The following is a 115,343-nucleotide window of genomic DNA, read 5'->3' on the forward strand; positions in this document are numbered from 1 at the left end:
GGTCAAGAGATTCACCAACTCTGAGAGTGTACTTTTCATCGTCGTCAAACATCAGTTTAGCAAGCTTGTCAGGGGTAGAATCTGTCAGAGGCACGTATGGTTCTGCAAAGAAACCTATGATGTTATAGTTACCTTCGAACCCCTCGTAAGCAGTCTCGTTGATGTAGGTAATATAAGTAAGACCGTACTCTTCTGCAAGTTCTCTCCCATCTGTACTGCTAGCATTAGAGATTCTAAGTACTTCAGTAGAGTCGTTCTCATCAATATCATACCAGAATCCGGCAAAATTTGTTGCGGTTACTTCTACATAGTCACCATTGCCATAAGTGGCAACGATATTATCAATATCGCTACCGTTGTATATTGGGCCTCTGATTTCAACAGAGTCCACTGTTATTGCAGCGCTTGCAGCACCAACAGCTGCCAGAACCATTAATGCGGCTACTGCGAATGTCAGTAATTTCTTCATTATTTTCCTCCGTTCTAATTTATTAAGGTCAAGGTAATAAGTGATTATTGGAATGAACATATGTTCAATCAATTCTTCCACCAACGGACAGAAAACGTCCATTGACGAAAGTCAACTCATCACCCTCTAATCCCGTCATATTGGTTAGCAACTTTGTAATAAGACAATTTCCTTTTAAATCTTTTGTGGTCTCTTAACCGAAAAATCGCTTTTTTTGATAGTGAATATCGACATTTACAACGACATGTGCCGAAAGGATTTTCCATTTATTAAATAGCTAAACGCAAATTTACGATGAAATATTCGTATATTGTCGATTTTACTATTTTTAAGATTTAAAAGGGCAATTCAAATAAAAAATTCAATAAAATATAAATTCCTGAAGAAAGCTTAATGCTATCCTTGAATTTTGTTTTTGAATACCTTTATATGCAAGACTTTCCATAATCTTAATACGAAATAAATTTGATTTCATTATTAGGCAGAGACTTGCCTGTAAAACAAGGAGTGCTCTTATATTATGTCAGAGGAAATATCGGCAGAGGATGCCGCCAATCGGGTTAAAACCGGCATTCCTGGTTTTGACGAGCTTTGCGGTGGGGGACTCATTCGGGATAGGACCTACCTTGTCTCAGGCACCTCCGGTGCGGGGAAGACAATCTTTTCTATCCAGTTCATCTACAATGGTATCATAAACTACGGTGAAAACGGAATTATAGTAGCAACAGAAGAACGTCCCGAACAAATTCGGAAAAACATGCTTAATTTTGGATGGGATCTTCAGGCTCTTGAAGATAAAGGAAAGCTTGCTATTATAGATGCCTGCTCTACAAAAATAGGAATTCCTTCCCAGGAAAAGTATGTTGATGTCAGACCTTGTGATACCCGTTCTCTGATGGACCAGATCATTGCAACCCAGGAAGAAATTGATGCTAAAAGAGCACTCGTGGATTCCACAACTTCTATTAGTTTTTACCTGCAGGACCCGGCAAGAATAAGGATAGAGCTCCTTAGGCTCAGCACAACACTTGAAATCATAGGTTTGACATCCATGATGACCTGTGAGATTATTGATGAATCAAAACCCTCTCGGTTTGGGATTGAAAATTTTGTCACAGACGGCACCTTCGCATTATACTATGACAGGCGTGACAACATCCGCTTCCGCAGTATGGAAGTCTACAAAATGCGAGGATCTGATCACAGTATGAAAGTGCACCCCTATGATATTACAAAAGAAGGCATTGTAATCCACCCCCACGAAGAAATATATAATACCAATTTCTGAAGGAATTAGATATCCGGAAATGCTTCTTCGTTGCCGCATTCCACGCATTTGTAAATAACCAGAGTGCGGCCAAACTTATCATAGCGCTTAATTGGAGGATACTTCCAGCGATTCATCCTTCCATGACAGATAGAACATCTGTAGTTCATGCTTTATCACCTATACATATTTGATCTTGGGAAATATAGTTGTTCCGTTAGTCGGTAACCATTAGTTTAACCTTTAAATTCTGAGACTTCTGGTCAAGTCAAAAAGCAGATTAAACAGGAAAAAAGATTACTGTGGATTTGCAATCGATACACTGATTGCAATTCCACTTCTGTTTATATACTCATTAATGCGATTTAATGAATGAGGGATCATTCCTCCATTAGTCAGTATCATACATCTTTTACCGCACAGCGCCATGAGAATAGCCCTGTCTATTACACCAGAAGAAATATTTACAGCAATGCAATGCTGTTCTGCAAGGGTTTTGCTGCGTTTACCCATGGCCCCGATAACATCTATCCCACCATCAAGAACAAAGTGTTTTAAACTTTCGGGATCGAATCTATCCATATCATAGATTATGATTCCTCCGGCTTTGAATCCATGCCTTGTAAGTTCCACAATTGCTTTCCCGTTGGAATGGATATGTAAAACCTTCCCGTTCACAGCCTCATATGGGGAATCAAGGGCATATTCACCATACAGAACGCCAAGGTTTAGGACTTCTCCCACCTGTGTTTCCGGCGGAACTTCCACCCACATCAGATCTGGAGGTTTGAGAGCATTCACCAGATCCGGCACTGTTTTAGGGTTCCTACCGGAATGGGCAAGGTTCCGCCTTTCGATTTCGCGGTAGATATCAAACGTTATCGGAAGGCGCAGATGTGCTTTTTGCAATAGTTCAGTATCCCTGAAAACATCCACAGGCTTGCCTTCTCCTATGATCTCCCCTTTCACAAGGAAAAACACATAGTCAGCCCACCTGTATGCAAGATCCACATCATGAGTTGAAATGATAAGGGTCGTTCCCATATGATTGAGTTCATTGAGGACATCCATTAACTCGTCAGCACCAACCGGGTCCAGATTTGCAAGAGGCTCGTCCAGAATAACAACCTGAGGTTCCATTGCAACAACGCCGGCAATTGCTACTCTTTTCTTCTGACCGCCACTCAAATGATGAGGCGGACGACCCTTGAGATCTTCAATCCCGAAGTATTCCAGCATTTCGTTAACTTTTGCCTTGACTTTTTCCTTGCTGTGACCGAGGTTTGAAGGACCAAAAGCAATATCCTGGTACACTGTAGGGGCAAATATCTGATCATCTGAATTCTGGAAAATTATGCCTATTTTTTGGCGTATTTTCTTAAGTGATTTTGAGTCATATTGCAACTCTTCCCCATCAAATAATATTCTGCCCCCAGAAGGCTTTAAGGTACCGTTAAGCAGCAGGAAAAGAGTTGATTTCCCTGAACCGTTCTGACCGACAAAGGCTATTTTTTTTCCTTTTTCCAGTTTGATATCAACACCTTTGATAGCCTTTGTCCCATCGGGATATGAGAATTTAAGATCCTGAGTTTCCAGTATTATCATTTCTTCACCTCATCCAACCCGTTCCATTGGTAATATACCACACAAAGACAACTACAACCACATAGAAAAGCGCCAAAATTGTCTCAGGAGCTCTCAGAGGTCTGGTCTCCTCGTAAAAAGCCATTTTCCCATCATAACATCTTGCATTCATTGAAATGAATATTTTCTCACCCTGTTCCCATGATCTCAGGAACAATGTGGAAGCAAGCATTGCAAGAGAATTAAGAGAAGTTCGCAGATCCTTATAACCAAGGCGAACAGTCTGTGCATATTTGATGCTTAGCGCCACTTCCAGAAAAACAAAAATGTAGCGATACATCATCATTGAAATTTCAATGAAAGAATCCGGAAGTTTTGATTTTTTAAGCACTGCAAAAAGCTCTACCATTGGAGTTGTCAGTGCAAGGAAGAAAAGACACGTCATACCTCCCAATGTTCTGGAAAATACAAGAAAAGCCATTTCAAGACCTTCTACATTAACTCCCAGATGATAGCTAAGAACGTTAAAACCAAAGAGTTCCTGTCCTCCACCAAAGAAAAAAGCGATAACAATGACACTCAGGATAACAAAAGAAGCTGGTCCGGAAAGTATTTTCAGATATTGCTTTAAAGGCATCTTTGAAATAACAACCGTTGCAGTCCCCATGCATAAAGCTATCAAAAAAGGAACTGCCGGGGAACCGGATGATACTCCCATAAGGATACCGAATAATACCAGACCGATCTTGAGCCAGTTATTGGTGTACCGTAAAGGACTCATAAGAGCATAATCATCCAGCATTTTTGTCATAATATTAACCTGAAATGTTTATCCTGTGCTTTTGAAACCAGTCTATTAAAAGCAGTCTATTAATATGTATCGTAAATTTCAAAAAAGAAATATCAAGGTCAGTCAGACTGACCTTTTCCCCTGTAATATCCAAAGAAATAACCGATTACTACTGCACCGATTGCTGCCTGGAGGGCGAAGAGCAGGCTTTCGATTTCACCGCTGGGTGGTTCAAAACCTAGATTGCCTATCCAGGGTTCATAAGAAGGATTGATTTCAGCAATCACACCTTCAGCTTCACCATCCGCACCTCCAAATTCGGAATCAGGATGCATGGACATTGTATAAAAGAATGATGCCGCAAACAGCACCACAAGAGCAACAAAAATCAGTTCTCCTTTCATGCAACTACCCCCCTTAGCTTCTCTGCTGTTTCTGAGGTAATAACCTTAAGCTCCACAAGAGCATCACTCTTAACCTGTACAATGTACTTAAAGACAAGGGCAGTAAGTGCACCTTCCATAATTGCCAGAGGTACTTGGGTCATGGCAAAAATTCCTGCAAACAACTGGAACGACGCCATTGCGCCGCCGGCTTCCGCCGGGAAAGCCAATGCAAGTTGTATCGACGTGACAACGTATGTAGCCCAGTCCGCAAAAGCGGTTGCAAGAAACACAACAACATAGAAATTTATGTTGGCTTTCATTCCTGCCTTATAGATCACATAAGCAACTACGGGCCCGATAATACCCATTGAAGCCACATTGGCACCAAGGGTTGTGAATCCACCGTGGGCAAGGAAAAGAGCTTGATAAAGCAGCACAATTGTACCCAGTACGGCAGTTATTGCCGGACCGAAGAGAATTGCAGCCATTCCCGTACCTGTGGGGTGTGAACAACTTCCTGTCACAGAAGGCAGTTTCAGGGAAGAAAGCACGAATATAAATGCACCCGCAACTGCAAGCAGGGGCAGAAGTTCACGTCTTTCACTGATGAGTTTGTTCATTCTGTACATACCAAAGAATATCACCGGGATGGAAATTGCGAACCAGATCCACCACCACGGCCCGGGTAAGAAACCTTCGGATATATGCATTTCATCGCCTCTTTTTATAACAAATTATAACAATTTCACTTTAGTGAAATAAAGACTAATTGGCTTTTTAAAGAAGTTATTCTATAAATACCTGTTCCTTAAATCAATTAAAGTTTATTAAATTATAACGAATGCCCCCTCCCCTCGAAAGTATGAAAAATGTTAAGAAACGTAAGACAAATGTATTGGATCTTAAAAAACAACTACCACACAGTGAAGAGAAGTTTCAGCTACCGGCGGATTGTTTACCGTTCCACGGGTAATACGTTCATCCGGATAGCCAAACTTCTCGCATACATAAATGCTGGCATCAATTCCCCTGTCTTTCAGGATTTCGGCAACTTCAATTGATCCGAATGTGTCAGCAGGAAGAAGAAAAATATTTTTCCCCAGATTGATTTGTTCCAGAAAATCTTTTTTTGCAGGAGTCGGATCCCTGCCATGCGCAGTTATGACTGCAAGCCCTGCCATATCCACACCGGTTTTTGCGCACGCGACCTGTAGGGAAGAAATTCCTGGAATAATACGATCACCTTCTCCAGCAAACTTGCCAAGACCAGAAAACATGGGATCGCCCGTAGAAAGCACCACAGCATCTTCCGGAAGCTTATGCAGATTTTTGTAGTCTTTTATACGCTTACCCTCACCAGCTATGTACTTAGCTGCAAGCTCAAGGGATCTCGGTGAACCGTAAACTTCAGAGGCAGTGCTTATGACTTCAATCGCCTCCTCCGTAAGCATGTTAGGTCCTACACCTACACCCACGATGATCATTCTACATCCTCACTGTCCATCAAGACTGTCCCATCACGATCAACAATGACCACACGAGCACCTTTTGCTTTCTCAACAGTTTTCCTGAAAGCCTCTTTCAGGTGCTTGCCTTCAGGTTCCCTCTCTATCATTTCCGAAACCGTGGCAAAACCGGTGTCCTTGAGTATCTCCGGATCGCCCCACTTAAGAATGAGTCCCGGAAGACCGCAAATAGCCACGTCACCGCTTGCTGCCTCAAGTCCTTCGGAAATGCGACTGCCTGCAAGCACAACCGTGTAATCAGGGAATAACATTGTGGAATAGCGAATGCCAATACGCCCTGTGGTGAGAACAACTTTGCGGGAAGAACGGATTAAGTCACTCTTCATCTCCCCGAGGTGATCGTTCCAGGGTTCAACAAACCCTGTAGTACCAAGAATTGAAATGCCGCCTTCTACCCCAATTGTAGAGTTGAGGGTCTTTTTAGCTATTTCCACTCCTTTAGGCAGGGATATTTCCACTTTCACTCCGGCAAGTCCCAGCTCTTCAACCGCTTCCTCAACGGCAGCCCTGATCTGTGCCAGAGGTTTCGGGTTTATTGCAGGAAGGCCTTTCTTGACCTGTAAACCACCCCTTGTGACAATACCCACACCTTCACCTGCAGTAATTAAAATCGTATCAGAAGGCTTTGCATGACCCACAAACTCAAGTCCCCTTGTTATATCTGACTCGTGATCATTCTGTATTTTGGCAACTTTCGCATAACCGTCCTTTGCCTCAACCACATTAAAATGGGCACGCACACCGGATGGTGTCGGCACCGAGATCTGGGAAACATCTTTCCCCATGGACAAGACAGCAGCCTTGGCAGCTGCTGCAGCTGTAGTTCCTGTAGTATAGCCTCGTCTGAGCACAGAACCATCACTCAGCACCACAAGCAGACCGTTTTTGATGCCTTCTTCCAATTCATCTCTTGGAAAACTGGATTTTTCCAGCCATTCATCAGGGATTTTTGATTTGTTCACAGGGTCGATCATTGTCATCAAATCACAGCTTTAAAGTTATAAAAGTACCGACTTGCTTTATACTATCAACCTGTTCTCCTGAAAAGTCTTGCAAGTTCATCCATAGTCAGGCGAATAACTGTTGGTCTCCCATGGGGGCAGGTAAACGGATTCTCAGCCATTTCAAGCTGCTCCAGCAAATTCCTCATCTGTGCAACTGTGCAAGAAGCCCCCGCCTTAATCGCAGCCCTGCAGGCCATTGTCTTGTACATATGATCATAAATACTACTTTTATCCTGTATCCTGCCGGTTGAGAGAATTTCAGAGACTAGATCACGGATGCCAGAAGGATCCTGCACTTTTCCGAAAACATGCGGGACTGCTGTTATAATATAGGTACTGGGACCAAATTCCGAAATAGCAAAACCCATCTCTTCAAAATAGGGTATATATTCCTGCATTATTACTTTTTCCCGAGGCGTCAGATCAATAGTCACAGGCTCCAGAAGTTCCTGCCAACCCCCGGCTGCTTTTTTGCGTATTTGCTCATACATTATCCTTTCATGTGCAGCATGCTGATCAATTAGCATAATCCCGTCTTCGGTCTCCACAATTATGTAGAGATTATGCACCTGCCCCACTACCCTCATATCCTTCAAAACAAATGCGACATTGTCCGGAGATTTTCCTTCAAGTTCCCTTTCAGATCGTTTGAGGCGCCTCTCGGTGTCTTTTAACGGTGCCCTGTATGCAGCTTTGCTTTCCTTTATGACAGGACTTCCAGCTTCATGCACAGGTTTTCCAGAATGCAGGGAAGTCTGGAAAGGTTGTTTTTTTGCCAGTTTCGCTTCAGGAACAAGTTCCTGATCAGCAAGAGTATTCTCCACCGCCCGGGTAAGATCATCCATTACATCGGATTCACGACTAAAACGAACCCTGCGTTTTGCAGGATGCACATTTACATCGACTTCCCTGAGGTTTACACGCACATCCAGAACAGCAAGAGGATATCTGCCCTTTGGGAGAAGCGTGTAGTAACCAAGAAGTATGGCATTGCTCATGGCCACTGAAGCAATACTTCTTCCATTAACGAAAAAATACTGCATGTCTTTCCCGGTCCGGCTTATCTCGGGTTTGGAGATGTAACCTGAAACAGTTACCAGTTCCCCCTCATAGTTTACCGGAAGCATGGATTTTGCAATATCGCTTCCAAGCAACTGGATTATCCTGTCAAATATGTCACCTGCAGGTGCACGAAGTGTCACCCGGCCTTCGCTTACGAGTGTAAATGACACCTGCGGATTGCCAAGTGCCAGACGCATTACCGTATCAGTTATGTGGGAAAGTTCGGTTCTGGGACTTTTAAGATACTTGCGCCTTGCAGGAGTGTTGTAAAAAAGATCTTTCACTACAACTTTTGTCCCAGGAGATGAACCAATTTCACTAACTTCCTCAACGATCCCGCCGTTTACATGCACCTTCACGGCAGATAGGGCATCATGTTTCCTGCTCACAAGTTCCACCCGGGAAACTGCAGCAATGGAGGAAAGAGCCTCACCTCTAAATCCCAGTGTCAGAACAGCTTGAATGTCTTCAATGTTTTTGATCTTGCTTGTTGCGTGCTTGGTGAATGCAAGTCTGGCATCCTCCCGGCTCATTCCCTCGCCATTATCCATGACCGAAATCATTTTAGAACCTGACCCCCTTATTTCCACTCGAATATCAGTAGCAGAAGCATCAATGGAATTTTCAACAAGCTCCTTAACAACCGATGCCGGGCGCTCTATCACCTCCCCTGCTGCGATTTTATTGATGGTTTCTTCATCCAGCACATGTATACGATGATTGTCATCCATTGAGTTCGTTCTCCTTTATCTTTTTCTGGAACTCATGAAGCTTATTAAATGATTCAATGGGAGTCATATTATTGAGATCAAGATCCCTGATTTCATTAAGTATCTCAGTGCCATAGTCATTGTCCTGTCCCGCATAGGGATCAAAAAGTAAAACCTGGGTATACTTTGCAGTAGAACTGCGTCTTCTCTCAGCAGTGTTTTCCTTGCTGATTATACTCTCATTTTCAATATCATTAAGGATTTCCTGAGAACGTTTTGTAACTTTGCGGGGCACCCCAGCAAGTCTTGCTACATGAATACCGTAGCTTTTATCTGTAGCCCCGGGAACAATCTTTCGCAGGAAAACAAGCTCATCGCCCTCTTCTTTCACGGCAATGTGGTAATTTTTCACCCTTTTGAGCTGATCTGCAATATCCGTAAGCTGGTGATAGTGGGTTGCAAAGAGTGATCTTACTCCCACACGCCCCTTATTATGAATATACTCCACAACTGCTTTGGCAATGCTATAACCGTCATAGGTGCTTGTCCCTCTTCCGATTTCATCCAGCAGAATAAGACTGCGGGGAGTGGCATTGTTCAGGATATTGGCAAGCTCCACCATTTCCACCATAAAAGTACTCTGCCCGCTTGCAAGATCGTCAAAGGCTCCAATCCTTGTGAAAACCCTGTCAACAATGCCGATGCAAGCATGAGATGCAGGTACAAAAGAACCTGCCTGTGCCATGATTACTATCAAGGCCACCTGTCTCATATAGGTTGATTTTCCCGCCATATTGGGACCTGTTATGAGAAGGAACTGGCTGTCAGAGCAATCCATCTCAATATCATTTGGCACAAAGCTCCCTTCAACAGATTTCTCAACTACGGGATGCCTGCCCTCTCGAACAATTATCCTGCAATCGTTTGTAATATTTGGTCTCACATAGTTGTTATTGGCAGCTACCTCAGCAAGGCATCCCAGTACGTCCAGTCTTCCCAGGCAGGATGCGGTATCCTGTAATTCCCTGGAAAAAGAGGCAACATAAGAGGAGAGTTCCGTAAAAATACGGTGCTCAAGTGCAACTATTTTTTCATCAGCAGATAGAATCTTACTCTCCCATTTCTTGAGTTGAGGAGTGAAAAACCTTTCAGCATTTGCCATAGTCTGCTTTCGAATATAGTCTTCCGGAATCTGTGGGATATTGCTTTTTGTGATCTCGATATAGTAACCTATGACTTTGTTATAACCGACCTTCAGGGATTTAATTCCGGTCCTTTCTCTCTCCTGTTGCTGAAAAGATGCAATCCATGATTTTGCATTGCTGGATATTTCCCTTAATTCATCCAATTCGCTGTTGTAACCCGGCTTGATCATTCCCCCTTCCCGGACAGAAAGAGGCGGTTCTTCAACAATTGCACGGTCAATGCATCCAATAAGTTCCTCCCTTGCGGAAAAAGATTTCAGGATATCAATTGATTCCTGTAACAAGGAACTGTGATTCTCCTGGCTCATTGATTCAAGAATCGGACCTACAGACTGCAGGGAGTTTTTAAGGGCTACCAGATCCCGAGCATTACCGTTACCGTAAGCAACTCTTCCAACCAGCCTTTCTATATCCCTGACATAGGAAAGATGTGAGCGTACATCAAAACGCATCATGGTATTCTTGTTGAACTCTTCCACAGCATCAAGACGCCTGTTGATATCGTCCACATTAAGCAGCGGCTTGGTGAGCCATTTAAGAAGAATCCTGCTACCCATGGGAGTGGAAGTTTCGTCCAGTACCTTGAGCAATGTCGCTTCCTTCCCGTCATCTCTCACATTTCTTACAACTTCAAGATTTCTCAGGGTGATTGAATCCAAAACCATGTATTCAGAATTTGAATAGGTCTTGAGAGTCTGGACATGTCCCAGCTCCCGCATCTGGGTCACTGTAGCGTATTCAAGAGCTGCCGCCGCCGATGAAATAGCCGCAGGAAGATTATCGCAACCCATGCCTTCCAATGTTCTGACGCCAAAGTGATCCATCAGTTTTTGTTTTGCTGCATGCGGATCAAAAGCCTCAGAAACAAACTCGTGCACAATGAGATCCATTTCCTCAAGTCTGCGGAGCAGCCTTGGTTCCTTCATGAGGTTTGTAGGAAGAATCAGTTCTGCCGGTTGCATGCGAGATATTTCCGCTGCAATCCCATCGTAAGGGAAGGCATCCTGTATGCACGTAGTCAGGAATTCCCCGGTTGATACATCTAAAAAAGAAATACCAAAGTTCTCCCCATACTGGGATAAGGACATAAGGTAATTATTGGAAGCATCTGTAAGAATAGAGGAATCTATTGCAGTTCCCGGGGTTACAACCCGCACAACTCCCCGCTTTACAACACCCTTGGCTTTCTTTGGGTCCTCGAGTTGTTCACAAATTGCTACTTTATATCCTTTTTTCACAAGGCGGGGAAGATAATTATCAATTGCATGATAAGGGATACCTGCAAGAGGCATTTTTGAGCCGTCTTTCCCTTTTCCCCTGCTGGTAAGAGCTATCTCAAGTTCTCGGGAAATTATCTTTGCATCCTCACCGAAAGATTCGTAGAAATCGCCCATCCTGAAAAAATAAGGGCATCCGGATGTTCTTTTTTTGCACTGTAATACTGCTCCATAGCAGGTGTTAGTTTGCTCATTCTTACTCCGCAGTGAATTGTCTGGTGGATTTATCTGTTTGTTGGTATTTTTGTGTTTGGATTGTAAAGTGCAAACAGTAAGAAAACAGTAAGCATAAATCAAAAAAGTAGAAAACCAGAATGCTGCTTCACAAACGGAGGAAGGAGGGGATGGAAAGACCTACTCTGAATACACCTGTCCCCATTTGCAGGTTAATTCCTCCTTTTCAGATGATGAGTCTTTTTTTCATAAGGTTTATTGAAAGCAGGAAAAAAAGTGCTGAAGCCACTACCAACCAGACAAGACTAAACAACAAAGAAACATCCAGGATGCCGGATGTCAGTGAGCGGATGACTATCACTATATGCGCCAGCGGCAAAGTTGCCAGAGCGAAATACTGGACCCCCTGTGGCAGCAATGAAAGAGGAAAAAAGGTTCCGCTGAAAAGGAACATGGGCATTATGAAAAGAATGGAAGGATAAGTCAGTGAGTTTATATTCGAGCTTACAGCTGTAAAACACATCGCAATGCAGGAAAACAGCATCCCTCCAAGAAATGCGAAGGGGATTATCAAAAGGGAATGTGGAAAAACCACAAGCCCGAATATCGCCATTACCGGAAGTACAATAATGGAGTTGATGACACTGCGGGTAGCACCCCAGAGTAATTCACCTGCTATCACTTCATCAATATTCAGAGGTGTTGCGATTATAGCATCAAAAGTTTTCTGGTAATACATCCTGACATATGACCCAAACGTGCATTCGTAAAAAGCTGCGTACATCAAGGATACGGATATCAGTGCCGGAGCGATGAATTCCGCATAGGATACACCTTCTATATCCGAGATATAGTTCCCGAGCCCGAATCCCAGCGCAAAGAGATAAAGGATTGGTTCGACTAAGGGTGGCAGGAAATTTACCTTGAATGTACTCATGAACACATCGCGGTTGCGTAACCAGACCTTAAAGGATTTGCTTGTTATATCGGGGAGGCTAAAGTATCCCATAATCAGTCCCTCAGTTTCCTGCCGGTAAGTTTCAGAAACACATCTTCCAGCGTTGCCTTGCGAACAATGATTTTTTCGAGACTACACTGTTTCATCAGGTGATCAGTTATAATCTGGGGATTATTGCTATAGATCTGAATCATGTCCCCTATTACTTCATATCGGGCATTGTTTTTATCAAGGCAGATTCGTATTTCATCGGTATCCTTTGTTTCTATAATATCACTGCCAATATGCTCTTGGATTATTTCTTCAGGGGTTCCTTCTACAAGAATTTGGCCATTGTCCATTATCACAAGCCTGTCACATAACTGGGCTGCTTCCTCAAGATAATGAGTGGTCATCACAATAGTGGTCCCCTTTTTCTTGAGTTCTGTGAGCTTATCCCACACAATGTGCCTTGACTGGGGGTCCAGTCCCACAGTTGGCTCATCAAGCATCAGCAATCGGGGCTCATTTATGAGAGCACGTCCAAGGATGAGCCTTCTTTTCATCCCTCCCGACAGGGTATCTGCCAAAGTGTCCCTTTTCTCAGTCAGCTGGACAAAATCCAGTAGTTTTTCTATTCGCTTTTCTGCTTCCTTTCTGGGAATATCGAAGTAGCGTGAATAAACATAGAGGTTCTTGTAAACAGAAAAATCCGGATCCAGATTGTTTTCCTGCGGGACAACCCCCATGAAACTTTTGATCTCCCGGTGCTGTCTGGTGACATCCATTCCGAAAACAGTGAGTTTTCCATTATCCAGTGGTGATACACATTGTATCATCTTCATAGTAGTGGTTTTTCCTGCTCCGTTAGGTCCGAGAAAACCGAAAAACTCTCCGCTGTATACGGTGAAACTTACATCATCAACAGCTACAAAACTGTTGAAATTCTTTTTTAGATGCTCTGCAACGATTACCGGTTTGATATTATAACCACCACTGGATTTGATTAGTACAATAGAAACCGTTTCACAAAAATTTAACTATATCGCAAACTGGCTCTCTTGTTTAACATAAATTTGATGGTTTTGTTGTTTTTGGAGTGGAAATAAAGGGGTTTTCGATATCTGTCGCGAGGATTGTTTCATTGAACAGGAACAAATGGAAGACAACCTAACAGCACAAATGTACTTGTGGAAAGGATGAAGTCAGAATCGTAACCATCACAAATACGAATACAGGCGAAAAATCATAAACGAAAAGACTTCTGGTTTGTCTGATACGTTTGTCCCTCCAATGCACAAGTTTACTTGCTTAAAGGCGATGGATTCCCGCATGTGGAAGTTCAAGTGAAACTTGTAGTAGAAAAGCATCGAGTAAATTTGATAAAAAATGGATAAAACAAGCAAAGTTCCCTTGGCCAATGTCAAACGGCCTTACATTCCCAAAGCGAATTTTGGAAATTGAATATCGGGTTTTTGGTGGGGCCGCTGAGATTTGAACTCAAGTCGCAAGACCCCCAGCCTTGCAGGATGGACCAGGCTACCCTACGGCCCCACGAGGTCTGAGCACCTAATACGAACTATATCTATATCACTTTTTCTGCTGTTAAACAGATGAAAGTTTCCATAATTCGTAGGCTTCGGTAATCTCGGCTCCGCTGAGAAAAACGCAATCATGCCTCTCTGCATATGCTTTTGCATCAGCTTTTGCCAGAGCCTTGCCTGTTCTGTCATCCAGCATCTCGCAGACAACCATGGCCGGAGTAATGCCTGCCATCTCCGCCATGGCGATGGATAGCTCAGTCTGTCCACTGCGGTTTTCCATGAGTCCGCGTGCTGCCCGAAGCAGGGCCACATGACCAGGTGCCCGGAATTCAGCTCCGAAATCCACGGCTGCAACATCACTATTGCGAGCTATTTCACTGATTTTTGCAAGCCTATTGATGGTCAGGGCACGCTCTTGGTCAGGAATGCCTGTTCTTGTCTCACGGTGGTTTACCCAGAGAGAAAACGATGAACGATTATCGTATTTTAAATCCCCGTCCCTCTCAGCAATACTTTTTATGGCAGGCCAATCCGATTCAACATCATGCAGGATATCCGCCATGAAAGGGAGACCAAGCTTCTCACAAACGTCATCTGCAAGGGCAACACATATAAGTCCTCCACCATCAACACGCATCCACCTGATGTCATCAGGTGTAACCGCAAAAGCAGGAATTGTAAAATCTGTTTCCCCTTCCCTGCCATCCGAATCAAAAATAAAGATCATCTTACCTTCGCGGATAGCTTCAATTGCTTTTTGAATCCGTGAGTTAAAAACAGAATCTTTCATAAATACACCTCCTCTTAATTACCATCAACAACAATACGAACTTCATCTCCATCTTTGAGTTTCAATTCCTTTCGCAATTCCACAGGGGAAACAATCTCAAGCAAGTCCTTTGGATAATGTGTCCTGTCAGGCACCACAACCGCAGCCTCAATCCCATTAATATAAACACGATAACAACTAACACCCCCAAATGTCCGCTTCCCATCAGTAAAACCAGCCAGCGGTATCACTGCACCCTTCTCCACCTCTTCACGCAGCTTCATGCTGAAATCCGTCAAATGAATATTGAGGGTTCCTGGATAAGGGAAAAAACCCAGCTTTTCATGAAACTGTCTCTGGTAACCTTCCTGCCCGATGTAATATTGTCCTTCACCCAGACCCGTTACCACATGACCGTGGAGTTCAACACGCTCAAGTTTCCCATGATCACCAAAAATATGGCGGTAATCGGCATATTCTTTCTCAAGAATGGCTTTTCCACTAAGAGAAATCTGGACAATTTGTCCGCCTGCAACAATTCTCCTCTCAACAAAACCTTCTTCCTCCAGCATCTTGAGTATCCGTGCAGCGGTCTTCGAGCTTGTGTAAAGGTATTCTGCAAATTCTGTCGAAGAAAGTTTGATGGGACGATCAAGTGCACCCAGCAATCCCAGAATCTTGAGTGAAGAAATAGTATGCATAAATTTGTAACCTCTCAATTGTGAGATGTGTCTCATATATGAGACTTCTTAATAGATAAATGTTTGGGGCTCACACTTCACGCAATATTATTATTCTGCCGATTATATAGTTGGAACAATCGGGGGATCATGTGAAGAGCAAATACAAGTATGAAAACGCTCCTGAGAAAGGAAGCTGGAAAGAATCTATCTACAATATTATTTTTGAAGCTGATACACCTGCAGGAAAATATTTTGATCTGCTACTCATACTTGTAATAGTAGCCAGTGTGCTGGTGGTAATGCTTGATAGTGTGCAATCTATAAGCACAACTTACCATGATAGATTCTATTTAATGGAGTGGGGATTCACCATCCTCTTTACAATGGAATACCTACTAAGAATAGCATGCGTTAGGGACAAAAAGAAATATGCTCTCAGTTTTTTCGGGATTATCGATCTTATAGCAGTGCTCCCAACATACCTGTCGATACTCCTTCCAGGAGGACAATACCTGCTGGTAATACGCAGCCTCAGGCTTTTGAGAATTTTCAGAATACTCAAGCTTGTACAGTATCTCACAGAAGCCGAACTGCTCATAGAAGCCTTACGTGAAAGTCAGCGCAAGATCGTGGTTTTTCTTTTTGCAGTTCTTAACCTTGTGATTATTCTTGGCTCATTTATGTATGTAGTTGAGAATGAAAATCCTGATTTCACAAGTATTCCGGAAAGCATTTATTGGGCAATAACAACCATAACCACAGTTGGTTATGGTGACATTGTACCTACAACTCCACTTGGTCATCTGATAGCATCGATTATTATGATCACAGGTTTTTCCATAATTGCAGTACCCACCGGTATTGTTACACATACCATAATAAAGGTTTCAAATCGAGAGACAGGAGCCCAGATTTTTGAGCAGGAGGATAGCATTACTTCCAAAACCTGTTCCGACTGTGGTCTGGATACACATGATAACGATGCATCTTACTGCAAGCGTTGTGGCGCTAAACTTTGATTCACAGGATCACAAAACAATGTCGAAGAGTATTTGTATTGCAAAGGGTATCTAATCTGTACTTAAAACAACGTTTTAAAGGTGTTTTCATGGAAATTAACGGAGTCGAAATCGAAGATACATTTGCAGAAGCGTTTCCAATTAAAATCGGAAGAGCCCTTATCACAGCAGTAAACGAGCGCTGGGCAAGAATCGCAGCCCAGGAAGCTACTGGTTTTGGTACTTCAGTTATCATGTGCCCTGCAGAAGCGGGCATTGAAAAGGTAGTCAGTGCAGACGAAACCCCTGATGGAAGGCCTGGTGTGTATGTCCAGTTTTGCACATTCGGTTACAAGTCCCTTGAAGAACAGCTTCTTGAAAGAATAGGCCAGTGTGTACTGACTGCGCCAACAACTGCTGTTTTCAACGGTCTTCCAGATGCCGATAAGCAGTTTGATACCGGTTTTAAACTCAAGTTCTTTGCAGATGGCACTGAATCCGAAACAGAAGTTGGTGGAAGAAAAGCCTACAAGATACCGATGATGGAAGGCGATTTCATTGTAGAGCACTCCATTGGTGCAGTAGACGGTGTTGCAGGCGGTAACTTCTTTATCTTCGGAGACTGCCAGATGAGTGCCCTGAACGCTGCGGAAGCTGCTGTGGAAGCAATCGAAAAAGTTGAAGGAACCATAACACCGTTCCCCGGTGGTATTGTTGCCAGCGGTTCCAAACCCGGTGCCAATAAATACAAGTTCCTAAAAGCAACTGCCAATGAGAAATTCTGCCCTTCAATCCGGGATCAGATCGAAGGAACCGAGATTCCTGAAGATGTCGGTGCAGTGTATGAGATCGTTATCAATGGTATAAGCGAGGAAGCAGTGGCAAATGCAATGTCCGCAGGTATCAAGAGTGCCGTTAAGGTTCCGGGTGTCAAGAAAATCACAGCAGGAAACTATGGCGGAAACCTCGGTCCATACAAATTCAACCTTCACGACCTTGTATGAGGTCGTTTCTTCTTTTTTACTTTTTACTTGTACATCCTGTGCTTTCTTGCATTAAAGTTCGTCTTTCTCTAATTTTTAAAATTAGAATGCACCTAAAAAATAGCATTTTGCAAATCTATGTTAATTTTATCATATATCATACTAATTTTTTATGGGAAATCCAGAGATTTCCTGACTGCTACTTCTTGAAGAAAACTAAAACTGAAACACCCTAACAGATATCAAAAAAGTTAAAGGATTGAAATTCTTACAATCCAAACCTTATCATCAAATTGTTGAAACCAGCTTCAATAATATCTCTAGGATCAAGCCCTGTTGTGGTTACGACTATATAGAGACCAACTATGCTACCGATAACGCTTCCCAGATTTGCAAGGGCTGCCACCAGTATAACCCTGAAGAAATTGTTATTCTGCATTTCACTGAATGTTTCAAGCTCGGTAATTTCCTTCAGATCGTCGGCTGTAGGACGTCGCTGTTTTGCCTCCATAAGTCCTGCAAACCAACCTGCAGCCATCATAGGATTCAGTGATGTGAGCCATGCAACTCCAAAAGCTGTAAGAATGGAATATGGATGGCCCTTTGCAAGCGCTGCGCCTGTGGCACTGAGCACACCGTTGATGATAAACCACCAGCCAAAAGCCAGTAACAGCAATTTAAGAGGTGTACCTGAGAAAATCAGCAGTATGAAAGTCAACAATGCAAGGGCTACTATTCCAAATCCGATTATCTTAACCAGACTAAATCGAGATTTGGGAATTTCCATAAGCGAAGAAAGAGGTGGAATGGTCGAAGGATTGGAAAGGTAGCGCTGGACTCCGGGTTTATGTCCTGCACCCACAACTGCCACAACCGTTTTTCCTCCTCCTGAAACCAAATTTAATAGGCTGCCTGCAATATAGGCATCTCTTTCATCAATCAGGACCTTGCCTGCATTTGGGGCTGTATTCCTGAGTTCTTCTGTGAGCATTGAGATGGATTCCTGACTTGTGATATTATCCATATCAATCTGCTGACCTCCACCAATGCCTACTGCTGCACTAATAAGGTCCCACATCATACGCAGTTTCTCAAAAAAGCCCATAGAACTCCAAAAACGCTGCATAGTAACCTGTATATCTCTATCAATCAAGGCTATTTCATAACCTTCAGCCTTGGCGGCATCAATAGCAGCTATCATTTCGGAGCCGGGATCAACTCCCATCTCACTTCCGATTTTTTTCTGCACATAGGAAAGAAGGATCTGAACAAGAAGGAAATAGAACTTACCACCAGTGAGCATCTCTTTTATTGGTAACTCAGTGGAAGAAGATTGATTCTGGTTTTGCAGTGCTTCATATCGTCCACGACAAAGTTCCACTGCAACAACATCAGGTTTTTCACGCTGGATTGTTTCTTTAACTTCTTCTACACTTTTTTCCGAGACGTGAGCTGTCCCGACTATCACAATCCGGGATTGGTGAGGTTCAATGACTTGCATGATCGTTGCAGCAGAGTCATTATATGAAGATAAATATGAGTGACTTCCCGAAGAAGAAACATCTTCGTAAGAATAATCTATATCTTGACTGCTGGAATCACTTAATCGGGCTTCTCTTTCCATTCTAATCCTCTTGGGATGCACCTTCACTCATTTAACAACGCCATTGCATGCATCAAGTCTGTACGGGAAAGGATGCCAATGACTTCATCATTTTCCATAACCACGAGCCTTCCGATGTTTTTTGTGGTAAGAAGCTTAAAGGCATCCGTTGCCGATGCATCAGGAGATATAGAAACAACATCCCGTGTCATGACATCCGATACCAGAATGGCAGGCCTATCTATGGGAGGCACATTGCGCACGTCCGTAAACGTAATGATTCCTTTTAAAACATTACCTTCCATAACAGGATAGCCCATATGCTTGTGTTTAAACATAAACTGCGTAAGTTCATCAATGCTCATATCAGGAGATACCGCAACCACGTCTTCAGACATTAGATCCCTGACAAGGACATTTTCAAGTGTTGTCGTTATAACAGTTGAACGTTCTTCAGATGACGCACCCATATAAACAAATACTGCAATCAGAAGTAGCCAGAGATTCCAAGGATTGGAAAGAAGACCCGCAAGAGCCATCAGCAACGCAAAAAATTTTCCGACGCCTGCAGCATTGTGGGTTGCTCGCACATAATTCATTTTCCTGGCAAACCACGCACGTAGAATACGACCTCCATCCATAGGAAATGCAGGTATCAGATTGAAAACACCGAGTCCAATATTGATGGTAGCCAGTATCCCCACTAGTCTATAAAAAGGAGTGTCAGCGTATGAAGCCACTAGTAATGTAATACCAAAATTGAGTATAAAAAGCACAAAACCTATAAAGAAACTAACCATGGGACCTGCAAAAGCCATTTTGGCTTCCTGTGAAGGATTTCTTGGCATTTCTTCCATCGAGGAAACTCCTCCAATCAGGAAAAGGGTGATATTCTGGATTTTAACCCCGTAACGTTTTGCAAAATATGAATGACCCAGCTCGTGTAGAAGCACACAGGCAAAAAGCAGGATAGTAGTAATAAATGAAAGAATATAGCTTAAAAAGACCGGCTGGACATCCTGGAAACCATAGGGAACGGGAGCCGAGGCAAATATCAAAGCAAATAAAGGCAATACAATAAGAAACGAAATATGAATCAATATTGGGATACCCATTATTGTTCCAATCCTGAAAGAGCTAGCCATGTTAATATTTTTAAATTTGATCTTATTTATCTCTATCCAAAAAAGAATTATGAATACTTTCATCCTGCTATCTTCAGAGATATATAGGCAGAAGGCATAGTGTTGATCAGTCAAGGATTTTGAAGGGTACACGCCTTTACAAGCTTCAAGGCTAGGTGCCCTTTAATTTAATCCATTTAAGTGATACTTTCATCCCCTCTTTATTTTTTTAATTAATAATGAAATTTTGATTTTGAGAAGTAGATAATGAAGTAAGGTCAGAGAAATACATTGATTTACGCTAAAGATGCAAGATCATCAAGGAATTCAGAAATAATATCTTTGTTAAGATGAGGCATAACCACAAGTCTGAGGGACTGCGGATTATGAGTGACCGAGACTCTCCACCCATATTCTAAGAGCAGGCGTTTCTGTAATTCTACGGGTGAATCCATTTTCAGGCATACAATATTCATAACCGGATCAATTACAGTGGAAAAACCTCTTTCCTTTGCACCTGATACCAGATACCGTGTCATGTCCATACAATTATCAACTACTTTTTTGTAGCCATCCATTCCAAGATGCATCATGACAGCATAAGTTGCAGCCACAGCAGCCCCGCTTCTGGTACCTGTAAGGGAGCTCTGGGTCTTTACTGTAAGGTACGGAGTATGAACAGAAAGGGATTCAAGAAGCGATTTATCTCTGAAAAGAAGACCACCCGAAGGAATTGTGCTTAAACCCATTTTATGCGGATCTATTGTAATGGAAGAAACACCTTCAACTTCAAAATCATACGAATAATGCTTTTCCAAAAATGGAATTACAAAACCACCAAATGCTGCATCCACATGTAGGAACAAATCATTTTCTTCTGCAATTAAAGATAGTTGCTGGATATCATCTATCTGGCCAAATTCAGTGGTACCCGCAATACCCACAAGTCCAATAGTATTCTCATCAATCAGGTTTTTTACTGAGTCAATATTAACGCGAAGATCAGGATCTAATCTGGCCCGTCTCATTTCAACTCCTGTGAGATTACCTGTTTTCTCAAACGAGAAATGAGCTGAAGAAGGCAAAACTACGTTTGGCTTTTTTGAAATGCTGCAGTTTTTCATGGCACGAATAGCTTGGATATTTGATTCTGTACCTCCTGTACTGAGATAGCCACAGGCATCTGGTTTGTGAAGCAATTTTCCAAGAAGATTTATGACTCTCTCTTCCAGAATTGTTGTACCTTTAAAAAGTCCAGGATCACCCATATTTGTTTCAAGAAAATCCTGATGGACTGATGCTGCTATAGGATGAGGATAAGTACACATAGAACTAAGAACTCTTTCGTAAGGTGTATCAAGTAGTTTTATCTTAGCAAGATCAGCAAGTACATCTTCTTCAGAAACTCCATTTTTGTTCATCAGGATCGATGTAAAAATAGCATTACTTAGTTTAAATGATTTGTCTTTGCTTTTTGATCTAATTTAAAAAATAGGATTTAAAAAATAGGAATAAGGGCACCCCATGATTTCTTCTGGAAATTAAGTGATTTGGATATCATTTTGGCATTATTAAATTTTAGGATAATCTGAATATATTAAATAATAAAAATTGTACAAAAATGTTTTTCAAAAAACTTAAACATTTTTAAATAACAAAAATTTAATTATAATTAAATTTATTATAAAAGTGTTAATTTATATTATTGATTTATAGTTAATTATAAATACTATTTTTCCTATATTTACACGACTATCTTTTTTTCATTTTTTATTAAAGATGCTTTTGCATCTTTTTTTAATCTCCACACGAAATAATAGGGTGCCCTCTTTTTATATAGTTTCCAGTAGAAATTAAGGGGTTTTGGTTTAGCTCAATCTTAAAACCAGAAAAATTGGTTATCCAATATTTTTCTGAAAATAATTACCTTTTAAACTATATGATTAAACTTTTATTATTTATATTTCCAGTAGAAATGATGGGGTCTTCACCATAAACATTAATAGGTTCAGTTTCCATTGCATTTGTTACAGCTTTATCACTATACAAGACAAGAAACATACAAGACTTGATTATACAGAAAAACCAATATTATCGGGCTTTTCTGACTTATCAAATGAAACTTATCGAATGAATTTTAATTGGAAGGTGTTTACATGGCTAACGAGTCATTAGAGTCATTAGACGGATTATTTCAGGAGTTATTAGAATCCGAGTCGTTGTTTAAGAACAAGGAAGTATTGCGTCCTTCATATACTCCTGATACATTGCCTCACAGGAGTGATCAAATAAACAGTCTGGCAATGATATTAGTTTCCGCTTTGAAGGGTGACACTCCTTCCAACATTCTAATTTATGGGAAGACCGGAACAGGCAAAACTGCTGTTGCGAGATATGTTGGAATCGAACTTGAAAAGAAAAGCGAAACTTTGCATGTACCATGTGTTGTGCTCTACATTAATTGTGAGGTAATAGATACTCAGTATAGGCTTCTGGCCAATCTTGCAAAACAGTTTGGTGAAGATGTACCAATGACAGGATGGCCTACTGATCAGGTTTTCTTCAAATTTAAGGAAGCAGTTGATGCAAACAAACAGGTTGTAATTATTATTCTTGACGAGATTGACAAATTGATCAAGAAAGGTGATGATGTTCTTTATAATTTATCTAGGATCAACACTGAACTCCAAAATGCAAAAGTTAGTATGATTGGAATTTCAAATGATCTTAAATTTACTGAATTTCTTGATCCAAGAGTGAAGAGTTCCCTTGGTGAAGAGGAAATTATTTTTCCGCCTTATGACGCCGAGCAGATAAGTGATATTCTCAGGCACAGGGCAGGGATCGCCTACAAAGAAGGATCACTGAGTGAGATGGTAATTCCATTGTGTGCGGCGTTTGCAGCTCAGGAACATGGTGATGCTCGCCGAGCTCTTGATCTCCTGAGAGTTGCAGGTGAGATTGCAGAAAGGGAGAAGAAAAATCAGGTTGAAGAAAGACATGTAAGGCAGGCTCAGGAGAAAATTGAAACAGATAGGATTATTGAAGTAGTTCGGACTCTTCCTACCCAATCCAAACTTTCTCTTTACAGTGTAATGCTACTTCGAAACCACGGTTACAGGAATGTCACTACAGGAGAGGTGTATAATGTCTACAGGCAACTCTGCAGGAATGTGGACATGGATGTACTGACCCAGCGCAGGGTAACAGATTTGATTTCCGAGCTGGACATGCTTGGTATTCTCAATGCAATTGTGGTGAGCAAGGGAAGATACGGGCGCACTAAGGAAATAGTCTTAAGTGTTCCCCTTGAAAGCACAAAAAAAGTTTTGCTTGAAGATTACCGCCTGAATATGCTGGCAGATTTCAAACCGGTAATTACTGCACAGATGCATCTATAACAATAAGTCATAAGTGTTTTTCCGGACGGCAAACCTTTTTTCAGGAAAACAGCAATCTGACATAACCTAGATAGGGAATGCGATAACGTGCAACCCCTATTATCCATTCTTCTTTTATAGGAGTCATATAGCTGACCATTCCCTGTTGATCATAATACTTGTTTGTCTTTTCATTGTCACCCTTGGTAATATAACCGGAGTGAGGTGCGACAGGACCGTTTTCCCACATTGGTTCTCCTTCCTCAACATAATACATGGCTCTGTGAATTATTGGAGTAACACCTTCCTGTCCGTAGGGGCGATACAGAATAACGTCACCTGGCATCCCAAAGGAAATATAATCTTGTGGTGCGGATCTATAGGTAATTACTTCAGTCCGGTCTATACTCTGTATGAAAATGATATCTCCTATATTCATATGGGGCTCCATGCTGCTTGATTCCACGGCAACCATAGGTGTCCAGAGGCCGAATATTATCTGTGAAAGGATTGCAAATGCTGCCAGTATGGCTATTACTGAAATTATATCTCTGGCAAGGCTTATCCAAAAGTTCTCACTTTCTTTGAATTGCCTGATAGAATCTGGAAGTTCCATGTTGCTAAAATCTCCTTTTACCAAAGGCTTTGAGAATGTTTCTGGATATGAGTAGTAATAGTTTAAATCTATTGGTATATATTATTGGCAAAACAAAAATAAATAAATTGATTCAATATGAGCGGTGAATCCGGGCAACAGGTTATATTCAGGCTAATGGAAGAAGGCTATCAGGTGAGTCCTGAAGCGGCCGAATTTATTAGCTCACACTGCCAGTCCCCGAAACTTGCAGAACATATTCTTTCAAACCTCGAAGAAGATGTTTTTGTGATAGACATCCAGCATCTGGATCTTGATAGTTTTACAGGGAAAACTTCCAGTTTGGCAATTTCTGAAATTCAGGGTGAATTCAATAACGAAAAAACGGAACCACTTTTTAGTGATAATCCTGTGGAGGTTCTTTCCGACATAACCGACAGTTCCACATGTGTCGGAGAATACATGGAGTTTGTCCAGTATTTCCGCAATCGCTATAGTAGACTGAGTGAATTCATACGTGGCAGGATTAATGCCCGTCCACTTGAGAGCTTAAACATGGGAAGAAGAAGTGGTAATGGAGAGTATGAGGACATCTCTATAATCGGCATGGTTTCAGACATAAGGAGTACTTCAAACGGGCATCGTCTTATACAGTTTGAGGATCCTACGGGGTCTTTTCCGGTTTTGTTTACCACTTCCGAGAAGGATCTTTTTGAGCAGGCCAGCCATCTTGTGTTGGATGACGTTGTAGGTGTTAGCGGTAAATTGACCAATGACGGAAGACTTTTGATAGCTAATAAACTGATTTTTCCGGATGTTCCAAATGGTGTTTTCAGATCAGCTCCTTCGAGTGGAAAAGCAGTTTTCATTTCTGATGTACATATAGGAAGTACTACTTTTCTTGATGAGCAATGGGAAGCCTTCATATCTTTTCTTAAAGGAGAAAGTCCGGATGAAAACCTGAAAAAACTGGCACAGGAACTTCGCTACCTTGTGGTTGCCGGGGATATTGTGGATGGGGTCGGTATTTATCCGGGGCAGGAAAATGAACTTGTTATTTCGGATGTTTACAAGCAGTATGAAAAGGCAGCTGAATATTTTAATCAGGTTCCAGAACATATCAGGGTAATAATATGTCCTGGAAACCATGATGCTGTGAGGCAGGCAGAACCACAGCCTGCCCTGCCGAAGGACATTCAGGAAATGTTTGATGACAGGATTATCTTCGTGGGAAACCCTGCACTTGTAAATCTTGACGGTGCTTATGTGCTCATGTACCACGGCAGATCCATTGACGATTTTGTGGCGTCGGTTCCCGGAGTTTCCTATCAGGAACCAACAAAGGCGATGGTGGAAATGATAAAACGCAGGCATCTTTCTCCTATCTACGGAAGCAGGGTGCCAATAGCTCCTGAAAAAACTGATCATTTTGTAATTGATCGTATCCCTGATATTCTTCATTGCGGACATGTTCATACTGTAGGCGTGGAGCAATATCGTGGTGTTCTCCTGATTAATTCGGGAACGTGGCAATCCCAGACTGAGTTCCAGAAAAGGGTAAACGTGGTTCCTACTCCGGCACAGGTCCCAGTGGTAGATATGTGCAATTTCAAGACTATGCTGCTACAGTTTTGATTTTCTTGTGGCGAGCATTTTATATATAGCAAGCTAAAGTAACCCACCCAGATGAAATTACTTGGCCTTCCTGAAAAAACAGGTTTAAATAGCCTTTTGAAAAAACAGGGTTACAGTCTTGCAGGCACTCATTCTGCCGTTAAGACCTGCCTGTGGCTCAAACACTCCCTTCGTGAAGAGGGGCAGTGTTACAAATCACGGTTTTATGGTATTACTTCGCATAGATGCCTGCAGATGACACCTACGCTTCTCTGCAATCAGCGTTGTTTACATTGCTGGAGACCTGTTGAGGTGGATGTCCCAGTGCCTGAAACATGGGATTCACCAATGGAAATTGTGATGTCTTCTATTAAGTCACAACAAAAACTGATATCGGGTTTTGGAGGCTCTGCTTCCCGTGACCTCTGGGAAGAGGCCAATGAGCCGGCACATGTGGCAATATCCCTTTCAGGCGAACCTACCATATATCCATATCTTCCGGAATTGGTGGAAGAATTCAGGAATAAGGGTCTCAGTACTTTTGTAGTTACCAATGGGACAAATCCCCATATGATGGAAAGAATTTCCCCTTCCCAATTATACATAAGCCTTGATGCACCGGATGTTGAAACCTATGAAAAGGTTTGCAATCCAATGCTTCCAGGTTTATGGGAGAATATCAACAAATCTCTCGACATAGTCAGGAAAAAGGATTGCAGAACAGCTATCAGGATAACCTTGGTTAAAGGAGTGAATATGTTTAATCCTGAAGGTTATGCTTCCCTGATAAAAAAGGCAGAACCTGATTTTGTTGAGATTAAGGCTTACATGCATCTTGGTTTTTCAAGAAGGAGACTTGAGAGGGATGCAATGCCAACGCATGATGAAGTGGAAGAATTCGCTTTGGAGGTAGCTCGTGTTCTTGGCTATACTGTAGCCGATTCTGTGCCTATAAGTCGTATTGTCCTCCTTTCAAAAGAAGCCGAATGCACAAAAATGCTTCCGCTTTGACAGGTTCTACATAACCTATATTTATATCTACTGCGTAGTAACGCAAAATACTAATTTCCTTTAACCATCATTCTGATCACGGAGTATTTTCACAATGTCTGAACAATCTGCCCATGACAAATATGAATTCAAGAAAAAGCTCGAGAGCTTGAGGGAAAAAAAAGGGCGGGGTACGGAACTAATCTCCCTTTATATTCCTCCTGACAAACAGATTTCTGATGTAACTTCTCAACTGAGGGAAGAACACAGCCAAGCTTCCAACATAAAGTCTAAAGTCACAAGAACTAATGTTCAGGGAGCAATAGATTCTCTCCTTTCAAGGCTCAGGTATGCGGAAGTTCCAGAAAATGGTATTGTTTATTTTACCGGGGCTGTTGACGTCGGGGCTGACAAAACGAATATGGAAACGACTATTATTGTTCCTCCACAGCCCATTACAATTTACAAATACCATTGTGATTCGTCTTTTTTCCTTGAACCTCTTGAAGAGATGCTCAAGGACAGCAAAACCTACGGGCTTTTGGTTCTGGACAGGCGCGAGGCTACAGTTGGATTGCTGGTTGGAAAACATATCGAACCCTATCGCCATTTAACGTCCACTGTTCCTGGAAAACAGAGAAAGGGTGGTCAGAGTGCCCACCGTTTCCAGCAACTCAGACTTATTGCTATTCATGATTTTTACAAGAGGATTGGTGACGCTGCAAGCGAGGTTTTCCTGACAGTAGATCACAAGGATTTTGAGGGTGTCCTTATCGGCGGTCCATCACCAACAAAGGAAGAGTTTGAATCAGGTGGATTCCTGCACCATGAATTACAGAAGAAAATCCTCGGTCTTTTTGATGTGGCATACACTGATGAATCCGGTCTCAGTGAACTTGTAAATGCTGCAAGTGAGAGGCTGGCGGATCTTGACCTCATGGTTGAGAAGAAACTTATGCAGGAGTTCTTTAAGGAATTAGTATCTGATTCCGGGAAAGTTGCCTATGGTGTGGACGCAGTACACCAGAATCTTTTGATAGGAGCAGTTGATATTCTGTTGATTTCAGAGGATCTCAGGTTAGAGAAGTTCAGAATACGATGTGTTTCCTGTGGTGATGAAACTGAGATCATAAAAGACATAAAGCCAAGCACTGAAGGTATACAACTGGGTAACTGTACTAAGTGTGGTTCTCCTCTGGAGATTACAGAGAGGGTGGATGTAGTTGATGAATTGTCAGCCCTGAGCGACCAGATGGGAAGCACAGTCTCTTTTATTTCAACAGATTTTGAGGAAGGAGCTCAACTGATGAACGCTTTTGGAGGCATTGTAGCAATATTGCGCTATAACACAGGCATTTAAGGAAGGTGTTTTTCTTGTACTTCACATTTACAGAACAGGTAAAATCTATTCTATCAGATGCAATTGAAAAAGCAGAATTTGAAGCAGGGGAAATATCCCTTGAGCCTTCCCAGCATGCTGATCTTTCATCCAGGATTGCTTTTTTAATTGGGTCCCGCACAAAACAGAACCCTAAGGAAGTTGCCGACAGAATAGTAGCAGAAATTTCCATTCCAGCTGATTCCCTTGTTGGAAAAGTGGAGGCAACAGGTCCTTACATTAATTTCAGTGCAAGCGATGCTTATATTCAGAAAACATATTGGTCTATTCGCACTGAGAGGGAGAATTTCGGAGGGAATTTTGCCAGCGGTAAAATTCTTCTGGAACACACATCCGCAAACCCCAACGGACCGCTGCATGTGGGACATATAAGAAATTCCATTCTTGGGGATACCCTCTCACGCATTTTGAAAAGAGCCGGTTATGATGTGGAAGTTCAGTACTATGTTAATGACATGGGCAGGCAAATTGCAATTGTTTCATGGGCTTTTGATCATTTTGAGTTTGATAAGACGAAAAAAGGCGATCATGCAATTGCGGAGATTTACATAAAGGCTAATAGGGCATTGGAAGAAGATCCGTCTAAAGTTGCTGAAATTGATAGGTTCATGCAGCTTGTGGAAAGCGGTGATGAAGATACAATAAAACGTTTTGATGAAGCAGTTAATTATGCCTTGGAAGGCATCAAGAAAACCCTGCTTGAAATGAATGTCCATCACGATTCGTTTGTAACCGAATCAAGTTTTATCCGCTCAGGTGCAGTGAAGGATATTGTAGAGAGAATTAAGGCAACCGGGCGCACTGAACTTGATGATGGCGCAATTGTAGTTGATCTTTCAGATTATGGTTTTGAGAAATCACTTGTTATACAGCGTAGTGATGGCACATCCCTGTACACAACCCGTGACCTTGCCTATCACGAGTGGAAGGCAAGACATGCTGACAGGGTTATCGATATATTTGGTGCTGATCATAAACTCATTTCCGGGCAATTAAGGGCAACCCTGAATGCTATAGGGGTTAAGGAGCCGGAAGTTGTTATTTTTGAATTTGTATCCCTGCCTGAAGGTTCCATGAGTACTCGACAAGGTAAGTTCATCAGTGCTGATGAATTACTGGAACAGGTTGAAGCAAGGGCTCTGGAAGAAGTGACCATACGCAGACCGGAAATGGACGACTCATTCAAGAAAGAAGTCGCCCGGATGGTTGGTATAGGAGCTGTACGCTATGATATCGTGAAGGTATCACCTGAAAAGTCCACTGTTTTTGACTGGAAAGAGGCATTGGATTTCGAAAAGCAGGGGGCGCCTTTTATTCAGTACTCCCACGCCAGGGCTTGCAGCATTCTTAAAAAGGCAGAGGAAGAAGGCTTGTGGGATCCAGAAGCGCAAGCTAATCCGGCTCTTCTTGTAGACGATTCGGAAATTGCTTTTATAAAGAAAATGGCACTTTTTGATCAGGTTCTGGAAAAGTGCGCATCTGAACTCAAGCCTCATCATCTTGCTATTTACGGGCGGGAACTTGCAGACGCTTTCAACCAGTTCTATCGTTTTTCCCCAGTACTTGCTGCTGAAGATGATAATATAAGGGCGGCTCGTTTGGGTCTTGTGGACTGTGCAAGGGTTGTTATTGCAAATGTTCTTGATACACTGGGAATCGATGCACCGCAATCAATGTGATTTCGATGATCCTTTTTAAAAAGCTCCTGCTTTCATATCTGCTTGTTCAATGTCGGTGCCCTGCTGATTATGTGGCGGGATAAGAGGAAAAGCCCGCAGGGGTGCTTATCGCATCCTTGAAAAAACACTTTTCATTGGGTGCTGGCAGGCGGTGGCAGAAGCCTTTTTTGGGATGTACCTTTTTCTCCACAAACAAGGCATGCAAAATTCAGGATTGGCTTTCCATTGATTCTTTTTGTTTATTTCATAATAGTTGCCATATTGCTCTGGCACATTCGCTTGTCGTGAAATCGTTAGCTATAAATCATCATGTATGGATAACTGAAGGCATGGTAGAGTTCATATTTGACGATATTGGAAGTTATCCCCTTCCTGAAGGCGTTTCCAGGGAGTGGATCGAAGCGTCCTTTGAGGAAGAGAAAGACAAAGTCTCAGAAATAATAGGCTCTGCCTTTTTACAAAAACTGCAGGCAGGGGTTACCGTTCCCACATACCCCCAGTTTCAGGATATGAACAAACAATTTCTCTCAATTCTCAATGATCCTGAATGCACGGTTAGTCCTTTTAGTCTCAAACCGGAATGTGCGAAAATTGTGGAACTCGAAATGCTTGAGAATTTTGCAAAACAATACTGTGAAGAAACCGGTAGCAAACCCAATTTAAGGGTATGTGTCACAGGTCCCCTTGAACTTTACCTGCAGCAGTTTGGTTCTGCATCTTATCCTGATATTCTCAATCTCATTGCTTCAAGCATTAACCTGTTTATCAAAAATGCCATAGAGGATGCGAAAAATTTCAATGTTCACACGATATCCATCGATGAACCCAGCCTCGGCATAAATCCTGAAGTATCATTCGACAGTGCTGCACTTATCGAGGCTTTTGAATTGGCAAGCAGTTATGCTCACAAAAAAGGACTGGATGTGGAAGTTCATCTTCATTCACCGCTTTATTACGAAGTTGCCTGCCGTACTAAAGGTATCAATGTAATTGGTGTTGAGTCGGCGTCTAATCCGGGATACCTCGATCTTATTGACATGGCAATACTGGATGAAACCAAATCTTATCTGCGTGCAGGAATTGCCCGAACGGATGTTTTCAACCTTGTTGGAGGTTTAAACGAAGAATACAATACCAACGCATGGAAAGAGCCTAAACTGCTTGAAAAGCTTGTTACCGATCTGGAAACACCCGAAGTAATTGAAGCACGTCTGCGGGATATCTACGATAGGTTTGGTGATCGTGTATTGTATGTGGGACCGGATTGCGGTTTGGGTTCGTGGCCTTCGCAGGCTATTGCAAGAAAGCTCCTGGAGAATGTTGCAATTGCTCTTGAGAGGTTTTAATAGCAGAAATTTTTTTAGTTGAGATCTTCCAGCACAAAACCAAAGATAGCAGTCCCGGATTTTTGGTGTAATCCCCTGCTTTTAAATAGGATGATGCAAAGCAGGGATTTCAATTATGCCGTGTGGAAATAAAAGCCATAAAATACACCAGTCCGGACATTGCACTTGTAAATATTCAGTTCGTAGAGTTGCAGCCCCTCAAGCGAGCTATTTGTGATATACCATTACCATGTTTTTTATGTAAATCCAAATCAGAAAAACCCTTTTTTAATTTCATTGTTGTCTTCATGATGCCTTCATTGGATTACTATCTCAATGGACGATTTTTGAAATATCCAGCTCAAGGATATCCTCGGCTCCAAGGGCTTTGAGTTTTGGAATTAGTATGTTGACATCACTTTTATTGACGACCGTCTCCACTGCGTAATAATCGGCACCGTAAAGCTTGGATACAGTAGGCCTTTTCAGGGAAGGCAACACACTGATAACATCTTCCAGCTTAGCCATCGGCACATTCATATCAATCAATACTTTCCCGCGGGCTTCGATAACTGACAGGAGCAATGTCCTTATTTCCTCTATCTCCTTGCGTTTCTCCGGGTTTTCCCAGCTTTCCTTATTTGCCACAAGTTTTGTGGAAGATTCCAGCATCACGTCAACAATTTTCAGCCCGTTTTTCCTGAGGGTTGAACCTGTTTCGGTAAGATCAACAACGACATCCATAAGATCAGGTACCTTAGCTTCGGTTGCACCGTAGGAATAATGTATATCAACAGGAATTCCGAGCTTCTCAAAATGCTTTCTGGTGATGTTTGGGTATTCTGTAGTTACCCTGCTGTTAGGCTTGATGTCTGAAGATGTCTGTATGTCACTGTCTTGTGGGACGGCAATGACTATTTTTACATTACCTGAACCAGTTTTACTGTAAGGCAGATCGGCAATTTCGACGACATCGGAATCAGATTCAATAACCCAGTCCCTTCCGGAAATCCCTATATCAAAATAGCCTTCTTCAACGTATTTTGGGATCTCCTGCGGGCGAAGTATTTTTACCTTGTCAATTCGGGGGTCTTCGATTTTCGGATTGTATTCACGGGATGTTTTTGTTATTTGGAGATCTGCCTGTTTGAACAGCAAAAGTGTTTGTTCTTCAAGACTTCCTTTTGGAATGGCGATGTTAATCATTTTTCTTCCTCAAATTTACGTGCAATTTTAATATATAAATGGTATAATTTTATAAATAGCAGCTTTACAAATATAGTATGCTTCCTTTATAGTTTATTGTTCGGGATGGGTATAAAAATGGAAGCTTTGATGAAGATAAAAAAAATCGGTTTTCGGATTGTATGGGGATATGGAATCATGAAAATCCGTGGCTCTAAACATAGCTTTGAAAAAGTTCCATTTAGCTTTGGGGATCAGAGCATAACACTTGATAAGTAATTAACTTTATCAATCATCTGTTTCCGCAAACCCGTAGCCCACAAATCTCTGTTTTGCATCAAGGTTTGAGAGAATAAACCTGTCTGGAGAGCTGAAAGCAATTTCATGTGAACCTCTCAGGTAGAGAACACATTCATCACCTGGATTTACCATGTCAACAGCTTCTCCGTCAATTTCAATTTTCTCCAGTCTAACAGGTGTGGACTGGAGACCCACAAAGAGGTGGAGAACATTTGAAACTGCCAGAGGAGCAGAATATGGGGAAATCCTAGATTTGAGAGTAAAGGATTCAGCCACATTTTCTCTTTCAGAAAGAACAAAACCGCGTTCTATATCCTTTGATTGTATTCCCTTAAGAGCAAGGCCAACTCTCGAACCTGTTGACGCGCTTTTCACGTCTACGTCATGCATCTGGATTGAACGAACTTCGAGAGGTTTTGCCGTAGGATAGGCAGTGAGTTTGTCTTTTGCATTGAGAGTACCCTGGGTGACAACACCAAGTACCACGCAACCAATACCGGTTACGTTGAAAGACTGGTCAACCATCACACGTACAGGTTTTTCATCCAGTTTTCTGTTTTCTTCGGATACCTTTTTGTCAATCTCAAGTATCCTTTCCTTAAGTTTGTCAAGTCCCTCAAAGGATTGTGTGGAGACATTGATGAATTCCCAGTTTTGCATGCATGTTCCTGAGATTATTTTTCTGATCTTCTTTTCGAGTTCTTCCTGTGCATAGGCGTAGCTTGTGTCAGCCTTTGTAAGTACAATCATTCCATGTTTGTATTGCAGAAGCTCCAATGCAACAAGGCATTCACCGGTAGCAACATCAGGTCCTTCAGGGGGTATACAGAGAAGTGCAATGTCAGATAAATTCAGAGCGGTAATGAGGGATTTGAGGGATTTGGGATAACCATTTGCGTCTATTGTGGTCATCACAATGTCATTTTTTGAAAAATCATACATTGTAATGTCAGCCACGTTCCCCTTTTTACCAAGCTTTGTAGCCAGAGAAGTCCTGCCGCTTTGTTCACTTCCGATAATAGCAACTTTTGTCATGGTTAAATCCCTGAATCCTTACAGAGCTTCACAACATAAAAAGGCTACTGTTAATCCCAATTACCAAAGATCGCCATTCCACATGGCTTTGGTTTTGTCACTGGTACTCCGATTAATCTTGTGTATGCTGACCAGGTATTCGTCACCGACCTTTTTCGGTTTACTGAAAATAGCTTCAAGCCCGAGCATCCTTGAGTAATCCTCAAATTCTTCAAGGGTTTCCAGATTCTTGACACGGATGAGAACATCATCAAAGATTTTTTCATTCTTTTGGACTTTCAGCACAGTCTCAATCATAGGGTTGAGAATGCTCTCACCAAGCCTGAGACAGCGGGCACGCCGTTCTTCTTCACTTTCTTTCCATTCGGCACTCTGGAATCCTTCCCGAACCACGCGGGAAAAAAGGTAGTCTCTACCAACATCATTGTAGAATTTGAATGCATGCAGTAGATCTGAGCAATTGCTCTGTGAACATGTGTATTTTATGGGAGGTATAATCATGTCGGGATCCTTGATAACCACTCCTTCATGTCCAATTTTGCCCAGTTCTTTTATATGTTTAAAGATGGCTTCAGTTGCCTCTTCTATTTTATACTCGCCAAGCAGAGGAACCTGAAAAAACCCATATTTTTCTGCAAGCTGGCGCCGTCTGGAAGTTGGTATAGGTTTTCCAGTATTCTTTTTCCGGATATCAAACACAAAAAAGGCAAGTGATTTAATTCCATAGATATCCTTTGGAACATAAGGATTTTCCGGACCTACCATCTCCCCGTGTAGTACATAATCAGGATGATCCCTGAAAAAATCAATATTTAGCAACAGGTTTACTTTTTCAGTGGAATACGGGCAGACATTACCGCCACGGGTGAGTGCAATAAGTTTATCCTGAAAAAGAATAACACGGACATTGTAACCGTTCATTTTCTCTTCGACGCAAAGAATTTCGGTGTTTATAAAATGCTTTTTGATAGCGGGCTCAAGTAACATTGCCCTGCGGATTTTAGGAAATCCGTGTATTAGTTCAAACTTACCGTTTCCTTTCTGGTAAAGTACACTTCCGCGTTCGATGCTGGAAACGGAAGTTTCAAAATGGAAAAGTTGCTGGTATTTCCCTTTATTTGGGACCAGCAGTCTGCGTTCAATAAGATCTTCAAGTCTTTTCTCAGGAATATCAAGATATCCCGCAGCCTTTGGGATATCCAGTATTCCTTCATCTGCTCTTTTTAACATGTTATGTCAGCATTTTTCAGAAGATTGCATGCCAGCATTTTAAGGAGATTCCTCCTTGTAATAAATCCCACCATCTCATTTTCAAGGTTCATTACAGGAACACCTCCAATATTCTTTTCCAGCATAATCCTGATCACTTCGGAAACAGGAGTGTTTGTTTTCACAGATTGTACACCTGTTTTCATGATATCCTCAACGATCAGGTTCTTGATCCTGGAATCCTGCTGGTTTTCCGGAACAAGCTCCCTGAATGCTTTCATGGCTTGTGCAATATCTTTTTCAGTAACTATTCCTATTAAAGTTCCGTTTTCAACTACAGGGAATCTTCCCATATCTTTTTCAAGAATAAGCCGTCTCACATGGCTGACCCTGTCGGCAGGTGATACAATCACAGGTTCCTTGTGCATGATTTCTCCTGCATAGCCGTCAAATTCCATATTTTCCATGATTTGCTGTGGTGTGACCCATCCCAGAACATTCTCATTGTCTGTGACAATTACAATGCCACCGTTTTTTGCCATCAGGATAATTACATCGTCTACTTCTGTGTCAGGCAACAGCTTGATGAAGTTATCTGAAACCGCAGTAGCCACATGCAAAGAAGATGCAGGTTTTGCTCCTTTTTTACGGGTTCCAAGCTCCTTGGTAAGATTTCTCATAGTCAGTATTCCAAGAAGATTGTTGTCATGAGTTACCAGAAGTCTTCTGGTATTGTTTTTTTCCATCAGATCCAATGCATGGGAAAGTGTATCCCCTTTATCGACTTCTATTGGCTGTACCATTATGTCCTGTACTTGCATTTCAAATCCCTCTCTGGAAACTAATATTTTTTATGCATTACGTATTACATCGGTTCTACTCAGTATTCCAATGATATTTCCTTCCTTCTCAACAGGAACACCGGTAAGATTCTCTTCAACCATCAGTTTTGCTGCCACAGGAAGTGTATCTTCAACATTTACAGTTCGATCTGGTTCCACCATAATATCTTCAGCCACCAGCGGAACATTCTTTATATACCTGTATGTTTTCTCACCTCCAGGTGTTGGCCGACGTGCCATTTTAATACTCTTTCCTGGTAATTTTCCTTCGTAATCATTGAACATAGTCAGGGCCAGATCCCTTGTAGAGATCATACCTACAATTTTTCCGGCATCGTTTTCTACGAGGATTTTGCTCACTTTATTTGCTTCAAGTTCATCTATTACATGATTGATTGTATGATGACGATGAACAATCACTGGCTCACTGTCAAGAACTTCACCAATTTTAACTCCGTCAGTTTTTTCCCCGATGTATCTAAGTATGTCTCCGATGGTTACAATTCCAAGAAGATCGTCGCCATTGACTACAGGCAGATTATTGATGTTGTTTTCAAGGAGTAGCTCAATTGCCTGTTCAATTGAAGCATTCGGGTAAATAGTTACCAGAGGCTCTTCAGTCATCACTAGACGGATGGGTATTTTTCCGATTGGGCGCCTTCTCCACATTGGCTCTGCCTGAGCAAGTCTCCTTGCAATATCGCTTTTTGTTACAATTCCGACCATTTTTTCTTCTTCTGCAACTATAAGAGTACTAATCTTGTGCCTCAGCATAAGGTTTCTGGCGTGCGATATCGGTTCATCAGGCCCAATAGCATATACTGGAGAGCTCATTATGTCGGCAATTTTCAAAATAAATCCTCCATTGTAAAATTTATGTGTGTTTTGCAAGTGCAATAAGAATGTCCTTTTCGGTTATTATCCCTTTCAGTTTCCCGTTTTTAATAACAGGTAGAGAACTGATCCCCTTTTCATCCATTATTTCTGCTGCTTTGCCGAGATCAGTTTCGGGTTCAGTCCAGACTACATCCTTTGCGATCAGTGAACCTACAGGTTCGTCAAAAGCTTCATGTACATTTCCGGTTATCAGTTTTTCAAAGGCTTCACCACCTCCAACATACTTCACAATGTCAAAGGCGGTGATAATCCCAACGAAAATACCTTCTTTAACTACAGGCAGGCGCTTGAAATGTCCTCCTACCATTATCTTTGCTGCATCCCACAGGCTTGTGTTATAATCTGCTGTTTTGACCCCCTCTTTCATAAGTTGTCTGACTTTAATACCTGTTTTAATACTGCTAATTAAACCCAGAAAGTCCTTTTCTGTGCAAATTGCTACAAGCTGGTCATCCTGATCAACGATTGGCAGGCTTCCAATATTGTTTTTTGTCATCAATTCAAAGGCGCGGTTAATGCTTGATGTCATTGGAAGGGAATAAACATCATGTTGCATTATCTCCCGGATTTCAGCGTTTATCGAAGCGAGCAAATTTCCTTTAAATTTCTTTTCAACAAAAAGACTTTTAGCCCCTCCTCCAAAAAGATCAAGTATATCAAAGGATGAAATGATTCCTTCAAGCCGATTTGTCCCGGCATCTGTTACAGGCACATGACGAATTTTTCCTTTTGTCATGGTTTTCAGGGCATCAATAATAGGAGTGGTGGGTTGAACTGTTACAACGTTTCTTGTTGCAATGGACATAATATCTCCCTCATGTTGTGCAATGCGATCGTGGAACTGCACAGGCCCCACATCCATTATACTCTCAGAACTAAAGGCATGAGGGTTCTTTCTGGGGCTATCCCGTATTGAAACATCTTTCATGTTTTACCTCCATCTTTATATCTTCAATATCTTTTGTGTGTGCTTTGCGCTCAATCAGACAATCAAAAATTGATGTCACGGTTTTAGGCAAAATTTATTCCTGAAAAGTCACAAACCACTCAGGAATTATCTATACATGCCCGTAACAGGTCATTGCGATCTATAATCCCAACAATTTTGGAATCATCGACCACAGTAATCCTCCCCACATCTTTACGCAGAATAATATCCCTGCATTCTTCAAGGGATGTCTGGGGGTTCACTGTATATGCAGGCGTTGACATAATACGCTCTACCGGAGGCAGATTTTTGGGTTTACTCTTATGACTATCGCTAAGTCCCACCCTCACAAAACCAGCCTTTATGATGTCCCTTCTTGTTACCATTCCAACTAATTGTTTCTTTTTGGAAAGCACTGGTATTCCAGTATAATCGTGGTTGAGCATGGTAGCCCATACCTTTGAAACGCTATCTTCAGGTTCGCAAGTCACAACTTTCTTGCTCATGATAGCCGAAGCATTCAGTCTATTTTTTGAAGGGAAACTGATGTTGCGAAGTAAATCGGAATTGCTTACGATCCCTTCGAGATGTCTTTCATTTTCAGATCTGATGACAGGACATCTCTCAATATTTGCTTCAAGCATCATTTTTGCAGCCGCTATTATGTCACATTCAGGATAAATAAGTGGACATTCCCTGATAAATCCACTAACGGTTACATCAGATCGTGTCGAAGTGATGTTTAACACGTCTTGATCCGTGATAATTCCCCTGACGTTCTCATCATGGTTAACCACAGGAATGCCCCTTAAAAAGTGGTCTCTCATAAGCTGGCGTGCATGTGTTACAGTACTGTCTTCGTAAACGTAGACTACATCCTTTGACATAATGTCTTTTATCTGCGTATTAGATCCCCCTTTATTTGCAGATGCAATTCGTTATTTTAGATTTAGGTCCTCAATCGAAATATCCTTCATCATCCATGCAGTCTTCACAAAGCATTAGTCCCCCGGTTTCGGTCAAGACATCTACATAGGCACCACAGCGCTGGCATATTCCCCTTCCTGTTTCCCCTACTTCAGGAAAACTGGTTTCTTCGTTCATCTCAATGAGATTTTCAAGGATAGTATTGAGAACAGGTGAGATGGAGAGAATATCCCTATCCGTGATGATACCTATTATGTCACCCCCTTTTGAAACTGCAAGTCTTCTGATATTCGATTTGACCATTATTTTGGATGCGTCAATAATACTTGTGGATGGTTCTGCCGATATTATTGGGGAGGACATTATCTCCCCGGCCTTTACAGTACTTGGGATCGCATCCTTTGTAGTAACCTTCCCAACTATATCTCGTTCGGTTATTATTCCTACGGCTTCATCACCCTTTGTCAAAATAATGCTTCCAACACCTTTTTTCATCATTGTGTTAGCAACTTCAAGGACAGTACTGGAAACGTCCAGTTCTATAACAGATTGGTTCATAATTTCACTAATAGGAACCTCACTTTCGATGCCTTGAAAAGATGAGTTTTTGCCTTGCAGGACCAATGGTCTCACACTCCATACATTACTATCTTCCCAATAGCATATATATCTATCTGATTGTAGTTACAGAATAACAATACGGCTCTGTCTTCCTGCATTTAATTCTACCTCATCATTAAACCCTGTTTTAGCATATGCATCTATTATTTCCATCTCCGTATCGATGTCAACCTTTTCCACAATTTCCGCCATATCGTCCCAGAGGGTCACACGTATGCGTCCGGTTTCATCTGAAATATAGACATTGGAGACTCTTCCTATACTGCCATCCTTTCTGGAAAACTCTCGAACCTCTCCGATGCCTGAAACAAATCCCTTTACAGAGTAACTTTCCCCCGGGATTATATCAGAAATGGGAGTAAAATCTTCCTGATACAAAATTTCAGAATCTGTTTTTCTGATTACACCGTGTTTTCCAATCTGGATTTCAACTTCATCATTGAAGTTATTCAGACGTGCATAACCATTGATAATTTCTATGGGAATACCTTCATGCAGGCTACTGTCAAGTTCTGCTTTTTCATCCCACAATGTAACTCTGATTTTTCCGGTCTCGTCCCCTACCAGAATATTGCGAACTTTTCCTTCCCCACCTGTTTTCTTTGAAAAAGTCCGAATATCCGAGATCTGCAGGATAACAGCATTAATGTTGATGTCGGAATCGTTTTCTTTTATATCGGCTATTTTCATGGAAGGTAATTCAACCTGTATATCTTCGTCAATTTCTTCAATTCCACCATATCGTCCCACGTTGATTTCCAACCCGGAATAACCTTCTTTAACATATCCGCTGATCCGGTATGATTTTCCTGCTTTAATTGTTCCGTTGGTAATCTGATCTGCCAGTTCATCCCAGACGGTTACACGGATAGATCCGCTGTTGTCTGCAATTATGAAGTTCCCAACTTTTCCGGTAGTCCCATCATTTCTGGAAAATTCGCGTGTATCAAAAAGAGAGATAATTTTTCCCACAACATAGACATTGGAGCTGTTCTCATTAATGTCAGCTATTTTTGTAGGCTCATGAGTAGCATCTGTTATTCCCAGATCACTTGCAACAAGCAAAGCGATGGTTTTCTTATCACAAAGGGGTCCCATTTTTTCAGTTTTTTCATTAATCCTTTGAAGGAACTCTTCTTCGGAAACGATGCTTGATAATTTCTCATAAATAGGGGCTATCTCGTTATCCATTATAAACACCTGAAAGATTTGCAGATCATTGTCTTTAATCGGGCTTTTTAGGGGAGAAGTTTTGTAGAGAAGGTGATAAAGTTAACGAGAGATTGAAGATCAAGGACCAAGAGTTTTCCGATAAGGTAATTAAGTATAAGGACTCTCAGTGTTAGCATGATTCGCAGTTGTCAAGAACATGGTTATTTCCGGGGGGGAAATTGCCCGGAATGTGGTGAAAAGGGGCGTTTCTTATTGGATGATGTAAGGGAGCAAAAACTTGGTCGTTTTGTTTCTGGCGCTCTACGCCATTTTCCTGATGATCTGGGACTCCAGATGGATTTACAGGGTTGGGTTGATCTTGACAGGTTTTGTGGCGTCATGAAAAAACGTTACCCATGGAGTAGTGAAGATCGTCTGATTGGTCTTGTGGAATCTGATACTAAGAATAGGTATGAGATTAACGGCAGATACATAAGGGCACGATATGGTCACTCAGTGGACGTAGATCTAGATTATCCTCCCTGCGATGCCGAATTTTTGTATTACGGTGTTAGCCAGGAAGAGGTTGAAATGCTTCTGGATCAGGGTATTTCTCCAATCAGGCAGACTTATGTACATTTGAGCACTTCAAAGCAAAGGGCAAATGAGGCTGCTTCTGTTCATACAGATAACCCGGTGGTTTTACAGGTGAATGCACTGGAAGCTTCTGAAGCAGGAATTGATTTCATTAGTGCTAATGAGGATATAGCTCTTACAGATTACGTTCCACCGGAGTTTATTTCCATTGCCGGGGAAGACAATTAATGCAAGAGAATTAAATTCCCCTGCATTTACGAGGCACTACATAGTTAATTATCTTTAGGAGGTACCACAAAGTTCTTAAACCCTAACGATAATTAGATGTTAGCTAGTCAAATAATGACTATTTATACATATCATCATGATACCCATTGGGTTTTTGCTATAGATCCAATGGGCTAAAATCCGACATAAATAATTAGAATCATCATCGTTGGTTATCAGAAGGTAGCCAATAATCATAAAGAAGCAGAATTTCAGGTTTCATTGCCTCATAGAATGTGTAATTCCAATTTACAATCTTAACTTGCATGTGCTGTAACAAAACAGAATATGTTGCAAATAGATCACCCAACAAAAGTTGGGTGTAATCAAGTTTATTTGTAAACTTCTAGGGCTCCTGTAACCAGAGGAGATTTGCCAAATGTCTCTTGGAGAGAGGCATTGAGGCTGAGTTCAGGGGGTATGAAAAACCGTTAGGATATTTTTTGCTTCTTTTGCCTAATTTTGATTCTATTATTTTGTCTGGTAAAAAGGAGAACTTATCATGCAAAGCAGTGATACAACAAAATACATTATCCATTGCAAACTTAATGCTGACGGGGTTATTGAACGTCCTGATATAGTAGGTGCGATTTTCGGTCAGACTGAAGGTCTTCTGGGATCTGATCTGGATCTGAGGGATTTGCAGAAAACAGGTCGAATTGGACGCATTGAAGTTATTGTCAATACAAAAGGCGGAAAAACAAAAGGAAATATCCACATTCCTTCAAGCCTTGACAGGATCGAGACATCTATTCTGGCTGCTTCACTTGAGACCATCGACAGGGTAGGTCCATGTACCGCAAAGATCGAGGTAAGCCAGATAGAAGATGTCCGTGCTACTAAAAGGAAGCAAATCGTTGATAGGGCAAAAATAATTCTAACTGAAATGTTTGATGAAAACCTCCCGGAATCACAGGAAATTGCGGAGGAAGTCAGGCAGTCTGTTCGAATTGAGGAAATGGAGTATTATGGGAAAAACAAGATTCCCTGTGGCCCGAATGTATTGGACTCCGATGCAATTATTGTTGTGGAAGGCCGTGCCGATGTCCTGAACCTTCTGAGATATGGTATTAAGAACACCATCTGTGTGGGTGGTACAAATGTTCCTCCAGAAGTTGCGGAACTCACAAAGAAGAAAACAGTAACCGCATTTACCGATGGTGACAGGGGAGGCAAGCTCATCATCAAGGAACTTATGCAGGTTGCAGACATCGATTATGTCGCTCGTGCACCTGATGGTAAGAGCGTTGAAGATCTGGTCCAGCGTGAAATTGTGAGGGCGCTCAGGCAAAAAGTTCCTGTTGAACAGGTAATTGATGCTTATTCCATTGAAGGTAGTGCCAAAAGTGCAACTCCTGTAGCCAAAAAAAGCAGGATAACTCGTGTCCCTAAACGCAAGGAAAGGGCTAAGCCTGAAGTTGCCCGCCAGACATCAAAACTGATAAAACTGGCTGAACCAATAGAGAGAAAAGAATCACGCCACAGACCCGAGAGAAGATCTCAGTCACGAAGATCTTATCCTCCGGAGGCAAGTCGCTTTAATCAACATTCTGAAGAACTTACCGGAACACTTTCCGCTAGGCTTTTGGATGATAAAGATAAGGTAATAAGTGAGACTTCTGTCCGGGATCTTGTTAATACACTTAAGAATTCCGAGGATAAGATTAAAAGTGTGGTATTTGACGGTGTAATTACCCAGAGGATTCTTGATATTGCTTCAAGCAAGGGAATCGAAAACCTTGTTGGAGTGAAAAGGGGTAATATAGTAAAGAATCCAACTTCTGTAAAAGTTTATACGGCACAAGGAGCATGAATCTCCTTGTCTTTTTTAGTCTTTATATTGGTTCTTCGGAATAATTCTATGAAGAAAACCTCTATTTTTTGTTCTTTTCATACTGATTTATATCCATGGATGTTAAGGTAGAGGAGAACACAATTAAAATCAAATAAAGATAAATACATAAAGTAAAGCTTCTAAAGATTGCCCATCTCTTGTTGAATCTGTTTCCTAACTCATTCTTATTTTTTTCCAGCATAACATGAAACAGATACATCTGTAGGTATGGTAAATGAGAAGGTACTGCCTTTTCCGGGTTTGCTTTCAACCCAGACTTCTCCTCCATGCATCTCGACATACTTTTTAACAAGCGCAAGCCCTAATCCGGTTCCCTCATATTTGCGGTTAGATGCTGATTCAACTTGTTTGAAGGGTTCAAAAATCATTTCTTGATCCTTTTTAGAGATTCCAATACCAGTATCAGATACAGACACTTGAAGTTTGTTATTAATCTGTTTAACATTGATTTCTACGGTACCGTATTCAGGTGTAAACTTAATTGCATTGTTGACAAGATTATACATAATCTGTTTTATTTTTGTCTTGTCAGCATATATTTCTCTATCTTCAGTTTCCAAGTTGGTTTTGAGATTAATAGATTTTTTGTTTGCAAGAGGCTGCATCAATGTTTTAATTTCATTGCAACATTCAGGCAAACTGATTTTTTCAGGGGATAATTCAAAATCATTTGATTCAACTTTTGCTAAATCAAGAATATCATTGATAATATTGAGCAAATGCTTACCACTATTTAATATATTAGACACGTAGCGTTCCTGTTTTTCATTCAAATCACCAAAAGCCTTCTCTTTCAACACCTGGGAAAATCCAATAATTGAATTGAGTGGTGTGCGCAATTCATGACTCATATTGGCAAGGAACATCGATTTAGCCTGATTTGCTTCTTCAGCAGCAATTTTTGCATCATATATATTTTTCTCTATACGCTTTCTATCAGTTATGTCTTTCCCCATGCTGGCAATAGTCTCTATCATGCCATTATTATCTCTAAAAGGTATATTATCCCATGCAATAAGTCTACGTGTACCGTTTTTTGTAACTATTTCATTTTCATTATACTTCGGATATTCTTTTTCATTAAATATTTTGAATAATAGGTTCTTAAGATCAGAGCTAATCTCCGGAGGTATGAATATATCAAAATAGTTTTTACCAATAATCTCTTCCCGCTTCCAGCCAACCAGATCGAGGAAGAAATCATTGCAGTATAAAATATTCCCCTTTTTATCTAGAATAATCCCGATAAGGTGCATATTTTCGAAAATACTAAAAATACGCTTTTCAGATAAAGCCAAATTTTGTTCAAGTTGCTTCAGTTTAGTAATATCCTTAAAGAGGGAATAAATAGTTTTGGAACAATTTTGTTGATGATGTGTGATAATAAAGTCAAATAAAGCATCCAAGTAATGTCCATCTTTTTTTCTGATTTTAAGTTGGACATCATTCATTTTCTCCTTCTTCTTAAGCTCACATAATGTCTTCTCAATATGTGGTTTACATTCAGGATGCAGAAAATCTGTAATACATTTACCAATAACTTCTTCTTTTGCAAAACCAAGCTCTTTTAACCAGGTTGAATTTACATCGATAAAACAGCCGTTTTCATCTAATATCTGGTAAGGCAAAGGAGCATTATAATAAAGAGCGCAATATTTCTCTTCATTCTCTTTTATTGTCTCTTGTGTTTCTATTCGATAAGTTATATCTACTTGCTTCAAAAGAACACTTGTCGGATAAGTTTTTGAAAGTGGTCTTATTTTCAGCAAAAACCAGTGTTTTTTATCAGAGCTGCAGTAAGGATATTCAATTTGAAACACATTTGTAGTTCCATTTATTACCTCTCTTAGCCCTTTTGCTACAGCAGGACTCACAGCTGAATTATCATCAGCTGATTCGTCACATAACTTAAGATAATTTGCTCCTTCACAAAATTGCTTTGGATCCAGACCATTATCTTCAGCAAACTGCTTCCAGCTTTTATTTGTATACTGTATGATTCCATCAGGAGATATTATTGCAATACGATCTTCCCATAGATCAAATATGTTCTAATCAAGAAAATTCTGCACAGAATCACTTTTTTTGGAATGCATAGTACAATAGACATTTCTGCGTAGCTATATATAACTTAATCCTTTATCCGGCAAATGTTTATTTTAGTAATTAAATTTCAAGAAAAACTGGTCAATCTATCTAAATCTTCTCCTTTCAGGAAAAGAGCTCAAAAGCATATTATATTAATTTTCTGAGCAAACTATATATAGGATACTGCCATTCATGGGCTCCAGTTGAGGAATACGATATTAGTACCCCCTCCCAAATCCCCCTGTGATTTTAGTACTGATCCTCCAAAACTCATCCCCAGTTATCAGTATTCCTCAACCACTCCTTTTGGAATTGTTTTTCAGGAGACTATTTCTTCAAGCTTATTGAGTTTTGCTCCCATTTTGATTTCCTGCGCAATCCTGCGACCCGTTGACAGATTCTCTTCAATCAGATCCGAGTATGGGGACCCGTTTGTGTAAATATTGGTACCGGCAACGATACGTGCAGAAATCTCAAAAACCTTGATTTCCAGCTGGTCGGTAAAAACGGTTTCAAGACAGAATGGACCAATCATGCCTCCAAATCTGGAAAGTGATTCTTCGACTACCATTTCCCCGAGAGCAAATATCTTGGGCAGCAAGGATTCCCTTGCTACCAGCGGGACGTTTCCTGTTACAACATATGTGGGATAAACACCTGCTTCTTCAAGTTCTTTTGGAGAGCCAAGGCGGAAAATTTCGTCTGCATTGGATTCCACCCTCCTGTCCATGCTAAGCATTTCAAGAGTACCTTTGCTCAGCTTGTACCCTTCGGTTTTGAGCGGAGAGTAAAAATAGTGAAGATAATAGCGGGTTCCAACAATAAATTCCTGTATGGTGTACTTCTGACTCCTATCAATATTAGCAAGAAATTCCTCGTAATTCTTTGCAACAAAGAATCCTCTTCCTCCCTTGGCACCATGATATTTCACCATAACAGGACCATTGATATCCTCAGGCTCAACAAGGCGAGGCATATGGATACCCGCACTTTCGAGCCATTCCCTCTCCTTTACACGGTCTGATTCCCAATCCAGAACCGCACGGTTTCCAAAGGTGGGCACAGCAAATTCAAGGAATCTGTCAGCACCCATATATTCAACAAAGGAACCATGGGGGATTACAATTGCGTTTTTCTCCTGCAACAGTGGGGCAATATCAATTATCTCTTCGTAGTTGTCAACGACAATAAACTCATCAGGTTTTGCTTTTGGGAAAGCGTCGTAGAACCGCGGAGGTTTCCCAATGCAAATCCCGATGGTTTTGAAACCTTCCTTGCGTGCTCCGTCAAAAATCTGGAGGCTAGAGTGTGAACAGACCGTTGCAATAGAAAGCTCATCGGTATTGTACGAAGTAAGAATATCAGCTATTTGCCGCTTTGTAATCATGATAGTGCCTCAAAAGTTATAACAAATTGTTTAATCTGCTATTTAAGTTTACGGATAGCAAAAAGTGAAAACTAAGACTTCGAATAAATTCGAACATTACGGTATGTTTATTATTTCCTGAAACTATTTTCTTTCATGGAACAGGATCGGCAGGAAGACAATACAAAAAAAGTATTGATTCTTCCCCTCAGCGAAGAATCGCGCCATATTACCCAGACCCTTTCAAATGAAAAGGCACTGAAAATCCTGGAATTGCTGGCGCAGGAACCCATGTCTGCAACATCGATTGCTGACTCCCTCGACCTGCCACTGACAACTATCAAGTATCATCTCGACAGCCTGATAGATGCAGATCTCATACAGATCAGGAATACGCGGTGGAGCCGGAAGGGACGTGAAATCAAAATCTACGAGCCTGTCCAGAAAATGATTGTTGTCATGCCGGGTACCAATTGCCCGGACAAGTCCAGTGTTCTCGATATGCTAAAGAAATACCTTGCTCTTGCAGCAGGTGCTATCTTTGCGGCAGCTGGGATTGAGTCACTAGAGGGCTTTTACAGCAAACCTCCTGTGACATCGGAAATGCGGGCAATGGAGGAGCCATTGCCTGAAATGACTTTTATGGCAAATGAAAGTGGTAATATGGTTGCCTCCATGTCTGATGCATCCGGTTATAATGTGACCATGGATTCACCTGCTGAAAGAATGTTTGAAGCGTCTAAGGCAATTGATGACAATATCTCTTCAATTCAAGCGACTGATTCGATTACAGACACCGGTTTTCAATTAGCTCCGGATTTGTTTTCCCATGTCAGTATCTGGTTTTTGGCAGGTTGCCTGTCTGTATTGACAATTCTTGCAGTATGGGAAATATATAAGAAGAAAAAGCGTGTAGATGGGCAGAAGTGAATGCACATGAGAGTTGCTCTCAAAATTGCCTACATTGGTTCTGCTTATCACGGGTTTCAGGTTCAGCCGGATGTTCCTACAATAGAAGGAAAAATCTTTGAGGCGCTTGAGGCTCTTGAGATTATTGAAGATCCGAGCTCTGCCAATTTTTCCAGTGCAGGTCGGACGGATGCCGGCGTAAATGCCATCGGGCAGGTAATAGCCTTTGATACTGAGCGGTCAAATCTTGCTATTCCCAGAGTCATTAATTCAAAGCTTCCTAAGGATATTTGGGCATGGGCACATGCGGAGGTCCCAGCAGATTTCCATCCGCGCCGATATGCGAGATCAAGGACATATCGTTACATTGTACCTGTTGAAGATCATGACATTTCCCTTATCAGATCCGCTTCACAAATTTTGCTTGGCACGCATGATTTTGCAAATTTCTGTGTACATGAGGAAGGAAAGTGTACCACAAGAACAATTAAAAAAATAGACGTCAGGCTAACTGACAATCTCCTGAAAATTGATGTTGAAGCCAACAGTTTCCTATGGAAGATGGTTCGGAAGATGGTTACTGCCATGATGCTAGTGGGTAGTGGTGAGCGAGATATGGAATGGCTGAAGCAAATGTTGCAGCCGGAAGTTTATGAAGAAGGGCTGAAACCCTCATTTCCGTATGGACTTATCCTCATGGATGTCAATTACGGTGACTCAGTTGAATGGATATCTGACGGATACGCTATCAAACGTTCAAGTGAGAAAGTTCAGGAATATCTCCGGTATCATATGGTAATGGCAGAAGTAATGAAACAATTTTTCCCAAAGGAGCATCAGGAACTGGATTAATTCATTTTTGGAGCACAATGATATTGCGGGTAAGGCTTCGGTGTACTCTTTGCTGGTATTGCGAAAGAACGGTAAAACCTGCATCCTCTGCAATTTCGTTGGCCGGGATTTCAGAAACAATTACAGCTTTTCTCCCTTTTTTGAGTACCCTGAACATTTCCCGGAATGATTCATGGTATAATTTTTCCAGGGATTCTGCCTTTATCATTGCTGATCTTCCGTAGGGTGGGTCTGTAACAATAGCATCAAATGAATTATCCGCAAAAGGGAGGTTGGAGGCATCACCTTGCACCAGTGAAAAATCTGATTTGAACCATTCAAGGTTGAGTTTTGCACCTTGGATTATGTTGTAGCGCACTTCAATACCAACCACCTTAACTCCCAGCAGTCCTGCTTCTGTAAGTATACCGGCAGTTCCGCAGAAAGGATCAAGTAATTTCATGCCTTTTTTTACACAGGTCAGATTCACAATTGCCCTTCCCATGATAGGCATCAGAACGCCCGGATAAAAGAACGGTTTCTTGTGGGGGGCACGATCATGGAAGGCTTTCCTGTCTACAGAGGCTATTATTGAACCAAATATGGCTTTTTCACTCATTACAATCCTGAAAGTAACATCCGGATTTTTTAGGTCTGCATGGAATCCCTTCCTGAAGATGGCTCCGCCAACACGACCTTCCAGCTGGGCGCAATTGATATCGGTATTGTGTTTTACTCTTCGGGCTCTGACTACAAAAGTTTGACCCGGATTAATATGAGTTGAAATGTTGCTGTCTTCTGCTGCTTTACGTATGGATTCAGGGTTGTTTTTAGTTATTGCTATAACTTTCAGTATGTTGTGACACATGGCAATCCTGTGGGCAACCGCTTTGAGGGAGGCTTCTATGTCTGACTCTTCCCCGGGAATGTCTGCTACAATGCAGTGATCAAACTGCATGTGGGCTTTTGGATGGATCCCTTCGGTTTCCAGACAGGCAAATACTTCGGCTGCAGCGATTTCTTCGTGATCGCCTGAAAGTTCAAAAGCGTAAAGCATGCAACTGTTTAGTAGCTTTTTAGTACATCAATTCGAGGGCTTCTTTTCCGGTAATCCCTTCTTTAATTCCGAGTTTTTGTGCATTTTCACTTACCGCTTTTAGCGGTGCTTTCAGAACATCGTCAAAGGTACTGACTCCGCTTACAACGGCTGCAACATCCCCAAGTTTGTTGGCGGTTTCGATATTCAGATAGCCACACATAACAAAGCCTTTATCCGCTTTGATGATAAGCAGGGATGCATTTCCCATTTCCCACTGGAGACCAACTGCGGTTTTATTTCCAATCCTGATTTGTTCGATGATCATTTGCTTCACCTTTCCTGATTTTGTACTTTAATTATACAGTACCGGGGTGTTTTGGGCTAAATGAATATGAGAAAATGTATTGCAACCACTCCAAGACTACTCTCTCTGTTTGTCAGATAGTAGTTACCTCACAGCCATCTTCTGTGACTATCACAGTGTGTTCGGACTGGGAGACAAGTCCTCCTCTCACTTCCTTGAGAACCGGGAAGGATGTTATTAAGCCTGTTCTTTCAAGTTGCATAAGTGAGAGGTCCAGTTTAGGTGAAGTGAGCCAGCGTTTTGCAAACGGAAGAGTTTTGTACTCCTGTAATTCCTTCATAAGTTTTCGAGCAGCAGGCATACGTATTGGTTTGTTCTGGACCACCTGGAATATTTCCGTAAGTGTTCCATCGGAAACTTTGCCGGCGCCGTCTGTTGCAAAAGGTTCTATTGCTATAATCTGACCCGGTTCCAGTTCAACTCCATGTCCCATATGTCTGTTGGGAATGCTTGGAGGTGTATGTGCAAGATAACGTGCAACCCCGTGTCCGGTAAGGTTGGCAATCGGCTTGAATCCGTACCCGCGGATCGTTTCTTCAATTACTTCACCAATTTCAGCAGTGTTTACTCCTGCCTTTATGATATCAATAGCTGTAGCAAGTGCTTCTTCTGAAGCTTTCACAAGATCCGGATTTCCTGAAAGATCAACTGTAACAGCAGAATCGGCGATATAACCATCCACATGAACTCCGAGATCCAGTTTCACCATGTCTTTCCCGAAAACGTCTTCATCACCTGTCCGGGGTGTGGCGTGGGCTGCTTCATCGTTGCGTGAAATGTTGCATGGGAAGGCTGGTTTTCCGCCTAACTCGATGGTCCTTTGCTCGACAAACTCTGCAACGTCAAGCAGACGTGCACCTACTTTGATTTTCTCTTTTGCTTCTTCTCTTACCGTTGAAAGTATCTCTCCTGCGGTCAGGTAATTAGCGAGAATCTCTTCTACTTCCTGAACTTTGTCTGCCATTATTCAACACCTGCAGACATTAAGAAAGATGTTATACTACAAATTGCTTTGGAAAACGTGTGAGGTTTTCGTATCCGGTTTCTGTTATAACAACCATATCTTCAAGTCTGACCCCTCCAATGCCGGGGTAATAAAGGCCAGGTTCGATTGTAATGACATTCCCGGTTTCAAGTGCCATGTCCATGTTGCTGACAGCAGGCAATTCATGAATTTCGAGTCCTACGCCGTGGCCTGTGGAATGCATGAATCCTTTTGTAGTACCTACATCATATCCGCGGGTTTTGAACTCATCACAAACCGCAGAATGAACCTCACTTGCCAGCACTCCATCTTTTAGTATTTTAAAGGCAGCTTCCTGGGCAGCTTTTACTGCTTCGTACATATCGGCAAGTTTTTCACTCGCTTCACCTTTCAAAACAGTGCGTGTCATGTCAGCATAGTATCTGTGTATTTTGTGTCGAGGGAAAATATCAATGACAATGGGTTCATTTAATAGCAGTGCACCCTCTCCTGCCCAATGAGGATTCGAAGATCCTTTTCCACACGCAACAATAGTACTGTCTGCCTCACAACCATGTTCTAGCAGTGTCTTTTCAATTATATATCTCACAGTTTCAGATGTCAGGATTTTGTCGCCGCTGTAGAGGACATCATCCCTTACTTCGGCATTCCGGATTGTTTCAATGGCAGTTTCCATGGCTTTTTCACAGGCTTTCTGTACCCCGCGAATCAATGAAACTTCTTCTTTTGCTTTAACAGCCCTTATTCTTTCGAAGGGACTTTTTGTAGTGGTGACCGAGAAGCCGTTTTCCTTGAGAACCTGTGCAGTATAGTATGGGAAATCATAGGGTACACAAACCGTCCTCACTCCTTCTTTCTGGAGAACCTGACCTAAACATTCTGCATATGTGCGTGCAGAGTCACCTGTTTCTTTCATTCTCTCGCGAAAATTGCAATCTTCCAGCGTCAGAATATTTGCAATCCGGGACTCGTTTCTGGCTCTTCCGAGTTCCATACTGGAAACAAGCAATATTTCCTTTGTCTGCTTTGTCTGTATGTAGGAGAACTGATCAAAAGCCAGGAACTCAGTGGTAAAATAGAGGTCTGCATCATTGGAATTGCCGATTATTAAATATGCATCCGCCTTTTCTCTTAAAAGGGTATCAAGAATGTTTGTGGTTTTGTCAATATGAGGCATGTAATTTGTTTTTGTTCTGCTGGTACATAAGTTTAGCAGGATCAGAAGTCGGAAGTATCGTATACAAATCGGCTAATAGGGGGTTGGGGTAATATGAACTAAAATGTTTCTTAAGGAGATGCCTGTCCAAATCCAAATGTTTAATATTAGTTGTGGTTTATATGAGACAGGTAATCTTTGATAAGGTAATCTTTGATAATATCACAGGGAGTTGAAGGTATAAAATCGATCATACTTGCAGGAGGATCGGGCACAAGATTGTGGCCTTTAAGCAGACAGCAATATCCAAAGCAGTTCCTGAAATTCGGGAATACATCGCTTTTTCAGGATACTTTTTTAAGATGCCTTAAGATTTCAGAAGAATCCGATATTTTTGTGGTTACCAGCAAGTCCCAGAAATTTCTTGTGAAAGGGCAAATTCAGGAACTTGGATATGATCTTCCTGAATCAAATCTGTTGATTGAACCAGAAGGTAAGAACACGCTTCCTGCAATCTGCTATGGGATGAAGGTCATTGAAAAGATTCATGGCAGGAGCACGGTGGGTATTTTTGCAGCAGATCACATCCTGGATGCCGAAGCAATGAAAACAATCGAAGAATCCGCAAGTCTTGCACAGGATTACTTGATAACATTTGGTATTACTCCGACTTCTCCGAATACTGGCTATGGATATGTACAATCCGGATTCCTGTGGATCAGTGGGATATTTGTATTTGATACGGATCTGTTTTTTGAAGAATTGAATAAATTTGAGCTTTGTAGAAATCCTCCCTTAAACTAAAAACACAATCTTGACAAATCAGTTAAGGTTGTGCAATATCACTTTTAATTTCACTTCTTTTACCTGATTTCTATACTTCCTTGCTCGCAAATTCTCCTCATATTTTCTTTTTGCCATTAAATCAGAGATTTAATGGGAGTTCCAGATTTTCAATCTCTGGAACAAGTACAGTTATATTATTGTGGTTTTGTTGGCAAAAAGTCACAGGGTGACGTCTTCTTATAAAAAATGTAGTGACTCAGTTGGGGTTAGAGAAGAGGATTTCTACAGAGCCAATTTTCCTATAAGTTTTTAAACAGATATGCTATAGTTCACTCGGCCATGTTCCTTGATAAGATATTCTCGCGTATCATGTCAGTAGGGGAGGTGAAGAGGCAGAGCATAGCCACCTTTGTAAGCCAGATCGCATTCACTTTTATCGGTTTCCTGAGTACCATGTACTTTGCCCATACCGTTGGATCCAGTGTACTTGGTGCCTATTTTCTTTTCATCGCCTATTTCGGGATCATCAACCTGGTGACAGATGGTGGGTTAGGTGGTGCCGCCATCAAGCGGATCAGTGAGGGAGAGGAGCAGGATGAATATTTCACCGCGTATTTCCTTCTCAGGTTCGCACTCACCGTCCTGATCATACTGGGAATGATAGTCATGCGCCCCGATTTTGTGGATTTTGACCGTTCAGGAGTGTTTGAATGGCTCCTGCTGGCCCTGGTGATCTCCTTTCTGAATGGGTCCATTTCCAGCGGGATTGCCGGCCGGGGAAAGATGGGTATACAGGCTGCCGGAAATTTCATCACCAATGTGTCCAGAATAATTATCCAGGTACTGGCAATTTTTCTGGGATTCGGTGTGGCGGGGCTGGTCGGTGGATTTATTGCCGGACTGCTGATAGGTGCACTGCTAAAACTTCGGTTCTTCGACTTAAAATTGGTCGATTTTGAATGGAGACACATCAAAAGTCTTTCATCCTTTTCCTTCTGGCTGTTCCTGACCTCTGCTGGAGTGGTGCTCTATTCCCATGCGGACAGTATAATGATCGGATATTTCCTGAGTAACTCGGAGGTGGGCATCTACCAGGTGGTTTTCCAGTTCACCTCTCTGGCAACCATTGCCACGGTTGCCATACGCACCACCCTATGGCCAAAGGTCAGCAGGTGGGGCAAGAGTGGAGATATGAGATCGGTTGAAACGTCACTTTCCAAAGCCTTCACCTTCTCTCTGGTCCTTGCTGTGCCCCTGTTTGCAGGTGGAGCTGTGATTGGGGACAGGTTGCTGTATTTCTTCTATGGTGCAGGTTTTGCCACTGGATACTATGTCCTGATAATACTCTTCTTCACCCAGATAATCAATGTGTTCCAGTATTTCCTGACCATGTACCTAGGTGCACTGGACAGGCAAAAGGAATCTTTCCAGGCTACCGGGTCTGCAACCGTTGCCAATCTGATCCTGAACTTTATTCTGATTCCCCTGATGGGAATCGAAGGTGCAGCAATTGCCACCCTCATTACCATGGGAATGAATGCATTCCTGGCCTGGAGATTTTTATCACGCAGAATTCGGGTCAGATTGGAGAGGAATAGCCTGATCAGCATCTCCAAGGCAACCATATTGATGCTGGTATTTGTTGGAGTCTATCGCTTTCTGGTACCGTTGTCCAGTATATGGCTGACCCTGATCCCTGTTGCCATTGGTGCCATGATCTACATAATCGTGATCCTCAGGACCGACCGGACCATCTATGATGAGTTCAGGGATGTGGCTTTGAAGATGGGGATTACATGGCCGCCTTTGTTGTGATCTTAAATTTCACAAAATTAAGGAAATTTTATGCAAATTTATAAAAAGAATTAAAATGGCTTTCCAAGCGATTCATATATAATAATTTAAACAATATACCATCCGTACTCAATTGATAAAAGACTTAGATTAAGGAAACCAAAAAAATGAAGTCCATTATCCTTGCCGGTGGTTCTGGTACACGTCTATGGCCATTGAGCCGAGAAAAATATCCCAAGCAGTTTTTGAAATTGAAAGAAACTTCCCTGTTTCAGGATACAGTATCAAGGTGTCTGGAAGTATCCGATATCACAGAGATCTTTGTGGTGACCAATGAAGCCCAGAAATTCTTTGTTCTGGGTCAGATTGAGGAACTGGGATATGACTTCCCTGCTGAAAATTTGCTACTTGAACCAGAAGGAAAGAATACCTTACCTGCAATATGTTTTGGAATGCGTGAGATCGAAAAGAAATTTGGGAGATCAAATGTTGGCGTATTTTCCTCGGACCATGTACTTGATGGAAAGGCCATGGCAACCATTGCAAAAGCAGGGGAACTGGCATCCGATCATCTGGTCACATTTGGAATTGTACCGGTGTCTCCACAGACGGGATACGGATACATTAAACCGGCAGAATCACTTGGGATGGGACATAGAGTTTCTGAGTTCAGGGAAAAACCCGATCTTGAAAAGGCTCAACAATATATCAAGGAGGGTTGTCTCTGGAATAGTGGAATGTTTTTGATGAATAGTGAACTGTTCTTCGAAGAACTTAGGCGTCATTCACCAGAGGTATTTGAAGCCTTTGAGTCTTCAGATGATATAAATGAAATTTACTCTAAAACTCCAGATATTTCCATTGATTATGGTATTATGGAAAAATCTGATCGAGTAGCGGTTGTGCGGCTGGATCATAAGTGGAATGATCTCGGCAACTTTGATGCACTTTACGAGGAATTTGTCAAGGATGCAAATGCAAACGTTGTGGATGAGACTGAAGGGATACTAATAAATTCTTCAGGTAACCTCGTTCACTCCAGACCTGACAAGCTTGTTTGTCTGGTAGATATTGAAGACACTGTGGTGGTGGACACGCCTGATGCCCTGCTTGTTTGTCCCAGGAAAAGCAGCGGCAAGATTCGGGAAGTTGTGCAGCGACTCAAAGAACAAAAAGATGAGCGTGCAGTTCTTCATCAGACCGTTTATCGTCCATGGGGAACATATACTGTGATGGAAAGTTCCCCGACCCATAAGATCAAAAATATCATAGTCCTTCCTGGAAAGAGCCTGAGTTTACAATTGCATCACCACAGGAGTGAGCACTGGGTGGTGGTGACCGGAATGGCTTGTGTGCAGGTGGAGAAGGAGCGTTTTTTCCTGCGACAGGGTGAAAGCACTTTCATAAAAGCAGGTATGAAGCACCGTCTTTCAAATCCGGGAAAAATTCCTCTGGAGATAATTGAGGTCCAGCTCGGGGAACGTGTGGATGAAGATGATATTGTTCGCTTTGATGATGAATATGGGAGAGAATAATAGTGAAAAGCCCCTTTCTGGGTAATTGAAAATTACACATATTTCAATGATTGTCATGAACGCAAAAACTGAAAATAGGGTGAAAAAGATACTTGTCACAGGCGGTGCAGGTTTTATTGGAAGCCATATTGTAGACAGGTTGATGGAAACAGTAAATGAGGTGATTGTGTTCGATAACTTCAGTTCAGGGAACATGGAATTTATAGAACACCATGTGGGTAAATCCAAATTTAAACTCATAAAAGGGGACCTGCTTAACACTGAAGATATCAATAAGGCATGCGAAAGTGTTGATCTTGTATACCATGTAGCTGCAAATCCCGATGTAAAACTTGGTGCTGTGGATACAAGAGTACATTTTGACCAGAACATCACAGCAACCTACAATCTGCTTGAAGCAATGCGAAAGAACAATGTTTCAAATATTGCATTCACTTCCACATCCACTGTTTATGGAGAAGCTGAAATTATCCCTACTCCTGAAGATTATGGTCCGCTTGTACCGATCTCATTGTATGGGGCATCCAAACTTGCATGTGAAGCTCTTATTATGTCCTATTCACATACATTTGACATGAAGTCCTGGATATTCAGGTTTGCAAACATCGTAGGTGATCGAAGTACACATGGAATAATTGTTGATTTCATCAAGAAGCTCAGAGATGATCCAGAGCAACTTGAGATCCTTGGTGACGGAAAGCAATCAAAATCATATCTTCATGTCGAAGAATGTGTTAAAGCGATAATGTTTGCTGTAGATAAAAGCAACGAAGCTGTTAATATCTTTAATGTCGGTTCTGAAGATATAATCAATGCAACCGAAATAGGTAAGGTTGTGGTTGAAGAAATGGGACTTAAGAACGTTCAGTTTACATACACTGGTGGCAATCGTGGTTGGAAAGGCGATGTTCCACGAATGCTGCTTGGGATTGATAAGTTGAAAAAGCTTGGATGGAATCCTGTTTACTCGTCTAAGAGAAGTGTTAGAGAAACAGCACATTGTTTGATAAATCAAATATAACCTTTCTTCAAGAAATTGTCAAGCTACTACCAATTTGAAATATTTGAAATTACAGTATTGTAGGTGTAATAAAATGACAAAAACAGCGTTGATCACCGGTGTTACAGGTCAGGATGGTGCATATCTTGCTGAGTTTCTATTAAACAAGGGATATATTGTACACGGAATAAAAAGAAGGTCTTCTTCCTTTAATACCGCACGTATCGATCACCTCTATAAAGATCCACATGAGAGAAATGTGAATTTCTTCATGCATTATGGTGATCTGACTGATTCTACAAACCTTATCAGGATAATACAGGAAACACAACCTGATGAGATTTACAACCTCGCTGCCCAGAGCCATGTGCAGGTTTCGTTCGAAACTCCGGAATATACTGCAAACTCAGATGCACTTGGAACTCTTCGTTTGCTGGAAGCTATACGGATACTAGGTCTGGAAAAGAAAACAAAGTTCTATCAGGCCTCAACAAGTGAACTTTATGGGTTGGTTCAGGAGATACCTCAGAAGGAAACAACCCCGTTTTACCCAAGGAGCCCTTACGCAGCAGCGAAGCTATATGCATACTGGATAACTGTGAATTACCGCGAAGCCTATGATATGTTCGCATGTAATGGTATTCTCTTCAACCATGAATCACCGATCCGCGGTGAGACATTTGTCACACGAAAGATCACAATGGCAGTTGCAAGTATTAAAAAAGGTCTTCAGGACAAACTTTACCTTGGAAATCTTGATGCAAAGAGAGACTGGGGATTTGCAGGGGATTATGTAGAAGCCATGTGGTTAATGCTTCAGCAGGATGAGCCGGATGATTATGTAATTGCCACAGGAGAGACTCATTCTGTCAGGGAATTTGTGGAACTTGCATTCAGGGAAGTTGGTATTGAGATTGAGTGGAAAGGTGAAGGTGTGGATGAGGTTGGTGTGAATAGTGAGACTGGAAAAGTTCTGATTGAAATCGATCCAAGATATTACAGGCCAACTGAGGTGGATATATTGATTGGGGATCCTACGAAAGCCAAGGAGAAGCTGGGATGGGAGGCTAATGTTGGGCTGCAAGAATTAGTTCGGATAATGGTTGAAGGGGATATGAAGAAAACCATACTACATGAATAATTACTTACTTGGAACAAATCCCAAACGCATCATATTAATGCATTTTATTTTTGTATAAATATCTTTGAAAAGGGAGCATGATGTTTCATTCTGAAGTCTTCAAAAAGTATTTTTTCAATACTTCTTGGCTTTTTTTTGAACATATTGTGAGGCTTGTAGTTGCACTTTTTGTCGGTGTTTATGTTGCACGTTATCTGGGTCCTGATCAATATGGTTTGCTTAGATATTCAATTAGTTTTGTAGCTCTTTTTTCAGCTCTTGCGACCCTTGGCCTTGATCAGATTGTGATCAGAGAATTGGTCAAAGATAAAACTAAAAGAGATTTGCTCCTCGGAACTGCTTTTTATCTCAAGATTTTAGGTGCATTGCTAGTTTTGGTAATACTGGCAATAGGTGTCCAATTTACTTCAAATGATTCTTTTACAAATCTTCTCATATTTATCATTGCTGCCGGAACTTTATTTCAATCTATGAATGTAGTGGATTTTTATTTTCAGGCAAGAGTGCAATCAAAATTTTCAGTACAGGTAAAGTTCTGGTCAATTATGGGTATATCAATATTAAAACTGTATTTTATTAATATTGGAGCTCCCCTGCTATGGTTTGCCTTCCTTGTTTTATTGGAAAGTATTGTTTTAGCTTCTGGTTTTTCTTGATTTATAACTTAAAAGATCTATCCGTTTTTTCTTGGAAATTTGATTTTGGCTTGGCAAAATTATTGCTCAAAAATTCATGGCCACTGATCTTTTCAGGTATTGTTGTTAGTTTATATATGAAAATTGACCAAGTCATGATCAAAGAAATGCTAGACAGCCAGGCTGTTGGTATATATGCTTCTGCTGTGAACTTGAGTGAAGCATGGTATTTTGTTCCAGTAATGATAAGCAGTTCGTTATTCCCTGCAATAATCGAATCCAAAAAAATATCAGAAGAATTATATTATGAAAGGTTGCAAAAATTGTACGACTTTTTGTATATAATTGCTCTCGCTATTATTTTTCCAACTACATTTTTATCTGATTTTGTTATAGATCTCCTTTATGGCCAAGATTATTTTGGTGCAGGAACAGTTCTTTCAATTCATATTTGGGCGGGATTGTTTGTATTTTTAGGAGTAGCTAGAGGAAAATGGATCTTAACAGAAAATTTACAAAAATATACTCTGATATATACTTCTGCGGGTAGCATTTGCAACATTGTCTTAAATTTATATCTTATTCCGTTATATGGAATTAATGGTGCAGCTTTTGCAACTTTAATCTCACAATTTACTTCTGTTATATTGGCACCATTATGCATTAAAGAAACAAGAATTTCTGTTATCATGCTCCTGAAATCAATCTTTTTCATTACTATATTAAAAGATATGTTGAAATTTCTGAGATTGCGTATGCATTGATTTTAGTATGTTAAACTTACAGAAGCAATTTTAAGAGTATATTGGAGTTCTTTCACTTTCTTTCTTTAGCCCTCTCGGTTTTGCAATCAAGTCTAAATGATAAATGCCTTTAAAGTTTTGTTTATCAAATATAGTGCCATCTGTGTAAAAATATTGTAATTTACACGATTAAAGAAATCATATAGTTCTCCCCCATCTCTACCTATGCTTTTCAATGGTACTTCAGATATTTCAAAAGCTACAATCCGATTTTACGATTTCGAAATAAATTATTTGGCCCAACGTCAAACACAGGATTTGAATTTTTTATTTGATTATCTAATTCCAACATCCTCGGAATCGCATCGCATGAGTTTTGCGTATTAAATATGTATTCAAAGTTATCGTTATGATTTCTTATTGTTAATATTCCTATATCTTTATAATAAAAATCAACATTGTTTTTTAGATATGAGAGAATGTCTTATATTGTATTTTAGTGTCCATCAATTTAAAAAGGATCTTAAATTTATATCATCAATTATTTTTACCATCGCCTTTATTATTTATGTAAAGAATTAAAAAGTTACTTAATTTTAAATTCTAATGAAAATCATTTTGTATTTCTCTTGGTTATTGAATCTAGATAGGAAGTTTTTGAGTGTTGTAGATGAACAAATAGAGAATTAATATCAACTGAACTAAACCGTAACTGGTAGAGCCAAATAGAATTTGAATATTATGCTTGTTAATAAAGAATATGATGTTATTTTTGAAGTGCAGAACTCCGTGCATAATAATTTAATGTACTAAATCCCAAATTTTCTTTTTTATCAATCCTCGAATACTTCTTTTGTATATATTTCTGAAATTTTCAATAATCATTTTATCAATTTCGATATTATTTTGGAATTTAATATTTTCAGGTGCTTTTGAGAGATCATTTTCATAGCGTTTTGTATTGCCACAATGTTGTCCCGAACCATCGTGGCCAATATTATTCACATAGGAGTATACAGGGCATACTGAAAGGGCATCATATTTAAAGTGAGCATATGAAAAACGTATAGCCCACGAATCGATTTTTCCTTCCATTTGTGCAATAAGCATATTACTTAGGTCATCTCCACCACGATTGAATCTTTTTTGGAGGAGCTTACTATTTTTGAACTCGTCAAAATCTTGAACTTTCCAATCAACCAGCTCCCATCTATCTTTCCATGTACCCCACCCCCAAGAAGAGTTTCTGTAATTGAAATATACTTGTTCATTGTAATCAGCAGGAAATTTCATTATGGAAGGGGGGCGATTGTAGCCACTAATTGACATGATTTTTTTTTGATCTCTATAATAATCTAGTGCTTTGTTCATATACTTTAAAAAATAAGGTGAAGTAACAAGATCATCTTCCATTACTATAATTTTCTCATGGGAAGATAGAATCTCGGTTACACCATGAATTATATTTTGTGAAAGGCCCGTGTTTTGTTCCCTTTCCACAATTGTTATTTTTTTAAATCCACTTATGGTTCTGATATATTCTCTAATTCCTTGGACTAAAATAACATCTTTATTTGATTTAGGCCCATCGGAATAAATAAATAATTCAGTATCTTTGGCCAACAAATTCTTTTGTAGGGCTTTTATTGTCTTACTAGTATGTAATGGACGATTATAGACAAATAAAACTATTGGGGCAAGGTTAGATGTCATTAACCATGTATCAAAAGGTACTACATTATATGTTTTTCTTACTAAATGGCCTTAGGTAACCAAGGAATATATATCATTTAAATGATTCATGTGCTAATAATCAAAAATTAATCATTTAATGGGGCACTTATGAAACCTCTTCTCCTCAACACATCAGATATTCAAGGCGGTGCTGCAAGGGCAGCTTACAGGTTACATAAGGGACTGCAGCAAATTAATATTGACTCTAAGATGCTTGTACAACAAAAAAAGTGATGATCCATCTGTAATTGGTCCCAAATCTTATTTCGGCAATAAAATAGGTGGTTTCCGATACCATGTCGATAGATTGCCTCTTAAATTATATAGCAACTTAAAGGACACATTCTGGAGTTCCCAATGGCTTCCCCACAATATACATGGAAAAATTGACCATATAGCTCCGGATGTCGTACATCTTCATTGGATTTGTGGGGGTTTTGTTCCTGTTCAGGAAATCGCTAAAATAAAGCAACCTACTGTGTGGACTCTGCATGACATGTGGGCTTTTACCGGTGGTTGTCATTATAGTGGCAATTGTGATAAATATAAATATGAATGTGGTAGCTGCCCGGTGCTGGGTTCGGTGAAAGATGGGGATTTAAGCAACTGGGTCTGGAAGCGCAAAAAAGAATATTGGGCTGATCTAGATTTTACTGTTGTCACACCCAGTCGTTGGCTTGCAGATTGTGCACATTCCAGTTCTTTATTTGAGGATAAGAAAATAGAAGTGATCCCAAACGGCCTTGATCTTGAAAAATACAAACCGGTTTCAAAAGATGAAGCCAGAATGGCTTTAAATTTACCTTTGGATAAGAATCTTGTTCTTTTTGGGGCAATGAACTCCACGGGAGATAAAAGAAAAGGTTTTCAATATTTAAGATCTGCAATCAATATGCTTTCGGAGAATTTAGATTTTGAAGCTATAGTATTCGGAAATGCAGGCGTAGGAGATCAATTGGAAATTCCTGTTAATTATATGGGAAGATTGCCGGATAACATGTTAAATTCCATTTATTCTTCAGCTGATGTTTTTGTAGCTCCGTCGCTACAGGACAATTTGCCAAATACTGTTATGGAATCGCTTGCATGTGGAACTCCTTCGGTAGCTTTTAATATTGGCGGAATGTCGGATATGATCGTTCATAAACAAAATGGATATCTGGCAAAACCATTCAATGTGGAGGATCTGGCGCAAGGTATAAAGTGGGTAGTTGAGCAGGCTCAAAGAAAGAAACACTTAAGTGCGTCTTCCAGAAAATATGTGGAAACTAATTATGAAATAAAGGCAATTGCTAAAAAATACTCTGATTTATATTCAATATTATGACTAACATTGATTTGAAATAAACGTTCCACCTTAATGCTAAAGATGTTTGAGATTCCTAAACAATTTAAATGTATCCATGATTGATAGAATTCAAAAAATATTATTTATTTAAGATACATGAATCTCTTTTTTATGATCACAAATCAATTCTACTTCTTACTTTAACAAAAGAATAATGGATTTAAAGAGGCCTATAATGAATCGAATCGTTTCTTTTTTGGTAATGGTCAACACTAGCAATCTTTTAGAAAGAAAAAAGGATTTATTTCATAAACTACATAGCCAATTTCCAGTTAGTATCAAATCCTTTTATCTAGATAAATTCACTATTTTTTTAGCATATCATGGTGATCTCGATTCATTATTAACATGGGATCAGGATGAACTCCACTTCTGTCTAGGACAACCATGCAAAAATATTTTTGATGATTTCGTATTTAAAGATCGTTTTTTAAGGGTGTCCATTAAAAATGAAAATTCAGTAATTGAAAATGATTGGTTAGGTTCAATTCCTGTTTTTTATAACTCTGATGATCAAATTGTTTCCAATCTTTCTTTGCTTACGCTTACAGATAAAAAAATAGATTATGAGGGCCTAACTAATTATTTTGAGTTTGGTTATTCAGTTTTTGAACATACTCCTTTTGAAAAAGTGAAATTCATGAGGTATTACTCCAAACTCATTTTTGATGAAAATGGAATTGATATATCATATAAAGACGACTTAATTTCATTAGAACTATTGGACACAGAAACTGATGAAAATGAAGTCTTGAAAATGATAGAAGGGTACATTCATCATCATGAGGACCTTTATGGTGGAGATGTGGTTCTTCCAATATCAGGGGGATACGATTCAAGATTACTTAATTATTTCATCAAAGATAAAAAAAGAATTCGATCTTTTACTTATGGTATCAGTAAAAAACAAGAAGAAAGTTTTGAAGTTGTCAAGGCCAAAAAGCTTTCGGAAATCCTTGGTACCAAATGGAGACAAATTGAATTAACTGAATTCCATAAATATATACCCGAATGGTATTCAATATATGGTTTTTCTACACATTTACATGGGATGTATCATATTGAGTTCTACAAAAGGATGATTGAAAATAATAAAATATCCAATAATAGGTCTTTTCTAAGTGGTATTTTTGGAGATGTGTGGGCTGGTAGTATCAAATACAAAAAAATTAACTCTTTTAAAGATGTTTTTTATTTAGGTTATTCACACGGGATGTGTTTGAACTCAAAATATTTTGTTAACACTAAAAATAAAACAATGAGTGATTTTTTTGATGAAACATCTGACAGACTTAACAATGATAAATTCAAAACAATCGCCACTATTCGAATGAAAATAATACTAATTTCTTATCTTATAACTATCCCCGAATTCTTTGGGTTAAATCCATGGACTCCATTTTTGAATTTTGATATAGCTACATCGATGCTCAGAATCCCTGAAAATCGGAGAAAAGATCGTCTCTGGCAAAAGGATTTTTTTTCAGAGGTTGGTCTGGATTTGGAAAGTATGAATCTAAAATCAGTTAGATCTAATGACTTAAATTTTGAAGTATCTAAAAACACTAAATTTGAACCAATTAATGCTGAATTGATGGAAGATTTTGTTGATTCAGATTATGTCAAGGAAATTAATTTACACCTCAAAAATTGTTGCAAATCCGATGACTTAAAACATTTGATTTTTATGATTTTTAATAATAAATATATTAGATTTGCATTGGGAAAAATTGGTTTAAAAGATGATTATTTAGAATACTTATCTGCTTATTATGTGATTAGGGCAGTGGAAATGGGGTTAGAATATGAGTATTAAGTTATTTTTTTGTGGAGATATAGTAATATCAGAAAAAAGAAATGAGTTCATATCGTCGGAAATGCTCGAGTTAATTCATGATTGTGACCTTTCTGTATGCAATTTTGAAGCACCAATAAAATCGAACGGAAAAGCAATTCCAAAGGCTGGCCCTCATTTATTCCAATATGAAGGTGCCATAGCTTTGATTAAAAAAAGTGGCTTCAATGTTTGTACGCTTGCTAATAATCATATTTATGACTATGGAGACAAGGGATTAAGGAAAACACTGGACGTTTTTGGGGAAAGTGGCTTAAAAACTATTGGTGCAGGGATGGATTTTGAATCTGCTTATGAACCTCTTATTCTGACTATAAAAGAAATCAAAATAGGTTTGATTTCTTTTTGTGAAGGAGAATTTGGAAGTTATCTTAAGAAAGAAAATCGAGGTGGGTATGCATATATAAATAATGTAATAGTTAATGGTATCGTTCAAAGGACAAAATTACAAGTAGATTTTCTTATAATAATTGTACATGCAGGTGTTGAAGAAGTCCCTCTTCCATTACCTGAATGGAGAGAAAGGTATAGAAATTTGTGTGATCTGGGGGCAGATGTGATTATTGGACATCATCCTCATGTTCCTCAGGGTATTGAAGAATATAATAAGTCTTTTATTTTTTACAGTCTTGGTAATTTTTTTATGGACTGGGGTAAATATCGCACAAAAAGTGATTATGGGTACAGTGTCATTTTGGAACTAAATTCAAATTCAATCAACTATAAAATAATTCCCCATAAAAAAAAGGATGGTAACATAAGTATTTGTGCTGACCAAAAATACCTTTCTTACCTTAAAAAACTTAATAGTTGGCTCGAACACGATTACAATATATTGTCAACTCAACAATATATCTATCTCTATTATACCAGATATAGAAAATACTATAAAATCGGTTTAAATTCAATTGATGAAATTACGAATATTCTTCTAAATATGAAATCTACAATTCAGCATGTGCTTTTGAGAAAGAACAAATCGATTGATAAAAATCTGTTGTTGTTGCATAATATTAGAATTGATTCACACCGTTTTTCAATGCAGGAAGCGTTAAGTCTATTACATGAAAAAAATTTCCATGGTAATTATTCGAAGTTTAATTCTATTATGGCAGAAACAGCCGAATTTTTGGAAGATGACAAAACCGATGAGTAATATTCTATATGTGGATTTAATTTAAACTAAAACCTTGATGAAGACAATAATCAATAAAAGTAATATTATCTTTGATAAACTATTATTATTTGGTAGGATGGTTAGGTTGAATTCTAATTATGTGTATAATAAAATATTAATTTATTCCCCAAATATGGGGGGGCATAGGCAGGTTTATTGTAATGTAATTACCCATTGGGCACTCGAATCTGAATTGGATGTTTTACTTTATGTTGGAAACGATTGGTGCAAAGGTGAAAACATTTGTGAACAAGTTTCACCATATATTGATATGTATAGTAACAGTCCAAATGTGTCTATACTTGATGGGATTCAAAAATCACCGTTTATGAGCGATTCTGAATATTTGCTAATACTGGAAAAGAGCCTAAATCCAGATCTGATTTTTGTAATAAGTGGGGATGAATTCAATAATTCCTTGTACTCTGTTTTTAAGGATCTAATCAGATTTAAAAAACATTTTTCGAAATGGGTTGGGATTTTCATTTCTTGTTGGTGCTACCCAAATTCAGCTAATTGGTTAAAACAAAATATACTAAAAATCATCTTGAAGCGAAAAGTAAAACATTTTGATGTTCATTTTTGGTTGGATGAATATTTTGCAAACAGTAGTTCTTTTAAAAAAGCAATATGGTTACCTGACATATCTAAAAGCTTTAATCTCGATGGAAATTATTTAGATGACAAGTCAGATTTATTATGTTCACAAATTGATAACTTTTTGATGAACAATAAAGGAAGAGAAGTATTACTTTTTTTTGGAAGAGATTTCAATCGTAAAGGGTTTGATTTTCTTGTAGAGTTAGCATTAAATGATGAGAACTTTGTAGTCTTAAGAACCGGTGAATCGCTCAAAAGTGATGAAAATCGAAAACTTATGGAAAAAATGGCTGTATTAGAAAATGATGGTCGTCTTCTAAATATTAATCAATTCATTAAAAGTCCTACTGTAATTGAAAGAATATTTAATGCAACTAATTTTATCCCACTTCCTTATAGAGATCACTACAGTTCAAGCGGTGTGATGCTTCAGGCGATGGAATTCAATAAACCTGTAATTGTTCCAGACATTGGTCTTATGGGAAAGAGAGTAATTGATAACAATATAGGTTTGACATATAAGCACAAAGATTTTGTTGATTTCAAAAAAGCTGTATATGAAATGCAGGCAACTTATAGTAAGTATATAAACAACATCAACCATTTTTATGCACGATTTCGTAAAGAAAACATATTTAGTTATTTAGATTTGATGATCAACGATGATACTTATTAATTCCTGTTGTCTATGATTAAAAGGAAGTCGACATGAAACTTGCTCCAATAGCCTTATTTGTGTACAATCGACCGGACCATACCCGCAGGACTCTTGAAAGCCTGATGGCAAATCCCGAATTTGAAGATAGTTCCCTTTACGTTTTCTGTGACGGGGCAAAGGGTGAAAAAGATAGGGATTCCGTTGAAAAAACGCGAGAATTGATTCACTCTTATGAACTGAAAAATGTCATACTAATTGAAAATGAGCACAATAAAGGCTTGGCAAAATCAATTGTAGATGGTGTGAATTATGTGTTGCAAAGTCATGATCGTATAATTGTTCTGGAAGATGATTGCGTTCCCTGTCCTGATTTTCTGCATTTCATGAATACCTGTCTTTCTTATTATGAATCAGAGGAAAAGGTCATGAATGTAAGTGGCTATGCACCACCCATTAAAATTCCGGAAGATTATGCTTATGATATATATTTTTCATATCGTTTTTCATCGTGGGGCTGGGGTACTTGGAGAAGGGCATGGAAGCATTATTCCAATAACCCTGGAATTTTACGAACAATTGAAAGTTCAAGATACTTAAAGAAAAAAGTAGATCGTGCAGGGTTGGACTTATATCCAATGCTAAGGAGGCAAGTTTATGGCAAACTCAATTCATGGGCTATTTATTGGGCCATAAATATAATCGTGGAAGATGGATTGTCCATCAATCCTGTAAGGTCCAGAATAATGAACATAGGGCATGATGGTAGTGGCACTCATTGTTCTTCGGATTCAAAATATAATGTTAAAATTAACAAAGAAAAGACTGGGGTTTTTTCATTTCCTGAAAAGATTATCCCGGATGAAAAAATTGTAAAAGCCTACAATGATTTCCATTCAGGAACTTTGTTCAAAAAGATATTATATATTTGCTATCATAAATTAGGGAAATATATTAATATTTAATTAAATGAAATTATCAAGAATTGCAGTATGTGCATGTAAGTTCTCTCAAATATTTCTTGTAAATTCAATGATTATTCTATATTAATCACATTTTATAAACGAAAATTCTTGTTTATTGTCAGATATATAGCTGATTTTGTATGAATGTTCGATCAGTTTGTTGATAATATCGAATGTGTCATCTAATTTAAAGGGATAAAAACGATGATGGAACTCGATTAATATTTGCTAGGGGTATATATTTTTATAAAGCATATCAGGTATGACTTCATATTCTGCACCCTCAATATCCATTTTTAAAATATCTATATTTTTATGGCCTAATTGGGCCATTATGTTATCAATTGTTTCAACCTTTACTTTGATGGGCTTACTGGAATTGTTGCTCTTTTCTATTAACGAACATGATACATGGTTTGTGTTTTTTGGAGGAAAAAAATCTACCATTCCATTTATTGAAGCAACTCCTATAGGGTGAAGAATAAATTGCTCTAGATTTTTGTTTTTTACAAATTCAATTGCTTTCGGTGTAGGATCAAATCCATGAACATTTACATTTTTGTTTTTAATCAATGCTTCATCCCAAGAAACATCTTCCCCTATCCCCATAGAATAAATCACGCTTTGGCTATCAATGTTTTCTGGACAAAAGGCCCAACCTCCATATTTAGATCCCAAATATTCTATCTCGCAATTAGCCATATTTTTTCTATACTCTTTAAATTTGATAATTTCGTTTATTTTTAAAATTATGTTGTTAAACAATCCACTCATTATTTACCTCGAGATATATTTATACAATGTTATTGAATTAATATGTAGTGTTGATTAAATTCCTATGTATATGGTAATCACTCAACCTAAAAGTAATTTAGAATGCTTCATGTGTGCTTGGTTGGCATAAGTTTAACCCAATAATTATATATCATTTTATAAGTTGATATGATATACAGTTACTAAAAAGTTTGTGAATTATGAAACCTCTTCTTATCAGTACATCAGACCTTCATGGCGGTGCAGCCAGAGCAGCTTACAGACTACATCAGGGACTTCAGCAAATTGATGTTCCATCGAAAATGCTGGTGCAGAAAAAGACGAGTACTGATAATTCTGTAATAGGTCCAAAGTCAAATTTAAAAGGTCCAAGGGCATCGAGCTGGAATGCAATGTCTGTCATACGTTACATATTGGATCGCTTGCCTCTGGCATATTATGATTTTCATAACTTTAAGGAAATGGACTGGAGCCCCCAGTGGCTTCCCAATAATATACACAAGAATATTAACAAGCTGGATCCTGATGTTGTGAATCTTCATTGGGTGTGCCAAGGATTTATACCTGTTCAGGAAATTGCTAAAATAAAGCAACCTCTTGTGTGGACTCTCCATGACATGTGGGCTTTTACTGGCGGGTGTCACTATAATGGTACATGCGATAGATACAAAGACCTATGTGGTAGTTGCCCTCAGCTGGATTCCGACAGAGAGGGAGATTTGAGCAGGTGGGTATGGGGCCGCAAAAAGAAATATTGGGATGATCTGGATTTCACCGTTGTTACACCCAGCAATTGGCTTGCAGATTGTGCACGGTCCAGTTCATTATTTAAGAATAAAAGAATAGAAGTAATCCCAAACGGGATTGATCTTCAGAAATACAAACCAGTTGCTAAGGAAGAAGCAAGAAAAGACTTAAATCTTCCGATGGATAAGAATTTGATTCTTTTTGGGGCGATGAACTCTACGAATGATACAAGGAAAGGTTTCCATTATCTGAAATCTGCAACAAGTATGCTATCCGAAGATTTGGAATTCGAAGGTATTGTATTTGGAAACGCAGGCAAAGGTGACCAATTGGATATTCCAATCAACTATTTAGGACGATTACCAGATGATCTGTTAAATTCTGTATATTCGGCAGCCGATGTATTTGTAGCTCCTTCTGTACAGGACAACTTGCCAAATACCGTTATGGAAGCTCTGGCATGTGGTACTCCCTGTGTAGTTTTTGATGTTGGTGGCATGTCAGATATGATTGTTCACCAAGATAATGGTTATTTGGCCAAACCATTTGATGTGGATGACCTTGTAAGAGGTTTGGAGTGGGTCGTTGGAAATGACCAAAGAAAACAATACTTAAGCGAATCTTCCAGAAAATATGTTGAAGATAATTTCGAACTAACTCATATTGCCCGAAAATATACAGATTTATATTCTGAAATATTTTAAATATTCCCGGGGATTTTCAATGGATAAAACTGATAAGATTTACATAGCAGGCCACCGCGGCATGGTCGGTTCAGCAATTTGTCGTAATTTAAGATCAAAAGGTTATACGGATCTCATAACCCGCACCCACAGCGAGCTCGACCTCACCAATCAACAAGCTGTCAATGAATTCTTCAAATCAGAAAAACCAGAATACGTCTTCCTCGCAGCAGCTAAAGTAGGCGGCATTCTTGCAAACAGCACTTATCCTGCAGAGTTTATCTACGACAACCTGATGATTGAGGCAAACGTCATCCATGCTGCATACACCTATGGTATTAAAAAGCTTCTTTTTCTTGGTTCTTCTTGCATCTATCCCAAGTTTGCACCACAGCCTCTGAAAGAAGAATACCTGCTTACCGGAGAACTGGAACCCACCAATGAGGCATATGCAATTGCAAAGATTGCAGGGATACGTTTATGCAAACACTACAACCAGCAGTATGGGACAAACTTCATCTCGGTAATGCCTACAAACCTCTATGGGCCTAATGACAATTTTGATCTTGAGACTTCTCACGTAATGCCTGCCCTTATTCGCAAGTTCCATGAAGCAAAAATAAATAATGAGCCAGAAGTTACCATCTGGGGAAGTGGTTCTCCTAAACGCGAATTCCTCCACGTGGATGATATGGCTGACGCCTGTATTTATCTGATGGAAAATTATGATTATCAGGATATTGGCGAATTTGTAAACATTGGTACAGGAAAAGATCTTTCCATCAAGGAACTTGCAGAACTGATAAAGGATGTGGTGGGACGTGATACTGTGCCAGATTACATCCAGAAAACCTGCAGACAATTGTGCTGTCTATGTTTCAGATAGCGATTTATTTGAAGGCTCACTTCGCCAGGGTAGCTGGGTTCGGGTGAACAAAATATTCACAATGGACTCCAGCAATGTCCTTAAAATAATTGGAAATGTTCATTTGTACAAACAAAAAGAAATTCAGAATGATTTATTGAAACTTTTCCTGTAAGTCTTTATCTTCCAGACCAATCAGAATCACTCTTTCTCCCTCTGTGACTTCCCGCATCCGGGGAGTAAAAACGGCCCAATCAACAAATTTACGGAACATGTTTCTTATGATTGTGTTTCGTATATTGATAATGGTACTGATGGTAACCCCCCTCCCTTACGAAAGGGGCTTCCTGTTTCTTCTCTTTTCCTAACGGACACAGGTCCACAGGCATCCGGATAAACTGTCATATTTGCTGTAGCACTGACCGCGGGTGCAGTGCTAATTATAAAAAGGAAGGGGTGAAGCATTCCAAACGCGGAAACACTTACACATCATTAGCAATAATTTTATTCGCATACTCTGAAGCCACAGGAAGCCTTACTAAATTCCCGGTATAGGTCATGTATATCAGATATCCCCACAATACTATACTGACCAAACCTATCAGGGAAGATATCACTCCTCCTAGAACCGGGACCATTGACACTATGATGTTCAGTATGGAAAGACCACCAAAGACAACGATCGACTGTGCTGCATTGAATCTCACAGATTTGTTCTCTTTCTCGATTAAAAGAAAAATAATGCCGGTAATAAAACCCAGGAGATAGGTCAAAACACCAGCGATATTTTCCTCAAGCCCAATACGTGTTTCACTCATTTTAAGCTGTCCTTGTTTCCACGTAGATTATAATTTCATCCATATCATCATAATCCGAACTGGGTTGCGTACCAATTTCTAAAGTTTTACTGTCTTTGGTGGCTGTCACATATATCCTGACATCCCCTTTTTCAGTTAACATTTGGGATTGAATATTTTCCCATCCCTGTGCTTCCAGTTCATTTTCGTAGAAATTTTTGACATCTTCGGGATTATCAGAGGTTAAATAATGCACTTTTTCCTGAGTAACATCTGAACCTGCTGTGAGTGAAGTGCCTGTCCTTACAGAGTCGGGATACCTGGGTGCATCTGCAAAGTCCTGGCCATCTACATCCGTGGTAGGGGGAGCATCAGGTTCTTCTTCAGCAACCTGGGAACTTGTCTCATCATTGTTCATGTCGGCGACGTTAACTCCTTTTCTTGGACCGGTAATTACTGTAGCAGTCGTGATATTACCATTAACAGCTGTATTTATGCCCATAATTCTATCGTCTTTTTCAAGAGCAACTCCTACTTTATATCCTGCAAAATCTCCTTCCCAGTCAGCTATAACTTCCCAGCCTTCACTTTCTGCCGTTTGTTGCAGGTCATTTAAAACCTGAGAAGAATCCTGTGTCTCTATTTCATACTGGGTCAATGAAATGTTATCTCCCAGATTAATACTTCTAGTTTCTTCATATTCAGAGGGTATATCATCAACACCCGGGTCTCCGCTTGAACAACCACTTAATGCTATTCCCCCAATTATCATCAGAAGAACAAATAGGTACATTTTGTTCGATGCCATTTTCTTACACCCCATTTTATAAATTCATCTTTTGGGTTTTGGCTGTAAATGTTGTGGAAATAATGGAGGGCTGAGGTGGAATGTACATTGAACACAAAAAAAACGGTATTTCAGGTATATCCTGGAATATCAGGGGTTCTTGTCAGCCGGCTGGACCAATGTTAATTGACATTCAAGTCCCTTTCATTAGGGTGTAGTTGATTCTTTGTGAGATATCACAGCAGTAACTTAGCATGATACAAAAATATCCGCACATCTGAACGGATTTCAGGCAGCCACAGCCATCGTGCCAGAACTTGTAGATGGCAACTTCATCTCATTTGCCCCGGTAATCGATAATTTTAATGGCAATTCGTGATTTCGTTTAGAAACTTCCAGTAATAGTTTAATATTGATAGATTCTTCTGAAACCTTGATATCTGCCTTGATCTGCTTAAGATTCTTCATGTCATATTTGGAAATTCCAAATCTTTTGGCTGCATCAAGTATTTCAATCCCGACAATCGAATTGTCCATTCCAACATCCAATAAAACACCATCAATTTCTATAGAGGACTTGTATTGGACTCCTTTTGAAAATACAAAAAAACTATCGTTGAGTGAGTCATAATCCCAGTAGTCGCTCTTACTATTGATATTAATCACTTTTTGTGGCATAAATCCTCGCAATTATTTGCTGGCTTCCACATCATATAGATGCTGCCTGTCAGGACAGTACATATCTATACAAATTTAGTTAGCATAAGGCCATTTTTTTGGTATACTCAGGCATTAGCTCTTTTGCGGATGTCAATGTTGAAAATTGCTTATCGACCCAATCCATGGATTGAGCTAAAACCTTTGGGCTAATGTTTTTACTTTCCTCAAAAACACCTATCGAATTAAATGTGTATCCCCATTCTTTGAATGCCAAACATGTTATGATAGCGTCTTTGCACCTGTAATCGCCTGTAAGTGCGAAAATCAATAGTGGCCGGTCTAAATCGACATAACAATCGACAACATAGTTGCCGTCTGGATCATGCTTTGGCTCACTGTAACTAAAAGTACATTTGTCTCCAAAGATCTGTTTCATATACCCTTTAAAATCTTCCTTGAATAAAGATGATATGTGCTGTTTTCTGATAAACGATAGATCCGTTATTTTTGTAAGTCCTTGTATGAAACTAAAAAGAGAATCCCCGTATTGTTCATTTTCCACTCTAATAATCAGTTCGCCATTTCGGTCTTCTATATTGTGTGTTTCCAGTATATTATTGAAAAATGAACGTCTTTTTCCTTTTGTAGAGGGGATATCGAGATCATAATATGATAAATGCATTAAAGTATGACCTTCATCTGTAAAGTGCCAACCGTCTTCATCTTTCTTTAGAACTATTACAAAAGAATCGCCATCATCAAATCCAAACGGAGTATCTACTACGTATCGTTCTTTTCCTTCCTGGAAAATCTCTAATTCTTGGCACACGGATTCCTGCAGATTCTTTATAATATCCTTTTCCATGTTTGACACTCCGTTTCAATAATCATATATTGTTTTTCCTTCTATTTTTATGTTGCAATCACCCAACATGACACTTAGTGCGTCATGCCAATTAGAATATGTGAATGCTTCTTCCGTATATCCATCAATATTATATCCCCTCAATTGATAGCGTTCTGTTGCTTTGTGTATATGATATCCACGAATTTTTTCCTTTTCAATTTTATTTTTGTGAGTATGGTTTTTACCGTTGTATCGTCTCAAAATATACCAATATTTGCTTTGTGGTTCTTGATACATCAGAATTACTGAGAAGTCAAATGGGTTGTTATCATTAACACGGATGCGGACTTGGAACCTATTTCCATTAGAAGACGTTAATGGTAAATCATATTCCTTGTACTGCCTGCCTTTTTTCAATATTGGTCGAATATCTTTTACAGCCAACGCCGAAACTGGTTTTGTTTCACCAATCAGAGATTGTATTTCATGATCATTTAACATTATCCCGCATCCTCAAGTGATGATCTCCTGACTTGTATCAGATTCTTTCAAGCCCCTTCCTTTAGGGTGTAGTTGACTTGCAGCCAAATTAAGCATTATGGGTAAATTTGTTCACACTTTATTTATATTACGTGAATGAAAATTGACATGATATATGTCCCTGTGCAATTATGGAGGCGCTTATCTGCTGCTTTCTGGATTTCCACCTCGGTGTTTTTCTCAATCAATCTGCCCTGGCAGAAACTGCAACTGTCCGGTAACATATTGATTCATATCTTCTGGATTGCCCAAATAGTCTTTGTCTGGAAGGAAATTTCTGGCAAATCTGATAAGGATTGATTTTATATATTATTGTCTGCACAATAATTGTTATGACAATAAAAAGTGAGTTCATCAACAGGCAGCCAGAACCAGCTGGTAGATATAGATGCCTGCAATCCCTGATTGATAAATCCGGGCTTGTCTTCCATATACGATAAATTCCTACTATTTTATCGAATACAGTCGACAAAATGTGTAGACATAATCTGTATCATTTCACCCTACTGTACCATCGCACAGCACCCACCATACAGATCACAATCCCGAATACCTCCGATATAAAAACCATCGATATGACCGGGAAACCCCATCCCGGAAACGGCCAGAGCAGTATCTCAGGAGTCTGCCTACAAAAACCGACCCGGTGTTTTATCGATCAGGTCGGGCAGCAGCGTTGCGATCACCCCAAATTATCATTTAAAGACCAAAACCTAATATCAATTGGACACATCAGATCTAACAGAAAATGTTACCAGAGGATACTGAAATGGATGTGAAAAAGGCCGTGATACCGGTGGCGGGGCTGGGGACCCGTTTCCTGCCGGTTACAAAATCAATGCCCAAAGAGATGCTGCCGATAATTGACACTCCCGTGATCCATTATGTGGTGCAGGAAGCCATTGAATCCGGGATAGATGACATCATATTTGTAACCGGGCGCAACAAGCGGGCGATTGAGGATTATTTTGACGGCTGTCCTGAACTGGAGATGCATCTGCAGGCCCGGGGCAAGTATGATATGCTGGAAATGGTTCAGGAGATCTCTTCCATGGTGGATATCCACTACATCCGCCAGAAAGAGCCCAATGGACTGGGGGATGCCATAATGACCGCTCGCAAACATGTCAGCGGGGATCCTTTCGCAGTGCTGCTGGGCGATGATATCATTGTCAATGAAAAACCCTGCACACGTCAGTTGATCGATGTCTTCCAGAAATATGGTCGCTCCACGATCGCGGTGGAGGAAGTGCCACAGGATAAGGTCAGCAGTTACGGGATAATAAGCGGCAGTCCTGTGGATGACCACCTGTATGCCCTGGATGATATCGTGGAAAAACCCTCTGTGAGGGAGGCTCCCTCCAATATCGGTGCCATCGGGCGCTACGTTTTCACTCCGGAGATCTTCGATTGCATAGAGCAGACTTCCAAAGGCGTGGATGGCGAGCTCCAGCTGACCGACGGGATCCGGTTGCTCAATGATTCACAGAAGGTTTATGCGCACCAGTTCACCGGCCAGCGTTATGATTCCGGCAATAAGGTGGAGTATGTGAAGGCTGTCCTGGATTTTGCCCTGAAGGATGAAGGGATGAGGGACGAGATTCTGGGGCATATGGAGAAGCTGGGCTGAAGCGGTTACTGATTTTATGGGGATATGTTCTCCCGCAGCAAATCAGGACCTTTTTGCTAAAAATCTCTTTTTCTCATTCCCTTTTTTGAAATCAACAGATCGGTTTCGGCAAGAAGTAGCAATCCAATGCAGACAATTGTGGATAATCAGGGGATACTGCCCACCAAATCCATCAGTTGAGATGTGTTTGGACAATATGCTCGCATATGCCCACACAATAACAAGGCCATAGGCAACATCCCTGTTTTTCAGCATTGTCACGGCTCCTATAAGAAAGCCAAGAATAATCACAATAGATGCCCATATGGGTTCAGGTAAACCAAACCCCCTGCCAGTTCAAACTGACAAGAAGAACAGTGGCGCTGGCAACGGAGGAAATTGAGAAGAGAATTCCTATTTTATTTAGTAATTTACCTCTGGCAGTATCCGTATTGTCCTGAAATACTCCAAGCTGATATAGTGTATATCCTGCCAGCAGCAGGTAGATGAGTCCCCTGATTGCAAAGGTCCAGCCTGTCGGGGAAAAGAAGTTTGGATAGAAATCCGATATCTGGCCGGTAGTTAGTCCATTGATAGGGAGCGCATTGGCAATGACCATTGCCAAAAAGGTTACTGTGGTGATTATTTTGATCATCAATGTTGGCTGGTTTTGTTCTATATATCCCTTACCTTTGAAATATTTCTGCAAACTAATTGATGTAATTCAAGAGAGATATTTGTATCGCTGCTTATACTTTCTTCCTTTCAATAGCCTGCCAGACGTGGACTCCCTTGGACATATAGACAAGACTTACCAGCAGGTAGATCTGGTGCCAGATAAATGAAGATACAAGATTGGATTTCCATTGCCCTGAGAGCAGTGCCAGGCCAAAAAGAACCCATACTCCGATGCCCCAGAAAATATTGATCCCACCCAGTACCACCGACCAGAGTATCACTGCCAGGAAGAATGAGGCAGGTGCTATGAAGAACATAATAAATCTCAGGGGCAGCACGAACATTCCGAATTTTCCGTATTTTGGTGATATCAGACCGAGATTGTGCAGAGTGGCTTCCTGCAATCGTGCCGAACGCCTGAGTTTCTGGCGGCGCTGCTGGCTCATGTCATTAGTGATATATTCAGAGAACCGGGCAGAGGATTCGTAAAGACAGTGGTAGCCATTGCGGATGATGCGCAACGCCATGCCTGCATCGGATGCTCCTTTTGTTTCGGGGATCGGAGAAAATGCTTTTTTCCTCAGCACAATGAGAGGTCCGTTGAAACAGTAGGTGGAATGCAGGCCGCTTTCCCAGGAACACATCCTGCCGTAGACATCCCTGTAAGCCTTCTCGGAATGGGTAGTAAAGGAATCCCTGTGAGCGATGGGTTCCAGTTCCCCGCAGACCGCTCCGATCTTCTCATCGCTGAGCAGCCGGCCCAGGGCGTGGTTTACCGCATCAGGCTCAAAGGTGACATCTGCATCCGTTGTCACCACAAAATCGGTAGTTGCCTCTCCTACTCCCATGTTCACCGAGGCATTGGTACCGCTACGTTTTTCCTTCACGATCACTTCGCCGGATAGGTCATACTTTTTAAAAGCCTCTGCAGCCAGCCCTACCGTATTGTCTGTGGACTGGTCATCCACTACAATCACATGAATATTTTCTGCAGGATAATCCATTTCCACAAGGTTTTTGATGCGGTGTTCGATGACCTCGCTTTCATTGTAGGTGGGAATTACCACTGTGATCGGAGGTTGGGAATTAGGCGTGTGGATTTTTGAGTTGGGGGATCTAAGGATGGCCAGGATGTAAATAAGATATGTAATAACCGGGATGGCGGTGAATATTATTGCTGCGATGAGTAGGGAGTTCATTGGTCTGGATTTGGGTGTGAATGGGATATAATTGTTTGGGATGTTATGTATATATTCAACTTTTAGAGCAGGAGTATCCTTCCGTAATGTGTGTGGACATAGCGTGATCTTTGCAGGGCACAGGCAGTATTATTCTCTGTATCCCGGGCAGTTGCAGGAGTTGTCCGGACAGACTCATTCTGTTATCGTGGATGGCAGGAATGTGGGGGAGCCGGATGCTTTCATTGATGCAGGGTTTGTGTATAAGGGGATTGGCAGAGGGGATAAGAACGGGCATAAGATGTTTGAGTAAATACAGATCGATACATATCTATACTTTATAGGGACAAGTATAATTATGAATAGATAAAGAATAATCTATGATAAAAGAACAGAGGAAGAAAAATGAGTGCACTTGCATTGGAAATACCTGATGATGTTGTAGATGCGATTCATTTGCCCCCGGAGGATTTGGATCGGGAACTGCACAAAGAACTTTCTTTGGCATTGTATCAACGTGGTATACTTTCATCCGGTAAAGCCTGTGCTCTTGCCGGGATGACTCGATGGGAGTTCGAGGAACTTTTGGGGCGACATGGAATTTCCCGTCACTATACTGAACAAAATTTGGATGAAGATCTTGATTATGTCCGAAGCCATCAGTGATTCCTCCACTGTCAACTACCCCTCCCTTACGACAAGGGGCTTGAATGTCAATTAAGCATTCGTCTGGGTGGCTGACAAGCACCCCTGAAATTCCAGGATATACCTAGAATCCCGTGTTTTGTGTTCAATATTGATTGCACCGATTAGGTCTGCATTGTTTTCATAACCACATTTTTCACATCTGAAAGATAATCTATTACGATTATTCTTAGAAATGTGGTTACACCGAATACAGGTTTGAGAGGTATACGATGGGTCAACATAATGTGTGATTATACCTGCTTCTCTTGCTTTGTATTCAATGAACGTTTGCAATTGGCGAAAGGCCCAACTACTGTGGTCATACCTTCTCTTTTTGGGAGTTTTGTAAAGAGTTGAGTCACGTATCCCCTTTAAATCTTCCAGACCTATTACAGATACACCTTTTTCAACTGCGAATTTCACAATTTCTTTTGAGATTGTGTGGTTTACATCTCGCATAAGACGTTTCTCTTTACCTGAAATGTATTTCAACATTCGTTTTGCAGATAAAGTTCCCTTCGATTGCAAACGCTTTCTCATTGACTTGTACTGGTTGCGAAGATTCTTAATTTCACCACCAGCAAAAAAACTACATTTTTTGTCTGTAGTAGAAGCAACAGCAAGATAGTTCATACCTACATCTATACCCATGAATGTAGAAGCATCTGTTATGTCTTTGTCAGGAACTTCTTTTTCAAGAGATAATTAATGCAGCCATACCGGATCGACCTTTCCTCAATGGTTCAAATGACGTCCGGAATACGCCGGCTGAGCCCGATAATGATCTATTGATTGATGCAGGTGCAGAAGTCAAAGTACACGATCCGCATGTCCTGCAGTATTCGGGTGTGGATGCAGTGATGATCTTTGCAGGCCACAAACAGTATTATTCTCTGGAGCCTCAGCAGTTGCAGGAGTTGTCCGGACAGACTCATCCTGTTATCGTGGATGGCAGGAATGTGGTGGAGCCGGATGCTTTCTTTGCTGCAGGATAAGAACGGTATGAATGAAATATCAATGGCTACATTAATATATTAAGACAAATTAATATAATATACAGACGGGTAGGATTAAAAACGGATCCAGTTTCGTATCGTACCACCACCACCATACCACTGTCTGTTTTTGTCCAATATCCTGCCCGCTACCTACTTATTTTTTGAGTTCGATCATATCTGCCAGACCAATCAGGATCACTTTCTCTTCCTCTGCGATCTCCCGCATCCGTGAAGTAAAACCGGCCCGGCTTATCAGGGCAAAATGTTTTTGGCCTTCTGAATACCAGTCCACAAACCCACCCTTTTCCTTCAGGGAATAGTACACATCCGGTCCAACCTTTTGCTTCTGCCACTTGCATTCGCAGCACAGGATATCCCGGGATTCTGCATTCAGGGCCACAAGATCGATCTCATAATCATTTTTCCCCTTAGCGGCTGCAGCAATTTTGCCCCATTGCCTGCCAATTCACCGGAGATCCTGGAGAAGGCCAACGCGTTGTCCAGAGAACTGAATAAGTTATACGAGGAGGATAAGGACTAATCTTCTTGCAGGAGGTGGCTTTCTGAGGGCGATTATTCATACAACTGTGGACAGGAATACCATCTCGGTAATCCACAGGGTTATGAAGGAGAGGGAGTGCAGGAAAAGTGCAGCGCTTGATCATATTGTCGGAGAGTATGAGAGGCGTAAACGCAAGAGTCAGATCGATGAGGTGGCGGAGAGGGTTATTGAAAAACTTGCGGATGTGGGAGAGGAGAGGGTGTGAGTTTTTTGTGTGGATTGGAACTTTGACTTATCTTTTGTGTGCGTTGTTTTCTTAGATTCTTCTGCCTGTAGATTTAGGTTTGGATATGCGTAATCGGAAATATCCAATCAAATCTTCACAAAATCACTTTCTTTTTTTCATTGAATCCGGTACCATTGGCAATATTTCCAGTAAGGATTGCAGTTGTGAATCTGTTTTCAAAATGTACAGGTAATAGGTAATACAAAGAGATGCCGCCACTCCTGTAATCAAATAGAGATTATCACTAAATAACCTTAGTACAACAAGTAAAAGTGCAGCCGGGACGAACAACTTAAAACTGGAGAATATTATTTTGGCGGCAGTGGAGTTCTTGACATCCGCATAATGCAGCATCTTCAGGCAAAGGTATCCATACATAAAAATCCCGGATATTGCAAATAATCCTAAAGCCACATATACATCCCCTAAATATCCACCTATCAGAAGGGAGAGTGCTCTTGTTATTAAGTTGAAGGTATTGAACTTTAATCCGAATTCCTGTTTTTCAAAAACCACATAAAGGGTGCTTAAGGGAGATGAGATAAACCATATGAATCCCCAGATACTCAGAATCTGAACATAGATTCCCGCTTCCACCCATTTCATCCCCAGAATTACACCGAATATTGCGTCTCCTGAAAGAGTAAGAATGAGGATTGGAAACAGTCCGATCAGTACCAATATTCTGAATACGTTTTCTACAAGTACATTCAGAGTACCTTCATTTTTAGATTCAGTGGCTCTCTGGTAAAATACCTGGGAAATGGAATTGCCAATAAAACTCATGGGCATCTGGAGCAAGCGAAATCCAAGTGAATAAAAACCTACAATAGCAGAATTGAAAAAGGCTGAAAGCAACAGGACGGGTAATTGCCAGGACAGGGAATTAAGCAGGGTTGACCAGGTGTCTATGAGTGGGAATTTTTTATATCGCCGGATTCCGGCACCAAGACTTTTAAAATTAACCTGCCTGATATATACTCCTTTTTTGAAAGCCGAATGGATAAGGGTCATAACGGAAATAACTTTGCCTATCAGAAATCCTGCAATCAGGGAAATGCCACTTACATACCCGAACCCACCTGCTGCGACCTGTGTGCCTGACTGTGAAAGGGATGCAGATATCCTTGCATAGGACATATTCTTAAATTTCTTATTGCGGGAATTCCAGAAATTCAAAGACAGAAACATACCCTGCAGAAAAATGAACAGTGGGATGAGATATATATAGTTTCCCAGTTCCTGTGCATTGAATATTTGCAGAATAGGGGTTTTGAATAAAAGGAACAGAATTGCCGTTATGGCTGAAAAAAGAAATGCCACCACAATACTCAATATCAACTGAGTATCTGCCTCTTCCTTTGAATCAGGCAGCATAATACTCATCTCATACCTGAAACATGCAATTGCTCCCAGTATCCCGCTCAAAGAAACAAACAGTGCAAGAATCCCAAAATCAGAAGGAGAATAAATACGACTCAATATAGGTGCAACTGCAATAGCCACTATCTGGGCAATGCCCGTGCCACCCACAAGGGTCAAGACATCTGATGCAAACCTTTTTTCATTGGTATTTTTGGAAGGCATTATATCGCCAATTATCACAAACAATCTTAGATTGCCCTTTAAAAGAAGAAAGGCTTAATAAAGATTTTGATGCCGATAGGTTATAGTCAGGAATTCAATTTTTCATAGATCCTTCCACTGGCGGTGTCATTCCCGAAAATATCTGTCTGTGTGGAGTTGCCTTGAAAATTTGCAATACTCTGCAATATTTCCCTATTCTGCCCACTAGTACATTCCAGTCTGAACCTACAGTCTCCACCACTCCGGTATTCTCCCCAGCATACAGGCCTCCTTCTGCAACCCTCCGGAATCAATCAGCATCTTCTTTGCATTAATCTTGAATTTCAGCATTTCCAGATAGCCCACGGATTCTGTGAGCACCAGACTTGCATCTGCTTTCTCACAGACCTTACTGTTTCATTTATTTGGCAGTTCTTGGATGAACCGGAAACACTATTCTTCTCCACAGTTCACAAAGGCATTGATAATGGAGGTCAGGTTTTGTCTGGAATCGGTATTTGGAGCCCTGTGCACGGCGGCAAGCAGGCAAGGGCCTGTATTAAGACCCAAGTCTCCAAGAATTGTGGATTTTTGCTCTGCTATTTTGCTGTTGTAGAGCACAGCATCCATCATCACATCTCCCATGTTGTGACACGGCAGCTATACCTTTGTTTTCAATATTTTTGACTGCAGTTTCTGTGGTACAGAAAAGTAGATCTGGAACATGCTCCGTGAGCACTCTATTGATTTCCTCAGGCATGGTCATGTCAAAGGAATGCAGATCTACTTCCACATGAGCCACGGGAATATGGAGTTTCCTTTAATGCTCACTTTACTGTTTTCAGTATTCCGGGATGATGAATACAATATACATTATATTTTATTCTTATTGGGATAATTGTGTACAAATAAAAATCGCACTTGCTTTAATGCCTCTTAAATAACCATTATGTTAGGATCAGTATTGTTAATTGTGGTCTCGATAGAACAGGTTTATATTATTGGATTGTGTTTTATTATATGGTTGTTTGCATTTATGTGGATAGACATTGTGTATTAATGCAAATTAAATTATATATTGGTGAGTGAAGTTAAATGAATATTCAGGTAAAAAAAGAACATTATTTTAATGGATATGATAATAAAAAACGATGGATATCATATTGGTATCAAATACATGAAGTCCTTAACCTCAACCCTAATAACGTATTAGAAATAGGAAAAGGGAACGGGACAGTATCAAACTATTTGAAGTCAAGTAATATTAATGTGACAACTGCCGATTTTGACAAATCACTTAATCCCGATTATATATGTGACGTTAAGGAACTAACATCTATATTCAATAGTAATTCATTTGATGTTGTTTTGTGTAGTGAAGTTTTAGAACATATCCCCTTTGAACATTTTGAACATTGTTTGGATCAAATAAAACGTGTGTCAAATAAGTATGTTGTTATTTCTTTACCTGACGCAAGAACAAAGTGTTTGTATTTTAAGTTGCCCTTGTTGCAAACTAAACACATTTTTTTTCCACATCCAATTAAAAAAGAACACGATTTTGATGGAGAACATTACTGGGAAATAAACAAACGTGGTTTTGAAGTAGAAAAAATAGAAAGAGCAATTAAAAAACACTTCAATATTATTAATTGCTATAATGTTGTAGAACTGCCATACCACAGATTTTATGTTTTGTCAAGAGTAACATAACAGGGCTCTGTATAACCCTTTTCCTCTAACTTCCGCTAATACATTATTATTTTTATAAGAAGAAATCCCCAATGTGATTCTGGCCAGACAAAACACAAAGGGGATGAATGTGTTTTGTTCCAGATTGAAGATTTGGAACTCCCATTAAATCTGTGATTTAATGGTATACCGTCGAAAAATGAGAGGTGAATTTGATGAAGATATCTATCATTATAGAAACCTGATAGAGCCGATGTTCTCTGTTTTGAAAAGGAAGTATAGGGAAGAATTGAGGGCAAGAAAATAAAGAAATCAGGTGAAGGAGGTCAAGTTTAAATTATTAATTCATAATATAGGCAGGACTATCTCTGTTTCAATAATTATTCAAATGAGGATTTCTACAAAGTCAAAATATTTGTAGAATTAACTGGAAGTGGACTTCTTTGTACTTAAGTTGTTAGATCGTTAACTACCTTTTTAGCCCTTTCTTCCCATGTATTTTCAGAAATAATCATTTCTATATTTTTTATTTTAGTATTGATTGTTGTTTTATCTTTGATTATTTTATTAAGTAGTCTGGTAATTTCCTGTTCTTCATAGGGTATAGACCATCCAATTCCCTTGCTTTCGATGAATTCAGCTGAAATTGTTCCTTTTGTTGCAATAATTGGTTTATAATTTCCAATATATTCAAATACTTTTATTGGATGTGTTATCTCCCAATATTTACTGGGAATGGTGTAAAATAGCCCGATATCTGCTTTTTCATATAATTTTTGTAATTCTTTTCCGCTTTTATGAGTTATGATTATGTTTTCTCCTAGGTAAGGTGCATAGTTGTTGTATGCTTTATTCCATTCTTTTTTCTACAACAAATCACCAGTTCCACATTTGGTATTTTATTAACAGCACGGAATATTTTTGACATGTCATATTGTCCCATTATTCCTCCTACATATAGTAAATTAAGCTTGTTATCATAAGAGGTTTTTATCGATTCTTTATATTTTTTTGTACCTGGGGGTAAATTGGATATCTTCCTGTTTTTTATACCTGCATAGGATGCCATTTTTTTCGAGGGGACATATAATATATCGACATATTTATTGTATACTTCTATATCTATTTTATATAATAATTTTAATAGCATCACTTTCAATGGGTTCTTATCAATATAAAAATGCGAAAATTTCCAATGAACATCTCTATAAAATAATCCTAATGGAATATTTTTATTTCTACAATATGAAAAAAACCTATAATCTAAAAAAGGATGACTTATACAATCCTTTAGACCACTAGCTATCGTAGTAGGATATGTAGAACACTCGGAATAAACAAAATCATATTTTTTTCCTTTAATGATTTGGTTTTTTATTTTTTCAATTTGCTTTGCTCTGTTATTTGCATCACCCATTATAAACTCAACATTGTATCCAAGTGACTGAAATGCCTTATACATATTAACTGGACGAATTTGGCTTCCTGAGGGATGGTTTTTATTAATTGCCCACGGTATATGGAATATTATATTTTTCTCTTCTTTTTTACCCGACATATGATCATCTCATTTAATTATCATTATAATTAACAATTATTTACTTGTATCTTTGTTGTTTCTTAGCATTTTTTTGATAAAAACATCTTTTTTCGGACAATTGCGGGTAGGATTAAATTTTTTATGTTTCATATATATTTTCAAATAATGTTTCTTATAATATTAATTAGTTTTTCTCTTCGTATATCTAATTCAAATTTATTTACTATTCGTTTTCTAGCAAAACCTGCATCTTTATTTATTGATTTTCTTATTGCTTCAACAGTTGCATTAGTGTCATTGTAGGGAACCTTTAATCCAGTATTTCCTATCACTTCTGGTAGAGCTGCACGATTTGTGACAACCGGTATACACTCACAAGCCATCGCCTCTGTTAATCCCATGCCAAAAGACTCATAGTAAGATAACTGACAATATATTTTGGCTTTCTGATAATATTCCAAAAGTTCCTCATCAGATACATATCCAGTAAATATTACATTTCTAGGTGCTATTTTTTTAAGTTTACTTATAGAATCATCCGTGATTTTGCCAATTATAACAAATTGTAAATTTTGTAGTTTTTGAGCACATCGAATAAAATTTTCATACCCTTTTCGTGTGATATAATCTTCTGATATACGACCTACAGTTATTACCATATCTTCCTTTTTGAAATTTGGTTTATAGTAATCAGTATCAATGCCATTATAGACTACATCTAAATATTTAGGTTTAGAATACTTTAGGACTTCTTTTTTTGTGAATTCGGATACTGCCAATACAACATCTGCATACTTTAGTGCAAATTTAGCAAAATATCGACTTCGTTTATATGGTCTCATGAAACCATAATCGATTTCAGGCTCTGAAGCAACATCCCCACCACCTGCAATAACAATTGACTTTTTCCGAAACATTTTTGAAAATAGAACCGCTAAAAATGCATGTCCTCCAGCAAACCAGGAATACGTAATATCTGATTTTCTAATTGTTTTTATCAAACTCGGTATATCAAATATCGATTTGAAATTAAAATCATATACTTCAAAATGCTTTAATAGTAATTCTTTATCTTGTTTTACAAAAAATTGCAAAGAGTAATAGATATAAGCAATTTTTATTTCTTTTTCATTTGCCAAATGTATTTCCTCACCAGTTATTTGTGTTACAATATATGCGCTTCTTTAATTGACAAATCTATTATATCATCGTATATTTATTTATACAAGTTTATGTAGATGATAACATCGTATTAATATGGATGAATTCATATTAGTGTCTACTTATAAAACTTATATGTATTTATCATGGAATATGACTGATTAAAATGCCAGCTCCCCCTAAACAAAACCACAACCCATTTATATCCGTGATAATTCCGGTGTACAATGATCCCTCCGGCCTAGAGGATACACTGCAATCCCTGGTAGTACAAGAATATACAGGCAATTTTGAAATTATAGTTGCGGACAATGGTTCCACTGATAATACCCCGGACATTGCAGAGAAGTACTGTGGCGATTCAGTAAAACTTGTTGTCGAAGATACCGTCCAGAGCTCCTATGCAGCCCGCAACAAGGGACTTGAAATCGCTAAAGGCTCGATTATTGCCTTTATCGATTCCGATATGACAGTGGAAAAGGATTGGTTGCAAAAAATGAGCCAATCCATGGCCAAGCACAATGCGGATTATCTGGGTTGCAGGGTGGAGATATATTCTGAAAGTAATTCCCTTTCGGCCCTGCACAATAAGCTGTCAGGGTTTCCCATGGATGAATATATTTACAAAAGGCATTTTGCTCCGACATGCTGTCTTATAGTCCGAAAAGAGATTTTTGAACATGTGGGTGTCTTTGACCCGAATTTGATTTCCAGCGGGGATTATGAGTTTGGCAACCGTGTTTTTGATGCCGGCTACAAATTGTATTATGATTCGGATATTGTCATGTATCACCCGGCAAGGACATCGCTGAAAAAATTGCTTAAAAAATCATTCAGGATTGGGCGGGGTTTCTATCAACTATCTGCTCGCTATCCGCAGCTGTCCAGAAAAATGAACAAAAATGCAGCATATTCTCTTTCCGGTTCAGATGATCAATCCTGGAGCCTGTTTACTTTCAGGAAAGATTCATCTCTCTGGAATTCATTGCCTGTTTGGGAGAAGGTGGGAATTTATGTTGTTGACATTTTGAATAAAGGCATGAAACCCTTTGGTTATGTCTATGAGAAATTCTTTTCCTGATTTCAGTCATCGTTTATGTTTCCATTTTCTCAAAACTTTTAAATTGGATTGAACAATACAATTGCATCAATCATCTTATCAATCATTTCAAGAAGTGTGGGCTATGAGTATAGATTATCATGAAAAATTAAAATCTTCCATTTTACCTTTTACAGGAATTCTACTGTTTTTCCTGTTGGCACTGTACATCCGAACCGTCCCTGCAGAAAGCGTATTCATCTCAGAGAACTTCGTGCGTTTCGGGGGCAATGATCCCTGGTATCACCTGAGAAATGTGGAATCCATTCTGCATAATTTCCCCTCGATGCTCTGGTTTGACGCCTATACCCAATACCCTCACGGCACAGATCAGGTCTTTGCCCCTCTCTTTGACATGGTGCTTGCCACATTGATCTGGATTATCGGTTTCGGCGATCCCTCCACTGAACTCACACAGACTATCTGTGCCTATTATCCATCTTTCCTCGGCTCCCTTGTTGTCATTCCCACATACTTTGTCGGCAAATGGGCCTTCAATGATCGCCGCATCGGACTGCTCGCAGCCTTTCTCATTGCACTGGCTCCGGGGCAGTTCCTCTCACGTGCTATAATTGGTTTTAACGATCACCACATCGCTGAGGCATTGCTCAGCACGGTTGTGGCAATGTTTTTGATTGCAGGATTGAGACGCAGTGAATCCAGTGATTTTACATTATCCCATCTCAGGGAGAATGGTTTTTCACAAATCCGCCCTATTCTTCCCTATTTCCTGCTTACAGGGTTTTTCCTGGGTGCCTACACTCTAGCCTGGAAAGGGGCCCTGTTCTTCAGTTTCATAATCGGTGTCTACATCACGGCTCAGCACATCATTGACCACATGCATGGTCGCTCCACGGAGTATCTGGCTATCGGTGGAATGGCAATCTTTATCGTGGCATTGGTAATGGTTCTGCTCACTCCTGCGATCGGAGGAACTAAAGACCTCCAGATAAAAGGTCTACTTGCTGGTTTTGTGGCATTCCCCATACTATCCATTATCTCGTATTACATGAGGGGAAAACAACTGAACCGTTATTATTACCCACTATCCATTGCAGTCCTGTTCGGCGCGGGTATCCTGCTGGCCCGTGTGGTCTCCGAATCTGCCTATGCTCTGGTGACCAGTGTCTTCAGTTACTTCATGCGCACCGGCGGCGGTCTCACCATAGCAGAAGCATCCCCTCTCCTCATGCGTAATGGTGTCTTCACACTCCAACCCCTCTGGTATAACTTCGGGATCACGGCCATAGTCTCCTTCTTCGCCCTGTTGGTACTGACCTACATTGCCATCTATCGCCGCAACAATCGGGAGCAAACCTTCCTGATTGTCTGGACCGTGATGATCATCTGGGCAATGCTCCAGCAAAACCGGTTTGCCTATTACTATTCAGTAAATGCATCTATCCTGTCTGCATATCTTGGAATTAGAATACTGGATCTTGTCGGGTGGAAAGATATTGGTAGCCCATTTACAGAAACAGCAGGTAATATAGGCAACTGGTTGAGGCAGATCAAACCAGTTCATGTAATATCTTTGATTTTGATATTATTGGTTTTGGCTTACCCATCATACAATTTAGCCAGCCAGCAAAACCAGGGCACAGGCGGACCCAACGGATACTGGATCGAGGCAACGCAGTGGCTGAAGTACAATACTCCGGATCCAGGACTGGATTACTATGAAAGTTATGAACAACCTCCTGCAGGTCAACTTTATCCCTATCCCGACACAGCCTATGGTGTTATGTCATGGTGGGATTACGGCCACTGGATTGAAGTCATTGGTCACAGGATTCCGAATGCAAACCCATTCCAGCAGGGGATTGGAGGTCGACGAAATAGCATTGAAGAAGAAAACAAACCAGGTGCATCCACGTTCTTCACTGCCCCCTCTGAGGCAGAGGCCACAAAAGTACTGGATGCCGTACATCCGGACCCTGACAAAGCCGGTGCACGGTATGTTGTCACAGATGTTGAAATGGCCACGGGCAAGTTCTATGCCATGGCTGCATGGACACTTGATACCTCAGATTACTATGTAAGAGTACAAACCAATCAGGGTACACAAACATTGCCTGGAGAAAGATATTTCAACACCATGGAAGCTCGTCTCCACATATTTGACGGAAATGGCCTAAAACAGTATCGTATGGTCCATGAAACTCCGGCTGCCAGTACAGTAGAGGTTGGCTACAAACGGGTTTACAATGCGCTTTTCTCCGGCGGTAACACCATCGAGGAAAGTAACACAGGATATGTAAAAATCTTTGAATATGTCAAAGGTGCAACAATTACAGGAGAAGCTCCTGAAGGAGAGAAGGTGACCATCAGTACCACAATTCTGACAAGCACAGGACGTACCTTCCTATATTCTCAGTCAATGGTCTCAGATGGAACCTTTGAATTTGTTGTGCCATATTCAACAGAAGGTCCCATTGCCGGAGAAACCCAATTCGACACAATGCCCATAGGCCCGTATACAATAACATACGGCAATGTTATGGAAACTGTGTCTGTAAGTGAGACGGACGTTTTAAGCGGCAACATAATAGAAATGTAACGTTGAATTGAACATATAATTCGGACTTCTACTATGGAAATAAAAAAAGCTGTAATCCCGGCAGCAGGTCTTGGCACTCGTTTCCTGCCTGTGACAAAATCCATGCCAAAAGAAATGCTTCCAATAATCGATAAGCCGGTTATTCATTATGTCGTGGAGGAAGCGATTGCCTCGGGTATTGATGATATTATTTTTGTCACAGGAAGAAGTAAGCGGTCCATCGAAGACTATTTTGATGAATCCCCTGAACTTGAGATGTATCTTCGACAAAAACACAAAGATGATCTCCTGAAGATGGTTGAAGATATTTCTTCGATGGTGGATATCCATTATATCCGGCAGAAAGAACCAAAAGGCCTTGGAGATGCGATATTGACAGCCAGGAAACATATCAGCGGAGAACCATTTGCTGTACTTCTTGGTGATGATCTTATTGTAAACAAAACCCCATGCACCAGGCAACTTATTGAAGTTTTCAACAAATACCGATGCTCTACCATTGCAGTAGAGGAAGTTCCACAGGAAAAGGTCAGCAGTTATGGTATAATAAAAGGAACCCCTCTGGATGAATGCCTGTATTCTCTTGAAGAGATCGTGGAAAAACCATCTGTTAAAGACGCCCCTTCCAACATAGGTGCTATAGGCAGATATGTCTTCACACCTGAAATATTTGATTGCATAAAAATGGCTGGAAGCGGTGTTGGAGGTGAGATCCAGCTTACAGACGGTATAAGGTTGCTCAACGACATGCAAAAAGTTTATGCATATAAATTTGCAGGAAAGCGGTATGATACCGGGGATAAGCTGGGTTATGTTAAAGCTATTATTGATTTTGCTATGCGAAATGAATATTTTGATCAGGATCTCAAGGCATACTTGAAAACTATTCTGGGAGCTGATTGTTAATAACTTCCGCTACATACATATAAGAGATAAAAGTATTGCCAGATTGGTGAGAGCATGAAGAGTGTGATCAGAGGAAAAGCCTGGCTATATGGGGATGATATTGACACTGATGTTATAATTCCCGGGAAATACCTGAGAACCACCGACATGCAGGTCTTTGCAGATCATGCTATGGAGGGTATTGATCCCGAATTTTCCAGTAAAATATCTTCTGGAGACATAATCGTTGCAGGGAATAATTTTGGTTGCGGATCTTCAAGGGAACAGGCGGCCCTTGCCTTGAAACATGCAGGGGTTGGTTGTGTAATTGCAAAATCCTTTGGTCGCATTTTTTTCCGCAATTCCATAAATGTCGGTCTTCCTCTTATGGAAGCAGATGTTAAATGTGAAGAAGGCGATGAAGTGGAAGTTAACCTCCTTGATGGCACAGTCACAATAGGTGACAATGTCTATAAAGGACACAAATTGCCGGATTTCCTGCTTGAAATTCTTACCAACGGCGGTCTTGTGGAGTATCGTAAAAAACAGAAACAGGGTTAATTCATGATATTTCCGCAAGAATACAAACACGTGGGTGTGACCCACATTCTCCCGGAAGAAAGTGAAAATGAGCCTATCTATTTTCTTTCCAGATATATTATTGTAAACAAATGTGATGGCGAGAATAAAAAATACTGGCTTTATGAGGTTCAGCATAAAGGCAAAGGTCTGCTGCGGAAAGCAACAGACATCACATTAATTGCAGGTCCTGACAACATATTGGATTATGAAGGTACCCTGAACATAAAAAACAGGAACTTATTGATTGAAACCGCCCTCCCTCTTTGTAAAGGAGATATTACTACCGTTCTTTTTAGAGGCATTGACAATCATGTGACTTTTGTTCATGAGCCCGATCTATCTGAAGTAATGGAGATTGAGATTCTTGATGTTGCACCGCCATATCCTCCATGGCTTTGTGATGTTGTCAGAAGGCTGGAAAGGGCGGGTATTTTCGGGGAATTCGGGATACAGTTTACCGAAAATGTAGTTGATCTTAGACAGTTTGAAGGCAATAATACAGTATTCCCATGCTCCGCTTCCGGACTTTCAGGGAAATGCCTAGATAGTGATATTATCACAGAACCCGGTACCCTGCTTGTGGGTTGTGAAATCTCAAAAGCCCTTTTTGAAACCAGATTTCCGGGATTAGACTATGAATTTATCAGCATTTGCCCCTTTAGTTCTGATATCGTAAAACCTTCCAAACCTTTCATTGCCCGATGCTGTCAGGCTGAACGAGCCGGGCAGGTGAAAATCAATGGTATTCCGGGTGCTACGGTTCACTGGGGTGCATCTGAATTCCAGGTAGCAGATGCAATTCGCTCCCTTGTCCGGAGACTTAAGGAGGAAAATGAATGAAACTGGCTGTAATAGAAGGAGACGGTATTGGAAAGGAAGTAATTCCAGCAGCTCTTCAGGTACTGGATTGTTTCTCCCTCCCATTTGAAAAAATTCCAGTTGAGGTTGGTTATGGTCGCTGGGAAAAAACCGGACAAGCAATTTCAAATGAAGATATTGCAACTCTAAAGGAATGCGATTGTATTCTTTTTGGGGCAGTTACAACTCCTCCGGATCCTAATTATAAAAGTGTACTTCTGACTATTCGCAAAGAACTTGATCTTTATGCAAACATCAGGCCGATTCATCCCATTAAGGGTATAAAGGGAATTAATGAATCAAATGATTTTGATATACTCATTGTCAGGGAAAACACTGAAGGTATGTATTCGGGTATCGAAGAAGTGGGTGAAGAGGTAGCTTTCACAAAAAGGATTGTCACAAAACGCTGTTCTATGCGCATTGCAGAAATTGCCTGCAAATTTGCAAAAAAACACAATCAAAAGCTAACAATCGTGCACAAATCCAATGTACTCAAATCGGATTCCCTTTTTTTGAATACATGCCGACAGGTTGCCGATTCCATGGGTGTTGAACACAATGACATGCTTGTGGATGCAATGGCATATGACATGATCCGCTCTCCCCAAAAATATGGAGTGGTTGTTGCTACCAATCTTTTTGGAGATATCCTGAGCGATCTGGGGGCGGTTCTTGTGGGCAGTATTGGGCTTGTACCCAGTGCAAATATAGGGAAAAATCAGGCGTTATTTGAGCCGGTGCACGGAAGCGCCCCTGATATTGCAGGACAGGGAATAGCTAATCCAATTGCTGCAATTCTTTCTGTAAAAATGCTTCTCGATTGGATTGGTGAGGAGGATGCAGCCAGACAGGTAGAACTAGCGGTTGAAAATACGATTTTAAAAGGAATAACAACTCCTGATCTTGGTGGCACTGCAACAACTCAGGAGCTAACACATGAAATTGTTAAAACATTGTGTTCCAACATTTAATTTTTAGACAACCTCTTTTCAAGTTTCCAGTAGGACTGAAATAGCCTCTCCATGAACAATGCTACTGCTCCGCCAATCTCCACATTATAATTGCAACATCAATGGCTTCGCTTAATATGTGTCCGCCATTAACCTATCATATAATAAAATAAGTAAACCCACACCTGCAATGTCGGTGTAAATAATCCTGCCACATTGACAGATCAGAATCCATAGGGTGAAAATAGATCTATAGAAATACAATAAGTGACAAGACCTACCTTGTCAGGAAACATAGAACCCAAGTAAAAGAAATGAAATTAAAAATCGTATTTTTTAACCATCGAGTTTAACTTTACATATACTTTTTTATATAATTCCATGAAAAATCTGGTTTCATTTATTACCCTGATTTTCTTAGCAAATGATGCGTGTCCCTATACTAACCCCGTCTACAGGTTCGCTCTTTACATTTTCCTGGAGTATTACGTTAGCAATGTTCTCTGACTTACTGCCGTCAAGAATAATTGTTTTCATACCGCTACGCTGGATAATTTTTGCTGCCAGCAGATCAACAGGTGACTTGGAACCTGCTTTCATTTCCGTGCGCATGACAACGTTTATAAGTTCTTCCGGGGTCATGGTGTGGAATTTGATTGCATCAGGGTTTTCATTTGGATCTTCTGAATACACACCGTCAACGGATGTTGCAATTACAAGGAGGTTTGCATTCAGATATTCTGCAAGGATTGCTGAAACCGCATCTGTTGTCTGGCCAGGTATAACACCACCCATAACCACGATCTTACCGGATACTAGTGCAAATTCTGCTTCCCGGTATGTGCATGGGGGTTCCGGGTATGCTGCATTTCCAAGGGCTGCAATAAGTAACTGTGCGTTGAGGCGGGTGACATCAATTCCGATAAAATCACATACAGATTCGTTTGCGCCAAGTTGTCTGGCAGTATTAATGTAGTGGCGGGCTGCAACCCCTCCTCCGGTTACGATTAGGATTTTGTGGTCTTGCGCCAGCTTCTTGAGGACATCCGCGTATTCCCTGAATCTTTCCGGGTCTAAATCCTTTGCAAGTATTGATCCACCAATTGACAGAACTATCAACATTTTATCTCGCCTCCACTATAGCGGAATTTATAACATTTACTAAACAAAAAGAATATAAAACAATGGCAGCCGTTTTTCCTGAAAAGTTCTGGCATTTCAACGGCTGCATCAAACTCACCTTATAACCGTTTTGCCTTATGCAACAATTCGGCATTCAGAACGCTTGCACCGGCTGCTCCACGAATTGTATTGTGGCCCATGGCAATGTATCGGATACCCTCACGAATCCTTCCCACAGATACGCTCATACCATTGCCGGCATTTCTGTCAAGTCTGGGTTGCGGGCGATCCTCTTCATCCCTCACAATAAGGGCTTTTTCGGGTTCAGTAGGGAGATCTCCCAGTTTTGGATCAAATTCAAGGAATGCTTCTCTGACTTCTTCAGGGGATGGATCATCATCCATGGTTGCCCATATAGCTTCAGTATGACCATCCATTACCGGTACACGATGACATGAAGCACTCACTTCAAAGTCAGCTTTTACAATCTGGCTACCGTCAAATTCCCCAAGTAGTTTCTGGGGTTCAGTCTCAAGTTTATCCTCTTCATTTCCGATGTATGGAATGATGTTGTCAAGAATTGCCATTGAGGAGACTCCATCATATCCGGCACCTGAAACTGCCTGCATGGTTGCAACTGTCACATTGCTCAGGCCAAACTGCATGAGTGGTTTGAATGTGAGTGTCATCATTATGGTGGAGCAGTTGGGGTTTGTAATGATATATCCATCCCAGCCACGATTGTCCTGCTGGACTTCGATTAGATCAAGGTGATCTGCGTTTACTTCCGGAATCACAAGCGGCACGTCTTCAACCATCCGGTATGCAGATGCATTACTTGCCACAGCAAAACCATTTTTGGCAAATGCTTCTTCCGCTATCTTTGCAGAGGACGCAGGTAAAGCCGAGAATACAACATCAGCGTCAACTTTGGATGGCTCTACAGGCACGACTTCCATATCTGCAACGCTTTCTGGTAGCGGTACGTCGAGTCTCCAGTTTGCAGCGTCCCTGTATTGTTTTCCGGCACTCTTTTCGGAAGCTGCGAGGGATGTTATCTCAAACCACGGATGATCTACCAATGCCTGCACAAATCGCTGTCCTACGGCACCGGTGGCACCAATAATTCCGGCTCTTATGGTTTTAGCCATATAGTTGCCTCAATAAAAAATAAAAGAAAAGGTAAAAGAAGACAGGAATAATTATTATTCCTGGGTAATTGCATCTGTTGGGCAGGCATCCACGCAGGAACCACAATCGGTACATTCATCTGCGTCAACGACTGCGATGTTTTCATCGTTCATAGAGATTGCTTCAACGGGGCATTCATCTACGCATGTTCCACAGCCAACACATTCATCGGCATTAATTACAGCTACCATTTGTAAAACACTCCTAAATTTTTGAGATTTAGTAATAATCTGCACTATATGATTAAACAAATGAGATAAATATCTATCGATTAGCTGTCATAATCCAGAATTTAAGTTCACTTAAAATATGTAATTAAAATCAAAATATTTAAAATATATCATGATAAAAACAGAATACAATGAAGATATATTTGTACAGACTAAACACGCATGCTATGTCTCCGGTTATGGGTACCTTGCTAATGCTTTTGCTTCTGGTTCTTCTTTCTGCAATAGTTATGGCAGGTCTTTATGGTGACCATCTTGCCGGAAAAAGTGAGTTAACTTTCACACCTGCTCCTCTTGCAATTATTGAAATTGAAGATATTGAAGGAGGGATTCCAAATGACGTAAGATACAGGGAAAATTACATTCGCCTTGTTCATGTGAACGGGGATTCTTTGGACCTGGATTCTACGTTTATTGTGCTGGAAGGGCAGGGCAGCAGCTATATCGGAAAGGTTGGGGCAGGTGGGGAAAAGGTTACTGGCCATCTCGTGGTCAGGTATCATGACCTGACTCCGGATGGTTCCATTTCTGATTACAAAAACCGAAACCCTGCTATTGAGGATCAGAAATGGTCTACAGGTGAAATGTTGATCCTGAATGGAGATGACAGTATAAACGGGACGGATGCTTCCTCGGTAACTGTAACGGTAAATGGGCTGAAAAACACGTCTAATAATTATGGTTTTATTCAGGGTACCACGGTAACGGTGAAGGTTTTCGATTCCCGGACACAAAGAATCATTGCCGAGGATTCTGCTGTTGTAAGTCCGCCTGGTTAAATGGTTCCAATCCTTTATGTAGGGTTACCATAGTAGGTAGTGTCATGAGAGGTCAGGAGTATCTCAAGTATTTCCCAAAAAGTTCCTGCTATCCCAATCAGAAGGAGGCAATGAAGCGCATCCACTCTGCTATTTTCAGCAAGCAAATTGTTCTATTTGAGGGTGCCTGTGGTACCGGGAAAACCCTGAGTGCTCTTACTCCGGCATTGCATGCAGGAGAAGTCCTTGATAAAACGGTCTTTATTGCCACAAATGTCCACCAGCAGATGGTGCAGTTCATTGATGAGGCACGTCAGATCAAGCAAATCCATGACATCAAGGTTGTCGTATTCAAGGGCAAGAAATCAATGTGTCCACTGCAGTTGGGTTATGACGAATGTGAGGCAAAAAGAGAAAATACGTTCGAATATCTTGATATTGAAAACCAAATCCGCCTTAAAAGAGCTGAAATGAAAGCAGCGATGGAGAATTACAAAAAATCCAGTGATGCTGTGTATGTGGAGTTGCGGGACCAGCTTGATGCGGAATTGCAACAACTTCAGGAGAGGGCTCATGCCATCAGGGACCGCTGCTGCAATGAGCTGTATGAAGTACTTCGGCTTGACAACGAGAAATTCAAGGAGTGGCTTTTTGAAACTGTCCGAGACCCCGATGAGGTTAACCAGTATGCCTATGAAAACGGGATGTGTGGTTATGAGCTTCTTAAGAAAGAACTCAAATCAGCAGATTTGGTGATAGGTAATTTCCATCATCTGCTTGACGGGGATATTTTTTCCACCATCCTCAGGTGGCTGGAAAAAGAAGCAGACGACATAATAGTAATCCTTGATGAAGCACATAACATAGAGAGCGCTGCAAGATCTCATTCCTCGATAACTCTGACTGAACATAGCATTGAAAGAGCCCTTTCTGAATTGGAAGCAAACTCCATGGATGAGGCTTTCCAAGGGCTTGATATTCAAGACATCATTGGTATATTTTCTATTCTCCTGGAAGTCCTGAAAGAGACTTACAACTCACGATTCCGCTTTGGCGAAAAGGAACGGGTAGGGGTAAACTGGTACGATCTAAGGATAAGTGATCCATTTGACAGGGGTGACATTGTAAAAGCCAGATTCCTGAGATATGCAAAAGGGGCTGGTTACGGGGAAAAGAAAGATATCCAGCGCTTGCTTGGAGTGGCTTCTGACATAGGTGCTGTCCTTGATGAGAAATATAGGGAGCAATATAAGGAGGGGAAGTCAGGAATCCTGAAACGCTCCCATATCTGGCATGTGGCCGAGTTTTTGTCGTTTTATCTGGAACATTCCGATGGACAGGAGCACTATCCAATTCTCAATGTAAGAAGGGATAACAGGAATGAGATATACGGCAGGCTGGAGCTTTTTACCTGTATCCCTCAGAATGTCACTGCACCGTTATTTAGGTCAGTTCATTCGGCTGTTCTGATGTCTGCGACTCTGAAGCCATTTGAAATGATCAAAACAACGCTTGGCATTGAAAGAGAGACATGTGAGTTGTCCTATGGTCTTACTTTCCCACCAGAGCGCCGTCTTACAATAGCTGCAGCAGTGCAGCCACAGTTTGCGCGAGGCAGAGATGATCCTAGGAATCTCAAAGATGTTTTTGGTGTAATGAAGGATTCCATTGACAACTCCCCGGGCAACGTGGTAGTTTTTTTCCAGAGTTCCTTTGAAGCCCGCAGATATTTCAGGATGCTCGAAGATGAACTTGATATTCCTATTTTCCTCGATGAAGTAGGCGTTTCCGCACAGGAAGTAAGGCGTGAGTTTTTCAATATCGGGGAGGCAGGAGGAAAAGCGGTTCTTCTTACATACCTGTGGGGTACATTGAGCGAAGGCGTAGATTTTAGAGATGGAAGGTGCAGAGTTGTGATTATTGTAGGTGTAGGTTATCCTGCTCTTAATGATCGGCTGCATGCAGTGGAATCTGCATACGATCACGAATTTGGTTTTGGGAAGGGATGGGAATATGCGGTTCAGATTCCCACAATCCGTAAAATCCGGCAGGCAATGGGAAGGGTTGTCAGATCTCCAACGGATTATGGAGTCAGGATTTTGCTTGACAGCAGGTTCCTCACGGATTCGGAACGTAGGTGGCCCAAGTATTCAGTATTTCGTTTTTTCCCTGAAGATGAGCAATCTGAGTTTGTGGATGTTGAGCCTTCGAAAGTGAAGTACTCATTACTTAATTTTTTCCAGGACATTGAGGATTCCCAGTAACAACTCTTTTTAGGTTGTATGACAGATACCTTCTATCCCAAAACGGGGAGGTATTTAGAATGGGACTTGAAGATATAATGAAAGAAGTATCTACTGAACTTGAGAAACTGGTGAGTACGAAAACCGTTGTTGGAGAGCCAATTGAAGTAGCAGGGGCCACAATTGTTCCTGTAAGCCGCGTTAGTTTTGGTTTTGGAAGTGGTGGCGGGGAAGGCAAGAAAGGTGCAACTGAGGAAGGTTTCGGTGGCGGCGGTGGTGCAGGTGCAAGGATCGAACCTGTGGCGTTTATTGTCGTATCCGGTGAAGATGTCCGGCTTCTCACGATTTCCGGTGGAAGCAATGTAGATAAAATCATTGAGGCTGTACCGGAAGTGTTCTCGAAGATGAAATCCCTCAAAAAGACTCTCAGAAAAGAAGAGAGAGGAGAATCCACAGAGTCCAAAGAAAAGGAAGAGTGAGCATCCTTTATGGATTTGATTCTTTACCTGCTCCTTGCTCTGATAGTCTTACCTCTGTTGCTTCTCTTCTTTCCGGTTAAGATCTACCTGAAAGCCAGGGTGGCTGACGGGGCACTTGAGCACATCCTTAGGATCAACTGGCTTGGCATAACTTTCAATCCGAAAAGATTCAGTCGTTTGGACCGAAAGGAAAAGGAGAATAGGCAATCAAAGAGGAGTAAGAAGGGAAAAAAAGTCAGGGAAAAGGACAAGATAAGCAAAACATCTTTCCTGGTGCGACAGGCCCCTCAACTATTAATACTTCTCAGGCAACTGCTTTGTGATCTATGGAAGGCAGTTGATATCTCTTCAATGAAAGTCAATGCAGATTTAGGATTTGCTGATCCGGCAAATACCGGGGTGGCATATGGCTTCATACATGCAGCCGGTTCTGTTGTCCATCGTCATATCCCGACTTTTAGATACGATATATCACCGGTTTTTGACGATAAAATTATTGATATTTCAGTTTCTTCCACTATCCGGATAAAGCTTTACAGGATTGTTTATGCGGCTCTTCATTTGTTGTGCAGTGGCAATGGGCGAAGGGCTATCTGGATACTTTGGAAGATGCGAAGCAGTTGAATAATATTAAACTCTAAACTATCCTTGTTCTTTGCTATCTATATTTCGTCGAAACAAAATGAGACGAAATATAAAAGGCAAAATCAAAGGCATAAGCGGTGAAAAGTGCCTATAGTGTTGTATTTTGGGTGGGGGTAAATAGATATATAGTAGCATGAGATACTTGCTATGTTATCATGTTAGAGATTATCTCGCCTTCAAGGCTACACATTTCTCTCATTGATCTAAATGCATCTCTGGGGCGCATAGACGGAGGTGTAGGAATATGCCTTGCCGATCCTCACACTCGCATACGTGCCGAAATTGCAGAACAAGTGGAAATTACAGGTTCACCTCAGTTAACCGAAAGAATGGAGCTGGCAGCTTCTGCAGTACTTCCTGAAGGTCAGGGGATCCATATTCATGTAGAGGAAGATGTGCCTCCTCACATTGGGTTGGGTTCAGGGACGCAAGCAGCCCTCTGTGCTGCTGCGGCTGTGAATGATCTTTACGATCTTGGAATGTCTGTCAAGGAACTGGCTATTTTGGTGGGGAGGGGAGGGACATCAGGTATAGGCGTTGCAGGCTTTGAGACAGGTGGATTTCTTGTGGATTGTGGGCATCGTTTTTCAGAAAAAGGTTCATTTTCTCCTTCCTCGGCAAGCAAAGCTCCTCCTGCGCCAATTATCTTCAGGGAAAATTTCCCGGACTGGAAGATTGTAATTGCATTACCCGACACACAGGGGGCACACGATTCAACGGAAGTTGATATTTTCAAGGAAAAATGTCCCATCCCCCTTCGTGAAGTGCAGGAGGTATCTCATGTTGTCCTGATGCAGATGTTGCCTGCAATCGTGGAGAAGGATATCGAGAATTTCGGGGAATCCATTAACCACATCCAGACAGTGGGCTTTAAGAAAGAAGAAATAAGCTTGCAGCCACTGGAAGTGCAGTCACTTATTACATTTATGAGAAATGCAGGGGCTTTCGGCTCAGGGATGAGTTCTTTCGGGCCTGCGATTTACGGTTTTGTCGAATCTGAAAATGAAGGCAGACAAATTCAGGAACAGGTACAGGAATATCTTCACGAGACAATTGGAGGCACCGTCATGCTGACAACAGCTAACAATTTTGGAGCAAGTATCAAGAGGGATCAATTCTGAAGTTGGATACTTGGTTTGGAGAAGTGGAAATCTCCGATGAAGGGGAGATAGAAAAGTGCAATCTTTCAAGCAGAGATCCAAAAGAGCTTGCAGAAAGAATCCACCAGATCCAGAAAAAAGGAACTGCTTTTCGTGCAGGGATTGAATTGCGGGAGATTGCCTTTCAATGTGGTTTTGTGGACAATGATTCCGAATATCTCTCGCTCCTGCAGGAGGCATGTGTGGAAGCGGCACGTCAATCCATAAAAGAATCCTACACGCCTGATCTGCCGATTATCCATGCGGTTGGAGTCATTGATGACATTGACGAGGCTGTGAATCTGCTTGCAGAGCGCCTGTCCGTCTGGTATGGAGACCATTTCCCGGAACTGGGTCTGAAAACGTCGGATCTTGCATCCTTTGTCGAATCAAAAGGATTGAGGAATGACATGTCCCCAGACGACAGTTTTTATGTTCTGACTGAAAACTCAATGGGCTGCCCCATGGGAGAAAAGGAAGGATTGATCCTGAAAGCTTTTGCAGGTGATATTTTAGCTCTTTATGAACGACGTTCTTCCCTTGAGCAATATATTAGGGATAACATGGAAGATGTAGCAGCAAACCTTTGCCATCTTGCTGGTCCTCTTCTGGGGGCACGTTTGATTAGTATGGCTGGTAGCCTCAAAAAACTGGCTTCTCTTCCATCCAGTACTATTCAGGTAATGGGAGCAAACAATGCACTATTTAAGCATCTGCGTTCAAAAGCACCATCACCCAAACATGGTATTATTTTCAATCACCCACTGGTGAAGGGCTCATCCCCGAGAAATCGTGGCAAAATCGCCCGTGCCCTTGCAGCGAAAATAAGTCTTGCTGCAAGGATTGACGCTTTTTCAGGAGAATTCCGTCCGTTTCTTAAAGACGAACTGGAGAAGAAAGTAGCTTCAATCGAATCCCGGCAGGAAAAGAAAAGGAAGGGGGTTGGCAAATGAAAGTACAGGAACTTTCCGGTGGTGTCTACGAAATAAAGGGTGGCAGGAAGAAACAGATTGCTACACGAAATCTCGTGCCGGGAAATATCGTATATGGTGAAAGAACCATTGAGGATGAATCAGTTGAATACCGTGTCTGGAATCCCCGCCGCAGCAAGCTTGGTGCAATGGCCATCAGGAAATTCCAGATGCCATTTTCAAAGGACAGCCGGGTGCTTTATCTGGGTGCAGCTTCGGGTACTACAGTGAGCCATGTATCTGATATGGTTCCTGAGGGTGTGGTCTACGCTGTGGAATTTGCACCCACGACTATGCGACAGCTACTGCGCCTCTGTGACGTTCGCAAAAACATTGTTCCCTTGCTCGCCGATGCTTCAAGACCGGTTTCATATGCACATGTTGTTGAGCCGGTGGATGTTATTTTTCAGGATGTGGCGCAGCCCAACCAGGCGGAAATTGCTGTTGATAATGCAAGGCAATATCTCAAAAAAGGTGGTAATCTTCTTCTTTCAATCAAGGCACGAAGTGTTGATTCAACAGCAGTCCCTGAGAAGATTTTCAAGGAGCAGTTAAAAATCCTTTCCGCTGCGCAGGGTATCAAACTTAAAATACTAAAGAAACAGAATCTTTCCCCATTCCACATTGATCATATGGGCATAGTTGCCCAGAGGATTGGGTAAGAGGGTGTTTTGGTTGGAAGATTGTTCTTATATGAGAGAAGGTATGGGCAAGTATTTCGGTGTTTGTCCGTCGTATCATCACTCCAAAGGCTGCAGGTGTTCAGATTGTTCTTCGTATCCCCGGGATGGCAGGTTCATGTATTGCGCACGGGGCTTAGCCGAAAAACCGGCTGACGATTCAGGCTGTATGTGCATGGAATGCTATGTTTACCACCAGTTTGCCCTTGTGGGAGACAGGTTTTGCAGGAGAAATGCCAAATGAAAAAACTAATTGTATTTCTCTTTCTTTTCACCATATTTTCATCAGGATGTACTGATCTGCAGTCGACATCGGTGTCACCAACTTCAGAATGTGGGGTTTACCATATCAATGTTGATGAAGCAAAGGCTCTAGTGGATTCAGGCGAGATGTTCATTCTTGACGTAAGAACCGTTTCCGAATACGATGCGGGTCATCTCATTGGTTCAACATTGATTCCTGTTTCTGAATTGCATGAAAGACTTGATGAAATTCCCAAAGATCAACCTTTGCTTGTTTACTGTAGATCCGGTTCCCGAAGTAGAACTGCTGCAGAGATTCTTGAGGAACATGGGTTCTGTGTAATCTACAATGTTGATGGTGGATTCAGTGAGTGGCAGGCGGCTGGGTATCCTTATGAGGAATAATGGGCAAGCTTTTTTACCAGTCAGGTTGACTTTTGCACATGCCCGCTTTAAATATTGATTGGGGAGAGGTCTGGAAAGACCAGATGTTACGACATGAGGATGCAGATATGCTCGGTGAGGCGGAGGATGTCTGGGGCACATATGAGAATGCGAAAAAGTTCTGGGAATCCTCTCGAAAAGATGGTAAGCGCATCAAAAAATCCCTCAGCGAAATAGAGTTTAATGAGAATTCGCGGGTTCTGGATATCGGAGCAGGTCCGGGCTCACTTACAATTCCTCTGGCTGAACATGTTGCCCATGTGACAGCGGTTGAGCCATCTGATGGGATGACAAAAGTGCTTGAAGAGAATATCGCTGATAGTGGTCTGGATAACATAACCCACATCAAGAAAGCGTGGGAGGATGTTGATGTTGGGGAACTTTACGGTCCCTATGACGTTATTATCGCATCCTATTCACTGCACGTTCCTGATATGAAGCAGGCAATTGAGAAGATTCAGGCTGTGAGCAACGGGAATGTTTACATCTACTGGTTTGCAGGGGATACTTCATGGGATGTCGATTACAATAAAATATGGCCGATTCTTCACAACAGGGAATATTGCCCGTTCCCCAAATGTGATATTATCTACAATATCCTTTACAATATGGGAATCTACCCGAATATCGAGACGTTTGAACTGACCCACACATCACGCTATTCATCGCTTGATGAAGCAGTCAGACACTACCGTTTCCATTACAGAATTTCCACCCCCAGACAGGAGCAACTCCTGAAAAAACACCTTGAATCGATCCTCAGGAAAGAGGGAGATGAGTTGATAATGGAAAATCGTACTACAAGGGTGAGGATGTGGTGGAGTAATTCCATTTGAGTTATTTCCAGTATCGTTGTCAATGCATGCAGGGGAACGTTATTGTTTTTCGGGATGAATAGACATGGTTCTCTTCCTCTACCTGATGTGGTGCATTAATCCTTTTTTTCGTTCATCCAAGAATTATCAAAAGGCAAAACTGAAAGTCCGCTTCATCCCGGGATCGCGATGCATTTAAAAACCAATCAGACCTATTTACCTTAAGATGTCATCTACTTTTAACGATGCGCTCAAATCAGATCGCTTCATTGTGACCTCAGAAGTGTCTCCTCCGAAAGGTACCGATGTCTCGGCGGTACTTGAGGATGCAGACCTTCTCCGTAGATGGGTGGATGCTGTCAATGTCACGGACAACCAGCGTGCTGTCATGCGCATGAGTCCAATAGCCGTGGCTAAATTACTGATGGACGCCGGTCATGAGGTAATCATGCAGCTTACCTGCCGTGATCGCAATCGTCTGGCATTACAGTCCGATCTCCTAGCGGCATCGGCCCTTGGGATACGGAACATTTGTGTGATGACGGGGGATTATCCCACAAAAGGAGACCATCCGGGCTCAAAACCTGTTTATGATCTTGATGCCGTTCAACTTTTACAGGCTGTGCGCCGTCTGGAACACGGAATGGATATGGCTGGCAACTCACTGGAATCAACACCCACTTTTGTGAAAGGGGCCGTCTGCAACACCGATCCGGATAACTCAATGCAGCTCATGAAACTTGAGAAAAAGGCACGTGTGGGTCTGGATTTCTTGCAGACACAGGCGGTTTATGATGTGGGAAGGTTTGAGGAATTCCTTGAAAGCATTTCTCATCTGGAAGTTCCCGTACTTGCCGGAATGATTCCTCTTAGATCCGTAAAGATGGCTCATTTCATGAACAAAAACATTCCAGGGATAAGAGTTGAAGATGAACTGATTCTGCGGTTGGAATCTTCAGAAGATCCAGCTATCGAAGGAGCTTTAATATGTGCGGAGCATATCCGGGAACTGAAGAAGATTTGCAAGGGAATTCACCTTATGTCAATTGGGAACAATCGGAGCATCCCGGCAATTCTTAAACAAGGCGGCTTATCTGAAAAAATATAATTTACTTCCAATCATGGTTGGATGGACATAAAGATGCTCACACAGATTGATCATGCAAAAAACGGAAACTTAACTCCTCAAATGCAATATGTTGCAAAAAAGGAAGGTATGGATGAAAACACGGTCCTTTCACGTGTGGCTGAGGGAAGTCTTGTCATAATGGTAAGGAAAGGCTGTCCTCCTACGGCTATTGGGAAAGGAGCAACTACAAAGATCAATGTCAATCTGGGAACTTCCGCTGCAAATGTTAATCCGGCTTCCGAGTTGCAAAAGGCTGCCATTGCAGAAAAGTATGGTGCTGATACAATCACCGATCTTTCCATGGGGGGTAATATTTCTGCAATCAGGAAAAGCATTATTGAAAATACAACTCTTCCCATTACCTCAGTTCCAATATATCAGGCAATAGTTGAAAAAGGGCTTAAAGATGTCACGGAAGACGATATTCTTTCCTGCCTGAAATTGCAGATAGAAGATGGTCTGAGCTCAGTTGTCCTTCATTGTGTTGACAAGAAAATGCTTGAGATCGTAAAAGGTTCTGGCAGAGTAATGGGAATGGTCTCAAAAGGTGGCTCCTTTACAAGCGTTTTCATGCTAACCAATGATTGTGATAATCCCTTTCTGAACAACTTTGATGAGGTTCTGGCCATTCTCAGGGAAAATGATGTTGTTCTCTCTCTCGGGAACACAATGCGTAGTGGTTGTATTCATGACCCTCAGGATCCTGCGCAGTTAATGGAAATACAAACCAATGCGAATCTTGCAGAACTTGCGAACAAGGCAGGTGTACAGGTTATCATAGAGGGTATGGGCGGTCACGTGCCAGCATCTGTAATTCCTGATTTTGTCAAACTATACAAATCGACATCCCAACATCCCCTTTTTGTAGCAGGTCCCCTGCCGACCGATGTTGCATTGGGTTATGATCACATTGCCGGTGCTGTGGGTGCAAGTATGGCTAGTGGTGCAGGTGCAGATTATCTTTGTTACATTACCCCCTCCGAGCATCTTGCCCTGCCAACACCGGATCAGGTTCGCGAAGGACTGTTGGCATTTAAGATCGCGGCTCATATTGGCGATTCGATTAAGTATGGAATAAGCGAAAAAGATCGTTTGCTCGCTGAGCGCCGTGCAAATTTTGACTGGAAAGGCCAGATGGAGCTAGCCTTTGATCCTGATAGAGTGAGGGACTTCTGCCCAATGTTTGGTCCCTGTTCGATGTGTGGGGAGTACTGTGCAATTAAGATAATGGGGGACTATCTTGCAGGAGAATAACAATGCCGGTAAACACATGGAGATTCTGGGCATCCAAACGTCATTGATAAAGCCGGGTGATAATCTTCTCACAATTCTGGAAGCTGCATTTGAAGAAAACAAAATTTATCCCGAGGAGGGAGATATAATTGTTCTCGCAGAATCTGCGGTTGCGACGGCAGAAAACCGGGTTGTAAAGCTTTCCGAGGTTGAGCCCGGGCAAACGGCAATTCGTTTTGCACACAGGTTCAGCCTTGATCCGCGGGAAATGGAACTTGTACTCCGTGAGTGTGATGAAGTATTTGGAGGGGTTCCAGGAGCAGCATTAACCATAACAAAAGGTAATCTATCTCCAAATGCAGGGATTGACGGTTCGAACGCTCCTGAAGGGCATGTAGTGCTTTTGCCTGAAGATTCACAAAAAAGCGCAGGGCAAATCAGGAGAGCTATATGTAATAAATACAGGTGCAGGGTGGGAGTTATAATTGGGGATAGCAGGACACAACCTATGCGGCTTGGTTGTGTTGGGATAGCTCTTGGGACTTCAGGCATTATTCCGGTTGAGGATTCGCGGGGTGATCTTGATCTTTTTGGGAAACCTTTGAGTATCACTCACAAGGCAGTTGCTGACAATCTTGTTTCAGCGGCACAACTGATTATGGGTGAGGCAGGAGAGCGTATCCCTTGTGTTATAATTCGGAATTCGGGTATCAGGATTGTTGATGCAGATGTTCCAATGCCAGTTTTTTCCAGTGACGAATGTATGTATTTCAGTAATATAAGAAAATCTTCTCAGAAGATTGATTATACCCGATAACTTTATATATGAAAAGAACCTGGTTATGTATTATTTATACAATACCGCGCATAACCACAAACAATTTGAAAGAAAGCGTTGTATATATCAGACAAGGATCGAAAGGTGATCAAAAATGAGCAATGTTGTTTTACTGGATTTCAGTGCTACATGGTGTGGCCCCTGCCAGATGCAGAAACCAATCCTCAAGGAAATTGAGGCGGAAATGGGAGACAAAGTCGAAGTTAAGCTTATTGATGTGGATCAACATCCCGATGTTGCAGGGAAATATGGAATTCACGCCGTACCTACGTTAATAATCGAAAAGGATGGAGCTGAAGTGCGCCGCTTTACAGGTGTAACCAGCAAGGATGTACTTATCTCAGAGTTATCTCAGTTACTCTGAGCCATTTACTTTTTTCTCTTCGCGCTAAGCTAAAATATATTGGATCCTTTTTCTTTTTGAGGGACTACTTTGGATAAACTTATAGACATGGGCTTGTTGGTTTATCGGCAGAAAAATTCACGTGGTGGTTTTAAACCCCATATTGGACTAAGATTCCGATCACAGGAAGGCGATATACGTTCATTTGTTGTTGACACAACCCGCAGTCCCCAGAAGTACTCCCAGCCCGATGCCTATCTGATTACCCATGCTCATTCTGATCATCACGGCAGTTCTGCCATGCGTTCCGATCGTGCTGCATGCACCGAGAAAACTGCCATGGCACTTGAGCTGCGACATGAAAGGGAATATAGGGGCAGTATTCTCTAGGAAAATGGTGAGGGTGAAATATCCAATGTTAAAATCAAAACCTATGCCACTGGGCATACTGAGGGCTCGGTTGCCTTTGGATGGGAAAACGAAAACGGAGTTCGCATTCTTGTTACGGGTGATGTGAAAGATGCTTCAAATCTCCCCAAATGTGATATACTCATAACCGAAGCTAATTACGGTGATCCAAGCGATCCGTTCTGTCATTTTGAAGATGATCTGGAATCATTTGAAGATGTTCTTTTTTCAGAAGAAAGGGTTGCCTTTGGAGCATATTCTTTCGGGAAGGCACAAAGGGCGGTTCAATTAATTCGCCAGATGGGCTATGCGGATGCAATTTCTATGGAATCCACTTCTCTTGAACTGACACGTTCCCTGATGCCTGAGGCGGGTGAACTGGTTGGGATTGAAATGTCTAAAAAAGTAACTATAGTTCCTCCAAATCATCTTGGAAAGTTACCTTCTTCAATTTCAAAATACGTATTATCTGCAAGACAGGATCATCCTTTCCCCTCGGTATGTATCAGCGATCATCTTGACGCTCACGGGCTTGTGAATATGGTTGAACAAATTGATCCGGAAGCTGTGGTAGTCTATCATCCAACAGGCCACAGACCATCACGTTTTGCTTCTCATCTTTGCTCACTTGGCTTTGAGGCTATATCCACAGAAAATGTACCGAATGTGTTGAGCCATGAATTTTTCTAAAAAAGCGGACAATAAATGTTTATATAGGTTATGATGTCTAATCAACATCCATAATATTCACTAAGGAGAAAACCCCCTTGAAGAATAATCATACTAAGGAAAGCTCCAAAGCAGTGGAAGGGAAAGTCTCTTCTGCAAAATCGACAGACTCTGCTGTCAAAATAGCTATTAAGGAGATGACACCTGAAGAAAAACGAACTTTACAGATTCAGGCAATTGTCAAAACCGCTATAGCTGCCTATGTGGGAGTTATAGCAGGGGTCATTGCTTATTTCCAGCTTGGTGCAGCTACTGAGACCAAGTGGTATGCCATGTTAACCATCATTGCCATACTGGCTTATTATGTACAGCGTTTGATCTTTCCAGCATTTAAGATCAACACTAAGGAATTCGGGCTTAAAGGCTGGTTTTATGTTGAATTTTTGGTAATTGACTTTTGTCTTGTGACATGGACTCTTCTGCTTAATTGATGAAAGTGTCCTAATGGTCTAAAGGGATTAGCATGCGAATTGCAATATTAAACAGGGATAGGTGTCAGCCCCGCAGATGTAGTCATGAGTGTGAGAAATATTGTCCCCGGGTGAGATCCGGTGATGAGACTATTGTTTTTGGTGATGACGGGAAACCTATCATTTCTGAGGAAATGTGTGTGGGCTGTGGCATATGTGTAAACAAATGTCCATTTGATGCTATAATGATTATTGGATTGCCGGAGGAGCTTCATAAGCCGACCCACCGTTACGGGAAAAATGGTTTTGCTCTCTATGGGCTTCCAACTCCCGAGGCAGGAAGGGTATCGGGGATACTTGGTCCAAACGGTATAGGAAAAAGTACCTGTGTCCAGATTCTTTCCGGCAATCTGATTCCTAACTTCGGCGAAGGGAATACCGATTGGGATGTAGTGCTGGAACACTATGCAGGCACTTCCATGTATGATTATTTCAAACAGGTTGCAGATGGTGCTGTGCGATTATCCCAGAAACCGCAGTATGTGGACATGATTCCAAAGGCATTTAAGGGTAAAACCCGTGATCTTCTTGCAGGTGTGGACGATTCAGGCAAGCTTGACGATCTTATAGAAAGACTTTCATTGTCCCATATAATTGATCGTAACATTGGTGATCTCAGTGGTGGGGAGTTGCAGCGTGTTGCCATTGCAGCATGCGCTGCCAAAGATGCAGATTTCTACTTTTTTGATGAAATAAGCCCTTACCTTGATATACACCAGAGGATCAAGGTTTCACAGCTTATTCAGGAGATTGCTCAGGATAAGGCTGTACTTGTTGTTGAACATGATCTTGCGATTCTTGATATGCTTTCCGATGTGGTACATATTGCATACGGTGTACCCACAGGGTATGGTGTGATTACCCATCCCAAGGGTGTAAGGATTGCAATTAACCAATACCTTAAGGGTTATTTACCCGAAGAAAACATACGTGTGAGACCGGATGCAATCACTTTTGAGGTGCATCCACCAAGATCGGAAACCGATGTTGCAACCCTTGTGGAATATGACAGTTTCACAAAAAAGTATGAAGGTGGTTTTTCCATGAAGGTGGATGCGGGTTCCCTTAAGGAGGGAGAGGTTCTCGGCATCGTGGGACCCAATGGAATCGGTAAGTCCACATTTGTGAAAGTGCTTGCAGGTATTGAAGAACCTGATGAAGGTGAAATGAATCTGGATATTGAGATATCCTATAAACCACAGTACATACAAGCAGATCAGCCAATTCCTGTAAACTTTTTCCTGAGAAGCATATCCAAGAAATTTGATTCAAGCTATTACCAGTCTGAAATTGCAGCTCCGCTAAATCTTGAGAACCTTTATGACAGGCTTCTTACCGATCTCAGTGGTGGTGAGTTGCAGAGGGTAGCTATAGCAGCTTGTCTTTCCCGCGATGCAGATATGTATATTCTTGACGAACCCAGTGCCCACCTTGATGTCGAGCAGCGCGCTCTTGCAACTAAGACTATTAAGAGGTTTGCGGAAAATAGCAAGAAGACCGCAATGGTAGTTGACCACGACATCTACATGATTGACATGCTGAGCGAGAGGCTCATTGTATTTGAAGGAGAACCTGCAGTTTATGGTTTTGCCCATTCCCCCACAGGTATGCAGGAAGGTATGAACAAATTCCTTGCCAACCTTGACATTACATTCAGAAGAGATGAGGATACACGCAGGCCACGGGTCAATAAGAAGGGTTCAAATCTTGACCGCAAGCAGAAGGCAAAGGGTGAGTATTATTACTACAATATTGGCGAGTAATATCTTGACATATTCTCACAATGATGCTTTTGTTTGGGATGTTCTTTAGTAATCACATACATCCATTAGGTCATTAGCCGTGTTTTCTATCCACATACCACGATGGGAAATTACTGTACTCAATAATCCCGGTAGGAGTAAATCATACAATAAACAGAACATGGCAGTTGTTTATGAGATGCCCGTTGTAGAAGGAGGGACTGTTCATGGGCAAAAAAGCTGCAATTCCCAGTATTTTTCCATTAAATCAGATATTTAGTGGAAGTTCCAGATTTTTAATCTGTAACACAGATCATTGTTTCTAACAGGTTTTTGATCTATGTAATTTCTCTTTTTATTGCTATGTAAATACTGCGTAGCAATAACATGATCAGTATCATTGGGCGCAGTTACAAAGAGTTTTTCATCCCCCTTACGGGATAGAGCGGGCTTAATTCAGTTCTGTGTATTCAGAAATTTTAAGGGCAAATACATACAAGATTTTAATCGACATTAACGAAATAACATTTCTTTTTGTGCAAATCTTCGATAACTATTTATTAAAAGAATATATTTTAGTATTACTGATTAGTAGAAACTTAACACTAATAATAACAAAAACTAAAATAGGTGTTAAATGGAGGAACTATGCACATACCAGATTCATTTATGCCACTCAGTCAGGCACTTATTTACTGGGCTATCGCTATACCTTTCATAATTATGTCGTTGCGATGGGCAAGAAAAGAAATGGATGATATGAAAAATCCTATTCTTGCAGCCCTTGCTGCGGGGATATTTGCAATTCAGGCTCTGAACATTCCTATTGGGATGGGCACCAGCGGTCACATGGTTGGTGCAACGCTTGTAGCTATCGTATTGGGAAGCCCGTGGGCAGGATTACTCGTACTGACTCTTGTCCTGATTGTCCAGGGATTCGTGTTTGGGGATGGCGGAGTTACCGTAATGGGCGCAAACATCATCAACATGGGATTGATTTCCGGGTTTGTCGGTTATTATACATTTGTAGGTCTGAAGAAACGTGTAAGCATGAGCATTGCTGCTTTTGTTGGTGCGTGGCTTGGCCTTTTTGTTTCATCACTGGCAACGGCGGTTGAATTATGGCTTGCGGGCACATTCCCTCTTGTACCGGGGTTAATGGCAATGGGTACCTTCCATTTCATCATAGGTATTGTAGGAGAGGGATTGATAACAACCATTGCACTTTCAGCAATTGCAAGATCCAGGCCGGATTTGTTGTCGGATATAGTTAAAGACATCCATGGGGGAGCGGAAGCATGAACCCGAACATGAAGTTCCTTTTAGTTGGCCTTGCAATTGCCATTGTCATCTCGGTTGCAGCGCCTTTTCTTGCATCCCCTGACCCGGATGGGTTGGAAAGTGCAGCAGGAAATATAATTGAAGAATCTGAATTCGCAGAACTTGAAGAATCAGAACCTGCCGTTCAGTCTCCAATGCCAGACTATTCAATTGAAGGAATGGGTAAATCCGGGGAAATATTGGCTATAACAATAGGCAGTATTGCAATGCTTCTGATTGCATATGGTATCGGGAAAGCTGCAAAGATATAATGTTTCAGCTTTCCAATTACTTTTTTATACATATAACTGGATTACAATAAGCAAACCGGCAGTAATCGTCAGAAAAGTAAAATCTTGAAAACGCAGTTTTTCTTTATGCAGGTACACACCATCTTCCTTGTATCCACGGCATAGCATACTGATGTACGTCCTTTCTCCCTGTTCGTAGGAGCGAATAAAAAGTGAACTTATGGTATATGCAACCTGTCGGAGAATCCATTTTCTTGGTACTTTTTTGTTCCATATATAAAACAACCTGACTTTTTGTGCAGTACGAATTCTTTTGAGAAATACCCAGAAAAGAAACAGGTATCTTACCATCATAGTAAGCAGTAGTGTAAACTCGGCAGGAATTCCCAGTCTTCTGGCTGCTGCAACCATCTCATTCATTCGTGTGGTCGATGACAAAAGAATGATTGCGGACACACATACTAGAAACTTCGCAAACAACAACCCGCCAAAAAAAAGTCCTTCATAAGTGACAGCAAGTCCAAATGGCAGATCTATAGGATAATAGGTAGCCTTATCTAAAAATGAATGTCTTACAAAAGGCTGGAGAGCAACGATACTTGTTCCAAATGGCAGAGCAACAAGTAGTCGTAAAAGGACATAAATAGGATTCAATCGGGCGATTGCCATCAGAATGATTAGATATAATTCCAGTGCTCCCAGTTTATAAAGATTGGTATATTCAAGAGGTGACAACCATACGCTGTAAACTATGATGGCTATCACCATTATGAGCTTTACACGTCCATCCAGATCGTGGATTGGTGTTTGTTTATATGCCTGTCTTTCTATGTCAGTGAGAGTAATATCCATAAAAGCAGTCCTTCATTTCCTTATTACTCTTAGCAGTTCGTCTCTTGCTTCATGGGGGGTGGACTGAATTTTTATATCGACTCCTTTTTCCTGCAGCAGTTTGAAAACCTCTGCGACCCTTGGCATCCTAAGGTTTGATTTTCTTAGAAGCTCCTCGTCACCGAAAATCTTCATTGGCACGTCATCGGCTTCGATTTTACCTTCGTGGAGTACAATTACCCTGTTTGCAAATGGGGGTACAATGTCAATCTCATGGGTGGACAGTATTACGGTAATGTTGAGTTCCCGATTCATCCTGTCAATTATATCAAGCACTTTCTCCGCGTTTACGGGGTCCAATCCAGCGGTTGGTTCGTCAAGTACCACTACTTCAGGTTGGATTGCAAGAATGCCCGCGATAGCAACCATTTTTTTCTGACCGCCACTGAGGTGATGAGGAGCTCTTTTTTCAAGTCCTGTAAGGTTAACTATTTCAAGGGCATTTTTGACCCTTTCTTCAACTTCCCCGATTGGCAATCCCATATTCATCGGACCGAAAGCCACATCTTCCTCTACGCTGGGTGCGATAATCTGATCATCAGGGTCCTGGAAAACAATTCCTACTGTGTGCCGGACGTCCAGTATATTATCTTTTTTGATTGGAAGCCCTTTTACATACACGCTTCCTGCAATGGGTTTAAGTATCCCATTAAGGTGCTTGAAAAGGGTTGATTTTCCTGCACCGTTTGCTCCGAGAACTGCAATTTTTTCTCCCGGATATACTTTAAAATTAACTCTATCAAGAGCGTTTTTATCACTGTGGGAATACCGAAAAGAAAGGTTTTTGGCTTCGATCACAGGAATTGGTTGATCCATGCACCAGGATTCTTACACATTAGATATATATGTTATCATTTGTGAAATGTACGGAAATACGTAACACTATTGTATTGCATCAAATGTTGCACGTAATCTGATTGGCAGAAGCATCCTTCCAGCAATATTTAAGATATAGGTACTTCATTATCCATTATCATGCTCACAAAAAGAATAATCCCGTGTCTTGATGTTACCCTTGATGAGGAAGGCGGGACTGTGGTCAAAGGCGTGGAATTTGTTGATCTGAAAAAAGCTGGTGATCCTGTGGAACTTGCGAAAAAGTACAATGAACAGGGTGCCGATGAACTTGTATTTCTTGACATAACCGCGTCCCATGAAGGCAGAGATACCATGATCGATGTTATTGAACGAACTGCTAATGAGGTTTTTATTCCCCTGACAGTGGGTGGAGGTATTAGCTCTGTGGAGCGTATTCGTGAAATTCTAAGGGCTGGAGCGGATAAAGTTTCAATAAACACAGCTGCAATAAAAAACCCGGAACTTGTGCGGGAAGCTTCTTCTATATTCGGTTCACAATGCATTGTTGTTGCTATTGACTGCAAGCGGAATAATGATGTTGAAGACAACCCTGATAAAACCATACTTACTCTCGAGGACGGGACAAAAGCATGGTATGAAGTGGTGATTTACGGAGGACGCAAGCCTACTGGCATTGATGCTGTTCAGTGGGCAAAGAAGGTAGAAGAACTTGGTGCAGGTGAGATTTTACTTACCAGCATGGACAGAGACGGGACCCGCGATGGTTTTGATGTTCCTATCACCCGCAAGCTTTCCGAGGAACTTGAAATCCCGATTATTGCATCAGGCGGCGTGGGATCTCCCGAGCACATGTATAAGGGCTTTGTGGATGCAAAGGCTGATGCAGGGCTGGCTGCAAGCATTTTCCACTTCGGGGAGTATACTGTAGGTGACGTGAAGAAATACCTCCGCAGCCGTGACATACCGGTACGTGACTAAAGGTGATTTAATGGAAATCTCCGAATTCCAGCAGCTTATGAGAGACCTGTATGTCGAGAACGACAAACGCAGGGGTCCGACCGCTACAACCCTTTGGCTG

Annotated in this window: 116 protein-coding genes, 1 tRNA gene and 4 pseudogenes (1 of these 121 running past the window's edge); 64 read left to right on the top strand and 57 right to left on the bottom strand. The window is 40.9% G+C overall.

The features are described from left to right. On the bottom strand, nucleotides 1-469 hold a 469-nt coding region (locus tag PWQ49_RS04305; protein WP_300608326.1), incomplete at its 3' end, for an S-layer protein domain-containing protein. Nucleotides 470-989: 520 nt separating this feature from the next. On the opposite strand from PWQ49_RS04305, the gene PWQ49_RS04310 reads away from it, so the two are divergent. Continuing rightward, the gene (locus PWQ49_RS04310; RefSeq protein WP_300608329.1) at nucleotides 990-1,757 is read left to right on the top strand and encodes an ATPase domain-containing protein; all 768 of its coding nucleotides are present in this window, start codon (nucleotides 990-992) and stop codon (nucleotides 1,755-1,757) included. Nucleotides 1,758-1,762: 5 nt separating this feature from the next. Here the strand turns inward: PWQ49_RS04310 and PWQ49_RS04315 are convergent, their stop codons facing one another. The 14 genes and pseudogenes from PWQ49_RS04315 to PWQ49_RS04380 all read right to left on the bottom strand — a co-directional run bounded on the left by PWQ49_RS04315 (nucleotide 1,763) and on the right by PWQ49_RS04380 (nucleotide 15,405). Beyond that, nucleotides 1,763-1,906 carry a hypothetical protein gene (locus PWQ49_RS04315; protein ID WP_300608332.1) on the bottom strand — a complete coding sequence of 48 codons (144 nt, stop codon included), beginning with the start codon at nucleotides 1,904-1,906 and terminating at the stop codon, nucleotides 1,763-1,765. 127 nt (nucleotides 1,907-2,033) lie between these two features. Further along, a complete protein-coding gene (locus tag PWQ49_RS04320) occupies nucleotides 2,034-3,341 on the bottom strand; it encodes an ATP-binding cassette domain-containing protein (protein WP_300608334.1) in 1,308 nt (435 codons plus the stop codon). 4 nt (nucleotides 3,342-3,345) lie between these two features. Further along, complete coding sequence (cbiQ, locus tag PWQ49_RS04325) at nucleotides 3,346-4,131, bottom strand: cobalt ECF transporter T component CbiQ (protein ID WP_300608337.1); 786 nt, start codon at nucleotides 4,129-4,131, stop codon at nucleotides 3,346-3,348. A gap of 98 nt (nucleotides 4,132-4,229) precedes the next feature. Beyond that, nucleotides 4,230-4,514 carry an energy-coupling factor ABC transporter substrate-binding protein gene (locus PWQ49_RS04330; protein ID WP_300608340.1) on the bottom strand — a complete coding sequence of 95 codons (285 nt, stop codon included), beginning with the start codon at nucleotides 4,512-4,514 and terminating at the stop codon, nucleotides 4,230-4,232. Then, complete coding sequence (locus PWQ49_RS04335; protein ID WP_300608343.1) at nucleotides 4,511-5,206, bottom strand: energy-coupling factor ABC transporter permease; 696 nt, start codon at nucleotides 5,204-5,206, stop codon at nucleotides 4,511-4,513. The genes PWQ49_RS04330 and PWQ49_RS04335 overlap by 4 nt, the downstream gene beginning before the upstream one ends. Nucleotides 5,207-5,398: 192 nt before the next feature. Then, complete coding sequence (locus PWQ49_RS04340; RefSeq protein WP_300608346.1) at nucleotides 5,399-5,980, bottom strand: cobalt-precorrin-7 (C(5))-methyltransferase; 582 nt, start codon at nucleotides 5,978-5,980, stop codon at nucleotides 5,399-5,401. Then, nucleotides 5,977-6,996 (bottom strand): cobalt-precorrin-5B (C(1))-methyltransferase, encoded by a 1,020-nt coding sequence (locus tag PWQ49_RS04345; RefSeq protein WP_300608576.1) that lies wholly within the window; start codon nucleotides 6,994-6,996, stop codon nucleotides 5,977-5,979. Before PWQ49_RS04345 ends, PWQ49_RS04340 begins: the two co-directional genes overlap by 4 nt. 53 nt (nucleotides 6,997-7,049) lie before the next feature. Beyond that, nucleotides 7,050-8,819, bottom strand: coding sequence for a DNA mismatch repair endonuclease MutL (mutL, locus tag PWQ49_RS04350; protein ID WP_300608348.1), 1,770 nt, complete (start codon nucleotides 8,817-8,819; stop codon nucleotides 7,050-7,052). Continuing rightward, nucleotides 8,812-11,474 (bottom strand): annotated as a pseudogene (mutS, locus tag PWQ49_RS04355) (DNA mismatch repair protein MutS). Before mutS ends, mutL begins: the two are co-directional and overlap by 8 nt. 206 nt (nucleotides 11,475-11,680) lie before the next feature. Next, the gene (locus PWQ49_RS04360; protein ID WP_300608351.1) at nucleotides 11,681-12,463 is read right to left on the bottom strand and encodes an ABC transporter permease; all 783 of its coding nucleotides are present in this window, start codon (nucleotides 12,461-12,463) and stop codon (nucleotides 11,681-11,683) included. Nucleotides 12,464-12,465: 2 nt separating this feature from the next. Next, the gene (locus PWQ49_RS04365) at nucleotides 12,466-13,407 is read right to left on the bottom strand and encodes an ATP-binding cassette domain-containing protein (protein ID WP_363321809.1); all 942 of its coding nucleotides are present in this window, start codon (nucleotides 13,405-13,407) and stop codon (nucleotides 12,466-12,468) included. Nucleotides 13,408-13,867: 460 nt separating this feature from the next. Beyond that, a tRNA-Pro gene (locus tag PWQ49_RS04370) sits at nucleotides 13,868-13,945 on the bottom strand. 51 nt (nucleotides 13,946-13,996) lie between these two features. Beyond that, complete coding sequence (ribB, locus tag PWQ49_RS04375; RefSeq protein ID WP_300608353.1) at nucleotides 13,997-14,725, bottom strand: 3,4-dihydroxy-2-butanone-4-phosphate synthase; 729 nt, start codon at nucleotides 14,723-14,725, stop codon at nucleotides 13,997-13,999. Nucleotides 14,726-14,739: 14 nt separating this feature from the next. After that, nucleotides 14,740-15,405, bottom strand: coding sequence for a winged helix-turn-helix domain-containing protein/riboflavin kinase (locus PWQ49_RS04380; RefSeq protein WP_300608356.1), 666 nt, complete (start codon nucleotides 15,403-15,405; stop codon nucleotides 14,740-14,742). A gap of 131 nt (nucleotides 15,406-15,536) precedes the next feature. On the opposite strand from PWQ49_RS04380, the gene PWQ49_RS04385 reads away from it, so the two are divergent. After that, the gene (locus PWQ49_RS04385; protein WP_300608359.1) at nucleotides 15,537-16,406 is read left to right on the top strand and encodes an ion transporter; all 870 of its coding nucleotides are present in this window, start codon (nucleotides 15,537-15,539) and stop codon (nucleotides 16,404-16,406) included. Between the two features lie 89 nt (nucleotides 16,407-16,495). Further along, nucleotides 16,496-17,389, top strand: coding sequence for a formylmethanofuran--tetrahydromethanopterin N-formyltransferase (gene fhcD, locus PWQ49_RS04390; RefSeq protein WP_300608362.1), 894 nt, complete (start codon nucleotides 16,496-16,498; stop codon nucleotides 17,387-17,389). 247 nt (nucleotides 17,390-17,636) lie between these two features. On the opposite strand, the gene PWQ49_RS04395 is transcribed toward fhcD, so the two are convergent. The 3 genes from PWQ49_RS04395 to mfnA all read right to left on the bottom strand — a co-directional run bounded on the left by PWQ49_RS04395 (nucleotide 17,637) and on the right by mfnA (nucleotide 21,516). Further along, nucleotides 17,637-18,992, bottom strand: a complete 1,356-nt coding sequence (locus PWQ49_RS04395) for a TraB/GumN family protein (RefSeq protein ID WP_300608365.1) — start codon at nucleotides 18,990-18,992, stop codon at nucleotides 17,637-17,639. 23 nt (nucleotides 18,993-19,015) lie between these two features. Next, complete coding sequence (locus PWQ49_RS04400; RefSeq protein WP_300608368.1) at nucleotides 19,016-20,116, bottom strand: CBS domain-containing protein; 1,101 nt, start codon at nucleotides 20,114-20,116, stop codon at nucleotides 19,016-19,018. Between the two features lie 275 nt (nucleotides 20,117-20,391). After that, on the bottom strand, nucleotides 20,392-21,516 hold the full coding sequence (gene mfnA / locus PWQ49_RS04405) for a tyrosine decarboxylase MfnA (protein ID WP_300608371.1): 1,125 nt from the start codon (nucleotides 21,514-21,516) through the stop codon (nucleotides 20,392-20,394). A 735-nt stretch (nucleotides 21,517-22,251) separates the two neighbouring features. Between mfnA and PWQ49_RS04410 the strand changes: the two genes are divergently transcribed. After that, nucleotides 22,252-23,496, top strand: a complete 1,245-nt coding sequence (locus PWQ49_RS04410; RefSeq protein ID WP_300608373.1) for an ORC1-type DNA replication protein — start codon at nucleotides 22,252-22,254, stop codon at nucleotides 23,494-23,496. Between the two features lie 40 nt (nucleotides 23,497-23,536). Here PWQ49_RS04410 and PWQ49_RS04415 read toward each other — a convergent pair whose 3' ends face one another. Beyond that, complete coding sequence (locus PWQ49_RS04415) at nucleotides 23,537-24,091, bottom strand: signal peptidase I (protein ID WP_300608376.1); 555 nt, start codon at nucleotides 24,089-24,091, stop codon at nucleotides 23,537-23,539. 117 nt (nucleotides 24,092-24,208) lie between these two features. Between PWQ49_RS04415 and PWQ49_RS04420 the strand changes: the two genes are divergently transcribed. The 5 genes from PWQ49_RS04420 to PWQ49_RS04440 all read left to right on the top strand — a co-directional run bounded on the left by PWQ49_RS04420 (nucleotide 24,209) and on the right by PWQ49_RS04440 (nucleotide 31,098). Beyond that, entirely contained in the window at nucleotides 24,209-25,705 is a 1,497-nt protein-coding gene (locus PWQ49_RS04420) for a DNA-directed DNA polymerase II small subunit (RefSeq protein WP_300608379.1), read from the top strand. Nucleotides 25,706-25,756: 51 nt separating this feature from the next. Continuing rightward, nucleotides 25,757-26,695: a 4-demethylwyosine synthase TYW1 gene (gene twy1, locus PWQ49_RS04425; RefSeq protein ID WP_300608382.1), complete on the top strand. Its 939-nt coding sequence runs from the start codon at nucleotides 25,757-25,759 to the stop codon at nucleotides 26,693-26,695. Between the two features lie 94 nt (nucleotides 26,696-26,789). Continuing rightward, nucleotides 26,790-28,034: a peptide chain release factor aRF-1 gene (prf1, locus tag PWQ49_RS04430; RefSeq protein ID WP_300608384.1), complete on the top strand. Its 1,245-nt coding sequence runs from the start codon at nucleotides 26,790-26,792 to the stop codon at nucleotides 28,032-28,034. A 14-nt stretch (nucleotides 28,035-28,048) separates the two neighbouring features. Further along, the gene (argS, locus tag PWQ49_RS04435; protein ID WP_300608387.1) at nucleotides 28,049-29,752 is read left to right on the top strand and encodes an arginine--tRNA ligase; all 1,704 of its coding nucleotides are present in this window, start codon (nucleotides 28,049-28,051) and stop codon (nucleotides 29,750-29,752) included. Nucleotides 29,753-30,081: 329 nt separating this feature from the next. Beyond that, nucleotides 30,082-31,098, top strand: a complete 1,017-nt coding sequence (locus PWQ49_RS04440; protein WP_300608389.1) for a methionine synthase — start codon at nucleotides 30,082-30,084, stop codon at nucleotides 31,096-31,098. A gap of 312 nt (nucleotides 31,099-31,410) precedes the next feature. On the opposite strand, the gene hisG is transcribed toward PWQ49_RS04440, so the two are convergent. The 9 genes from hisG to PWQ49_RS04485 form a co-directional block, all read right to left on the bottom strand. Further along, nucleotides 31,411-32,283: an ATP phosphoribosyltransferase gene (gene hisG / locus PWQ49_RS04445; protein ID WP_300608392.1), complete on the bottom strand. Its 873-nt coding sequence runs from the start codon at nucleotides 32,281-32,283 to the stop codon at nucleotides 31,411-31,413. Nucleotides 32,284-32,550: 267 nt separating this feature from the next. Next, entirely contained in the window at nucleotides 32,551-33,597 is a 1,047-nt protein-coding gene (locus tag PWQ49_RS04450; RefSeq protein ID WP_300608394.1) for an EF-Tu/IF-2/RF-3 family GTPase, read from the bottom strand. Between the two features lie 60 nt (nucleotides 33,598-33,657). Then, a complete protein-coding gene (locus PWQ49_RS04455) occupies nucleotides 33,658-34,827 on the bottom strand; it encodes an RNA ligase (RefSeq protein WP_300608397.1) in 1,170 nt (389 codons plus the stop codon). Then, nucleotides 34,821-35,627, bottom strand: coding sequence for a CBS domain-containing protein (locus PWQ49_RS04460; RefSeq protein ID WP_300608400.1), 807 nt, complete (start codon nucleotides 35,625-35,627; stop codon nucleotides 34,821-34,823). Before PWQ49_RS04460 ends, PWQ49_RS04455 begins: the two co-directional genes overlap by 7 nt. A 30-nt stretch (nucleotides 35,628-35,657) precedes the next feature. Next, nucleotides 35,658-36,500 (bottom strand): CBS domain-containing protein, encoded by an 843-nt coding sequence (locus PWQ49_RS04465; protein WP_300608402.1) that lies wholly within the window; start codon nucleotides 36,498-36,500, stop codon nucleotides 35,658-35,660. 22 nt (nucleotides 36,501-36,522) lie between these two features. After that, complete coding sequence (locus PWQ49_RS04470) at nucleotides 36,523-37,473, bottom strand: CBS domain-containing protein (protein ID WP_300608404.1); 951 nt, start codon at nucleotides 37,471-37,473, stop codon at nucleotides 36,523-36,525. 119 nt (nucleotides 37,474-37,592) lie between these two features. Further along, a complete protein-coding gene (locus PWQ49_RS04475) occupies nucleotides 37,593-38,360 on the bottom strand; it encodes a CBS domain-containing protein (protein ID WP_300608407.1) in 768 nt (255 codons plus the stop codon). 70 nt (nucleotides 38,361-38,430) lie between these two features. Beyond that, the gene (locus PWQ49_RS04480; RefSeq protein ID WP_300608410.1) at nucleotides 38,431-39,024 is read right to left on the bottom strand and encodes a CBS domain-containing protein; all 594 of its coding nucleotides are present in this window, start codon (nucleotides 39,022-39,024) and stop codon (nucleotides 38,431-38,433) included. Nucleotides 39,025-39,084: 60 nt separating this feature from the next. Beyond that, nucleotides 39,085-40,212 (bottom strand): OB-fold nucleic acid binding domain-containing protein, encoded by a 1,128-nt coding sequence (locus PWQ49_RS04485; protein ID WP_300608412.1) that lies wholly within the window; start codon nucleotides 40,210-40,212, stop codon nucleotides 39,085-39,087. A gap of 156 nt (nucleotides 40,213-40,368) precedes the next feature. Here PWQ49_RS04485 and PWQ49_RS04490 point away from each other — a divergent pair, with 156 nt between their 5' ends. Together PWQ49_RS04490 and dnaG are read left to right on the top strand one after the other, a co-directional pair. Further along, nucleotides 40,369-40,998 (top strand): RNA 2'-phosphotransferase, encoded by a 630-nt coding sequence (locus tag PWQ49_RS04490; protein ID WP_300608416.1) that lies wholly within the window; start codon nucleotides 40,369-40,371, stop codon nucleotides 40,996-40,998. Between the two features lie 541 nt (nucleotides 40,999-41,539). After that, complete coding sequence (gene dnaG / locus PWQ49_RS04495; protein ID WP_300608419.1) at nucleotides 41,540-42,850, top strand: DNA primase DnaG; 1,311 nt, start codon at nucleotides 41,540-41,542, stop codon at nucleotides 42,848-42,850. A 206-nt stretch (nucleotides 42,851-43,056) separates the two neighbouring features. On the opposite strand, the gene PWQ49_RS04500 is transcribed toward dnaG, so the two are convergent. Both PWQ49_RS04500 and PWQ49_RS04505 read right to left on the bottom strand, forming a co-directional pair. Further along, the gene (locus tag PWQ49_RS04500) at nucleotides 43,057-44,766 is read right to left on the bottom strand and encodes a PAS domain-containing sensor histidine kinase (RefSeq protein ID WP_300608422.1); all 1,710 of its coding nucleotides are present in this window, start codon (nucleotides 44,764-44,766) and stop codon (nucleotides 43,057-43,059) included. A 533-nt stretch (nucleotides 44,767-45,299) separates the two neighbouring features. Then, nucleotides 45,300-46,367 (bottom strand): formate--phosphoribosylaminoimidazolecarboxamide ligase, encoded by a 1,068-nt coding sequence (locus PWQ49_RS04505; protein ID WP_300608424.1) that lies wholly within the window; start codon nucleotides 46,365-46,367, stop codon nucleotides 45,300-45,302. A 135-nt stretch (nucleotides 46,368-46,502) separates the two neighbouring features. Here PWQ49_RS04505 and PWQ49_RS04510 point away from each other — a divergent pair, with 135 nt between their 5' ends. Then, a complete protein-coding gene (locus PWQ49_RS04510) occupies nucleotides 46,503-47,276 on the top strand; it encodes a winged helix-turn-helix domain-containing protein (RefSeq protein WP_300608426.1) in 774 nt (257 codons plus the stop codon). 6 nt (nucleotides 47,277-47,282) lie between these two features. Beyond that, entirely contained in the window at nucleotides 47,283-48,107 is an 825-nt protein-coding gene (gene truA, locus PWQ49_RS04515) for a tRNA pseudouridine(38-40) synthase TruA (RefSeq protein WP_300608428.1), read from the top strand. Between the two features lies 1 nt (nucleotide 48,108). On the opposite strand, the gene PWQ49_RS04520 is transcribed toward truA, so the two are convergent. From PWQ49_RS04520 to PWQ49_RS04535, 4 genes are all read right to left on the bottom strand, one after another. Further along, complete coding sequence (locus tag PWQ49_RS04520; RefSeq protein ID WP_300608431.1) at nucleotides 48,109-49,143, bottom strand: TRM11 family methyltransferase; 1,035 nt, start codon at nucleotides 49,141-49,143, stop codon at nucleotides 48,109-48,111. Between the two features lie 19 nt (nucleotides 49,144-49,162). Further along, a complete protein-coding gene (locus PWQ49_RS04525) occupies nucleotides 49,163-49,450 on the bottom strand; it encodes a DUF1805 domain-containing protein (RefSeq protein ID WP_300608434.1) in 288 nt (95 codons plus the stop codon). Nucleotides 49,451-49,562: 112 nt separating this feature from the next. Further along, a complete protein-coding gene (gene map / locus PWQ49_RS04530) occupies nucleotides 49,563-50,453 on the bottom strand; it encodes a type II methionyl aminopeptidase (protein WP_300608436.1) in 891 nt (296 codons plus the stop codon). Between the two features lie 31 nt (nucleotides 50,454-50,484). Continuing rightward, nucleotides 50,485-51,651, bottom strand: a complete 1,167-nt coding sequence (locus PWQ49_RS04535) for a Xaa-Pro peptidase family protein (protein ID WP_300608438.1) — start codon at nucleotides 51,649-51,651, stop codon at nucleotides 50,485-50,487. Nucleotides 51,652-51,843: 192 nt separating this feature from the next. On the opposite strand from PWQ49_RS04535, the gene PWQ49_RS04540 reads away from it, so the two are divergent. After that, on the top strand, nucleotides 51,844-52,434 hold the full coding sequence (locus PWQ49_RS04540) for a sugar phosphate nucleotidyltransferase (RefSeq protein ID WP_363321805.1): 591 nt from the start codon (nucleotides 51,844-51,846) through the stop codon (nucleotides 52,432-52,434). A gap of 18 nt (nucleotides 52,435-52,452) precedes the next feature. Here PWQ49_RS04540 and PWQ49_RS04545 read toward each other — a convergent pair. Then, nucleotides 52,453-52,554: pseudogene (locus PWQ49_RS04545) on the bottom strand (IS5/IS1182 family transposase); the annotation flags it as partial. A 201-nt stretch (nucleotides 52,555-52,755) separates the two neighbouring features. Between PWQ49_RS04545 and PWQ49_RS04550 the strand changes: the two are divergent. The 6 genes from PWQ49_RS04550 (at nucleotide 52,756) to PWQ49_RS04575 (ending at nucleotide 59,285) form a co-directional block, all read left to right on the top strand. Then, nucleotides 52,756-54,231, top strand: a complete 1,476-nt coding sequence (locus PWQ49_RS04550) for a flippase (RefSeq protein ID WP_300608441.1) — start codon at nucleotides 52,756-52,758, stop codon at nucleotides 54,229-54,231. A 146-nt stretch (nucleotides 54,232-54,377) separates the two neighbouring features. Beyond that, nucleotides 54,378-55,745 (top strand): mannose-1-phosphate guanylyltransferase/mannose-6-phosphate isomerase, encoded by a 1,368-nt coding sequence (locus tag PWQ49_RS04555; protein ID WP_300608443.1) that lies wholly within the window; start codon nucleotides 54,378-54,380, stop codon nucleotides 55,743-55,745. A gap of 55 nt (nucleotides 55,746-55,800) precedes the next feature. After that, nucleotides 55,801-56,766 (top strand): NAD-dependent epimerase/dehydratase family protein, encoded by a 966-nt coding sequence (locus PWQ49_RS04560; protein WP_300608446.1) that lies wholly within the window; start codon nucleotides 55,801-55,803, stop codon nucleotides 56,764-56,766. A 73-nt stretch (nucleotides 56,767-56,839) separates the two neighbouring features. Next, entirely contained in the window at nucleotides 56,840-57,886 is a 1,047-nt protein-coding gene (gene gmd, locus PWQ49_RS04565; RefSeq protein WP_300608449.1) for a GDP-mannose 4,6-dehydratase, read from the top strand. A gap of 80 nt (nucleotides 57,887-57,966) precedes the next feature. Then, a complete protein-coding gene (locus tag PWQ49_RS04570) occupies nucleotides 57,967-58,542 on the top strand; it encodes an oligosaccharide flippase family protein (protein WP_300608451.1) in 576 nt (191 codons plus the stop codon). Then, nucleotides 58,485-59,285, top strand: coding sequence for a flippase (locus PWQ49_RS04575; protein WP_300608453.1), 801 nt, complete (start codon nucleotides 58,485-58,487; stop codon nucleotides 59,283-59,285). Before PWQ49_RS04570 ends, PWQ49_RS04575 begins: the two co-directional genes overlap by 58 nt. Nucleotides 59,286-60,065: 780 nt before the next feature. Here PWQ49_RS04575 and PWQ49_RS04580 read toward each other — a convergent pair. Then, nucleotides 60,066-60,977, bottom strand: a complete 912-nt coding sequence (locus tag PWQ49_RS04580; protein WP_300608455.1) for a glycosyltransferase — start codon at nucleotides 60,975-60,977, stop codon at nucleotides 60,066-60,068. A 129-nt stretch (nucleotides 60,978-61,106) separates the two neighbouring features. Here PWQ49_RS04580 and PWQ49_RS04585 point away from each other — a divergent pair, with 129 nt between their 5' ends. From PWQ49_RS04585 to PWQ49_RS04610, 6 genes are all read left to right on the top strand, one after another. Next, entirely contained in the window at nucleotides 61,107-61,232 is a 126-nt protein-coding gene (locus PWQ49_RS04585; protein ID WP_300608457.1) for a hypothetical protein, read from the top strand. Between the two features lie 73 nt (nucleotides 61,233-61,305). Next, nucleotides 61,306-62,325: a glycosyltransferase family 4 protein gene (locus PWQ49_RS04590; RefSeq protein WP_300608580.1), complete on the top strand. Its 1,020-nt coding sequence runs from the start codon at nucleotides 61,306-61,308 to the stop codon at nucleotides 62,323-62,325. 196 nt (nucleotides 62,326-62,521) lie between these two features. Beyond that, on the top strand, nucleotides 62,522-64,162 hold the full coding sequence (locus PWQ49_RS04595; protein ID WP_300608459.1) for a hypothetical protein: 1,641 nt from the start codon (nucleotides 62,522-62,524) through the stop codon (nucleotides 64,160-64,162). Next, nucleotides 64,152-65,357, top strand: coding sequence for a CapA family protein (locus tag PWQ49_RS04600; RefSeq protein ID WP_300608461.1), 1,206 nt, complete (start codon nucleotides 64,152-64,154; stop codon nucleotides 65,355-65,357). The genes PWQ49_RS04595 and PWQ49_RS04600 overlap by 11 nt, the downstream gene beginning before the upstream one ends. Nucleotides 65,358-65,394: 37 nt before the next feature. Then, nucleotides 65,395-66,654, top strand: a complete 1,260-nt coding sequence (locus PWQ49_RS04605) for a glycosyltransferase (protein WP_300608463.1) — start codon at nucleotides 65,395-65,397, stop codon at nucleotides 66,652-66,654. A 32-nt stretch (nucleotides 66,655-66,686) separates the two neighbouring features. Further along, nucleotides 66,687-67,598, top strand: coding sequence for a glycosyltransferase family A protein (locus PWQ49_RS04610; protein ID WP_300608465.1), 912 nt, complete (start codon nucleotides 66,687-66,689; stop codon nucleotides 67,596-67,598). Between the two features lie 228 nt (nucleotides 67,599-67,826). Here the strand turns inward: PWQ49_RS04610 and PWQ49_RS04615 are convergent, their stop codons facing one another. Next, on the bottom strand, nucleotides 67,827-68,372 hold the full coding sequence (locus PWQ49_RS04615; protein ID WP_300608467.1) for an FkbM family methyltransferase: 546 nt from the start codon (nucleotides 68,370-68,372) through the stop codon (nucleotides 67,827-67,829). Between the two features lie 200 nt (nucleotides 68,373-68,572). Here PWQ49_RS04615 and PWQ49_RS04620 point away from each other — a divergent pair, with 200 nt between their 5' ends. The 3 genes from PWQ49_RS04620 to PWQ49_RS08295 are packed head-to-tail and all read left to right on the top strand — an operon-like array spanning nucleotide 68,573 to nucleotide 70,842. Continuing rightward, nucleotides 68,573-69,823: a glycosyltransferase family 4 protein gene (locus PWQ49_RS04620; protein WP_300608469.1), complete on the top strand. Its 1,251-nt coding sequence runs from the start codon at nucleotides 68,573-68,575 to the stop codon at nucleotides 69,821-69,823. Nucleotides 69,824-69,842: 19 nt separating this feature from the next. Then, on the top strand, nucleotides 69,843-70,688 hold the full coding sequence (locus PWQ49_RS04625) for a GDP-L-fucose synthase (protein ID WP_300608471.1): 846 nt from the start codon (nucleotides 69,843-69,845) through the stop codon (nucleotides 70,686-70,688). Continuing rightward, complete coding sequence (locus tag PWQ49_RS08295) at nucleotides 70,612-70,842, top strand: type II toxin-antitoxin system PemK/MazF family toxin (RefSeq protein ID WP_363321806.1); 231 nt, start codon at nucleotides 70,612-70,614, stop codon at nucleotides 70,840-70,842. Before PWQ49_RS04625 ends, PWQ49_RS08295 begins: the two co-directional genes overlap by 77 nt. Nucleotides 70,843-71,149: 307 nt before the next feature. Here the strand turns inward: PWQ49_RS08295 and PWQ49_RS04630 are convergent, their stop codons facing one another. The 5 genes from PWQ49_RS04630 to PWQ49_RS04650 all read right to left on the bottom strand — a co-directional run bounded on the left by PWQ49_RS04630 (nucleotide 71,150) and on the right by PWQ49_RS04650 (nucleotide 74,259). Next, nucleotides 71,150-71,485 (bottom strand): hypothetical protein, encoded by a 336-nt coding sequence (locus tag PWQ49_RS04630; protein ID WP_096712503.1) that lies wholly within the window; start codon nucleotides 71,483-71,485, stop codon nucleotides 71,150-71,152. A 1-nt stretch (nucleotide 71,486) separates the two neighbouring features. Continuing rightward, complete coding sequence (locus PWQ49_RS04635; protein ID WP_300608475.1) at nucleotides 71,487-72,272, bottom strand: hypothetical protein; 786 nt, start codon at nucleotides 72,270-72,272, stop codon at nucleotides 71,487-71,489. 267 nt (nucleotides 72,273-72,539) lie between these two features. Then, nucleotides 72,540-72,929, bottom strand: coding sequence for a DUF2283 domain-containing protein (locus PWQ49_RS04640; RefSeq protein WP_300608477.1), 390 nt, complete (start codon nucleotides 72,927-72,929; stop codon nucleotides 72,540-72,542). A 79-nt stretch (nucleotides 72,930-73,008) separates the two neighbouring features. Beyond that, nucleotides 73,009-73,776, bottom strand: a complete 768-nt coding sequence (locus PWQ49_RS04645) for a DUF1828 domain-containing protein (RefSeq protein ID WP_300608479.1) — start codon at nucleotides 73,774-73,776, stop codon at nucleotides 73,009-73,011. A gap of 15 nt (nucleotides 73,777-73,791) precedes the next feature. After that, nucleotides 73,792-74,259 (bottom strand): hypothetical protein, encoded by a 468-nt coding sequence (locus PWQ49_RS04650; RefSeq protein WP_300608481.1) that lies wholly within the window; start codon nucleotides 74,257-74,259, stop codon nucleotides 73,792-73,794. A gap of 808 nt (nucleotides 74,260-75,067) precedes the next feature. On the opposite strand from PWQ49_RS04650, the gene galU (PWQ49_RS04655) reads away from it, so the two are divergent. Then, a complete protein-coding gene (gene galU / locus PWQ49_RS04655; protein ID WP_300608483.1) occupies nucleotides 75,068-75,928 on the top strand; it encodes a UTP--glucose-1-phosphate uridylyltransferase GalU in 861 nt (286 codons plus the stop codon). A 310-nt stretch (nucleotides 75,929-76,238) separates the two neighbouring features. Here the strand turns inward: galU (PWQ49_RS04655) and PWQ49_RS04660 are convergent, their stop codons facing one another. Beyond that, nucleotides 76,239-76,562: a hypothetical protein gene (locus tag PWQ49_RS04660; RefSeq protein WP_300608485.1), complete on the bottom strand. Its 324-nt coding sequence runs from the start codon at nucleotides 76,560-76,562 to the stop codon at nucleotides 76,239-76,241. Nucleotides 76,563-76,656: 94 nt separating this feature from the next. Beyond that, nucleotides 76,657-77,784 (bottom strand): glycosyltransferase, encoded by a 1,128-nt coding sequence (locus PWQ49_RS04665; protein ID WP_300608487.1) that lies wholly within the window; start codon nucleotides 77,782-77,784, stop codon nucleotides 76,657-76,659. 103 nt (nucleotides 77,785-77,887) lie between these two features. Here PWQ49_RS04665 and PWQ49_RS04670 point away from each other — a divergent pair, with 103 nt between their 5' ends. Both PWQ49_RS04670 and PWQ49_RS04675 read left to right on the top strand, forming a co-directional pair. After that, complete coding sequence (locus tag PWQ49_RS04670; RefSeq protein WP_300608489.1) at nucleotides 77,888-78,076, top strand: hypothetical protein; 189 nt, start codon at nucleotides 77,888-77,890, stop codon at nucleotides 78,074-78,076. Nucleotides 78,077-78,168: 92 nt separating this feature from the next. Continuing rightward, nucleotides 78,169-78,429, top strand: coding sequence for a UPF0175 family protein (locus PWQ49_RS04675; protein WP_105461017.1), 261 nt, complete (start codon nucleotides 78,169-78,171; stop codon nucleotides 78,427-78,429). A 51-nt stretch (nucleotides 78,430-78,480) separates the two neighbouring features. Here PWQ49_RS04675 and PWQ49_RS04680 read toward each other — a convergent pair. Next, nucleotides 78,481-79,140 (bottom strand): annotated as a pseudogene (locus PWQ49_RS04680) (transposase); the annotation flags it as partial. A 26-nt stretch (nucleotides 79,141-79,166) separates the two neighbouring features. Between PWQ49_RS04680 and PWQ49_RS04685 the strand changes: the two are divergent. Next, entirely contained in the window at nucleotides 79,167-79,445 is a 279-nt protein-coding gene (locus PWQ49_RS04685; protein WP_363321810.1) for a UDP-glucose/GDP-mannose dehydrogenase family protein, read from the top strand. A 157-nt stretch (nucleotides 79,446-79,602) separates the two neighbouring features. Here the strand turns inward: PWQ49_RS04685 and PWQ49_RS04690 are convergent, their stop codons facing one another. After that, nucleotides 79,603-79,914 (bottom strand): DUF234 domain-containing protein, encoded by a 312-nt coding sequence (locus PWQ49_RS04690; RefSeq protein WP_300608582.1) that lies wholly within the window; start codon nucleotides 79,912-79,914, stop codon nucleotides 79,603-79,605. 157 nt (nucleotides 79,915-80,071) lie between these two features. Here PWQ49_RS04690 and PWQ49_RS04695 point away from each other — a divergent pair, with 157 nt between their 5' ends. After that, complete coding sequence (locus PWQ49_RS04695) at nucleotides 80,072-80,215, top strand: hypothetical protein (protein ID WP_300608496.1); 144 nt, start codon at nucleotides 80,072-80,074, stop codon at nucleotides 80,213-80,215. A 123-nt stretch (nucleotides 80,216-80,338) separates the two neighbouring features. Here PWQ49_RS04695 and PWQ49_RS04700 read toward each other — a convergent pair whose 3' ends face one another. From PWQ49_RS04700 to PWQ49_RS08300, 4 genes are all read right to left on the bottom strand, one after another. Beyond that, nucleotides 80,339-81,841, bottom strand: a complete 1,503-nt coding sequence (locus tag PWQ49_RS04700) for an oligosaccharide flippase family protein (RefSeq protein WP_300608498.1) — start codon at nucleotides 81,839-81,841, stop codon at nucleotides 80,339-80,341. A gap of 207 nt (nucleotides 81,842-82,048) precedes the next feature. Beyond that, entirely contained in the window at nucleotides 82,049-82,183 is a 135-nt protein-coding gene (locus PWQ49_RS04705; protein WP_300608501.1) for a hypothetical protein, read from the bottom strand. Nucleotides 82,184-82,255: 72 nt separating this feature from the next. Continuing rightward, nucleotides 82,256-82,447 (bottom strand): hypothetical protein, encoded by a 192-nt coding sequence (locus tag PWQ49_RS04710; RefSeq protein WP_300608504.1) that lies wholly within the window; start codon nucleotides 82,445-82,447, stop codon nucleotides 82,256-82,258. Further along, the gene (locus tag PWQ49_RS08300; RefSeq protein WP_363321811.1) at nucleotides 82,362-82,610 is read right to left on the bottom strand and encodes a UDP-N-acetylglucosamine 2-epimerase; all 249 of its coding nucleotides are present in this window, start codon (nucleotides 82,608-82,610) and stop codon (nucleotides 82,362-82,364) included. Before PWQ49_RS08300 ends, PWQ49_RS04710 begins: the two co-directional genes overlap by 86 nt. 287 nt (nucleotides 82,611-82,897) lie before the next feature. On the opposite strand from PWQ49_RS08300, the gene PWQ49_RS04715 reads away from it, so the two are divergent. Then, entirely contained in the window at nucleotides 82,898-83,515 is a 618-nt protein-coding gene (locus PWQ49_RS04715) for a class I SAM-dependent methyltransferase (RefSeq protein WP_300608507.1), read from the top strand. 166 nt (nucleotides 83,516-83,681) lie between these two features. Continuing rightward, nucleotides 83,682-83,915, top strand: a pseudogene (locus tag PWQ49_RS04720) (IS5/IS1182 family transposase); the annotation flags it as partial. A gap of 399 nt (nucleotides 83,916-84,314) precedes the next feature. Here the strand turns inward: PWQ49_RS04720 and PWQ49_RS04725 are convergent. Together PWQ49_RS04725 and PWQ49_RS04730 are read right to left on the bottom strand one after the other, a co-directional pair. After that, nucleotides 84,315-85,052 carry a hypothetical protein gene (locus PWQ49_RS04725; protein ID WP_300608509.1) on the bottom strand — a complete coding sequence of 246 codons (738 nt, stop codon included), beginning with the start codon at nucleotides 85,050-85,052 and terminating at the stop codon, nucleotides 84,315-84,317. Between the two features lie 140 nt (nucleotides 85,053-85,192). Then, nucleotides 85,193-86,173 (bottom strand): glycosyltransferase family 4 protein, encoded by a 981-nt coding sequence (locus tag PWQ49_RS04730; RefSeq protein ID WP_300608512.1) that lies wholly within the window; start codon nucleotides 86,171-86,173, stop codon nucleotides 85,193-85,195. Between the two features lie 230 nt (nucleotides 86,174-86,403). On the opposite strand from PWQ49_RS04730, the gene PWQ49_RS04735 reads away from it, so the two are divergent. The 6 genes from PWQ49_RS04735 (at nucleotide 86,404) to PWQ49_RS04760 (ending at nucleotide 93,153) form a co-directional block, all read left to right on the top strand. Continuing rightward, nucleotides 86,404-87,276 carry a glycosyltransferase gene (locus PWQ49_RS04735; protein WP_300608514.1) on the top strand — a complete coding sequence of 291 codons (873 nt, stop codon included), beginning with the start codon at nucleotides 86,404-86,406 and terminating at the stop codon, nucleotides 87,274-87,276. 103 nt (nucleotides 87,277-87,379) lie between these two features. After that, complete coding sequence (locus PWQ49_RS04740; protein ID WP_300608517.1) at nucleotides 87,380-89,854, top strand: oligosaccharyl transferase, archaeosortase A system-associated; 2,475 nt, start codon at nucleotides 87,380-87,382, stop codon at nucleotides 89,852-89,854. A 33-nt stretch (nucleotides 89,855-89,887) separates the two neighbouring features. Next, nucleotides 89,888-90,760 carry a UTP--glucose-1-phosphate uridylyltransferase GalU gene (gene galU, locus PWQ49_RS04745; RefSeq protein WP_300608520.1) on the top strand — a complete coding sequence of 291 codons (873 nt, stop codon included), beginning with the start codon at nucleotides 89,888-89,890 and terminating at the stop codon, nucleotides 90,758-90,760. 54 nt (nucleotides 90,761-90,814) lie between these two features. Then, nucleotides 90,815-91,300 carry a 3-isopropylmalate dehydratase small subunit gene (locus PWQ49_RS04750; RefSeq protein WP_300608522.1) on the top strand — a complete coding sequence of 162 codons (486 nt, stop codon included), beginning with the start codon at nucleotides 90,815-90,817 and terminating at the stop codon, nucleotides 91,298-91,300. A gap of 3 nt (nucleotides 91,301-91,303) precedes the next feature. Then, on the top strand, nucleotides 91,304-92,161 hold the full coding sequence (locus tag PWQ49_RS04755) for a hypothetical protein (RefSeq protein ID WP_300608525.1): 858 nt from the start codon (nucleotides 91,304-91,306) through the stop codon (nucleotides 92,159-92,161). Further along, nucleotides 92,158-93,153 carry an isocitrate/isopropylmalate family dehydrogenase gene (locus PWQ49_RS04760; RefSeq protein WP_300608528.1) on the top strand — a complete coding sequence of 332 codons (996 nt, stop codon included), beginning with the start codon at nucleotides 92,158-92,160 and terminating at the stop codon, nucleotides 93,151-93,153. Before PWQ49_RS04755 ends, PWQ49_RS04760 begins: the two co-directional genes overlap by 4 nt. 396 nt (nucleotides 93,154-93,549) lie before the next feature. Here PWQ49_RS04760 and pyrH read toward each other — a convergent pair whose 3' ends face one another. The 3 genes from pyrH to PWQ49_RS04775 all read right to left on the bottom strand — a co-directional run bounded on the left by pyrH (nucleotide 93,550) and on the right by PWQ49_RS04775 (nucleotide 95,636). Beyond that, nucleotides 93,550-94,254: a UMP kinase gene (gene pyrH / locus PWQ49_RS04765; RefSeq protein ID WP_300608530.1), complete on the bottom strand. Its 705-nt coding sequence runs from the start codon at nucleotides 94,252-94,254 to the stop codon at nucleotides 93,550-93,552. Between the two features lie 119 nt (nucleotides 94,255-94,373). Beyond that, complete coding sequence (asd, locus tag PWQ49_RS04770) at nucleotides 94,374-95,405, bottom strand: aspartate-semialdehyde dehydrogenase (protein WP_300608532.1); 1,032 nt, start codon at nucleotides 95,403-95,405, stop codon at nucleotides 94,374-94,376. Nucleotides 95,406-95,459: 54 nt separating this feature from the next. After that, nucleotides 95,460-95,636, bottom strand: coding sequence for a 4Fe-4S binding protein (locus PWQ49_RS04775; protein WP_300608534.1), 177 nt, complete (start codon nucleotides 95,634-95,636; stop codon nucleotides 95,460-95,462). 170 nt (nucleotides 95,637-95,806) lie between these two features. On the opposite strand from PWQ49_RS04775, the gene PWQ49_RS04780 reads away from it, so the two are divergent. The 20 genes from PWQ49_RS04780 (at nucleotide 95,807) to PWQ49_RS04870 (ending at nucleotide 112,576) form a co-directional block, all read left to right on the top strand. After that, complete coding sequence (locus PWQ49_RS04780; RefSeq protein ID WP_300608536.1) at nucleotides 95,807-96,454, top strand: type IV pilin; 648 nt, start codon at nucleotides 95,807-95,809, stop codon at nucleotides 96,452-96,454. 44 nt (nucleotides 96,455-96,498) lie between these two features. Then, nucleotides 96,499-98,697 carry an ATP-dependent DNA helicase gene (locus PWQ49_RS04785; protein WP_300608538.1) on the top strand — a complete coding sequence of 733 codons (2,199 nt, stop codon included), beginning with the start codon at nucleotides 96,499-96,501 and terminating at the stop codon, nucleotides 98,695-98,697. Between the two features lie 59 nt (nucleotides 98,698-98,756). Continuing rightward, nucleotides 98,757-99,155 carry a spore germination protein GerW family protein gene (locus tag PWQ49_RS04790; RefSeq protein ID WP_300608540.1) on the top strand — a complete coding sequence of 133 codons (399 nt, stop codon included), beginning with the start codon at nucleotides 98,757-98,759 and terminating at the stop codon, nucleotides 99,153-99,155. Between the two features lie 9 nt (nucleotides 99,156-99,164). Further along, on the top strand, nucleotides 99,165-99,779 hold the full coding sequence (locus tag PWQ49_RS04795) for a DUF2953 domain-containing protein (protein ID WP_300608542.1): 615 nt from the start codon (nucleotides 99,165-99,167) through the stop codon (nucleotides 99,777-99,779). 176 nt (nucleotides 99,780-99,955) lie between these two features. After that, complete coding sequence (locus PWQ49_RS04800) at nucleotides 99,956-100,921, top strand: beta-ribofuranosylaminobenzene 5'-phosphate synthase (protein ID WP_300608544.1); 966 nt, start codon at nucleotides 99,956-99,958, stop codon at nucleotides 100,919-100,921. A gap of 2 nt (nucleotides 100,922-100,923) precedes the next feature. Further along, entirely contained in the window at nucleotides 100,924-101,892 is a 969-nt protein-coding gene (locus PWQ49_RS04805; protein ID WP_300608546.1) for an rRNA biogenesis protein, read from the top strand. Next, entirely contained in the window at nucleotides 101,889-102,572 is a 684-nt protein-coding gene (locus tag PWQ49_RS04810) for a fibrillarin-like rRNA/tRNA 2'-O-methyltransferase (RefSeq protein ID WP_300608548.1), read from the top strand. The genes PWQ49_RS04805 and PWQ49_RS04810 overlap by 4 nt, the downstream gene beginning before the upstream one ends. A 13-nt stretch (nucleotides 102,573-102,585) precedes the next feature. Continuing rightward, nucleotides 102,586-102,834, top strand: a complete 249-nt coding sequence (locus PWQ49_RS04815) for a DUF2769 domain-containing protein (RefSeq protein ID WP_300608550.1) — start codon at nucleotides 102,586-102,588, stop codon at nucleotides 102,832-102,834. Next, nucleotides 102,831-103,238 carry a rhodanese-like domain-containing protein gene (locus PWQ49_RS04820; protein WP_300608551.1) on the top strand — a complete coding sequence of 136 codons (408 nt, stop codon included), beginning with the start codon at nucleotides 102,831-102,833 and terminating at the stop codon, nucleotides 103,236-103,238. Before PWQ49_RS04815 ends, PWQ49_RS04820 begins: the two co-directional genes overlap by 4 nt. Nucleotides 103,239-103,276: 38 nt before the next feature. Next, nucleotides 103,277-104,113, top strand: coding sequence for a class I SAM-dependent methyltransferase (locus PWQ49_RS04825; RefSeq protein WP_300608553.1), 837 nt, complete (start codon nucleotides 103,277-103,279; stop codon nucleotides 104,111-104,113). Between the two features lie 205 nt (nucleotides 104,114-104,318). Then, nucleotides 104,319-105,200, top strand: a complete 882-nt coding sequence (locus PWQ49_RS04830) for a methylenetetrahydrofolate reductase (RefSeq protein ID WP_300608555.1) — start codon at nucleotides 104,319-104,321, stop codon at nucleotides 105,198-105,200. Between the two features lie 21 nt (nucleotides 105,201-105,221). After that, on the top strand, nucleotides 105,222-106,475 hold the full coding sequence (thiC, locus tag PWQ49_RS04835; protein WP_300608557.1) for a phosphomethylpyrimidine synthase ThiC: 1,254 nt from the start codon (nucleotides 105,222-105,224) through the stop codon (nucleotides 106,473-106,475). Nucleotides 106,476-106,491: 16 nt separating this feature from the next. After that, nucleotides 106,492-107,271 carry a coenzyme F420-0:L-glutamate ligase gene (gene cofE / locus PWQ49_RS04840; RefSeq protein ID WP_300608584.1) on the top strand — a complete coding sequence of 260 codons (780 nt, stop codon included), beginning with the start codon at nucleotides 106,492-106,494 and terminating at the stop codon, nucleotides 107,269-107,271. Between the two features lie 115 nt (nucleotides 107,272-107,386). Next, complete coding sequence (locus tag PWQ49_RS04845; protein WP_300608559.1) at nucleotides 107,387-107,656, top strand: thioredoxin domain-containing protein; 270 nt, start codon at nucleotides 107,387-107,389, stop codon at nucleotides 107,654-107,656. A gap of 69 nt (nucleotides 107,657-107,725) precedes the next feature. Further along, nucleotides 107,726-108,025, top strand: a complete 300-nt coding sequence (locus tag PWQ49_RS08305; protein ID WP_363321807.1) for a hypothetical protein — start codon at nucleotides 107,726-107,728, stop codon at nucleotides 108,023-108,025. A 123-nt stretch (nucleotides 108,026-108,148) separates the two neighbouring features. Next, on the top strand, nucleotides 108,149-108,733 hold the full coding sequence (locus PWQ49_RS08310; protein ID WP_363321808.1) for a hypothetical protein: 585 nt from the start codon (nucleotides 108,149-108,151) through the stop codon (nucleotides 108,731-108,733). 77 nt (nucleotides 108,734-108,810) lie between these two features. Next, the gene (locus PWQ49_RS04855; RefSeq protein WP_300608561.1) at nucleotides 108,811-109,203 is read left to right on the top strand and encodes a hypothetical protein; all 393 of its coding nucleotides are present in this window, start codon (nucleotides 108,811-108,813) and stop codon (nucleotides 109,201-109,203) included. A 32-nt stretch (nucleotides 109,204-109,235) separates the two neighbouring features. Continuing rightward, nucleotides 109,236-111,005, top strand: coding sequence for a ribosome biogenesis/translation initiation ATPase RLI (locus PWQ49_RS04860; RefSeq protein WP_300608563.1), 1,770 nt, complete (start codon nucleotides 109,236-109,238; stop codon nucleotides 111,003-111,005). A 627-nt stretch (nucleotides 111,006-111,632) separates the two neighbouring features. Further along, a complete protein-coding gene (gene cbiM / locus PWQ49_RS04865; protein ID WP_300608565.1) occupies nucleotides 111,633-112,286 on the top strand; it encodes a cobalt transporter CbiM in 654 nt (217 codons plus the stop codon). After that, nucleotides 112,283-112,576 (top strand): PDGLE domain-containing protein, encoded by a 294-nt coding sequence (locus PWQ49_RS04870; protein ID WP_300608567.1) that lies wholly within the window; start codon nucleotides 112,283-112,285, stop codon nucleotides 112,574-112,576. The genes cbiM and PWQ49_RS04870 overlap by 4 nt, the downstream gene beginning before the upstream one ends. Before the next feature lie 24 nt (nucleotides 112,577-112,600). On the opposite strand, the gene cbiQ (PWQ49_RS04875) is transcribed toward PWQ49_RS04870, so the two are convergent. Beyond that, nucleotides 112,601-113,407 (bottom strand): cobalt ECF transporter T component CbiQ, encoded by an 807-nt coding sequence (gene cbiQ / locus PWQ49_RS04875; protein WP_300608569.1) that lies wholly within the window; start codon nucleotides 113,405-113,407, stop codon nucleotides 112,601-112,603. A gap of 12 nt (nucleotides 113,408-113,419) precedes the next feature. Beyond that, on the bottom strand, nucleotides 113,420-114,262 hold the full coding sequence (locus PWQ49_RS04880; protein WP_300608571.1) for an ATP-binding cassette domain-containing protein: 843 nt from the start codon (nucleotides 114,260-114,262) through the stop codon (nucleotides 113,420-113,422). Nucleotides 114,263-114,421: 159 nt separating this feature from the next. On the opposite strand from PWQ49_RS04880, the gene hisF reads away from it, so the two are divergent. Together hisF and PWQ49_RS04890 are read left to right on the top strand one after the other, a co-directional pair. Beyond that, a complete protein-coding gene (gene hisF / locus PWQ49_RS04885) occupies nucleotides 114,422-115,243 on the top strand; it encodes an imidazole glycerol phosphate synthase subunit HisF (protein WP_300608573.1) in 822 nt (273 codons plus the stop codon). A gap of 10 nt (nucleotides 115,244-115,253) precedes the next feature. Beyond that, nucleotides 115,254-115,343, top strand: partial view of a MazG nucleotide pyrophosphohydrolase domain-containing protein gene (locus tag PWQ49_RS04890; protein WP_300608574.1) — the 5' portion only. 198 nt of this gene lie beyond the right edge of the window; the window shows 90 of its 288 coding nt (coding positions 1-90); the start codon lies at nucleotides 115,254-115,256; its stop codon lies beyond the right edge, outside the window.

This window comes from Methanohalophilus sp. (assembly GCF_030156785.1).
Lineage (GTDB): Archaea > Halobacteriota > Methanosarcinia > Methanosarcinales > Methanosarcinaceae > Methanohalophilus.

Bases quoted from the DNA above. Each gene is read 5' to 3' on its own strand.
- PWQ49_RS04310 (WP_300608329.1), top strand. From the start codon at position 990: ATGTCAGAGGAAATATCGGCAGAGGATGCCGCCAATCGGGTTAAAACC.
- PWQ49_RS04315 (WP_300608332.1), bottom strand. From the start codon at position 1,906: ATGAACTACAGATGTTCTATCTGTCATGGAAGGATGAATCGCTGGAAG.
- PWQ49_RS04320 (WP_300608334.1), bottom strand. From the start codon at position 3,341: ATGATAATACTGGAAACTCAGGATCTTAAATTCTCATATCCCGATGGG.
- cbiQ (WP_300608337.1), bottom strand. From the start codon at position 4,131: ATGACAAAAATGCTGGATGATTATGCTCTTATGAGTCCTTTACGGTAC.
- PWQ49_RS04330 (WP_300608340.1), bottom strand. From the start codon at position 4,514: ATGAAAGGAGAACTGATTTTTGTTGCTCTTGTGGTGCTGTTTGCGGCA.
- PWQ49_RS04335 (WP_300608343.1), bottom strand. From the start codon at position 5,206: ATGCATATATCCGAAGGTTTCTTACCCGGGCCGTGGTGGTGGATCTGG.
- PWQ49_RS04340 (WP_300608346.1), bottom strand. From the start codon at position 5,980: ATGATCATCGTGGGTGTAGGTGTAGGACCTAACATGCTTACGGAGGAG.
- PWQ49_RS04345 (WP_300608576.1), bottom strand. From the start codon at position 6,996: ATGATCGACCCTGTGAACAAATCAAAAATCCCTGATGAATGGCTGGAA.
- mutL (WP_300608348.1), bottom strand. From the start codon at position 8,819: ATGGATGACAATCATCGTATACATGTGCTGGATGAAGAAACCATCAAT.
- PWQ49_RS04360 (WP_300608351.1), bottom strand. From the start codon at position 12,463: ATGGGATACTTTAGCCTCCCCGATATAACAAGCAAATCCTTTAAGGTC.
- ribB (WP_300608353.1), bottom strand. From the start codon at position 14,725: ATGAAAGATTCTGTTTTTAACTCACGGATTCAAAAAGCAATTGAAGCT.
- PWQ49_RS04380 (WP_300608356.1), bottom strand. From the start codon at position 15,405: ATGCATACTATTTCTTCACTCAAGATTCTGGGATTGCTGGGTGCACTT.
- fhcD (WP_300608362.1), top strand. From the start codon at position 16,496: ATGGAAATTAACGGAGTCGAAATCGAAGATACATTTGCAGAAGCGTTT.
- PWQ49_RS04395 (WP_300608365.1), bottom strand. From the start codon at position 18,992: ATGGAAAGAGAAGCCCGATTAAGTGATTCCAGCAGTCAAGATATAGAT.
- PWQ49_RS04400 (WP_300608368.1), bottom strand. From the start codon at position 20,116: ATGGCTAGCTCTTTCAGGATTGGAACAATAATGGGTATCCCAATATTG.
- mfnA (WP_300608371.1), bottom strand. From the start codon at position 21,516: ATGAACAAAAATGGAGTTTCTGAAGAAGATGTACTTGCTGATCTTGCT.
- PWQ49_RS04410 (WP_300608373.1), top strand. From the start codon at position 22,252: ATGGCTAACGAGTCATTAGAGTCATTAGACGGATTATTTCAGGAGTTA.
- PWQ49_RS04415 (WP_300608376.1), bottom strand. From the start codon at position 24,091: ATGGAACTTCCAGATTCTATCAGGCAATTCAAAGAAAGTGAGAACTTT.
- PWQ49_RS04420 (WP_300608379.1), top strand. From the start codon at position 24,209: ATGAGCGGTGAATCCGGGCAACAGGTTATATTCAGGCTAATGGAAGAA.
- twy1 (WP_300608382.1), top strand. From the start codon at position 25,757: ATGAAATTACTTGGCCTTCCTGAAAAAACAGGTTTAAATAGCCTTTTG.
- prf1 (WP_300608384.1), top strand. From the start codon at position 26,790: ATGTCTGAACAATCTGCCCATGACAAATATGAATTCAAGAAAAAGCTC.
- PWQ49_RS04440 (WP_300608389.1), top strand. From the start codon at position 30,082: ATGGTAGAGTTCATATTTGACGATATTGGAAGTTATCCCCTTCCTGAA.
- hisG (WP_300608392.1), bottom strand. From the start codon at position 32,283: ATGATTAACATCGCCATTCCAAAAGGAAGTCTTGAAGAACAAACACTT.
- PWQ49_RS04450 (WP_300608394.1), bottom strand. From the start codon at position 33,597: ATGACAAAAGTTGCTATTATCGGAAGTGAACAAAGCGGCAGGACTTCT.
- PWQ49_RS04455 (WP_300608397.1), bottom strand. From the start codon at position 34,827: ATGTTAAAAAGAGCAGATGAAGGAATACTGGATATCCCAAAGGCTGCG.
- PWQ49_RS04460 (WP_300608400.1), bottom strand. From the start codon at position 35,627: ATGCAAGTACAGGACATAATGGTACAGCCAATAGAAGTCGATAAAGGG.
- PWQ49_RS04470 (WP_300608404.1), bottom strand. From the start codon at position 37,473: ATGAAAGATGTTTCAATACGGGATAGCCCCAGAAAGAACCCTCATGCC.
- PWQ49_RS04475 (WP_300608407.1), bottom strand. From the start codon at position 38,360: ATGTCAAAGGATGTAGTCTACGTTTACGAAGACAGTACTGTAACACAT.
- PWQ49_RS04485 (WP_300608412.1), bottom strand. From the start codon at position 40,212: ATGGATAACGAGATAGCCCCTATTTATGAGAAATTATCAAGCATCGTT.
- PWQ49_RS04490 (WP_300608416.1), top strand. From the start codon at position 40,369: ATGATTCGCAGTTGTCAAGAACATGGTTATTTCCGGGGGGGAAATTGC.
- dnaG (WP_300608419.1), top strand. From the start codon at position 41,540: ATGCAAAGCAGTGATACAACAAAATACATTATCCATTGCAAACTTAAT.
- PWQ49_RS04505 (WP_300608424.1), bottom strand. From the start codon at position 46,367: ATGATTACAAAGCGGCAAATAGCTGATATTCTTACTTCGTACAATACC.
- PWQ49_RS04510 (WP_300608426.1), top strand. From the start codon at position 46,503: ATGGAACAGGATCGGCAGGAAGACAATACAAAAAAAGTATTGATTCTT.
- truA (WP_300608428.1), top strand. From the start codon at position 47,283: ATGAGAGTTGCTCTCAAAATTGCCTACATTGGTTCTGCTTATCACGGG.
- PWQ49_RS04520 (WP_300608431.1), bottom strand. From the start codon at position 49,143: ATGCTTTACGCTTTTGAACTTTCAGGCGATCACGAAGAAATCGCTGCA.
- PWQ49_RS04525 (WP_300608434.1), bottom strand. From the start codon at position 49,450: ATGATCATCGAACAAATCAGGATTGGAAATAAAACCGCAGTTGGTCTC.
- map (WP_300608436.1), bottom strand. From the start codon at position 50,453: ATGGCAGACAAAGTTCAGGAAGTAGAAGAGATTCTCGCTAATTACCTG.
- PWQ49_RS04535 (WP_300608438.1), bottom strand. From the start codon at position 51,651: ATGCCTCATATTGACAAAACCACAAACATTCTTGATACCCTTTTAAGA.
- PWQ49_RS04550 (WP_300608441.1), top strand. From the start codon at position 52,756: ATGTTCCTTGATAAGATATTCTCGCGTATCATGTCAGTAGGGGAGGTG.
- PWQ49_RS04555 (WP_300608443.1), top strand. From the start codon at position 54,378: ATGAAGTCCATTATCCTTGCCGGTGGTTCTGGTACACGTCTATGGCCA.
- PWQ49_RS04560 (WP_300608446.1), top strand. From the start codon at position 55,801: ATGAACGCAAAAACTGAAAATAGGGTGAAAAAGATACTTGTCACAGGC.
- gmd (WP_300608449.1), top strand. From the start codon at position 56,840: ATGACAAAAACAGCGTTGATCACCGGTGTTACAGGTCAGGATGGTGCA.
- PWQ49_RS04570 (WP_300608451.1), top strand. From the start codon at position 57,967: ATGTTTCATTCTGAAGTCTTCAAAAAGTATTTTTTCAATACTTCTTGG.
- PWQ49_RS04575 (WP_300608453.1), top strand. From the start codon at position 58,485: ATGGTTTGCCTTCCTTGTTTTATTGGAAAGTATTGTTTTAGCTTCTGG.
- PWQ49_RS04580 (WP_300608455.1), bottom strand. From the start codon at position 60,977: ATGACATCTAACCTTGCCCCAATAGTTTTATTTGTCTATAATCGTCCA.
- PWQ49_RS04585 (WP_300608457.1), top strand. From the start codon at position 61,107: ATGAAACCTCTTCTCCTCAACACATCAGATATTCAAGGCGGTGCTGCA.
- PWQ49_RS04595 (WP_300608459.1), top strand. From the start codon at position 62,522: ATGAATCGAATCGTTTCTTTTTTGGTAATGGTCAACACTAGCAATCTT.
- PWQ49_RS04600 (WP_300608461.1), top strand. From the start codon at position 64,152: ATGAGTATTAAGTTATTTTTTTGTGGAGATATAGTAATATCAGAAAAA.
- PWQ49_RS04605 (WP_300608463.1), top strand. From the start codon at position 65,395: ATGAAGACAATAATCAATAAAAGTAATATTATCTTTGATAAACTATTA.
- PWQ49_RS04610 (WP_300608465.1), top strand. From the start codon at position 66,687: ATGAAACTTGCTCCAATAGCCTTATTTGTGTACAATCGACCGGACCAT.
- PWQ49_RS04615 (WP_300608467.1), bottom strand. From the start codon at position 68,372: ATGAGTGGATTGTTTAACAACATAATTTTAAAAATAAACGAAATTATC.
- PWQ49_RS04620 (WP_300608469.1), top strand. From the start codon at position 68,573: ATGAAACCTCTTCTTATCAGTACATCAGACCTTCATGGCGGTGCAGCC.
- PWQ49_RS04625 (WP_300608471.1), top strand. From the start codon at position 69,843: ATGGATAAAACTGATAAGATTTACATAGCAGGCCACCGCGGCATGGTC.
- PWQ49_RS08295 (WP_363321806.1), top strand. From the start codon at position 70,612: ATGTGGTGGGACGTGATACTGTGCCAGATTACATCCAGAAAACCTGCA.
- PWQ49_RS04630 (WP_096712503.1), bottom strand. From the start codon at position 71,485: ATGAGTGAAACACGTATTGGGCTTGAGGAAAATATCGCTGGTGTTTTG.
- PWQ49_RS04635 (WP_300608475.1), bottom strand. From the start codon at position 72,272: ATGGCATCGAACAAAATGTACCTATTTGTTCTTCTGATGATAATTGGG.
- PWQ49_RS04640 (WP_300608477.1), bottom strand. From the start codon at position 72,929: ATGCCACAAAAAGTGATTAATATCAATAGTAAGAGCGACTACTGGGAT.
- PWQ49_RS04645 (WP_300608479.1), bottom strand. From the start codon at position 73,776: ATGGAAAAGGATATTATAAAGAATCTGCAGGAATCCGTGTGCCAAGAA.
- PWQ49_RS04650 (WP_300608481.1), bottom strand. From the start codon at position 74,259: ATGTTAAATGATCATGAAATACAATCTCTGATTGGTGAAACAAAACCA.
- galU (WP_300608483.1), top strand. From the start codon at position 75,068: ATGGATGTGAAAAAGGCCGTGATACCGGTGGCGGGGCTGGGGACCCGT.
- PWQ49_RS04660 (WP_300608485.1), bottom strand. From the start codon at position 76,562: ATGATCAAAATAATCACCACAGTAACCTTTTTGGCAATGGTCATTGCC.
- PWQ49_RS04665 (WP_300608487.1), bottom strand. From the start codon at position 77,784: ATGAACTCCCTACTCATCGCAGCAATAATATTCACCGCCATCCCGGTT.
- PWQ49_RS04675 (WP_105461017.1), top strand. From the start codon at position 78,169: ATGAGTGCACTTGCATTGGAAATACCTGATGATGTTGTAGATGCGATT.
- PWQ49_RS04695 (WP_300608496.1), top strand. From the start codon at position 80,072: ATGAAGGAGAGGGAGTGCAGGAAAAGTGCAGCGCTTGATCATATTGTC.
- PWQ49_RS04710 (WP_300608504.1), bottom strand. From the start codon at position 82,447: ATGGGAGATGTGATGATGGATGCTGTGCTCTACAACAGCAAAATAGCA.
- PWQ49_RS04715 (WP_300608507.1), top strand. From the start codon at position 82,898: ATGAATATTCAGGTAAAAAAAGAACATTATTTTAATGGATATGATAAT.
- PWQ49_RS04725 (WP_300608509.1), bottom strand. From the start codon at position 85,052: ATGTCGGGTAAAAAAGAAGAGAAAAATATAATATTCCATATACCGTGG.
- PWQ49_RS04740 (WP_300608517.1), top strand. From the start codon at position 87,380: ATGAGTATAGATTATCATGAAAAATTAAAATCTTCCATTTTACCTTTT.
- galU (WP_300608520.1), top strand. From the start codon at position 89,888: ATGGAAATAAAAAAAGCTGTAATCCCGGCAGCAGGTCTTGGCACTCGT.
- PWQ49_RS04750 (WP_300608522.1), top strand. From the start codon at position 90,815: ATGAAGAGTGTGATCAGAGGAAAAGCCTGGCTATATGGGGATGATATT.
- PWQ49_RS04755 (WP_300608525.1), top strand. From the start codon at position 91,304: ATGATATTTCCGCAAGAATACAAACACGTGGGTGTGACCCACATTCTC.
- PWQ49_RS04760 (WP_300608528.1), top strand. From the start codon at position 92,158: ATGAAACTGGCTGTAATAGAAGGAGACGGTATTGGAAAGGAAGTAATT.
- pyrH (WP_300608530.1), bottom strand. From the start codon at position 94,254: ATGTTGATAGTTCTGTCAATTGGTGGATCAATACTTGCAAAGGATTTA.
- asd (WP_300608532.1), bottom strand. From the start codon at position 95,405: ATGGCTAAAACCATAAGAGCCGGAATTATTGGTGCCACCGGTGCCGTA.
- PWQ49_RS04775 (WP_300608534.1), bottom strand. From the start codon at position 95,636: ATGGTAGCTGTAATTAATGCCGATGAATGTGTTGGCTGTGGAACATGC.
- PWQ49_RS04780 (WP_300608536.1), top strand. From the start codon at position 95,807: ATGAAGATATATTTGTACAGACTAAACACGCATGCTATGTCTCCGGTT.
- PWQ49_RS04785 (WP_300608538.1), top strand. From the start codon at position 96,499: ATGAGAGGTCAGGAGTATCTCAAGTATTTCCCAAAAAGTTCCTGCTAT.
- PWQ49_RS04790 (WP_300608540.1), top strand. From the start codon at position 98,757: ATGGGACTTGAAGATATAATGAAAGAAGTATCTACTGAACTTGAGAAA.
- PWQ49_RS04795 (WP_300608542.1), top strand. From the start codon at position 99,165: ATGGATTTGATTCTTTACCTGCTCCTTGCTCTGATAGTCTTACCTCTG.
- PWQ49_RS04800 (WP_300608544.1), top strand. From the start codon at position 99,956: ATGTTAGAGATTATCTCGCCTTCAAGGCTACACATTTCTCTCATTGAT.
- PWQ49_RS04810 (WP_300608548.1), top strand. From the start codon at position 101,889: ATGAAAGTACAGGAACTTTCCGGTGGTGTCTACGAAATAAAGGGTGGC.
- PWQ49_RS04820 (WP_300608551.1), top strand. From the start codon at position 102,831: ATGAAAAAACTAATTGTATTTCTCTTTCTTTTCACCATATTTTCATCA.
- PWQ49_RS04825 (WP_300608553.1), top strand. From the start codon at position 103,277: ATGCCCGCTTTAAATATTGATTGGGGAGAGGTCTGGAAAGACCAGATG.
- PWQ49_RS04830 (WP_300608555.1), top strand. From the start codon at position 104,319: ATGTCATCTACTTTTAACGATGCGCTCAAATCAGATCGCTTCATTGTG.
- thiC (WP_300608557.1), top strand. From the start codon at position 105,222: ATGGACATAAAGATGCTCACACAGATTGATCATGCAAAAAACGGAAAC.
- cofE (WP_300608584.1), top strand. From the start codon at position 106,492: ATGGAGATTCTGGGCATCCAAACGTCATTGATAAAGCCGGGTGATAAT.
- PWQ49_RS04845 (WP_300608559.1), top strand. From the start codon at position 107,387: ATGAGCAATGTTGTTTTACTGGATTTCAGTGCTACATGGTGTGGCCCC.
- PWQ49_RS04860 (WP_300608563.1), top strand. From the start codon at position 109,236: ATGCGAATTGCAATATTAAACAGGGATAGGTGTCAGCCCCGCAGATGT.
- cbiM (WP_300608565.1), top strand. From the start codon at position 111,633: ATGCACATACCAGATTCATTTATGCCACTCAGTCAGGCACTTATTTAC.
- PWQ49_RS04870 (WP_300608567.1), top strand. From the start codon at position 112,283: ATGAACCCGAACATGAAGTTCCTTTTAGTTGGCCTTGCAATTGCCATT.
- cbiQ (WP_300608569.1), bottom strand. From the start codon at position 113,407: ATGGATATTACTCTCACTGACATAGAAAGACAGGCATATAAACAAACA.
- PWQ49_RS04880 (WP_300608571.1), bottom strand. From the start codon at position 114,262: ATGGATCAACCAATTCCTGTGATCGAAGCCAAAAACCTTTCTTTTCGG.
- hisF (WP_300608573.1), top strand. From the start codon at position 114,422: ATGCTCACAAAAAGAATAATCCCGTGTCTTGATGTTACCCTTGATGAG.